At 63.2% G+C, this 89,419-nt stretch carries 81 protein-coding genes, 1 tRNA gene, 7 pseudogenes and 1 riboswitch (1 of these 90 running past the window's edge); of the genes and pseudogenes, 37 read left to right on the forward strand and 52 right to left on the reverse strand.

Annotation, left to right across the window (positions count from 1 at the left end; all coding sequences use genetic code 11):
* Nucleotides 1-282 carry the 5' portion of a response regulator gene (locus AU465_RS02395; protein ID WP_281396661.1) on the reverse strand. 75 nt of this gene lie to the left of the window's left edge, so only the first 282 of its 357 coding nucleotides appear in the window; the start codon lies at nt 280-282; its stop codon lies beyond the left edge, outside the window.
* 252 nt (nt 283-534) lie between these two features.
* Between AU465_RS02395 and AU465_RS02400 the strand changes: the two genes are divergently transcribed.
* Entirely contained in the window at nt 535-834 is a 300-nt protein-coding gene (locus AU465_RS02400) for a DUF3572 domain-containing protein (protein ID WP_192243687.1), read from the forward strand.
* Nucleotides 831-1,484, forward strand: coding sequence for a hypothetical protein (locus AU465_RS02405; RefSeq protein WP_192243689.1), 654 nt, complete (start codon nt 831-833; stop codon nt 1,482-1,484). Before AU465_RS02400 ends, AU465_RS02405 begins: the two co-directional genes overlap by 4 nt.
* Nucleotides 1,485-1,587: 103 nt before the next feature.
* Here the strand turns inward: AU465_RS02405 and AU465_RS02410 are convergent, their stop codons facing one another.
* Nucleotides 1,588-3,156 (reverse strand): hypothetical protein, encoded by a 1,569-nt coding sequence (locus AU465_RS02410; RefSeq protein ID WP_210324963.1) that lies wholly within the window; start codon nt 3,154-3,156, stop codon nt 1,588-1,590.
* Between the two features lie 19 nt (nt 3,157-3,175).
* Nucleotides 3,176-3,751, reverse strand: a complete 576-nt coding sequence (locus AU465_RS02415; RefSeq protein WP_192243691.1) for a GNAT family N-acetyltransferase — start codon at nt 3,749-3,751, stop codon at nt 3,176-3,178.
* A 65-nt stretch (nt 3,752-3,816) separates the two neighbouring features.
* Between AU465_RS02415 and AU465_RS02420 the strand changes: the two genes are divergently transcribed.
* Nucleotides 3,817-5,145: a DNA polymerase IV gene (locus AU465_RS02420; protein WP_192243693.1), complete on the forward strand. Its 1,329-nt coding sequence runs from the start codon at nt 3,817-3,819 to the stop codon at nt 5,143-5,145.
* A gap of 28 nt (nt 5,146-5,173) precedes the next feature.
* On the opposite strand, the gene AU465_RS02425 is transcribed toward AU465_RS02420, so the two are convergent.
* Complete coding sequence (locus AU465_RS02425) at nt 5,174-5,677, reverse strand: hypothetical protein (protein ID WP_192243695.1); 504 nt, start codon at nt 5,675-5,677, stop codon at nt 5,174-5,176.
* A gap of 181 nt (nt 5,678-5,858) precedes the next feature.
* Here AU465_RS02425 and AU465_RS02430 point away from each other — a divergent pair, with 181 nt between their 5' ends.
* On the forward strand, nt 5,859-6,740 hold the full coding sequence (locus AU465_RS02430) for a DMT family transporter (protein ID WP_192243697.1): 882 nt from the start codon (nt 5,859-5,861) through the stop codon (nt 6,738-6,740).
* A gap of 78 nt (nt 6,741-6,818) precedes the next feature.
* On the opposite strand, the gene AU465_RS02435 is transcribed toward AU465_RS02430, so the two are convergent.
* The 7 genes from AU465_RS02435 to AU465_RS02465 all read right to left on the reverse strand — a co-directional run bounded on the left by AU465_RS02435 (nt 6,819) and on the right by AU465_RS02465 (nt 18,002).
* Nucleotides 6,819-8,666, reverse strand: a complete 1,848-nt coding sequence (locus AU465_RS02435) for an ArnT family glycosyltransferase (RefSeq protein WP_192243699.1) — start codon at nt 8,664-8,666, stop codon at nt 6,819-6,821.
* A 12-nt stretch (nt 8,667-8,678) separates the two neighbouring features.
* Entirely contained in the window at nt 8,679-9,302 is a 624-nt protein-coding gene (locus AU465_RS02440; protein ID WP_192243701.1) for a class I SAM-dependent methyltransferase, read from the reverse strand.
* Between the two features lie 2 nt (nt 9,303-9,304).
* Nucleotides 9,305-9,817, reverse strand: coding sequence for a GtrA family protein (locus AU465_RS02445; RefSeq protein WP_192243703.1), 513 nt, complete (start codon nt 9,815-9,817; stop codon nt 9,305-9,307).
* Between the two features lie 5 nt (nt 9,818-9,822).
* Nucleotides 9,823-10,773, reverse strand: a complete 951-nt coding sequence (locus AU465_RS02450) for a glycosyltransferase (RefSeq protein WP_312891179.1) — start codon at nt 10,771-10,773, stop codon at nt 9,823-9,825.
* Nucleotides 10,774-10,809: 36 nt separating this feature from the next.
* Nucleotides 10,810-12,030 (reverse strand): glycosyltransferase family 2 protein, encoded by a 1,221-nt coding sequence (locus AU465_RS02455; RefSeq protein WP_192243705.1) that lies wholly within the window; start codon nt 12,028-12,030, stop codon nt 10,810-10,812.
* Between the two features lie 317 nt (nt 12,031-12,347).
* On the reverse strand, nt 12,348-15,872 hold the full coding sequence (gene dnaE, locus AU465_RS02460) for a DNA polymerase III subunit alpha (protein WP_192243707.1): 3,525 nt from the start codon (nt 15,870-15,872) through the stop codon (nt 12,348-12,350).
* Nucleotides 15,873-15,989: 117 nt separating this feature from the next.
* The gene (locus tag AU465_RS02465; protein WP_192243709.1) at nt 15,990-18,002 is read right to left on the reverse strand and encodes an acetyl-CoA carboxylase biotin carboxylase subunit; all 2,013 of its coding nucleotides are present in this window, start codon (nt 18,000-18,002) and stop codon (nt 15,990-15,992) included.
* 265 nt (nt 18,003-18,267) lie between these two features.
* Here AU465_RS02465 and AU465_RS02470 point away from each other — a divergent pair, with 265 nt between their 5' ends.
* The 7 genes from AU465_RS02470 (at nt 18,268) to AU465_RS02500 (ending at nt 23,253) form a co-directional block, all read left to right on the forward strand.
* Nucleotides 18,268-19,395 (forward strand): S-(hydroxymethyl)glutathione dehydrogenase/class III alcohol dehydrogenase, encoded by a 1,128-nt coding sequence (locus AU465_RS02470; protein WP_192243711.1) that lies wholly within the window; start codon nt 18,268-18,270, stop codon nt 19,393-19,395.
* 68 nt (nt 19,396-19,463) lie between these two features.
* Entirely contained in the window at nt 19,464-20,033 is a 570-nt protein-coding gene (gene gfa, locus AU465_RS02475) for an S-(hydroxymethyl)glutathione synthase (RefSeq protein ID WP_192243713.1), read from the forward strand.
* 65 nt (nt 20,034-20,098) lie between these two features.
* Entirely contained in the window at nt 20,099-20,566 is a 468-nt protein-coding gene (locus AU465_RS02480) for a YaiI/YqxD family protein (protein ID WP_192243715.1), read from the forward strand.
* Nucleotides 20,567-20,593: 27 nt separating this feature from the next.
* Nucleotides 20,594-21,271: a DUF1345 domain-containing protein gene (locus AU465_RS02485; protein WP_192243717.1), complete on the forward strand. Its 678-nt coding sequence runs from the start codon at nt 20,594-20,596 to the stop codon at nt 21,269-21,271.
* A 101-nt stretch (nt 21,272-21,372) separates the two neighbouring features.
* Nucleotides 21,373-22,242, forward strand: coding sequence for a cytochrome b/b6 domain-containing protein (locus AU465_RS02490; RefSeq protein WP_192243719.1), 870 nt, complete (start codon nt 21,373-21,375; stop codon nt 22,240-22,242).
* Between the two features lies 1 nt (nt 22,243).
* Nucleotides 22,244-23,053, forward strand: a complete 810-nt coding sequence (locus AU465_RS02495) for a molybdopterin-binding protein (RefSeq protein ID WP_192243721.1) — start codon at nt 22,244-22,246, stop codon at nt 23,051-23,053.
* Nucleotides 23,053-23,253: a hypothetical protein gene (locus AU465_RS02500; RefSeq protein ID WP_192243723.1), complete on the forward strand. Its 201-nt coding sequence runs from the start codon at nt 23,053-23,055 to the stop codon at nt 23,251-23,253. Before AU465_RS02495 ends, AU465_RS02500 begins: the two co-directional genes overlap by 1 nt.
* Before the next feature lie 259 nt (nt 23,254-23,512).
* On the opposite strand, the gene AU465_RS35890 is transcribed toward AU465_RS02500, so the two are convergent.
* Complete coding sequence (locus tag AU465_RS35890; protein ID WP_210324964.1) at nt 23,513-24,115, reverse strand: DUF3011 domain-containing protein; 603 nt, start codon at nt 24,113-24,115, stop codon at nt 23,513-23,515.
* A gap of 89 nt (nt 24,116-24,204) precedes the next feature.
* Between AU465_RS35890 and AU465_RS02515 the strand changes: the two genes are divergently transcribed.
* The 4 genes from AU465_RS02515 to gcvP all read left to right on the forward strand — a co-directional run bounded on the left by AU465_RS02515 (nt 24,205) and on the right by gcvP (nt 29,669).
* Nucleotides 24,205-25,035 carry a transporter substrate-binding domain-containing protein gene (locus AU465_RS02515; protein WP_192243725.1) on the forward strand — a complete coding sequence of 277 codons (831 nt, stop codon included), beginning with the start codon at nt 24,205-24,207 and terminating at the stop codon, nt 25,033-25,035.
* 93 nt (nt 25,036-25,128) lie between these two features.
* A riboswitch (glycine riboswitch) is annotated at nt 25,129-25,215 on the forward strand.
* 150 nt (nt 25,216-25,365) lie between these two features.
* A complete protein-coding gene (gcvT, locus tag AU465_RS02520) occupies nt 25,366-26,466 on the forward strand; it encodes a glycine cleavage system aminomethyltransferase GcvT (protein WP_192243727.1) in 1,101 nt (366 codons plus the stop codon).
* A 7-nt stretch (nt 26,467-26,473) separates the two neighbouring features.
* Nucleotides 26,474-26,842, forward strand: coding sequence for a glycine cleavage system protein GcvH (gcvH, locus tag AU465_RS02525; protein WP_192243729.1), 369 nt, complete (start codon nt 26,474-26,476; stop codon nt 26,840-26,842).
* 16 nt (nt 26,843-26,858) lie between these two features.
* A complete protein-coding gene (gene gcvP, locus AU465_RS02530) occupies nt 26,859-29,669 on the forward strand; it encodes an aminomethyl-transferring glycine dehydrogenase (protein WP_192243731.1) in 2,811 nt (936 codons plus the stop codon).
* Nucleotides 29,670-29,681: 12 nt separating this feature from the next.
* Here the strand turns inward: gcvP and AU465_RS02535 are convergent, their stop codons facing one another.
* From AU465_RS02535 to cpaB, 9 genes are all read right to left on the reverse strand, one after another.
* The gene (locus AU465_RS02535) at nt 29,682-30,854 is read right to left on the reverse strand and encodes a GGDEF domain-containing protein (RefSeq protein WP_192243733.1); all 1,173 of its coding nucleotides are present in this window, start codon (nt 30,852-30,854) and stop codon (nt 29,682-29,684) included.
* Nucleotides 30,855-31,243: 389 nt separating this feature from the next.
* Nucleotides 31,244-31,717: a tetratricopeptide repeat protein gene (locus AU465_RS02540; protein WP_192243735.1), complete on the reverse strand. Its 474-nt coding sequence runs from the start codon at nt 31,715-31,717 to the stop codon at nt 31,244-31,246.
* 261 nt (nt 31,718-31,978) lie between these two features.
* Complete coding sequence (locus AU465_RS02545) at nt 31,979-32,941, reverse strand: type II secretion system F family protein (RefSeq protein WP_192243737.1); 963 nt, start codon at nt 32,939-32,941, stop codon at nt 31,979-31,981.
* 1 nt (nt 32,942) lies between these two features.
* Nucleotides 32,943-33,908, reverse strand: a complete 966-nt coding sequence (locus AU465_RS37350; RefSeq protein WP_192243739.1) for a type II secretion system F family protein — start codon at nt 33,906-33,908, stop codon at nt 32,943-32,945.
* 3 nt (nt 33,909-33,911) lie between these two features.
* Nucleotides 33,912-35,333, reverse strand: a complete 1,422-nt coding sequence (locus AU465_RS02555; protein WP_192243741.1) for a TadA family conjugal transfer-associated ATPase — start codon at nt 35,331-35,333, stop codon at nt 33,912-33,914.
* Nucleotides 35,330-36,544: a CpaE/TadZ family protein gene (locus AU465_RS02560; RefSeq protein ID WP_192243743.1), complete on the reverse strand. Its 1,215-nt coding sequence runs from the start codon at nt 36,542-36,544 to the stop codon at nt 35,330-35,332. Before AU465_RS02560 ends, AU465_RS02555 begins: the two co-directional genes overlap by 4 nt.
* A gap of 12 nt (nt 36,545-36,556) precedes the next feature.
* Nucleotides 36,557-36,832 carry a hypothetical protein gene (locus tag AU465_RS02565; RefSeq protein ID WP_192243745.1) on the reverse strand — a complete coding sequence of 92 codons (276 nt, stop codon included), beginning with the start codon at nt 36,830-36,832 and terminating at the stop codon, nt 36,557-36,559.
* 4 nt (nt 36,833-36,836) lie between these two features.
* Entirely contained in the window at nt 36,837-38,228 is a 1,392-nt protein-coding gene (locus AU465_RS02570) for a type II and III secretion system protein family protein (protein WP_246505818.1), read from the reverse strand.
* An 82-nt stretch (nt 38,229-38,310) separates the two neighbouring features.
* Nucleotides 38,311-39,249, reverse strand: a complete 939-nt coding sequence (gene cpaB, locus AU465_RS02575; RefSeq protein ID WP_192243749.1) for a Flp pilus assembly protein CpaB — start codon at nt 39,247-39,249, stop codon at nt 38,311-38,313.
* Nucleotides 39,250-39,502: 253 nt separating this feature from the next.
* Here cpaB and parE point away from each other — a divergent pair, with 253 nt between their 5' ends.
* Nucleotides 39,503-41,557 (forward strand): DNA topoisomerase IV subunit B, encoded by a 2,055-nt coding sequence (gene parE, locus AU465_RS02580; RefSeq protein ID WP_192243751.1) that lies wholly within the window; start codon nt 39,503-39,505, stop codon nt 41,555-41,557.
* A gap of 42 nt (nt 41,558-41,599) precedes the next feature.
* Nucleotides 41,600-43,666, forward strand: a complete 2,067-nt coding sequence (locus AU465_RS02585; protein ID WP_192243753.1) for an FUSC family protein — start codon at nt 41,600-41,602, stop codon at nt 43,664-43,666.
* Nucleotides 43,667-43,816: 150 nt separating this feature from the next.
* Here AU465_RS02585 and AU465_RS02590 read toward each other — a convergent pair whose 3' ends face one another.
* Entirely contained in the window at nt 43,817-44,938 is a 1,122-nt protein-coding gene (locus AU465_RS02590; protein WP_192243756.1) for a DUF2336 domain-containing protein, read from the reverse strand.
* Between the two features lie 147 nt (nt 44,939-45,085).
* On the opposite strand from AU465_RS02590, the pseudogene AU465_RS02595 reads away from it, so the two are divergent.
* Both AU465_RS02595 and AU465_RS02600 read left to right on the forward strand, forming a co-directional pair.
* Nucleotides 45,086-45,544 (forward strand): annotated as a pseudogene (locus AU465_RS02595) (MaoC family dehydratase); the annotation flags it as partial.
* Nucleotides 45,544-46,425, forward strand: coding sequence for an HpcH/HpaI aldolase/citrate lyase family protein (locus tag AU465_RS02600; protein ID WP_192243760.1), 882 nt, complete (start codon nt 45,544-45,546; stop codon nt 46,423-46,425). The pseudogene AU465_RS02595 and the gene AU465_RS02600, both read left to right, overlap by 1 nt.
* 4 nt (nt 46,426-46,429) lie before the next feature.
* Here AU465_RS02600 and AU465_RS02605 read toward each other — a convergent pair whose 3' ends face one another.
* Nucleotides 46,430-47,104, reverse strand: coding sequence for a methyltransferase family protein (locus AU465_RS02605; protein ID WP_192243763.1), 675 nt, complete (start codon nt 47,102-47,104; stop codon nt 46,430-46,432).
* Between the two features lie 142 nt (nt 47,105-47,246).
* Here AU465_RS02605 and AU465_RS02610 point away from each other — a divergent pair, with 142 nt between their 5' ends.
* Complete coding sequence (locus tag AU465_RS02610; RefSeq protein WP_192243765.1) at nt 47,247-47,972, forward strand: TetR/AcrR family transcriptional regulator; 726 nt, start codon at nt 47,247-47,249, stop codon at nt 47,970-47,972.
* Nucleotides 47,973-48,020: 48 nt separating this feature from the next.
* On the opposite strand, the gene AU465_RS02615 is transcribed toward AU465_RS02610, so the two are convergent.
* On the reverse strand, nt 48,021-48,605 hold the full coding sequence (locus AU465_RS02615; protein ID WP_192243767.1) for a nitroreductase family protein: 585 nt from the start codon (nt 48,603-48,605) through the stop codon (nt 48,021-48,023).
* A gap of 162 nt (nt 48,606-48,767) precedes the next feature.
* Between AU465_RS02615 and AU465_RS02620 the strand changes: the two genes are divergently transcribed.
* Nucleotides 48,768-49,733: an RgsD C-terminal domain-containing protein gene (locus tag AU465_RS02620; RefSeq protein ID WP_192243769.1), complete on the forward strand. Its 966-nt coding sequence runs from the start codon at nt 48,768-48,770 to the stop codon at nt 49,731-49,733.
* A gap of 55 nt (nt 49,734-49,788) precedes the next feature.
* Here the strand turns inward: AU465_RS02620 and AU465_RS02625 are convergent, their stop codons facing one another.
* Together AU465_RS02625 and thrS are read right to left on the reverse strand one after the other, a co-directional pair.
* Nucleotides 49,789-50,730 (reverse strand): lysophospholipid acyltransferase family protein, encoded by a 942-nt coding sequence (locus tag AU465_RS02625; protein WP_192243771.1) that lies wholly within the window; start codon nt 50,728-50,730, stop codon nt 49,789-49,791.
* A gap of 85 nt (nt 50,731-50,815) precedes the next feature.
* Entirely contained in the window at nt 50,816-52,789 is a 1,974-nt protein-coding gene (thrS, locus tag AU465_RS02630; protein WP_192243773.1) for a threonine--tRNA ligase, read from the reverse strand.
* Between the two features lie 237 nt (nt 52,790-53,026).
* Here thrS and AU465_RS02635 point away from each other — a divergent pair, with 237 nt between their 5' ends.
* Nucleotides 53,027-53,863 (forward strand): SAM-dependent methyltransferase, encoded by an 837-nt coding sequence (locus AU465_RS02635; RefSeq protein WP_192243775.1) that lies wholly within the window; start codon nt 53,027-53,029, stop codon nt 53,861-53,863.
* A 6-nt stretch (nt 53,864-53,869) separates the two neighbouring features.
* Here AU465_RS02635 and blaOXA read toward each other — a convergent pair whose 3' ends face one another.
* The 4 genes from blaOXA to AU465_RS02655 form a co-directional block, all read right to left on the reverse strand.
* Nucleotides 53,870-54,679, reverse strand: a complete 810-nt coding sequence (blaOXA, locus tag AU465_RS02640) for a class D beta-lactamase (RefSeq protein WP_192243777.1) — start codon at nt 54,677-54,679, stop codon at nt 53,870-53,872.
* 143 nt (nt 54,680-54,822) lie between these two features.
* Nucleotides 54,823-55,029, reverse strand: coding sequence for a hypothetical protein (locus AU465_RS02645; RefSeq protein WP_192243779.1), 207 nt, complete (start codon nt 55,027-55,029; stop codon nt 54,823-54,825).
* A gap of 95 nt (nt 55,030-55,124) precedes the next feature.
* The gene (gene yidD, locus AU465_RS02650) at nt 55,125-55,499 is read right to left on the reverse strand and encodes a membrane protein insertion efficiency factor YidD (RefSeq protein WP_192243781.1); all 375 of its coding nucleotides are present in this window, start codon (nt 55,497-55,499) and stop codon (nt 55,125-55,127) included.
* A gap of 76 nt (nt 55,500-55,575) precedes the next feature.
* The gene (locus AU465_RS02655; protein ID WP_192243784.1) at nt 55,576-55,737 is read right to left on the reverse strand and encodes a hypothetical protein; all 162 of its coding nucleotides are present in this window, start codon (nt 55,735-55,737) and stop codon (nt 55,576-55,578) included.
* Nucleotides 55,738-55,830: 93 nt separating this feature from the next.
* Here AU465_RS02655 and AU465_RS02660 point away from each other — a divergent pair, with 93 nt between their 5' ends.
* The gene (locus AU465_RS02660) at nt 55,831-56,736 is read left to right on the forward strand and encodes a LysR substrate-binding domain-containing protein (RefSeq protein WP_192243786.1); all 906 of its coding nucleotides are present in this window, start codon (nt 55,831-55,833) and stop codon (nt 56,734-56,736) included.
* Nucleotides 56,737-56,804: 68 nt separating this feature from the next.
* On the opposite strand, the gene AU465_RS02665 is transcribed toward AU465_RS02660, so the two are convergent.
* Nucleotides 56,805-57,251 (reverse strand): iron-sulfur cluster assembly scaffold protein, encoded by a 447-nt coding sequence (locus tag AU465_RS02665; protein ID WP_192243788.1) that lies wholly within the window; start codon nt 57,249-57,251, stop codon nt 56,805-56,807.
* Nucleotides 57,252-57,489: 238 nt separating this feature from the next.
* Between AU465_RS02665 and folE the strand changes: the two genes are divergently transcribed.
* The 3 genes from folE to AU465_RS02680 all read left to right on the forward strand — a co-directional run bounded on the left by folE (nt 57,490) and on the right by AU465_RS02680 (nt 59,797).
* Nucleotides 57,490-58,116 (forward strand): GTP cyclohydrolase I FolE, encoded by a 627-nt coding sequence (gene folE, locus AU465_RS02670; RefSeq protein WP_192243790.1) that lies wholly within the window; start codon nt 57,490-57,492, stop codon nt 58,114-58,116.
* Between the two features lie 166 nt (nt 58,117-58,282).
* Nucleotides 58,283-58,741, forward strand: coding sequence for a phosphoribosyl-AMP cyclohydrolase (gene hisI / locus AU465_RS02675; RefSeq protein WP_192243792.1), 459 nt, complete (start codon nt 58,283-58,285; stop codon nt 58,739-58,741).
* A gap of 84 nt (nt 58,742-58,825) precedes the next feature.
* Entirely contained in the window at nt 58,826-59,797 is a 972-nt protein-coding gene (locus AU465_RS02680; protein WP_192243795.1) for a patatin family protein, read from the forward strand.
* A gap of 11 nt (nt 59,798-59,808) precedes the next feature.
* On the opposite strand, the gene recJ is transcribed toward AU465_RS02680, so the two are convergent.
* The 5 genes from recJ to AU465_RS02705 form a co-directional block, all read right to left on the reverse strand.
* Nucleotides 59,809-61,593 carry a single-stranded-DNA-specific exonuclease RecJ gene (gene recJ, locus AU465_RS02685; protein ID WP_192243797.1) on the reverse strand — a complete coding sequence of 595 codons (1,785 nt, stop codon included), beginning with the start codon at nt 61,591-61,593 and terminating at the stop codon, nt 59,809-59,811.
* Nucleotides 61,594-61,732: 139 nt separating this feature from the next.
* Nucleotides 61,733-62,716, reverse strand: a complete 984-nt coding sequence (gene glpX / locus AU465_RS02690; protein ID WP_192243799.1) for a class II fructose-bisphosphatase — start codon at nt 62,714-62,716, stop codon at nt 61,733-61,735.
* Between the two features lie 148 nt (nt 62,717-62,864).
* Nucleotides 62,865-64,178, reverse strand: a complete 1,314-nt coding sequence (locus AU465_RS02695) for a homoserine dehydrogenase (RefSeq protein WP_192243801.1) — start codon at nt 64,176-64,178, stop codon at nt 62,865-62,867.
* Nucleotides 64,179-64,225: 47 nt separating this feature from the next.
* Nucleotides 64,226-65,443: an LL-diaminopimelate aminotransferase gene (locus AU465_RS02700; RefSeq protein WP_192243803.1), complete on the reverse strand. Its 1,218-nt coding sequence runs from the start codon at nt 65,441-65,443 to the stop codon at nt 64,226-64,228.
* Between the two features lie 48 nt (nt 65,444-65,491).
* Nucleotides 65,492-65,899 (reverse strand): hypothetical protein, encoded by a 408-nt coding sequence (locus tag AU465_RS02705; RefSeq protein WP_192243805.1) that lies wholly within the window; start codon nt 65,897-65,899, stop codon nt 65,492-65,494.
* 97 nt (nt 65,900-65,996) lie between these two features.
* On the opposite strand from AU465_RS02705, the gene phaC reads away from it, so the two are divergent.
* The 3 genes from phaC to AU465_RS02720 all read left to right on the forward strand — a co-directional run bounded on the left by phaC (nt 65,997) and on the right by AU465_RS02720 (nt 69,822).
* The gene (gene phaC / locus AU465_RS02710) at nt 65,997-67,832 is read left to right on the forward strand and encodes a class I poly(R)-hydroxyalkanoic acid synthase (protein WP_192243807.1); all 1,836 of its coding nucleotides are present in this window, start codon (nt 65,997-65,999) and stop codon (nt 67,830-67,832) included.
* A 200-nt stretch (nt 67,833-68,032) separates the two neighbouring features.
* The gene (locus AU465_RS02715) at nt 68,033-69,322 is read left to right on the forward strand and encodes a YcbK family protein (protein ID WP_192243809.1); all 1,290 of its coding nucleotides are present in this window, start codon (nt 68,033-68,035) and stop codon (nt 69,320-69,322) included.
* A 425-nt stretch (nt 69,323-69,747) separates the two neighbouring features.
* Nucleotides 69,748-69,822, forward strand: a tRNA-Glu gene (locus AU465_RS02720).
* A gap of 41 nt (nt 69,823-69,863) precedes the next feature.
* On the opposite strand, the gene AU465_RS02725 is transcribed toward AU465_RS02720, so the two are convergent.
* Both AU465_RS02725 and AU465_RS02730 read right to left on the reverse strand, forming a co-directional pair.
* Entirely contained in the window at nt 69,864-70,979 is a 1,116-nt protein-coding gene (locus tag AU465_RS02725; protein ID WP_192243811.1) for a dienelactone hydrolase family protein, read from the reverse strand.
* Nucleotides 70,980-71,150: 171 nt separating this feature from the next.
* A pseudogene (locus AU465_RS02730) lies at nt 71,151-71,492 on the reverse strand (sensor histidine kinase); the annotation flags it as partial.
* On the opposite strand from AU465_RS02730, the pseudogene AU465_RS02735 reads away from it, so the two are divergent.
* A pseudogene (locus AU465_RS02735) lies at nt 71,476-71,825 on the forward strand (TolC family protein); the annotation flags it as partial. The pseudogenes AU465_RS02730 and AU465_RS02735 overlap by 17 nt on opposite strands.
* 101 nt (nt 71,826-71,926) lie before the next feature.
* Nucleotides 71,927-72,613, forward strand: a complete 687-nt coding sequence (locus tag AU465_RS02740) for an aspartyl/asparaginyl beta-hydroxylase domain-containing protein (protein ID WP_192243813.1) — start codon at nt 71,927-71,929, stop codon at nt 72,611-72,613.
* A gap of 4 nt (nt 72,614-72,617) precedes the next feature.
* On the opposite strand, the gene AU465_RS02745 is transcribed toward AU465_RS02740, so the two are convergent.
* The 3 genes from AU465_RS02745 to AU465_RS02755 all read right to left on the reverse strand — a co-directional run bounded on the left by AU465_RS02745 (nt 72,618) and on the right by AU465_RS02755 (nt 73,860).
* Entirely contained in the window at nt 72,618-72,923 is a 306-nt protein-coding gene (locus AU465_RS02745) for a DUF982 domain-containing protein (RefSeq protein WP_192243815.1), read from the reverse strand.
* 189 nt (nt 72,924-73,112) lie between these two features.
* Nucleotides 73,113-73,349 (reverse strand): hypothetical protein, encoded by a 237-nt coding sequence (locus tag AU465_RS02750; protein ID WP_192243817.1) that lies wholly within the window; start codon nt 73,347-73,349, stop codon nt 73,113-73,115.
* Between the two features lie 115 nt (nt 73,350-73,464).
* Nucleotides 73,465-73,860, reverse strand: coding sequence for a hypothetical protein (locus AU465_RS02755; protein WP_246505817.1), 396 nt, complete (start codon nt 73,858-73,860; stop codon nt 73,465-73,467).
* A 218-nt stretch (nt 73,861-74,078) separates the two neighbouring features.
* Between AU465_RS02755 and map the strand changes: the two genes are divergently transcribed.
* On the forward strand, nt 74,079-74,906 hold the full coding sequence (gene map / locus AU465_RS02760) for a type I methionyl aminopeptidase (RefSeq protein ID WP_192243819.1): 828 nt from the start codon (nt 74,079-74,081) through the stop codon (nt 74,904-74,906).
* A gap of 37 nt (nt 74,907-74,943) precedes the next feature.
* A pseudogene (locus AU465_RS36105) lies at nt 74,944-75,407 on the forward strand (UPF0758 domain-containing protein); the annotation flags it as partial.
* 27 nt (nt 75,408-75,434) lie between these two features.
* On the opposite strand, the gene AU465_RS02770 reads toward AU465_RS36105, so the two are convergent.
* Nucleotides 75,435-75,839: a hypothetical protein gene (locus AU465_RS02770; protein ID WP_192243823.1), complete on the reverse strand. Its 405-nt coding sequence runs from the start codon at nt 75,837-75,839 to the stop codon at nt 75,435-75,437.
* Between the two features lie 89 nt (nt 75,840-75,928).
* On the opposite strand from AU465_RS02770, the gene AU465_RS02775 reads away from it, so the two are divergent.
* Complete coding sequence (locus AU465_RS02775; protein WP_192243825.1) at nt 75,929-76,210, forward strand: hypothetical protein; 282 nt, start codon at nt 75,929-75,931, stop codon at nt 76,208-76,210.
* Nucleotides 76,211-76,218: 8 nt separating this feature from the next.
* Here AU465_RS02775 and AU465_RS02780 read toward each other — a convergent pair whose 3' ends face one another.
* Nucleotides 76,219-76,635, reverse strand: a complete 417-nt coding sequence (locus tag AU465_RS02780; protein ID WP_192243827.1) for a hypothetical protein — start codon at nt 76,633-76,635, stop codon at nt 76,219-76,221.
* 63 nt (nt 76,636-76,698) lie between these two features.
* Between AU465_RS02780 and AU465_RS02785 the strand changes: the two are divergent.
* Together AU465_RS02785 and AU465_RS02790 are read left to right on the forward strand one after the other, a co-directional pair.
* Nucleotides 76,699-76,908, forward strand: a pseudogene (locus AU465_RS02785) (JAB domain-containing protein); the annotation flags it as partial.
* A 147-nt stretch (nt 76,909-77,055) separates the two neighbouring features.
* Nucleotides 77,056-78,286 (forward strand): annotated as a pseudogene (locus AU465_RS02790) (tyrosine-type recombinase/integrase).
* A 318-nt stretch (nt 78,287-78,604) separates the two neighbouring features.
* Here AU465_RS02790 and AU465_RS02795 read toward each other — a convergent pair.
* The 3 genes from AU465_RS02795 to AU465_RS02805 all read right to left on the reverse strand — a co-directional run bounded on the left by AU465_RS02795 (nt 78,605) and on the right by AU465_RS02805 (nt 79,770).
* Nucleotides 78,605-78,742: a hypothetical protein gene (locus AU465_RS02795; RefSeq protein WP_192243829.1), complete on the reverse strand. Its 138-nt coding sequence runs from the start codon at nt 78,740-78,742 to the stop codon at nt 78,605-78,607.
* A gap of 44 nt (nt 78,743-78,786) precedes the next feature.
* A complete protein-coding gene (locus tag AU465_RS37620; RefSeq protein ID WP_376774804.1) occupies nt 78,787-79,101 on the reverse strand; it encodes a helix-turn-helix domain-containing protein in 315 nt (104 codons plus the stop codon).
* 99 nt (nt 79,102-79,200) lie between these two features.
* Nucleotides 79,201-79,770 (reverse strand): hypothetical protein, encoded by a 570-nt coding sequence (locus AU465_RS02805; RefSeq protein WP_192243834.1) that lies wholly within the window; start codon nt 79,768-79,770, stop codon nt 79,201-79,203.
* 538 nt (nt 79,771-80,308) lie between these two features.
* Between AU465_RS02805 and AU465_RS02810 the strand changes: the two genes are divergently transcribed.
* Nucleotides 80,309-80,701: a secretin N-terminal domain-containing protein gene (locus tag AU465_RS02810; RefSeq protein WP_192243850.1), complete on the forward strand. Its 393-nt coding sequence runs from the start codon at nt 80,309-80,311 to the stop codon at nt 80,699-80,701.
* Here AU465_RS02810 and AU465_RS38115 read toward each other — a convergent pair.
* The 6 genes and pseudogenes from AU465_RS38115 to AU465_RS02840 all read right to left on the reverse strand — a co-directional run.
* Nucleotides 80,698-80,946, reverse strand: a complete 249-nt coding sequence (locus tag AU465_RS38115; RefSeq protein WP_192243836.1) for an exopolysaccharide production repressor protein — start codon at nt 80,944-80,946, stop codon at nt 80,698-80,700. The genes AU465_RS02810 and AU465_RS38115 overlap by 4 nt on opposite strands.
* A 541-nt stretch (nt 80,947-81,487) precedes the next feature.
* Nucleotides 81,488-83,040 (reverse strand): annotated as a pseudogene (locus AU465_RS02820) (ISL3 family transposase).
* A gap of 559 nt (nt 83,041-83,599) precedes the next feature.
* A complete protein-coding gene (locus AU465_RS02825; protein WP_192243838.1) occupies nt 83,600-84,031 on the reverse strand; it encodes a hypothetical protein in 432 nt (143 codons plus the stop codon).
* Nucleotides 84,032-84,078: 47 nt separating this feature from the next.
* Entirely contained in the window at nt 84,079-85,419 is a 1,341-nt protein-coding gene (locus tag AU465_RS02830; protein WP_192243840.1) for an HlyD family type I secretion periplasmic adaptor subunit, read from the reverse strand.
* A complete protein-coding gene (locus AU465_RS02835) occupies nt 85,416-87,143 on the reverse strand; it encodes a type I secretion system permease/ATPase (RefSeq protein WP_376774805.1) in 1,728 nt (575 codons plus the stop codon). The genes AU465_RS02830 and AU465_RS02835 overlap by 4 nt, the downstream gene beginning before the upstream one ends.
* A gap of 40 nt (nt 87,144-87,183) precedes the next feature.
* A partial coding sequence (locus AU465_RS02840; RefSeq protein ID WP_210324965.1) for a beta strand repeat-containing protein occupies nt 87,184-89,419 on the reverse strand: 2,236 nt, incomplete at its 5' end.

Consider the following 89,419-nt stretch of genomic DNA (forward strand, 5'->3'; position numbering starts at 1 on the left):
GCACCCCCCCTGGCGGATGCGCTCCTCGTCGCCCTTCATCGCGAAGGCGGTGACGGCGATGACCGGGATCGAATGCAATTCGTCGTCTTCCTTCAGCCATTTGGTCACTTCCAGGCCCGACACCTCGGGCAGCTGGATGTCCATCAGGATGAGGTCCGGCCGGTGCCGGCGCGCCAGGTCCAGCGCTTCCAGGCCGTTGCGCGTGCGGACCGTCTCGTAACCGCTGGCTTCGATGAGGTCCCGAAAGAGCTTCATGTTGAGCTCATTGTCCTCGACGATCATGACCTTCTTAGCCATCGTTTTCCCGTCCCGACGGTCCCCGGAGCCGAAGACCGTCGTCATGCGTCCTTGCCGGATCGCACCCAACCCGCATGTACCCTACGTCAATATGATTGACGAAACGCAAACCGGCCGTTGGAAAAGCACACCGATTCCACTTGCGGGTGCAGGGCTTAAGCGGCTGAGACTTGCCGCAAGCGACGCTTGCCATTACTGCGGAAGAAAGACTCACATCCACACCGGCAAAAGGTAACGATGGCGAACGCAGCGTCAATGCGCGAAGAAGCGGAAACTCTTGCCGTCAGGGCGCTTGGCTTCGTCGCCGGCGATCCCGAACTCTTGCCCCGTTTCCTGGCGATTACCGGCATCGATGCGCAGTCGATCCGCAAGGCAGCCGCGGAGCCGGGCTTCCTTGCCGGCGTGCTGCAGTTCATCCTCGCCCACGAGCCGACGCTTTTGCGCTTTGCCGAGGAGACCGGCACGCCGCCGGCCGCCATCGGCAAGGCCTTGCGCCTGCTGCCGCTCGGCAACGACGACCACGAGCGCTCGGCATGAGCGACGACCCCGAGACCGCGCGTCAGATCGAGGAGCTTGCCGCCGACGACCGGCCGCTGCTGGTGCTCGACGTCGACGATGTCGTGCTCGAATTCGTTCGGCCCTTCCCGCATTTCCTGAAATCGCGCGGCTTCCAACTGACGCTCGCCTCCTTCCGCCTCACCGGGAACATCGCCGAGACGGCATCCGGCAGGCTGATCGAGCAGCCCGAAGTCACGGCCCTTCTCGGCGATTTCTTCGACGCGCAGGCCGATTGGCAGAGCATCACCGACGGCGCCGCGGAGGCGCTGGCGACGCTCGGGCAGCGTGCCGAGATCGTGCTCCTGACCGCCATGCCGCATAAGCACCGCGCCGTGCGCCGCGCGCATCTCGACGCGCTCGGCCTGAACTACCCGCTGCTGACCACGGAAATGGCGAAAGGACCGGCCATCGCCAAGCTGCGCGGCGCCAAGGGCAGGCCCGTCGCCTTCGTCGACGACCAGCCCGCCAATCTGATGTCGGCGCGCAATTCGGTTGCCGACGCGTACCTCTTCCACCTGATGGCTGACAACGCCCTGCGCGCCTTCCTGCCGCCGACACCGGACGACATCATCTCGGTCGAGAACTGGCGCGAGGCGGCGCCGAAGATTGCGAGCGCGCTTGAACTCTAGGGTAATACTAGGCTCGCTTTAAAGCCTGTCTCCCGAAAGTGGGAACCGGTTTCGGGACAAAGACATGAGCGCAGTGGACGAATCTGAAAGATCGCGACGCGCTTTAGGGCTGCAGCTTCGCTCCGGCGCCACCATTATCGTCCTGGTCCGAGCCGTCATCTTGACCCGAGCCGCCGTCCTGAATGGCATCCGCCGGTTTCAGCATGGCGCCGTTGACCGTGACCGAACCGTCGGCCTTGGCATTGATCACCCATTCCAGCCGGCCATCGGGCAGCGTCTTGGCAAAGCCCTTGACGCCAAGCGCGAAGGGGAAAGCCTGTGCCGCTTCTTCGTCGCTCTTGGCCCCCTCTTGCAGGGCCGCCACGATCTTATCGTAGCCCGCGACATCGACGGTCAAGGTCGCATCCGGCTTCTTGCCCGGAAACGTCATCTCGCCTTCCATCGCGACCTCGATGTCGCCGGCTTTCAGCATGCTGTGCCCCAGAACGCCTTTGGGATTCTTGGCCATAAATTCCGCGACCAAGGTATCTCCAAATTCTTCCGATAGCGGTGGATTCTTGTTGAGATCAAAGGCTTCGATTGCCTTCTTAGCCATGGAGTCGAGGTCGAGATTGGCGCCGCCGAAGTTGAGGTCAATGTCGGTAGGCAGTAATGGGGCGGTCCACGCGGGAAAGGTCTGAGGTAAGGTCAAGCCCGACGCCTTGATTGCATAATCGAGCTTGCCGTTATTCGCGATCCCATCAGAGCCGAACGTGGTGCTCAATTGAGCCGCACCGAAATTGCCGGCGTATGTTTCAAAGGCGAAGTTCTTGAATGTGTAGGTTCCATCGATCCGGTCCCACAGCGGCAGCGCGGCGAGCAGAAGCGATTTGAGCTCTGCCTGATCGGCTTTCAGCCGAACCTCGTCTTCATGAGCCACAGCGAATGCCAAGAGGTCCAGAAACGGTCTTGTCCGTAAGGCTTTAGCGGTCACATCCACTGCTAGATCCGGCGTCCTGATCGCCCCGACGTTCCGCTCGTCAATCTTGACCGTTTCGACGAAATCGGCCATCGCCTGCGTCAAGTTAAGGTCGACACCACCTTTTGCTGACTTGCTGGCTTTGAACTTTGCTGAGCCTGGGCCAACGCTCAAATCCGTGACTTGCCTCGGCATATGCGACGTCATCGTCATGCTCGCTACCGAGCTCGCGCCGCTGGTAAATGCTGCCAGTTCCGGATCATAGACGCCCGTGAACTTACCGTCCTTGATAGCGATCTCCGCCGTTCTCTGGCCGTCCGGATCGTTGATCGCGACTGACCCCTCGGTCGAAAAATCCGAAGACACATCCCATCCGCCGTCGCCGCGCGGTTTGACCAGCAGCGCGTAAGGCGGGAAGTCGAGTTTCGCTAGTGCCTGGTCCGGCAGTGCCGCTACAAGCGCCTTCAAATCGAAGGTGATTCTGTAAGCGTCTCCTTCCGTCGCGATTTTCAAGATGCCCTTGTCGATCGCTTGTTTGCCGACATAGCGGGACAGGTTGTCGGACAGTTGCTTAGCACCCTGACTATCGACGGCTTGCCCGAGAGCAGGTGCGCTGAACGCAAGAACTAAAACAAGTGGTAGAACACGTCTCACTCTGGACCCCCATTCGATTGCAAATTGCAAAACCACTTTCCATCGGTAGAAGGATACCATCACAGCCGCAAGACGACAGCTAAAGCACAAGCCGCATCAGCGGCCGACCGGGCTTGCGCTCCAGAAGCCTCTCGAATCCGGCCTTCTCGAACACCCGTGATGAGCCCACGAACAGGCCGATCGAGCGCGAGTCGCGCGACAGGTCGATCGGGCAGGCTTCCAGCAGCCTGGCGCCGTTTTCGCGGGCGAACGCGACGCCGCCGTCGACGAGGCGATGGGTGATGCCCCTGCCCCGCGCGTTGGCGCGGATGAAGAAGCAGGAGATCGCCCAGACGTTCGGATCGCCGGCATCCGCCGGATCGACCGGCGCCGAACCCCTACCCCGATTGTTCCATTCGGGCACGTCGGCGCGCGGGCCGATCTGCATCCAGCCGACGGCCCTGTCCTCCTCGAAAGCCAGAAGCCCCGGCGGCGGTCCGGCTTCGATGCGCGCCTTGATTTGATCCTTATTGCGCTCGCGGTCGCTGGCCCTGCGCTCCGCCGGTGTCAGCCGGAAATGCGTGCACCAGCAGCCGTAACAGGCGCCTTGCTTGCCGAAGAGGTCCTCGAAGTCGGTCCAGTGTTCAGGGGTCAGCGGTACTATGGTCGTGCTCATGCGTTTTCCCCAGGCCAAGCTTGTTGCCGGCCCAGCACTGTCGTACCATTGCGTTTGTTCTCTTTATGTTCGCAGCGATGGCGGCTCCTGTCAACAATCCCGAACACGGTTTTTGTCGCGACTGCCTGGCTTTTCAGCGCGGCGAGACGCGCCGCTGCGAGCGCTGCGGCAGCCCGAGGCTTGCCCGCCATCCTGAACTCTACCGGCTGCACATCGCCCATATCGACTGCGACGCCTTCTACGCCGCGATCGAAAAGCGCGACAATCCGGCGCTGAAGGACAAGCCGGTGATCGTCGGCGGCGGCCGGCGCGGCGTCGTCTCCACCGCCTGCTACATCGCCCGCATCCAGGGCGTGCGCTCGGCAATGCCGATGTTCAAGGCGCTCGAAGCCTGCCCGGACGCCGTGGTCATTCCGCCCAATATGGAAAAATACGTCCAGGTCGGCCGCGAGGTGCGCGCGCTGACGCAGGCGCTGACGCCGCTGGTCGAGCCACTGTCGATCGACGAGGCATTTCTCGACCTTGCCGGCACCGAGCGGCTGCATGGCATGCCGCCGGCGCTTGTGCTGGCCCGCTTCGCGCAGACTGTCGAAAAGGAGCTCGGCATCACCGTTTCGGCCGGCCTTTCCTACTGCAAGTTCCTGGCCAAGATCGCGTCGGACTTCCGCAAGCCGCGCGGCTTCTCCGTCATCGGCGAGGCGGAGGCGCCGACATTCCTCGCCGGACAGCCGGTGACGTTGATCTGGGGCGTCGGCAAGGCCTTGGCCGCGACGCTGGAGCGCGACGGCATCCGCACCATCGCCCAGCTGCAGCGCATGGAGCGCGGCGAGCTGATGCGCCGTTACGGCGTCATGGGCGACCGACTCTACCGGCTTTCGCGCGGCGAGGACGACCGCCGCGTCGACCCCGACGGCGATGCCAAGAGCGTGTCGGCCGAAACCACTTTCGACACCGATATCGCCTCGCTGGCGGAACTGGTGCCGGTGCTGCGCGGCCTGTCGGAAAAAGTCTCGATGCGGCTGAAGAAATCCGGCATTGCCGGGCGCACCGTGGTGCTGAAGCTCAAGACGCAGGATTTCAAGATCCGCACCCGCAACCGCCAGCTTGGCGATCCGACACGGCTGGCCGACCGCATTTTCCAGACCGGGCTCGACCTGCTGCGTCGCGAGGCCGACGGCACGAAGTTCCGTTTGCTCGGCATCGGCGTCAGCGATCTCTCCGACGACGGGAAGGCCGATCCGCCCGACCTGGTCGACGTCCAGTCGCGCAAGCGCGCGCTTGCCGAAACCGCGATCGACGAACTGCGCGACAAGTTCGGCAGGAAGGCCGTCGAGACCGGCTACACTTTCGGCAAGGGGCGCAGCGCCAATCCGCCCGAGCCGCTCGAGGATTGAGGCTGGCCGGCATTCATTGCGGATTCGATCAACTGCGCCGCAGGTCGATCCGGCTCGTCACCATGGTCCTGCCGGTTTTCGGATCGGTGTCGGTCACCGTCAGCCGCATGCCGTCGCTGCCGGTCTTTTCGACGGTCAACTGCGCTTTGCGGTCGCCGTTGACCTCCTTTGCCCAACGGATGCCGAGATTGAGCGCGTTGCCCGAGCGGCTTCCGTTTAGCCGCGCCGGTCCCGTGCGCGAGCCGATATAGACGCCGGTATAGCCGGCGCCGCTGGCCTTGAGATCGGCGCTGATCTCCCGCGTCATCAGGATGAGGCCGCGGCATTTGCCGTCGAGCGACAGCGAGGTCGAGGTGGCGCCGGATTTGAAGGTGCAGGAGATATTCACCGTCGGCGCGCTGGCGCTCACCTTGAGGGTACCGCTGCCGGCGAAGCTGCCCTGGAACGAGCGCAGGAAATCGGCATCGTCGGCACGGGCCTCCACCGCTGCCGTCAAGCAGCCGCCGAGCAGAAACAGCATCATCGATTTCATCGGAAGTCTCCCCCAGCATCGAAAGCTGCGACTATGACGACTCGAACGCCTGCGACGGCTGCAGGTTCCGCCTTCAACGTGACCGTTTTTTAACGCCGCTTTCCAACGCCGCCGGTGCTGGCCCAGTCGAATGCATGGACTAGCGGTTGCGGTCGAAGGTCTGGCTTGCGAAATAGCGCCCATGGCACCCGCTCCCTCGATCACCAAGGCCGCGCTCTGGATGGCGCTGTCGATCGCCTCGTTCCTGGCGATGTCGGTCGCCGGCCGCACCGCGACCGCCGCGCTCAATGTCTTTCAGGTACTGGAGCTGCGATCGGTAATCGGCTTCTTTATCCTGCTGCCGCTGGTGATGACGGGCGGCGGCTTCAACGCGATGCGCACCGAGCGCCCCCTCGCCCATGTCGCTCGCAACGTCGTCCACTATGCCGGCCAGGCCGCCTGGCTCTATGCCCTGACCTTGATTCCGCTGGCCGTGCTGATCTCGATCGAGTTCACGACCCCGATCTGGACCGCGATCCTGGCGGTGAGCTTTCTTGGCGAAAGGCTGTCGCGGCCCAGGTTAACAGCGATCGTGCTGGGGTTGATCGGAGTGGTGATCATCGTGCGTCCCGGCGTCGGCTCGGTCGATCCCGGCCATCTCGTCGTGCTGGGAGCCGCTATCTGCTTCGGCGTCTCGGTGGTCATGGTCAAGTCGCTGACGCGAACCGACAGCGTCGTGCGCATCATCTTCTGGATGCTGATCATCCAGTCCGTGGTCGGCCTCGTCCCGGCGCTCTATGTCTGGCGCAACCCGGCGGTAGAACTGTGGCCGTCGATATTCGTGGTCGCCTTTACCGGCATGTCTTCGCATTTCTGCATGGCCCGCGCGCTCAGCCACGCCGATGCGACCGTCATTTCGCCGATGGACTTCCTGCGCGTGCCGCTGTCGGCGCTGATCGGCTGGCTGCTTTACAGCGAGCAGATCGATGTCTTCACCGCCGGCGGCGCCTTGCTGATCCTGACCGGCAATCTGCTCAACCTGCAGCGGAAAGCGCCGCAGCCGGCCGAAGTCGCCACCTCGTAGCTACAAGGTCATTTGCCCGGTCCGGTCGCTTGCGATCCGACAGGCTGGCTGACGTCGACCTCGTCGATCGAGCGGCACTCAGTCATAGACACCATCGAATAGAAAATCGTTGTCACCGCCGGCCTTGAAATGGCCGGCGTACGAACCCGTCGGCAGCAGCAATGCTTCCCCTGAACTGTCGCGCAATGTCACGGTCTTTGGCCCGGTCGTAAGGTGAAATGGTGGATCAACCACGCTGCCGTCGATTTCGACCTGGCCTCGCAAAGGCGTTCCATCAGCGCTGTAGAGCGCATAGCTTCCGGCAATCGGAACCTCGAAAATCTTCCGCTCACCGGGATGAAGGCGAGAACCGGCGATCCTGAGGTTCGGCGCGACACGGACGTAGCTGTTCAAAATCAGGGGCGCGACCACCGGATAGATATAGTCCATCCGGTAGGACCACAGGATCAGCTTTGGCGGAGACTTGCCAAGGACGTTGTAGGCCGCGGAGTTCTTGCCTTCCCGCAAGGTCGCGAGCACGTAGTGTTTGTCGAGCCATAAGGTTGTCGGCTCCATCCGATTGGGTAGCATTCCTACGCCGTCAAAATACCGCTCGTCCGGTGCAAGCAGTGACTCTGCGCGCGCCACCAGTTCAAGTTGTGCCGCATTGTCGAAGCGAAGGTAGAGTAAATTGACAACGAAGCTTATGGCCATCGCCGTGGCGAGCGCTACCCATGCAAAGCGCAGGTAAGGCACGCGGGTTGCGAGGCCGTCGAGCATTGTCAATGACCATAGCGACATGAACGGCAACGCCATGATGAACACGTAGGGCCATGGCTGGTCGTGCGCGAAGACCAGCACCGTGACGACGGCCGAGAAGATCAGCGCAATTCGCCGTCGCTCGTCGAGCTTCATGATCTGCATCAGAGACAGAGCCATGCCGGAGAAGCAGAAGACATAGAGAACATAGTTGCGCGCGAGCGTCTGCAACACGAAGCGCCTCAGCCCCCCGTAGTCACCGCCGCCGCGCATCGCGATCTCAAGCGGACCGAATACGAGGCTCTTGGCGACAGGAACGGGGTCGGCGCCGCCGAAGATGAAGCAATAGGCGATTATGGGAACAGTCCATCCCAGCACGAGCCACGCGCCGCGGGCGATGCCCGCCGCGTAGCGTCTCATCAAAACCGCGTCGGCGACCAGACCAAGCCCGAGCGCAAGATTGAAGTAGATTGATTTCTGCGTCGCGAGAAAGGACAGGCCGCTCAAGGCGCCGGCAGCGACGAGCTGCCATCCCCTCAATTCACGCGCCCGCAGGACGACCAGCAGCGCCGCCACGGCGAAGAACACCGCCAGCGGTTCGGCGATGGTGCGAAAGATGCGCTCCATGAAATTCGAGAAGCAGAGGAGCAGGAGGACGATGACCAAGGCACGGATCCGATCCTCCCCCAGCGCGCGAGCGCAAGCGTAGACGAAAGCAATGGTCGCGCATGCCAGCAGCGCTGTCTGCATACGGCCAGCAAGCAGAATTGACGTGGCATCCCAACCGATCAGGTGTGCGATCTCGTAGAAGATCGCATAGCCGACCGCCTTGGCGTGCCAGACCGTGCCGAACAGGCCATTGGAGAAATATTTGGCCCATCCGAGTTGGACGAATTCGTCCATGACGAAGCGGGCGTTCCAAGCCAAGATGAAGAGTAAAATGATCTTAAGTGCGATCAGGACGCTCAGAAAAATCGTTGCCTGGCGCTGCCCGAGACCGAATAGCTGGCTTGATCTGCGTCCAAGTTCTTGCGTGTCCAAAATGCCCCCAAACCGGCTCAGGGTGAGCCACCCGCGCCCCTCGCGGCGCAGCGATTGCGCGCCCCTGTCGCTATTCGGGGCCGCCGCTCCACCCGCAAACAGCGAATTTGAGGACGCCAGCTCCCAGGAAGAGGTCCATGCCGGCATTCCCGTTCAGAGCTACCAACTCAACACTTCGCAATAGTTCGGCCAGTCCGGTACAGCCGATGCTCTCTGCGCCTTTGGGAAATACCGTCGCGCCATGGCCGCAAAGTCCGAGCGTGAAAACAGCACGACATGCTTGTCTCCGGTAATGTGCCAGTCCGAAAGAAGCGACAGCATGGCGCGTACGCCTCCCGGCTCAACGTCCTTCAGGATGATCTTCCGGCAGGCCCAATGTTCGCAGCTTTCGGCCAGCGATTTGAAGAACGCGTCGCGCTGATCGACCGGCACATGATGGATGACGTCGCAAATCGTGACGGCATCATAGAGCCCGATCACGTCGGTGAGATAAGTCGCGGGCAGAAGTTCGACCCTTGCTCGATTTGCATTGCTCAGGAATGTGCCGACCGAGGGAGCTGGATCGCACATCGTAACCGCGAGGTCAGGGCGCCGATTTAAAAGCCGCTCGACAAGGGCGCCGTCACCGCCGCCGATGTCCAGGACCTTCGCGCCGTTCGGCAATTCGCCGTCGAGAAAATCCGCGATTCTGTCGAGGTTGACGAACACACGGCGATAGACATTGCCGACCGGCTTGAAATGGCGGCCGAGAACCCTGCGCGCGACCTGACCTGGTGCTGACATTCTTATTCCTCGTTTCCTATTGAATGCTGTTTCGCCGGGCGGGAGGGTGCCGTTGGCACAGGTGCGAGCCGCAGATAGAACCGCGGAAGGATGGCCCAGTGCGCGGCGACAAAGTTCCACGCGAATAGAGCGACGGTGGCAATCGGAGTCGCAATTGCAACACTAAGACCGAGGCCGGAACACAGAACGATCATTATGGCTGTCGAGATCGGATAGGCTGCGGCCATGCCTCCTACGAAACGCGCGAATGCCTTCAAACGAAGAGGCTCGGCAAAGGTGAACCAGCTGTGCAGTGCGTATCCGAGGGGCGACACGGCCATGAATGAAACCACGGTGCCCAGCAGGTAATGCCCTCCCACTCTATCGACCGCAATCATGATGGCGTTGTGCGTGATGGCGCACACCAACCCCACCAGCATGTACCGCCACCCCCGTTCCAAAAGCGGTCGTTCGGGGGCAGCCGCATAGCGCTTCTGCTCCACCTGCTCGCCGGAGTTCATGGCAGGGCTGGGCATTGGCGTCAGAAAGCTCCTGTCAGTTTCGCGCGAAGCCGGCACACGACACGCTCACGCAACCGCGAGTCGCGCAAATAGCGCCTCATTCCGATCGGCCCGAGCGACAGCACGACACCAGCCGCACGAACCAAGCCCTTCAAGTTGCCGGCCGACGCGGCGGCCAGCGACACGTTGACGCTGATCGACGCCCTGGCGGCAGGCCCTATCCTGCGACGGCTCCTCGCTGGAAGCCGGGGCAGATGGCGCTCCAGCACAGTCTGCATTTGTGATCGGAACTCGCTCGCATCACGGGATCCGGTTACAGTCAGCGAACTGCCGTGAACCCGAAAGGCCGTCGTGATCTCGTCGTGATAGGTTACCGGTCCAGTACTGGCGAGCTTGGCCCATATGTCCCAATCCGCCGTGTACCAGAGTTTCTCATCCACCCCGCCGCACGCCAGCCATGCGCTTCGGCGGAATATCGGAGCGGGCACCGAGACAAAATTTTGCACCAGCAGCCGTTCCAGCAGGAATTCAGCTTCGAGCACCTCGTCAGCCGGCAAGGGACAGTTCCAACGCCCCATTCGACGGCCGTAGCGGTCGACGATAGCGGTCGGGGCCAGATGAAGCGCGGCTTCGGGCGCATCCGTGAGCCAGCGGCGAACGGCCTCGACGCGCCCTGGCAGCCACAAATCGTCGGATGGAAGTATGCAAACATGATCGGCGGCCGCCAGCTCGACGCCTAAGTTGGTCTTCGTCTGCCACTGTCCAAGGTCCCTTCGCTGAAGCAGCCGCAGGGGCAATCGGTGGACAAATCGCTCGACAACGGCCGCGGTGGCGCTCGTCGGACTGCTGTCGATAACGATTATCTCCAGGCCACCGGTCGGCTCGGCGACCAGCGAGTCAAGTGTCGCGCCAATCCATGCCGCTCCTTCGTGGACCGGTATGACGACGGACAGAAATGGCTTTTCGATCACGCAGCTACCTCTTCCGCTCGGAAGCCAGTCGAACAGTCAGAACGCACGCCTGCCGTCCAGGTTATCAAGCAGCAACTTGAGCACAAAGCCGGCCAGCACCATGGACATGCCGGCCACACAGGCGGTGGTGATCACAAAGGTCAGGTGCACCGACTGCTCCATCGGACCGCCGACAAAAATCCAATGCAGCGCCAGCAGCACGTCCGCGACAAAGCCGGCCAGCGCGAGCGCGCCACCGGAAAAGACCAGCCATTCCAACGGGCGGCCGCGCATCAGCCACGGCACGATTCGGCCCCCGTGGACCGGGTGATAGATAGCGATCGCCACCTTGGCCAGCATGCCGAAAAGGATCGCCGAAAGACCTATCAACGTCGCCATTGCCGAGAGCGCGACGAAGTGGATTCCGAAATACCACCCGCCGATCCGGACCGGTCCCGCGGCGAGTATCGCGAGGCCGGCGATGCCGGCCACCAGCAAGGTCACCCCCGGTATGAGATACATGGTGTTGGGCGCATGGGCCACGATCAGGCGCAGGTGTCGCCAACCGTCGCGGAACGAGCGCAGATGAGGCGGGCGGCCGCGCTTGTCCGGATAGAGCTTGATCGGCACCTCGCGGATCACCAGCCCGGCGCGGTGCGCATTGATGACCATCTCCGAAGCGAATTCCATGCCGGGCGAGCGCGCGCCCATCCTGCGGAACGCATCGCGGGTGAACCCGCGCATGCCGCAATGAAAATCGTGTATCGGAGAATGGTGGAGCCAGCGGGCAATCGTTGAAAGCACCGGATTGCCGAGATACCGATGCAGCGCAGGCATGGCGCCGGGCTCGATACCGCCCGCGAAGCGATCACCCATCACCAGTTCGGCACCGTCCTCCAGCGCGTCGATGAAATCGCCGAGGCTGCTCCAGTCGTAGGAATCGTCCGCATCCGCCATGATGAGGTACTTGCCCCGCGCAGCTTCAGCCGCCGCGCTGATCGCCGCGCCATATCCCTTGACCCGTTGGTGCACGACGCGCGCGCCGAGGGACTCGGCAATCTCGACTGACCGGTCGCTTGACCCATTGTCTCCGACGACGACCTCGCCCTTGATGCCCCGCTTTGCAAAGACGTCGAGTGCCTTGCGGATGCAGATGCCGAGCGTGCGCTCTTCGTTAAGGCAAGGGATAATGGCCGACACGAGCGGTGCCCCCGCATCATCGGCGTGTTGCCCATCGAGATCAGTCTGGACTATCGCGAAATTCGACTTGTCGACCATAGTGCCCCGTTCCTGCCCAATCGTCGCCTTGCTGACGACCTAGGCACACGCCCCCAACACTTCCGCAGCCTAGCTGCGACATTAGCAAGAACAAGTTAGTCAAAGATATACAGAACCATACGCCGTTGAGCGAATGACGTGGTTTGGCGAGTATTGGGCGGGCGTTATTATGCTCTCGTCGTAAGCCCAGCGCATCCGGATTTGCCGACGTGGCTAGTCGCTGGCGTCACACTACGGCGGCGCTTCAAAAAATCCATCCGGGTCGTTGCTCAAGCCTAGATGAATTTCGGTGGCTTTTAGCACTTCGGAGATCATACCTATACCAGTTCCACTTCCACAACGCCCTGCACCGCGCGCATGGCAGATGCGATTTGCGGCGAGACGCGGTAACGACCCAGATCGATCTCGACCTCGCCCTGCGCCTCTCCCTTAAGCACGATAATGCTAACCTGACTGTCGCCACGCTGTTTAAGCTGTGATTGAATGGTAGAAGATGGGCGATCATCTCTGACAAAGATGCGCAGTGCCTTCTGAATGCGACTGGCTTCATCATCCAGCGATTGCACCGAGTTAATACGCAGATTGACGCCCTCGGGTCGGTCCTCAGCCGCAACGGTGATCACCACCGAGTTGCCAGGCTCCAGCATATCGCGAAATTGCGCCAAGCCTTCGGAAAACAGAACCGCCTCATACTGTCCTGTCGTATCGGAAAACTGAACTACACCCATCTTGTTGCCCGTCCGGGTCTTGCGTTCCTGTTTGGAAGTAACCGTTCCCGCAAGCCGCCCATTGGTCGCGCCGCGCTTAACGCCTGCGGCGAATTCCGCCCAGCTCTGCACTCGCATCTTCTGGAGTGCTGCCTTGTATTCGTCGAGCGGATGCGCCGAGAGATAGAAGCCAACCACCTGGAATTCGCGGTGCAGCCGGTCGGCGGCAAGCCAGGGATCGGTTGCCGGCAGGTTGAGCGCCTGTGATTGCGCGCCGAGCGATGCACCAAAGATGTCGGCCTGGCCGGAGATCGCGTTTTGCTGCGCTAGCGAGGCCAGCCCCATCATCCGCTCGACGCCGGCCATCATCACGGCGCGGTCATGCCCGAAGCAGTCCAGCGCGCCGGCCATGATCAGGCTTTCGAAGACGCGCTTGCCGACGATCTTCGGATCGACCCGCTCGCAAAAATCGGCAAGGTTTTTGAACGGCTTCTCGCCGCGCTTCTCGACGATATGCTCGACCGCCGCGTCGCCGACGCCTTTGAGCGCCGCAAGCGAATAGAAGATCTTGTTCTCGCCGACCTCGAAGGGGCGGAAGCTGGACATCACCGAGGGCGCCAGCACCTCGATGCCGAGGCGGAGCGCGTCCTGGCGGAAATCGGCAAGCTTATCGGTATTGCTCATGTCGAGCGTCATCGACGCCGCCAGGAACTCGACCGGGTAGTGCGCCTTGAGATAGGCCGTCTGGTAAGAAACGACGGCGTAGGCGGCGGCGTGCGACTTGTTGAAGCCGTAGTCGGCGAATTTGGCCAAAAGGTCGAAGATGAAATCGGCCTGCGGCTTGCCGACGCCGCGCTCCACCGCGCCCGAGACGAAGCGCTCGCGCTGCTTGTCCATCTCGGCGCGGATTTTCTTGCCCATGGCGCGGCGCAGGAGATCGGCTTCGCCGAGCGAATAGCCGGCAAGCTCCTGCGCGATCTGCATCACCTGTTCCTGGTAGACGATGACGCCTTGCGTCTCCTTCACCAGATGATCGATCTTGGGATGGATCGAGGCCATCTCCTCCTCGCCATGCTTTCTGGCGTTGTAGGTCGGGATGTTCTCCATCGGGCCGGGGCGGTAGAGGGCGACCAGCGCGATGATGTCCTCGATGCAGTCCGGCCGCATGCCGATCAGCGCCTTGCGCATGCCGGCACTTTCAACCTGGAACACGCCGACCACCTCGCCGCGCGACAGCATGGAGTAGGTATCGGGATCGTCGAGCGGTATGCGGGCAAGATCGATGTCGACACCCCGCCGCCGGATCAGCTTCACCGCCGTTTCCAGCACCGTCAGCGTCTTCAGGCCGAGGAAGTCGAATTTTACGAGCCCCGCCTGCTCGACATATTTCATGTTGAACTGGGTGACCTGCATGTCCGAGCGCGGATCGCGGTACATCGGCACCAGTTCCGACAGCGGCCGGTCGCCGATGACGATGCCGGCGGCATGCGTCGAGGCGTGGCGATAGAGGCCTTCGAGCTTCTGCGCCGTGTCGAGCAGCGTCTGCACGATCGGCTCCTTTTCCGCCTCCTCGGCGAAGCGCGGCTCGTTGGCGATCGCATCCGCCAGCTTGACCGGATTGGCCGGGTTCTGCGGCACCATCTTGGAGAGCTTGTCGACCTGGCCGTAAGGCATCTGCAGCACGCGGCCGACGTCGCGCAACACGGCGCGCGCCTGCAGCGTACCGAAGGTGATGATCTGCCCCACCTGGTCGCGGCCGTATTTCTGCTGGACGTAGCGGATGACCTCCTCGCGCCGGTCCTGGCAGAAGTCGATGTCGAAGTCGGGCATCGAGACGCGGTCCGGATTGAGGAAGCGTTCGAACAGCAGCGAGAAGCGCAGCGGGTCGATGTCGGTGATGGTTGTCGAGTAGGCGACCAGCGAGCCGGCGCCCGAACCGCGTCCCGGCCCGACCGGGATGCCTTGCGCCTTTGCCCATTTGATGAAGTCGGCAACGATCAGGAAGTAGCCGGGGAACTTCATCTTCTCGATGATGCCGAGCTCGAATTCGAGCCGCTCGCGATACTGCTCGATCGTATAGCCGGGCGTCGGCCCGTGCTTGGCAAGTCGCGCCTCCAGGCCTTCGCGTGCCTGGCGCGCGAGTTCCGCGGCTTCCGCCTTCTCGGCCGCATCCTTGTCGGCGGCGTCGGCTCCGGTGAAGCGCGGCAGGATCGGGCTGCGGTTCTTGGGATAGTAGGAGCAGCGCATCGCGATCTCGACAGTGTTGTCGATCGCTTCCGGCAGGTCCGAGTACAGCCGCGCCATCTCCGCTTGGCTGCGCAGGAAATTGTCCGGCGAAAGCCGCCGGCGGTTGTCGGCGGCCACCACCGAGCCTTCGGCAATCGCAATCAGCGCGTCATGCGCCTCGTAATCTTCGCGCTTGGAGAAGAAGGCCTCGTTGGTGGCGACCAGCGGCAGTTCGTGGCTGTAGGCAAGGTCGACCGTCGACTTTTCGACCATGCGGTCATAGCCGGCGATCCGTTCCAGTTCGACGTAGAGACGGTCTCCGAACAGGCCTTTGAGGAAGAGCAGCCGCTGCTCGGCGAGGTCGCGGCGATCCGCCTTAAGCGCGCTGCCGATCGGGCCGCGCGGTCCGCCGGTCAGGCAGATCAAGCCATCGCAACGGCCTTCAAGCATCGCGCTGGTCAGATGCACCGGATCGCCGGGCGGCGTCTCCAGATAGACCTTGCTGATCAGCCGGACCAGATTGGCATAACCCGCCTCGCTGGCGGCGATCAGCACGATCGGCGACATCTCGGGACCGTGCCGGCGGCGGTCGCGCTGGGCATCGCTGGCTTCGCCGGAAAAGGCGAGATCGACCTGACAGCCGATGATCGGCTGGATACCGTCCTTCACCGCCTTCTGGGCGAATTCGAGCGCGCCGAACAGATTGTTGGTGTCGGTCACCGCGATCGCCGGCGCTTCGTCCTTGACCGCGTGCCCGACGATCGCGCCGAGCTGCAGAGCGCCCTCGAGCAGCGAATAGGCCGAATGCACGCGCAGATGGATAAACGTCCGCGCCGACGCTTCCGGCCGCGCGGCCTTCACGGCTGCTTCGCGCTGCAACGGGTCGCGTGGAAGTCGTTCATCCGCCATGTTTTTTCGCGCTATCCCAAGGACTCATCTGTGCTGATGTATTGTCCCGGACGGAGCGATGCCAGTCCAGCACAATCGGTCGCGGACCACAGGCTTTCGACCCCTTGCCGCCAATGCTCAGGCGAATTCCATGATCACCGCATCCACCGCCAGGCTGTCGCCCGGTTTGGCGTTGAGCTTCGCCACGGTGAGGTCGCGCTCGGCGCGAAGCACGTTTTCCATCTTCATCGCCTCGACCACGGCCAGCGTCTCGCCGGCCTTGACCTCCTGCCCTTCCGCGACGGCGATCGACACGACGAGGCCAGGCATCGGGCAGAGCAGCATTTTCGAAGTATCCGGCGGCAGCTTCTCCGGCATCAGCCTTTCAAGCTCCGCCGTACGCGGCAGCATGGCTTGAGCCGTCACCGACATGCCCTTCCAGGCGATACGAAAACCGTTCGGCACCGGCCGGACCTGCGCCGCGATCCGGCTGCCGCCGACCGTGCCGTGCCAGATCGCGTCGCCGGGTCGCCAGTCGGAGGCGACCGTCAGCGGCTTGCCGCCATCGATCGACAGATCGACCTCCATCGGGATCGAAACCATGCCGTCGACGATGCCGGTGGCAAGATAGTCCGTGCCGAGCTTCACCACCCAGTCGCGCTTGAGATGGCCGGAATGCGGCGCCAGCCGTCCGCTGAGGCGGTCGAGCCGGTCCCGGCGCAGCAGCTCGATCGCGGTGGCGATCGCGGCGAATACCGCCCTCTCCTCGCCATCCGGTTCTACCGGCGCGAAACCGTCCGGATATTCCTCCGCGATGAAGCCGGTCGAAAGCCGCCCCTCACGCCAGCGCGGATGCTGCATCAGCGCCGCCAGGAACGGGATGTTGTGCTCGATGCCGTCGACCACGAAGCTGTCCAGAGCTTCGGACATGGCATCGATCGCCTCCAGCCTCGTCGGCGCCCAGGTGCAGAGCTTTGCCACCATCGGATCGTAGAACATCGATATCTCGGAGCCTTCAGCGACGCCGGTGTCGTTGCGGATCACGATGTCGCCGAATGCGCCCTCTTGCGGCGGCCGGTAACGCGTCAGCCGGCCGATTGACGGCAGGAAGTTGCGGAAAGGGTCTTCGGCATAGAGGCGGCTTTCCACCGCCCAGCCGTTGAGCTTCACGTCGCTCTGCTTGATGCAGAGCTTTTCGCCAGCGGCAATGCGGATCATCTGCTCGACTAGGTCGATGCCGGTGACGAGCTCGGTCACCGGATGCTCGACCTGCAATCTCGTATTCATTTCAAGGAAATAGAAGTTCTTGTCCTTGTCGACGATGAACTCGACCGTGCCGGCGCTCTGGTAGTCGACGGCTTTTGCCAGCGCCACTGCCTGCTCGCCCATGGCCTTGCGCGTCTTGGCGTCGAGGAATGGCGACGGCGCCTCTTCGACCACCTTCTGGTTGCGGCGCTGGATCGAGCATTCGCGCTCGCCGAGATGGAGCGCATTGCCATGCGCGTCGGCCAGCACCTGGATCTCGATATGGCGCGGATCGACGACGAATTTCTCGATGAAGACCCGGTCGTCGCCGAACGAGCTTTTCGCTTCCGAACGCGCGCGCTCGAAGCCGTCGCGCACTTCCGTCTTGCTCCAGGCGATGCGCATGCCCTTGCCGCCGCCGCCGGCCGAGGCCTTGATCATGACCGGGTAGCCGATCTCGCCGGCGATCCTTTCGGCATGGTCGGCGTTCTCGATGACGCCGAGCCAGCCGGGCACGGTCGAGACCTTGGCCTGGTTGGCGAATTTCTTCGATTCGATTTTGTCGCCCATCGCGCGGATGGCCTTGGGCTTCGGCCCGATGAAGACGATGCCTTCCTTTTCCAGCGCCTCGCAGAAGGAGGCGCGCTCGGACAGGAAGCCATAGCCTGGATGCACCGCCTCGGCGCCGGTCTCCTTGCAGGCGGCGATGATCTTCTTTGCGACGAGATAGCTCTGCGCGGCGGGCGACGGGCCGATATGCACGGCTTCGGCGGCCATTTCGACATGCATGGCATCGCGATCGGCGTCGGAATAGACCGCGACCGTGGCGATCCCCATCTTGCGCGCGGTCTTGATCACGCGACAGGCGATCTCGCCGCGATTGGCGATCAGGATCTTCTTGAACATTCGGATGTTGTCCTCCGGCGAAGCCGCCCAGTTCTATGGACAATTCCGGCGCGTCTCAAGTGTCTGGGCCCCCCTGCTCTCGGCGCCTGACACCGATTGCAGAAACCGCGCCGAAAAACGTCGCAACAGACGTTGGCCCCTACCTCGGAACCCGATAAGGTATTCGCGGGCGCATGATAAACGGCAGGCTGGTGCTAGCCTCGCCGGGCAGGCTTGGCAGCCCGCCAAAGCTGAAACTTGAAGATTGCCATGGGAGGAATGCCTCATGAAAACGCGTGCCGCAGTCGCTGTTGGCGCCGGAAAGCCGCTGGAGATCATGGAGGTGGACCTCGAAGGCCCGCGCGAGGGCGAGGTCCTGGTCGAAGTGAAGGCGACCGGCATCTGCCACACCGACGAGTTCACGCTCTCGGGCGCCGACCCGGAAGGCATCTTTCCGGCCATCCTCGGCCATGAGGGCGCCGGCATCGTCATCGATGTCGGCAAGGGCGTCACCTCGGTCAGGAAGGGCGACCACGTCATCCCGCTCTACACGCCCGAGTGCCGGCAGTGCCCGTCGTGTCTGTCGAGGAAGACCAATCTGTGCACCGCCATCCGCGCCACCCAGGGGCAAGGCCTGATGCCCGACGGCACCTCGCGCTTCTCGGTCGGCGGCGAAAAGCTATTCCACTATATGGGCTGCTCGACCTTCTCCAACTTCACCGTGCTGCCCGAGATCGCGGTCGCCAAGGTCAATCCCGACGCCCCCTTCGACAAGATCTGCTACATCGGCTGCGGCGTGACCACCGGCATCGGCGCGGTCATCAACACGGCCAAGGTCGAGCAAGGTGCGACGGCGGTCGTCTTCGGCCTCGGCGGCATCGGCCTCAACGTCATCCAGGGTCTTCGCCTTGCCGGCGCCGACATGATCATCGGCGTCGACTTGAACAACGACAAGAAGGCCTGGGGCGAGAAGTTCGGCATGACGCATTTCGTCAATCCGAAGGAGATCGACGGCGACATCGTGCCGTACCTGGTCAACATGACCAAGCGCGGCGCCGACCAGATCGGCGGCGCCGACTACACCTTCGACTGCACCGGCAACACCAAGGTGATGCGCCAGGCGCTGGAAGCCTCGCATCGCGGCTGGGGCAAGTCGGTCATCATCGGGGTTGCCGGCGCCGGCCAGGAGATTGCGACCAGACCGTTCCAGCTGGTCACCGGCCGCACCTGGATGGGCACCGCCTTCGGCGGCGCGCGCGGCCGCACCGACGTGCCCAGGATCGTCGACTGGTACATGGAGAAGAAGATCCAGATCGACCCGATGATCACCCATACGCTGAAGCTCGAAGACATCAACAAGGGCTTCGACCTCATGCATGAGGGCAAGTCGATCCGGAGCGTCGTGGTTTACTGAAGCAATGCCGCAAAGGCCGCAGGCCGGAAGGCCTGCGACCTCTGTGGTCAACATGGGAGGAAGGACGAATGGCGGAAAAACTGCATCCGAAGATCGATAACGGCCTGCCGAAGGAAAGCGCGAGCTTCTCGGGCGGCACGCTGGTCTGTGCCTGCACCAGCAACCCGGTGAAGGTGAAGGTCAAGGGCCAGATCGCCCACAACCACGCCTGCGGCTGCACCAAATGCTGGAAGCCAGAAGGCGCTATCTTCTCGGTGGTTGCCGTTGCCGGCACAAGCGACGTCACCGTCACCGTGAATGGCGACAAGCTGAAGGTGGTCGACCCGGCAGCGCTGATCCTGCGCCACGCCTGCACCGGCTGCGGCGTGCACATGTATGGCCCAGTCGAGCGCGACCATCCCTTCAAGGGCCTGTCCTTCATCCATCCCGAGCGCTTCGAGGAGGATGGCTGGTCGCCGCCGGGCTTCGCCGCGTTTGTGTCGTCGATCATCGAATCCGGCGTCGATCCGAGCCGCATGGCCGGCATCCGCGGCCAGTTGAAGTCGATCGGGCTCGAACCCTATGACTGCCTCAACCCCGGCCTGATGGACTACATCGCCACCTGGACGGCGAAGAAGTCGGGAGCCCTGGCGGCCTGACAAATCCTGCGATTTCTGCCATGGGGCTGGCCGACACGCCGGCCCCATGTTCGTTTGGAGAGACGATGCCCGCACCCGTCATCTACGTCGATGCCGACGCCTGCCCGGTCAAGGCCGAGGTCGAGAAAGTGGCGGAACGTCACGGCATTGTCGTCACCTATGTCTCCAATGGCGGGCTGCGGCCGTCGCGCGATCCTATGATCCGCAATGTCGTCGTCTCCAAGGGCGCGGATGCGGCGGACGACTGGATCGTCGAGAACGCGAGGGCGAACGACGTCGTGGTGACGGCCGATATCCCGCTCGCCGCGCGCACGGTGGCGCTCGGCGCGCATGTGCTGGGACCCACAGGCCGTCCCTTCACGCGAGAGACCATCGGCATGGCAGTCGCGATGCGCGATCTCAAGCAACATCTGCGCGAGACCGGCGAGAGCCGCGGCTTCAACGCGGCCTTCACGCAGAAGGACAGGTCGAACTTCCTCGGCGAGCTCGACCGCATCTTGCGGCGGGCGTTGAAATCCGTCACACCGGACTGATCCGAACGCCCTTTTCGAGGCCGGGCCATGGGTGACGATACATCCGTCGACACGCCGATGCATCGGCACATGCAGTTCGCTTTGGCCGCAGCCTTCGGCATCGTCGCGCTGCTTCTTGCACTGCTTTTGCGAGCGCCGCTTCCCTACTCGATCGGCGCCAACGTGTTCTTTGCGACTTTCATCATTCTGGTCCTTGCCCTGATGCCGAGGCTTACCGGCCGCTACCTCAGCAAGAACGCGCGCGCCACCGACCTTCCGGTGCTGCTGATCTTCGCCGTCACGCTCTTTGTCGTGGGCATCGCCATCGGCTCGCTGTTTCAGCTCATCAACCAAAAGGATGCCACGCATCCGCTGGAGATCCTGTTCGCGATGCTGTCGATCCCGCTCGGCTGGTTCACCATCCACGCCATGGCGGCGCTGCATTATGCGCATGTCTATTGGATGGATGGCGTCGAGGTCGACGAGAAAGCCAACAGGAAGATGCCGGTCGGCGGCCTTGATTTCCCCGGCGACAAAAGGCCGGAAGGCTGGGATTTCCTCTATTTCTCGACGGTCATCGGCATGACCGCGCAGACGTCCGACACTGCGGTCACCACCTCGCACATGCGCCAGGTCGTGCTCATCCATTCGATCCTGACCTTCTTCTTCAACACGGTGATCGTTGCCGCGGCGGTCAACCTCGCGGTCAGCCTGGGTGCCCCGTAATAAATCCGTGATCGCATGAAACATTGCCTTGCGCAGCGACGTATTGGGGGAAAGACAATGATCTGAAAGAGCCGTGCCGGGTGGCGCGGCTGGAGGACGGAATGGATTCTGCTGCCACAAGCCAAACCGCCGAAGCGGACACGAAGAACGCAACGCTGATCTACCGGCAGTCGCGCTGGACGCGCCTGACCCACTGGATCTGGGCCTTCTCGCTGTTCTTCATGCTGCTTTCGGGCCTGCAGATCTTCAACGCGCGTCCCCAACTCTATATCGGCAAGCAGTCCGGCTTCGGGTTCAACAATACGATCCTCCAAATCGGCGCGGAGAACACCGACAACGGACCGCGCGGCTTCACCGAAATCTTCGGCTATCGCTTCGACACCACCGGCGTGCTCGGCTGGTCCGGCCCTCCTGGTCAGGAGACGCCGCGCGCCTTCCCGGCCTGGGCGACGATCCCCTCCTATTACGACCTCGGCACAGCGCGCGTCGTGCACTTCTTCTTCGCGTGGGTGCTCTCGGCCACCTTGCTGGTCTGGCTGATCGCCGGCCTCGTCAACGGCCATATCCGTCGCGATCTGGCGCCGCGCGTCGAGGATCTGCGCAAGCTGCCGCGTGACATCGTCGACCATGCGAAGCTGAAATTCCACCACACGCGCGAATACAACACGCTGCAGAAAATGGCCTATGGCGGCGTACTCTTCGTGCTGTTGCCGCTGATGATCATCACCGGGCTTGCGATGTCGCCGAGCATGAATTCGGTGCTTCCCTGGCTTAATGAAATCCTGGGCGGCCGGCAGACGGCGCGCACCATCCACTTCACCGTCATGGTGCTGCTCGTCCTCTTTTTCATCATCCACATGCTGATGATCGTGGCAGCGGGTCCGATCAACGAGTTGCGCTCGATCATCACCGGTTGGTACCGCACCGACCCGCCCGCGAAGCACGACCAGGCAACCGAGAGGAGCGCCTGACATGGCAAAATTCCAGATCAGCCCCAAGTTTCAGATGAGCCGAAGAAAGTTCCTCACCTCGGCCAGCCTCGGCCTGTCCGGCATCGCGCTGTCGGGCTGCGACGCCTTCGACAGCGGCCTTGGCATCGGCGGCGGATTGCGCAGCTTTCTCGAAAACGCCAACGGCCTGACCTGGCGCGCGCAGCGCCTGCTTGCCGGCCGCGATGCGCTGGCGCCGGAATTCACCGAGGCCGACATCCGCCAACCGCAGCGGCCGAACGGCGTCACCGCGCCCGACGACGACACCTACAAGGGTCTTCTCACCAACAATTTCGCCGACTGGCGCCTGGAGGTTACCGGCCTCGTCGAAAAACCGCTGTCGCTCACTCGCGAACAGCTCCAGAACATGCCGAGCCGAACCCAGATCACCCGCCACGACTGCGTCGAAGGCTGGAGCTGCATCGCCAAATGGACCGGCACGCCGCTGGCGCTGGTGCTCGACCAGGCGGTCGTCAAGCCTGAGGCGCGTTATGTCATGTTCCACTGCCTCGACACGATCGAGCAAAGCCTGTCGGGCGACATCAAATATTACGGCAGCATAGACCTCATCGATGCCCGCCACCCGCAGACGATCCTGGCCTATGGCGTGAACGGCAAGCCGCTGCCAGTCGAGAACGGCGCGCCGCTGCGGGTGCGGGTCGAGCGCCAGCTCGGCTACAAGATGCCGAAATATCTCTACAAAATAGAGCTGATCGACAGCTTCACCGCTATCGGGGGCGGCCGCGGCGGCTATTGGGAGGACAATGGCTACGACTGGTACGGCGGGATTTGATGCCCCCTCGCCTGCTGGCCGAGCATGATCTGGCGCCGACCGAACTCGATGCCATTGAGGAGCGCTTAAACGGGGACAACCGGCGCCTTGTCGGCCGCAACGACGACCGGAACCTGGTCTTTGCGTTGCGAGACGGAAATGGATGCGCCGTCGGCATCGCGCTGGTTATTCCTGGGCGGGGATCGCCGAGCTTAAGCTGATGTGGGTCGAGGAAACCTGCCGAGGTGTCGGCCACGGCAGGAAGCTGCTTGATGCTTTTGTCTCCGAGGCGGCCGCTCGTGGCGCGTGGCGCGTGTGGGTCTCGACCTGGCCTCTACGAAAAGGCCGGCTTCCAGCGCATGGCCGAACTCGCCGGGTGGCCCGAAGGCCATTCCAACATCATCCTTTGCAAGACGACGGCTCCCAATAGGCAACGGCCGGACGCGTCCGGCGTTCAGCATGCAGGCCTTGGCGACGCGATCATTCGTCCGAACTATCGAAAGTGGTTTGACCGGGCTCAGGTGGGGCGTCCTGCGTGTCGTCCGGATTATCCACCATACAGCCGACGCCGTGGCATCCCTGATAGTTGCCGTGGGTATCGAAATTGGGATTGCCGTCCTTGTCGAATTGCGGCGTCGGATCGATCCACCGATCGTCGCGCCGCGGCTTGGGCCTCGGATAGTAATTGTCCGAATGGTGGCCGTGCTGGTTGTTGTTGTCGAGGATCGCGCCGACAATGCCCCCGACAATGATCGCCGCCGCCGCATCGCCGGGAGACGGCCTGCGGCCGGAGCCGGCGACCAGGAATTCCGCCGAGCAGCCATTGTCGACCCAGATGCCGCCGCCGTCATAGCCCCAGCTTCTGCCGTACTGGCAACGCGACTTCGACAGCCGGTTGGTCAATTGCACGCCGCCGCGCGTGTCGACCCCGCAATAGGAGTAGCGATAATCCGCGCTGGAGCAGACCACGCGTTTGGGGCCTGCCGCCTGCGCGGCATCGGGCAGAAGCGATAGTTTTGCCGGATTGCCGAAAGCGCAGGCCAGAAACATGATCGAACCGGTAACCGCCATCCGCGTCGACATTTGCAAGTCTCCATCAGGCTCCGCTATCGACAGAATGGCACCTCTGTGTAAATCTGACAACCAGAGGGGCCAGCAGCGAGGTTATATTCATGCGCGCTAAGATAATTGCCGCGATTATACTTGCTCTTTCTGCCTGGTTTACCCTCTTGCCGGCCCGCGCTGACGACAGTCTCAAACGCGTCATTGATCAGAAGACGCTGACGGTCGGGGTCGCAATCAATCCGCCCTGGATCCTCAAAAAGGCCGATGGCAAATTCGCGGGCTACGACGTCGATCTCACCAATGCGCTTGCCTCGGATCTCGGCGTTGAGCTGAAGCTGATCGAGGTGCCGTGGAACGACCTCAAACAGCGGCTGCTCAAGGGCGACTTCGACCTGATCGCGGCCGGCTATGCCAACACGCCAGAGCGTGCCCGCGAGGTCGTGTTCTCCAACCCCACGGGCGCCGCCGACATTCGCATGGTTGCCTCCATCGCCAGCCTCGGCAAACGGCCGGGCAAGGCGCTGACGGCGCCCGGTTATAAGATCGCCGTGCTTTCCAATTCCACCGACGAGGCGGCGACGAAGGAGGCGTTGCCGAAGGCGAACATCGTTTCGTTCGACAACACCGCCGACGTCCTTGCCGCTCTCATCGGCGGCAATGCGCAAGCCATGGTGGCTACATCGCCGACGCCGCAAATGGCAGCCAGGCTTTATGACGCGAAATTCAAGCTGGTAGGCGGCCCGTTGCTGCGCACGCCGGAAGCCTTTGCCCTGCGCCCCGACGATGTCCGCCTCGTCCAGTACGTCAACAATTGGATCGGCGCGCGCACCGCCGACGGCACAATCGCGGGCGTGCGCCGCTACTGGTTTGGCGGCTTCAAGTGGATGTCGCGCTTCGACACCGGCGCCAAGCCGGAACATGCCAAGCCGAAGCAGTAGCCTCAAGCCACCTTGTTTGGATGTCGCGGGGAGGTGACAAGGTGTCGCCGACGGGCTATGGATGGCGCGTCGAGGATTCAGGTGACTGAGTCCTACCTGTTTGCGGGAGAGAACAGCAAAAGCTGTCGCCGAAGGGGAAATCGCCCGAAATCTCTCAGGCAAAAGAACCGTGGACGGGAAAGACAACTCTGGAAAGTCGGGAATCTTCCCGCGCCGAAGGTGTAAGCGCTGCCGACAGAGTTACGGGGCGCGAGTCTCTCAGGCTTCAGACAGAGGGGCACGGACTGGACCGCCAATGGCGGTCGAATCGCGTGCGACTCTGGAGAAGACATGACGGGCGAAGACACCAAACACCTACCCCTCGAGGGTTTGCACCACGCCGCTGGCGCGCGTTTCGGCGCGTTCGCCGGCTGGTCGATGCCGCTGACCTATCCGGCGGGCGTGATGAAGGAGCACCTTCACACGCGCGAGCATGCCGGCCTCTTCGACATCTCGCATATGAAGCTGTTCGAGGTCAGCGGTCCGGATGCTGCGGCGCTGCTGAACCGCGCCTGCCCGCTTGACGCCGGCGCGCTGGAAATCTCTCAGTCCAAATACACCCTCTTCCTCAACGAGGCGGCAGGCATCATCGACGACCTGATCGTCACCCGGCTCGGCGACAACCGCTTCATGGTGGTGGCCAATGCCGGCAACGCTGTCGAGGACGAAAAGCATCTTCACGCGCTGGCCGCGGATTTCGACGCAAGGGTGGAACCGCTTGATCGGGTTTTCCTGGCGATCCAGGGACCGGATGCCTGGGCGGCCCTTGCGCGGGCTGGCATCGAAACCGGCTCGCTGCTGTTCATGCATGGTATCGAGCCCCGGCAAAATTGGTTCATGAGCCGCTCCGGCTATACTGGCGAGGACGGTTTCGAGATCGGGCTGCCCGAGGCGGACGCCCGCGATCTCGTCGCGAAGCTGCTGCAGGACGAGCGCGTGCAATGGATCGGCCTCGCCGCCCGCGATAGCCTGCGCCTCGAGGCCGGGCTTTGCCTTCACGGCCATGATCTGACACCCGAGATCGACCCGGCGAGCGCCGGTTTGATGTGGGCGATCCCCAAGGAGGTCCGCGCCTCCGGTCATTTCATCGGCGCCGACGCGTTGCGCTCGATCCTCGAGCGCGGTCCGTCGCAGAAGCGCGTCGGCCTGAAGCCCGATGGTCGCCAGCCGGTGCGCGCAGACGCGGCGCTGATCGACACCGACGGCAATCCGGCCGGCCACGTCACCTCGGGCGGCTTCGGCCCCTCGACGGGCCACCCGGTGGCCATGGGCTACGTCAACACCGCGCTGGCCAAACCCGGCACCAGACTGTTCGCCGATGTCCGCGGGACCAAAATCCCCGTCGACGTCACATCGCTCCCCTTCACGCCACATCGCTACCGCAAAGGATGAATTTCCGATGGCAAATACCTATTTCACCGAGGACCATGAATGGCTGCGCGTCGAAGGCGGCGTCGCCACTGTCGGTATCACCGACTACGCGCAGGAGCAGCTTGGCGATCTCGTCTTTGTCGAACTGCCGGAAATCGGCCGCAAGCTCGCCAAGGGCGACACTGCCGTGGTCGTGGAATCCGTCAAGGCGGCCTCGGATGTCTACGCGCCGGTCGACGGCGAGATCATCGAAGCCAATACCTCGCTGTCGTCCGACCCTTCGCTGGTCAATTCGGCGGCGTCCGGCGACGGCTGGCTTTGGAAGATGAAGCTTTCCAACACAGGCCAGCTCGACAGCCTTATGGATGAGGCCGCCTACAAAGCCCATATCGGCTGATACCAGGATTTTAGAAATGACCGCAGCACCCATTCCTTTCTCGGCCCGCCACATCGGCCCCAACGTCAACGATGTCAGGGCCATGCTCGCCACCATCGGCGTTCCATCCGTCGAGACGCTGATCAGCCAGGCTGTGCCGAGATCGATCCGCCTCGATCAGCCGCTCGCCTTGCCAGCTGCGGCCAGCGAAGCGGAAGCGCTGGCCGAATTGTCGGCGATGATGGCGAAGAACACGGTGCTGAAGAGCTTCATCGGCGCCGGCTACCACGGCGTCTTTGTGCCGCCGGTCATCCAGCGCAACATGTTCGAGAACCCGGCCTGGTACACGGCCTACACGCCCTACCAGGCCGAGATCAGCCAGGGCCGGCTGGAAATGCTGTTCAATTTCCAGACCCTGGTCGCCGAGCTGACCGGCCTGCCGGTGGCGTCGGCATCGCTGCTCGATGAAGCGACCGCCGTTGCCGAAGCGGTCGGCATCGCGCTGCGCCATCACCGCGACAAGCGCACCAAGGTGGCGCTTGCCGGCACGCCGCACCCGCAGACGCTCGATGTCGTGCGCACCCGCGCCGAGCCCCTCGGCACCGAGGTCGACGGCGAGACGATCGACGACAACACCGCGGCCTTGCTGGTCTCCTGGCCGGACACCTTCGGCGTCTATGGCGACCACAAGGCCGCGATCGAAAAGGCCCGCGCCGCCGGCGCGCTGGTGGTCTTCATCGCCGATCCGCTCGGCCTGACCTTGACCGATACGCCGGCAAAGCTCGGCGCCGACATCGCCGTCGGTCCGATGCAGCGCTTCGGCGTGCCGATGGGCTTTGGCGGCCCGCATGCCGCCTATTGCGCCGTCTCCGACAAACTGACCCGCCTGATGCCCGGCCGCCTCGTCGGCCAGTCGACCGATACCAAGGGCCGCCCCGGCTATCGTCTCGCCCTGCAGACGCGCGAGCAGCACATCCGCCGCGACAAGGCCACTTCCAACATCTGCACCGCGCAGGCGCTGCTCGCCAACATGGCGACGGCCTATGCGATCTGGCACGGCCCCGCCGGCCTGCAGGCGATCGCCGAGCGCGTCCACACCCTTGCCAACCGCCTTGCGGCGGGGCTCAAGGCAGCGGGCGTAGCCGTCCTCGGCACACACCGCTTTGACACGGTAACGGCGGAAGTGAAAGGCAAGGCCGCGGCAATAGCCGGCGCCGCCGAAAAGACCGGCCGGCTGCTGCGCGTCATCGATGCCGACAAGATCAGCATCGCCTTCGATGAGACGTCGACGGAAGCCGACCTCGAGGCGATCGCGGCCTTGTTCGGCGCCAAAACCGGCGCGGTGGAAACCGGCTCCATGCCGGGCAAGCCGCGCGGCAAGGAGTTTCTTACCCAGCCGGTCTTCCACGAAAACCATTCCGAGACCGACATGATGCGCTTCCTGCGTCGGCTGGCCGACAAGGACCTCGCGCTCGACCGCGCTATGATCCCGCTCGGCTCCTGCACCATGAAGCTCAACGCCGCCGCCGAGATGATGCCGGTAACCTGGCCGAGCGTCGCCAACCTGCACCCCTTCGCGCCGGCCAGCCATTCGGCCGGCTATCGCGCCATGGCCGGCGACCTCGAGGCCTGGCTGTCGGAGATCACCGGTTTCGACGCGGTCAGCCTGCAGCCCAATGCCGGCAGCCAGGGTGAATATGCCGGCCTGCTCGCCATCCGCGCCTATCACCGCGCGCGTGGCGAAGGCCATCGCACCATCTGCCTGATCCCGTCTTCCGCGCACGGCACCAATCCGGCCAGCGCGGCGATGGCGGGGATGAGCGTCGTCGTCGTGCGCTGCACCGACGACGGCAATATCGACATGGACGACCTGAGGGCCAAGGCCAACGAGCATTCCAAGAACCTTGCGGCGCTGATGTTCACCTATCCCTCGACGCATGGCGTCTATGAGGAAGGCGCGCGCCATCTCTGTGCCCTCATCCACGAGCATGGCGGCCAGGTCTATTTCGACGGCGCCAACCTCAACGCCCTGGTTGGTCTCGCCCGCCCCGGCGACATCGGTGCCGACGTCTGCCACATGAACCTGCACAAGACCTTCTGCATCCCGCATGGCGGCGGCGGCCCGGGCGTCGGCCCGATCGGCGTCAGGGCGCATCTGAAGCCCTATCTGCCGGGTCATGTCACCGAAGGCTCGGCGCATGCCGTGGCGGCCGCGCCTTTCGGCAGCGCATCCATCCTGCCGATCACCTGGATGTATATCCGCATGATGGGCGGGTCCGGGCTGAAGCAGGCGACCGAGACGGCGATCGTTTCCGCCAACTACGTGGCGACGCGGCTCGCGCCGCATTTCCCCCTCCTCTACAAGGGCCGGGGCGATCGCATCGCCCATGAGTGCATCCTCGACACACGCGTGCTGAAGGAAAGCGCCGGCATCAGCGTCGACGACATCGCCAAGCGCCTGATCGACTACGGCTTCCATGCGCCGACCATGTCGTTCCCGGTTGCCGGCACGCTGATGGTCGAGCCGACCGAGTCGGAGCCCAAGCGCGAGCTCGACCGTTTCTGCGAGGCGATGATTGCGATCGCCGGCGAGGCGGCAAAGGTGGCGAAGGGCGAATGGCCGCTCAACGACAACCCGCTGGTCAACGCTCCGCACACCGCGGCCGAGGCGCTGGCCGGCGCATGGACGCATCCCTACTCGCGGCTCGATGCAGCCTATCCGGCCGGTGACGCCGATCTGTCAGCGAAATACTGGCCGCCGGTATCGCGTATCGACAATGTTGCAGGCGACCGCAACCTGGTCTGCTCCTGCCCGCCGCTGTCGGAATATCTCGGCGCCGCCGAGTAGCGGACAAGAAGTTCAGGCCGAGCGCAGGGCCGGCCCGGCATCGGGCTGGCCCGCCTTGCGATCGGCGATCACGCGGTTTCGCCCGGCGCGCTTGGCGGCGTAGAGCGCGGCATCGGCCTCAGCCAGCACCTCGTCCAGGGTCCGGCCGTCGGCGGCGCCAAATCCCATGCCGCCGCTGACGCTGCTGCGCAATGGGCCGCGATGGGTCGAAACAATTTCGGTGCCGAAGGCGACGCCGATCCTGCTTGCCATGTCATGCGCCTTTTCGGGCGTCATGCGCGACATGACGAGCGCAAACTCCTCGCCACCCAGCCGGAAGGCGTCGATGCCTGTCTTGCCATATTTCTTGATCACTGCCGCGAAGCGGCAAAGGACCTGATCGCCGACAGGATGGCCGAAGACGTCGTTGGTCGTCTTGAAATGGTCGAGATCGAACATCGCGATCGCCATGAACGGACCGAAGCTGCGATCGCCATAAAGGTCGTTGAGCGCCCTGCGGTTCATCAGGCCGGTCAGCGGATCGGTCATGGTCTCGGCCTTGAGCTCGATCTGCGCCTGCAGATGATGCAGCGAAAGCGTCAGCGCGCCGAGGCCGGTCATGCAGGCGACGGCGACGACGGAATTCAGCCGCTCAGCCCAGTTGTCGGGCGCGGCGCCGAGAACCCATTGCCCCCGCACCAGCAGCACCAGGCCGCACAGCGCGAAGGACAAGCCACAGGCGCCGCTGAGGAACGAGACGACCAGCAGGATCCGGCGGTCGTGGTCGCCCTTCATCCAAAACATCGCACCGATCGCGGCGAGCAGCGCCGTCACCGTCGAATAGGTGATGAGGAAGCCGACGCCGTCGAAGCCGAAATAGGTGACGAGGGCGCAGGCGGCCATGGCTGCAAGCGTCGGCAGAACAACGCTGCCATGGTTGCCGACGCCCAGATATTGCATCGCCGACATGCAGATGATGAGGAACCCCAGGCTGAGCAGCACCAGCACTGCCTGGCAGAGCCAGGGGTTGGGTTCCTTGGTGTATTGCCAGAACAGAACGACATGCGCGACAAGCACAAGGATGCCGCACGCCACCGTCAGCACGAAGCGCGCCCGCGGAGCGGTGAACCAGATCGCCAGCATGGTGATGCTGAGGCACGTGCCCGACAGCGCCGCCGCGAGCAGGAGCGAACTAAAATCCAACATTGTTCCGACAGCGCCGCCGCGAGCAGGAGCGAACTAAAATCCAACATTGTTGAGCCGCAGCCTCTTGGGAGTCGTCGGTTACGCTGCATTCTAGGTTAACGGCGGCCCGCTGATACCGTTTTCAGCTAACCTTTCGACCCAACCTTCCGACAAGGTTTACAAAGCATACACTACTACGTGTGGCAGATGCGAAGACTAGAAATTTTTGGCTTATATTGAAACAGTTCTTTTCCACGAGCGCGAGGCGATCCGCGCGAAAAACGGCATTTGCCTGATGTTGTACACTTGGTAAGCCGGCTGACAAGCGGGCTTCCGCCAGCCGGAAATTCCGCCCTGTCGCTTTGATTTCGCCATTCGGGCGGAGCGGTTCAATCCAAGCCCGATAGGCTCTAGCTCTTGTTCAGCAGTGCCAGATTGGCGTCGACCACGGTCTGGTCGGCCATGCCGGCCTTAGCTTCGAGCAGCAGCGCCCTTGCCTTCTTCTTGTTGCCGCGCAGGAGTTGCGAATAGCCCATATTGTTGACGATCTGCGGCTGGCGCCCGGCGACCCTCAGCAATTGGGCATAGGCGCGATCGGCAAAGTCGAAGCGGCCGAGCTCGTCATAGGAAGCGGCAAGCCCCAACCAGGCTTCGGCATTGTCGGCCTTGAGTTCCACCGCCTTGCGAAAATGCTGCTCGGCAAGGCCGAAATTCGCCTCGCGGAACTGCGCCTTGCCCTCCGCCAGGTCGGTGGCGCTGACGTCCTTGGCCGTCGGCTGGATCGCGGTGGTCTTGGTCGTGTCGACGTTGTTGTTGGTCGTGCAGCCGGTGATCATCAAGACGGCCGCCAACGCCGCCGCTGCCGTGGGAAGTCTGTGACGCATGCCCTGCCCCATCGCCCGATTTGCCGGGTCGTTCTTCAGCAGGGACCATAAAGCACAGCGATTAAGCTTCGGTGCCGAAATGCGCCTAAATTTCAGTTGCGTGCAAAGGATGCGTTAACCAGCGCCGCTTGGCTAGATCTGCGCGCCTGGATTCAGGTCAGGCCGAGTCGAAAATGGTGGATTTCGAGAACCGGAGCGGAGCGTACTTAAAGTACGTGAGCACCGGAAGCCGCCATTTGCAGGCCGGCCTCACCTGAATCCTCAGTGTGAGGTCAGCTTCACGACGATCGGGATAATGGCGACCATCAGCACCACCGGCAGGATGCACACCGTCACCGGCACCGACATCTTGGCCGGCAAGGCATGCGCCTTCTCCTCGGCAAGCGACATGCGCTTGTGGCGCATTTCGTCGGAAAAGACGCGCAGCGCACCCGACAGGCTGGTGCCGAGCTCCTTGGACTGCTGCAGGAGCGTCGCGAAGGATCGGACCTCGTCGAGGCTGAGGCGATCGGCGAGCGCCTTCAACGCATCGTCGAGGCTGCGGCCGGCCCTGAGTTCCAGCGACACCAGTTGCAGGTTCTGGCTGAGCGACGGATAGGTCTTGGCGAGTTCCTTCGAGACGCGCTCGATGCCGGCCTCCATGCTCATGCCGGCGTCGGAGCAGACGATCATCAGATCCATGAAGTCGGGAAAGCCGTTGCGGTATTCGCGCATCTTTTCCCGTACCTTCTGGGTCAGCACCAAGCCCGGCAGGAAATAACCGGCCGCTCCCGACAGGATGACGAAGGTCCAGCGGCTGGTCACGGTCGACTCGGCGCTGGCCGCCCAATGGTTGACCAGGAACGCGCCAAGCGCCATTCCGACCAGCGTGGCAAAACGGATCAGGAAGAACATGCCGACGGCGCGCGGCTCCATATAGCCGGCCTGGATGAGCTTCATGCGCAACCGCGCGACATTCTCCGGATCGCTCTTGGCATAGAATTCCTGCGCCCGCCTCACCGCCTTCTCGCGCACGGCGTTCGCGTTTTTTCTGGGCGCCGGCTCCGCCTGCTCGACCGGCTGGGTCACCTCAACCTTCAACCGGCGCTTGACCTCGTTGCGGTCGCCCTTGGCGACGACCAGCGGCCAGGCCATCGCGCCGCCGCCCACCACCAGCAGCAGCGCCGCCACCGGCATCAACGAGGTCGGCGCGAGCGAGGCGAGGAAGCGGATGATGTCTTCCATCTCAGAACCTGAAATTCGACATCTTGAACATGATGGCGTTGCCGAGCAGAAGCCACAGGATGGAGCCGCCCAGCATGTACCAGGTCTTCGGTATTCCCCAGACGTCCCGGTAGAACTGCGGCATGAGCACCATGATGGCAGTGAACAGAAGCACCGGAACGGCGGTCAGGATATAGGCCGACATGCGGCCCTCGGTCGAAATCGCGCGCACCTTGCGCCGCAGCTTGCCGCGCTCGCGGATCGTCGACGACAGCCCGTCCAGGATCTCTCGCAGATTGCCGCCGGAGCTGCTCTGGATCGACACGGCGGTGACGAACAGCGGCAGGTCTTCGTGGCCGACCCGCTCGAACAGGTTGTTGAGTGCCGAAACCAGATCGGAGCCGTAGGTCACCTCGTCGGCCACGACGCCGAACTCGGTGCCGATCGGATCGGCCATCTCACGCGCCACCATTGCGATCGCCACCGGCACCGGGTGGCCGGCTTTGAGGCCGCGCGTGATCAGCTCCAGCGCTTCCGGCAACTGCAGGCCGAAGCGCTTATGCCGGCGCTTGCGCAGAAAACGCATCGCCATCACCGGCAGGACCGGCAGCAGCACGAGAAGCAGGATCAGGCCGAAGAGCAGCGGCAGGCCGTACCAGATGGCGACAAGCGCCAACGCGAAAGCCACACCCGACGTGATCATGAGGAATTTGGGCAGCGGCATGATCATGCCGGACTGCGTGCGCAAGGCGCGAAAGCGATCGAAGGAAAAGAGGGGCGTGCCGGCTTCCACGCCGCGCTCCTTGCGCAACTGGATCAGCACCTGCTCCTGGCTGATCTTGTTCTCCGCCAGCTTCATGCGGCGGTTGATCGCCGTGCGCTTGTCGCTGCGGCCGGCATAGAGCAGGTAGCAGCCTTCGGCGATCATGATGCCGGTGAGCGCCGCCGCGGCGTAGACGGCGTAGATCGGGCCGAACCCCTCGAGCACCGGCTACTCCTGCGGCCGGCCGGGTTCGAAATACTTGCCCGGAAATTCGATGCCCATGTTGCGCAGGTCCTCGAGGAAGCGCGGGCGGATGCCCGTTGCTTCGAAATGACCGACGATCTTGCCGTCCGCCTCCATCCCGGTGCGCACGAAGCGGAATATCTCCTGCATCTGGATGACGTCGCCTTCCATGCCCGTCACCTCGGCGACGCTGGTCACCTTGCGCTTGCCGTCGGACAGGCGCGTCAGCTGCACGATAATGTCGATGGCGCTGGCGATCTGGCTGCGGATCGACTGCACCGTCATCGGCATGCCGGTCATGCCGAGCATCTGCTCGAGGCGCGAGATGGCGTCGCGCGGCGTGTTGGCGTGGATGGTCGCCATCGAGCCTTCATGGCCGGTGTTCATCGCCTGCAGCATGTCGAAGGCCTCCTCGCCGCGGCACTCGCCGAGGATGACGCGGTCGGGCCGCATGCGCAGCGCGTTCTTGACCAGGTCGCGCTGCTTCAGCTCGCCATGGCCCTCGATGTTGGCCGGGCGCGTTTCCATGCGCGCGACATGCGGCTGCTGCAGTTGCAGCTCGGCGGCGTCCTCTATGGTGATCAGCCGCTCGTCCTCGGGAATGAAGGCCGACAGCGCGTTGAGCATCGTCGTCTTGCCCGTGCCGGTGCCGCCGGAGATAATCGTGGTCTTGCGGGCATGCACGGCCGCTGCCAGCACCTCGGCCATGTTCTGGGTGATGGCGCCGAACTCGACCAGCTTGTGCAGGCCGAGCTTGTTCTTGGAGAATTTGCGGATCGACACCAGCGGCCCGTCGACGCCGACCGGGCGGATGGCGGCGTTGAAGCGCGAACCGTCGAGCATGCGGGCGTCGACCATCGGCTGCGATTCATCGACGCGGCGACCAACCGCGGCGACGATTTTGTTAATGATTCGAAGCAGATGCGCCTCGTCCTTGAACGGGATGTGGACTTGCTGCAGCTTGCCGCGCTTTTCGACGAAGCAGTTCTGATGGCCATTGATCAGGATATCGTTGATCTCGGGATCCTTGAGCAGCGGCTCCAGCGGGCCGAGGCCGACCATCTCGTCGACGATGTCGTCGACAAGCGCGTCGAGCTCGGCGGTATTGATCGCCATCCGCTCCTGGCGGGTCTTTTCCGAGACGAACTCATGCACCTGGCGGCGCATTTCGTCCTTGGGCAGCCGCTCCAGCGCCACAAGATTGATCTCCTCGAGCAGCATGCGGTGGATGCGCACGCGCGCGTCGAGCACCTTGTTGGCGCTCTTTGCGGGTGCCGCCTCCGGCTTCGGCGGCACCGGCTTCCGGGTCGTCGGGATGATCACGGCATGGTGCGCAACGGGCGCGGGTTCGGGCGACCGCAGCGGACGGACATCGCGATTCTGCAGGTTGGAGAATCGGCTGCTCATCCCACTTTCCTCTTCAAGAGGCCCTTGCCGAGGCCGAACAGCGACTTCGATTTTGCCGTCGTCGTCACCGCCTCCTCCGGCAGGATGATTTTCTTCAGGTCGTTGACGACATTGGCGTTGGGATCGATGTCGTGCAGCGGCACGCCACGGTCGACGGCCTCGCGCACCAGCCGATAATTGTTGGAGATGCCACCGACGAAATGCTCGCCGAGGATATCCTGGACGTCGGCCTGCTTGATGCCGCTGTCGAACATCTTCTGCTCGAAGCGGTTGACGATGACGTTGGGCCTCACTTCCTTGCCCGCCGTCTCGTAGATGGCCTGGATGAGACGCTGCGTATGACGCAGGCAAGGCACCGTCATCTCGGCCACGATATAGAGCTTGTTGGAGCCGAGCAGCACCGTCTCGGTCCACGGGAACCAGGTGCGCGGCATGTCGATGACGACATTGTCGAAATAGGCCGAGACGAGGTCGAGCATGCGCACCACGACATCGGTCTTGAATGAGCGCATTTCCGAGGGGCGCGTGGGCGCTGCCAGCACGCAAAGCCCGCTCGCATGCTTGGAAAGCATGACATCCAGCAGCTGCCGGTCGAGGCGTTCGGGCTGGTTCTCGATTTCGGTGATGTCGAAGCGCGGCTCGAGGTCGAGATATTCGGCGCAGGCGCCCTGCTGGAAATTGAGATCGACCACGCAGGTCGAGGCGCCGCGCGTCACCGAATGATGCAGCTGGAAGGCAGTCTGCAGCGCAAGCGTGGTGGTGCCGACGCCGCCGGCGGCCGGCATGAAGGTGTAGATCTGCGACTCGGTGTTTTCCTCCCGCCCCGGCCCCTGCAGCGCGCGGATGACGGAACGCACCAGGTCTGCGGTCGTGATCGGCTTCACCAGGAAGTCGGCGACCTTGAGCTGCACCAGTATGCGCACGGCCGCCGCATTGAATTCCTGGGTGACGACGACCACCGGAACGCGGCCTTCCAGCCGGCGCATGATCCGCTGCAGCGACTCGATCTCCTCGAGCTTGGCCGCATCCATGTCAAAGATGACCGTGCCGAGATCGGCTTCCAGGGCCTCGCCGCGGAGCTCGTTGACGCTCTTCTCGACTGTCGAGATCTCGATGATCTCGGAGGCTGCGAAGGCAGTCCGCGTGTCCTGCAAAAACGCCCTGTCGGTTGAAACGAGCAGGATCTTCTTGCTCTTGGTGCCGGATGCCATGTCGTCAGCCCGTCAGTTTGATGTCGTTGATGCTGGCGTCGTTGATTCCGACGCCGAACCGGCTTTCGCGCCGACGGCAGTGGCCGTGGAACTCGTGCTTTGAGCCGGCACCAGAAGCCTGGTGTTCTGGACGCCGTACTGCCAGGGGTCGACCATCTGCATGACCGTGTTGGACGCCTGAGCATTGCCGGCCGCCGGCGTCACGCCCTCGGTGCGCACATAGTCGTCGCTGGTGCAACCGGCGAGGACGCCAGCGAGCAGCAGAGCGATGCAAGGGGCCAGACGCATAAGCTCAGTCCTTCGGCAGATCGAGGAAGTGGCCGGAGGTCGTGGCGGCCACGGGACGCGCCGCGCTGCCGTCGGCCAAGGCCAGCGGGCGCTTGGGCGACGAGGCGCTCACTTCCTCGGTGTTGTTCAGGAAGTAGTCGGCGCTGCTTGCCGGCCGCGTTCCGTCGCTGGGCTCAACCATCTTCTTCGACGGGTCGACCGGCTTGACCAGGTAAGGCGTGACGATGATCACCAGGTCGGTCTCGCGCCGCTGATAGGACTTCGAGGAGAACAGCGAACCCAGCACCGGCAGCTTGCCGAGCCCCGGCAGTCGCGAGGTCGTGATGTCGTTCTGCGACTGCAAAAGGCCTGCGATCATGAAGCTCTGGCCGTTCTTCAGGTCGACCGATGTCTTGGCGCGACGCACGATGAAGGCCGGAATGGAAATGCCGCTGCTGACTTCGATGGAGGCGGAGGTGTCGATCGAGGACACTTCCGGCGCGATATCCAGGCTGACCAGCCCGTCCTTGAGCACGGTCGGCGTGAAATCGAGGCCAACGCCGTATTTCTTGTAGGTGACGCTGATTTTGCCGTTGTCCTCGGAAACCGGGATCGGGAACTCGCCGCCGGCAAGGAAGCTCGCGGTCTGGCCGGAACGAGCGATCAGGTTCGGCTCGGCCAGCCGCCGGGCGAGGCCGCGCTCTTCCAGCGCCTTGATCGCGATGTCGATCGAAACACCGTTGGAGAGCAAGCGGCCGATGATCTCGCCGGTGCCGGCCGTCGGCACGGTGCCTGGATCGATGACGACGTCGCGGCCGCCGATGCCGAAGGCAAAATTGGCCCCGTATTTGGCGCCGAGATCCTGTCCCGCCTGGCGGTTGATCTCGACGAAACGGACATTGAGCTGGACCTGCTGCGAGGACGAGATGTTGACCGAGTTGATCACTTCCTCGTTGCCGGAAAAGCGCGACGCGATCTTGCTCGCCTTGTCGGCCGCAACCGCGTCATCGGCCTGGCCCGACAGCACCACGCGGCCGTTGGCCGATCCGACCTTGATGTCGGCATCCGGCACGCTGGCGCGGATGGTGTTGGCCAACTGGTCGGTATCCAGCGTCACCTCGACGTCGATGGTGCCGACGAGCTGCTTGTTCTGGTCGAACAGCGCGATGCCGGTGGTGCCGAGATTGTTGCCCAGCACATAGAAGGACTTGTCGGTCAGCGGGTTGACGTTGGCGATCTCCGGATCGCCGATGACGATCTGGTAGAAGGCGGCGCTCGTCATGATCGTCTTGGGCTTGCCCTTGGCGACTTTGATCGAGGCATTCCTGGTCGCCGAGACGTAGACGACGTCGTTATTTGCCTGGGCCGGTGCCCCAAAGGCAAGTATTCCGGCGGCCAGGAAGGCGCCCGCCGCCATTGCACGCAGAAGGCGCAGCCCTCTCGTTGTCCGATATTTATTCAACACAGGCATTGTCCCGTCCCCGGCCGATCCCCACCGGCTATTGTTCTTGTTCCTTGGCAGGAACGACGCCTCCCTCGGCTTGCTTGGAAGGAACCTTGTATTCCTCGACCTTTTCGCCGCGCGACACGATCACCGTCTTGAACTTTGGCTCTTCCGGCTCCTTCGCCACCGCATTGACCAGCGACGCGGCGCTTGCGTCTGCGTTCGCGGCAACCGAACCGCCAAAGGAGGAAATGGTGGTGAGCCCATTGCTGCTGGCGCTGGCGTCGGCGGCGGAACGCAAAGACAGCGACAAGGTGCCGACGGTGCGGGCGAGCGCGACTTTCTGCGCCCCTTCGTTCGTCACCTCGAGGGTCACGGAATTGGCGATCTGCGGCTCGGTCTTGCGTTCGTCCGCGCCCTGCCCGACCGAAAGCACCTTGGCGTCGGAAACGACGATTTCGGACGTGACCGTCGAGCCGGCTGCCCCTTGGGCGTTCTTGGACACTTCCTGGATTTCGCCGGCGTCGCGCGTCAGCACGACGTCGACCCGGTCGCCCGGCGTGATGAAGCCGCCGACGCCCGCGATCTCGTCGGTGCGGATGGTGACGGCCCGCATGCCTGGCGACAGCATGTTGGAAAGCGTCGCGCGGCCGTTCGGCCCCGACAGCTTGGTGAGCAGCACCGGCTCGTTGACCTCAATCGGCGACAACACGACGCGGCTGCCTTCGGCAAGCAGCTTGTCGATGGTCGGGAAGGCGCCTTGCGGCAGGGAATCCTGCGGCCACGGGATTTCGGTGAGTTGCGAGCGGTCGAGCTGCACGCCGTAGCGCAGCGGCGCGCTCGCCACCACGATGGTCTTGAACTCGACCTTGGGCTCTTGCGGCGCAACGATCGACGCCACTTTCTGCTCGGATTCGGCTTTCGCCTGGCTTTTAACCCAGAAATCCGCGGCAAAGATCGAGATCGCGCCGAAAACGGCGGCGATGCCGATCATGGTTATGGCCCTGCCCCTCACAACGAAACCCCTGACGCCCCGTGGTCTTTTGTCGTTGAGCTCACGCTAGGCGTTAATGTTAAAGAATCAGGAATCCAAAGGTATGGAGACCGCCCTATTTCCGGCGGCTTGGTTATCGAATGGTTTTAGAATAAGAGAGACTTTGATCCCTGAACGGAACAGGAACTCGTTCGCCCGCCAAAAGCGTGGCAGTATCGAGGAGTGATTCGCAGTACCGGACTTAATGGCCAGCATGGACGACACCAGCGATCTTTTCGGCAACCCGGAAAAGCAGCCCCAGCAAGTGCGCGCGCCCTCGCGCCCGGCTGATCCGCTGGTTCAGGCGGCGAAGCGCTCGGCCGCCGCCCGTGACGGCAGCGAGAGCTACAGCGCCGCCGACATCGAGGTGCTGGAGGGGCTGGAACCGGTGCGGCGCCGTCCGGGCATGTATATCGGCGGCACCGACGACAAGGCGATGCATCACCTGTTCGCCGAGGTCATCGACAACTCGATGGACGAGGCGGTCGCCGGCCATGCGACCTTCATCGACGTCGAGCTTTCGGCCGACGGCTTCCTGACGGTCACCGACAATGGCCGGGGCATCCCGGTCGATCCGCATCCGAAATTCAAGAAACCTGCGCTCGAAGTCATCATGACGACGCTGCATTCCGGCGGCAAGTTCGACTCCAAGGTCTACGAGACCTCCGGCGGTCTGCACGGCGTCGGCGTTTCGGTCGTCAATGCGCTGTCCGACCACCTCGAGGTCGAGGTCGCGCGCGGCCGGCAGCTTTATCGGCAGAGATTCTCGCGTGGCATTCCGGTAAGCGGTCTGGAGCACCTCGGCGAGGTGCACAACCGCCGCGGCACCAGGACCCGCTTCCATCCCGACGAGCAGATCTTCGGCAAGGGCGCCGCCTTCGAGCCGGCGCGGCTCTACCGCATGACACGCTCGAAAGCCTATCTGTTCGGGGGCGTCCAGATCCGCTGGACCTGCGATCCGTCGCTGATCAAGGAAAAGGACCAGACGCCGGCCAAGGCCGAGTTCCATTTCCCGGGCGGTTTGAAGGACTATCTCAAGGCAACGCTCGGCGACGAGTTCCAGGTCACGCGCGAGGTCTTTGCGGGGAAAAGCGACAAGCAAGGCGGCCACGGCTCGCTGGAATGGGCCGTGACCTGGTTCGGCGGCGACGGCTTCCTCAACTCCTACTGCAACACGATTCCCACCGCCGAGGGCGGCACGCATGAGGCTGGCTTCCGCAATGTGCTGACGCGCGGGCTGCGCAGCTATGCCGATCTCATCGGCAACAAGCGTGCCTCGATCATCACCACCGAGGACGTGATGATTTCCGCCGCCGGCATGCTGTCGGTGTTCATCCGCGAGCCGGAATTCGTCGGCCAGACCAAGGACAGGCTGGCGACCATCGAGGCGATGCGCATCGTTGAAACCGCCATCCGCGATCCGTTCGACCACTGGCTGGCCGACAATCCGCAGGAAGCCTCGAAGCTCCTGGAGTGGGTCATAGCGCGCGCAGACGAACGCGTGCGGCGCCGCCAGGAGAAGGAAGTCTCGCGCAAGAGCGCGGTGCGCAAGCTGCGCCTTCCGGGCAAGCTCGCCGACTGCACCCAGAACGCCGCCGCCGGCGCCGAGCTCTTCATCGTCGAAGGCGACTCGGCCGGCGGCTCGGCCAAGCAAGCGCGCGACCGCGCCAGCCAGGCGGTGCTGCCGCTGCGCGGCAAGATCCTCAACGTCGCCAGCGCCGGCAACGACAAGCTCGGCGCCAACCAGCAGATCTCCGACCTGATCCAGGCGCTCGGCTGCGGCACGCGTTCGAAATACCGCGACGAGGACCTGCGCTACGACCGCGTGATCATCATGACCGACGCCGACGTCGACGGCGCGCACATTGCTTCGCTCTTGATCACCTTCTTCTATCAGGAGATGCCGAACCTGATCCGCGGCGGCCATCTCTACATGGCCGTGCCGCCGCTGTACTCGATCCGGCAGGGCGGCAAGGTTGCCTATGCGCGCGACGACGCTCACAAGGACGAATTGCTGCGCACCGAATTCACTGGGCGCGGCAAGGTCGAGATCGGCCGCTTCAAGGGCCTTGGCGAGATGATGGCCTCGCAGCTCAAGGAAACCACGATGGACCCGAGGAAGCGCACGCTGCTCAGGGTCGACGTGATCGACGCCGAGCAGGCGACCAAGGATGCCGTCGACGCGCTGATGGGCACCAAGCCCGAGGCGCGCTTCCGCTTCATCCAGGAACGCGCCGAATTCGCTGAGGCCGACGTGCTGGATATCTGAACGCGGACTGCTCCATAACAACTCCGGTATGGAGACTTGTATGTGACCTGGACGCGGCTGAGAGAGCTTGTCGAGATACCGTTGGATGGACTGACGCAGCCGACGCGCTCGGACTGGATATTTGCCCTGCGCACCGTTTCGGCCGGGCTCATCGCGCTGCTTGCCGCATACGCCCTGAAACTCGACCATCCGCAATGGGCGATGATGACGGTGTTCATCGTCGGGCAGCCGGTCGCCGGCATGGTGCTGGCGAAGGGCTTCTACCGGCTGCTCGGCACGCTGGCCGGCGGCCTGGCGGCGATCGGCATCACATCGCTCTTCGGCACCAATCCCTGGTTGCTGCTGACGGTGCTGGCGCTATGGATCGGCGTCTGCACGCTCGTCTCCTCGCTGCTGCGCAATCCGGAGGCCTATGGTGCGGCTCTTGCCGGCTACACCGCGATGATCATCAGCCTGCCGGCGTTCGGGCAGCCGCATCTCGTCGTCGATCTCGCCATCGCGCGCTGCGCCGAAATCGTGCTTGGCATCGTCTGCGCCGGCGTCACCAGCCGGCTGATCCTGCCGAGGCTGGCTGCGGACGCCATCATTTCGAGATTGAAGCGCAGCATTCTCGATCTCGCCGACTATGCCTCAGGCGCCTTTTCCGGCGGCGATCCGGCTGGCCTTGCAGCCCTGCAGCGCAAGCTGATCAGCGACGCCCAGACGCTTGCCGAGATGCGCACCTATGCGCGGCTGGAGGCGCCGAGCTTCGCCACGCGCGCCCATCCGGTCCGGCGCACGATCGGGCAGCTCCTATGGGCGCTCTCGGCGGCCCGCGCGCTGCACACCCATGCCGCGCCCAAGAACGCGGCTCTCATCCCCGTGCGCAGCGAGTTGAAGACTTTGGTCGGCGAATTGGCGGCGACGCCCGGCGCGCTTGACGACACCGACCCCTGGGTGGCGCGGCTCGACGCGATCGCGAGCAAGGCGCGGGAGGCGCCGACGGCGCCCGCAAGCCCTGATGAAGATCGGGTCGGCACCATCACCCGCCTCACCATCGCCGCTGATTTCGCGGAGGCGCTGAAGCAGGTAATGCGTGGCCTCGATGCGCTCCGCTCGCCTGTTTCGAGACCGTCCCGTGAACGACAGCAGCCGGCGCTCGTGGTGCATCGCGACTACCATGCCGCCTGGCGCAACGCCGTGCGCGCCGCACTCGCCACGCTTCTGGTGGCGGCCTTCTGGCTCACGACCAAATGGTCGGAGGCCGCGGGCACCGTCATCCTCGTCGCCGTCGTTTCCAGCCTGTTCGCAGCGCGCCCCGATCCGGTCCAGTCCGCTTGGGGTTTCTTCACGGGAACGCTGCTCGCGCTGCCCTTCGCCTTCCTTGTCGGCCAGGTCGCCTTGCCGGCGCTGCCCGGCTTCGGCTGGTTCACGCTCTTTGTCGTGCCGATCATGGTGCCGGCGGCGCTCGGCATGGCCAATCCGCGCCATGTCGGCGTCGCCACCGCCTTCGCCATCAACTTCCTCGCTTTCCTCAGCCCGCACCAGCTGATGACCTATGATCCAGGCCCGTTTTTCGCCGGATCGGCGTCGATCCTGGTCGGCATCCTGATTGCCATCGGCGTCTTCATCATCGTGCTGCCGGCCAATCCTTGGGTCACCGTGGAGCGCATCTCGCAGGCGATGCGCGAGGACCTGGCGCGCCTTTGCCTGCACGAACGCATCCCCCGCCGTTCGGCCTTCGAAAGCCTGGCCTATGACCGGATCAACCAGTTGATGCCGCAGCTGCAGCAGACAGGCAGGAAGGGCGATCCCACCTTGGGCGGCAGCATCGCAGCCGTCACCGTTGGGCTAGAAGTGCTGCGGCTGCGCGGTGCGCAGCTGAATTCCGCGATCCCGCACGAAACGATGGAATCGCTCGGCAATTTCCTGCGCGGCCTGGCGCGGGAATTGCTGTTCAGGAGACATGGCGAGCCGCAGACGTCGACCGTTGCCGTGGCGAGGCAATACGCGGCCAGCATCGCCGATCGCAGCGACCGGCCCGAAATGCTGCTGATCGCCGCCTCGCTGCGCATCATCGCCGCAGCGATGGAGGACTATCCGGATTTCTTCGCGAAAGGCCGCGCCTAGACAGCACAGGGCGTGTCGAGATTCAGGTCAGGTCGTGTCGAAAATGGTGGCTTCCGAGAACCGGAGCGGAGCGTACTTTTGCGTACGTGAGCACCGGAAGCGCAGGAAGCCGCCATTTGCAGGCCGGCCTCACCTGAATACCGACATGCCCTAAGCCGCCGCGATGGCCAGCGCATGCCCGCGCGCGTTCTCGCGCAGCGCGTCGAGATGGATCGACTTGACCAGCCCGGCCAAGTCGCCCTCGGCCGATTGCCCGCCGAGTTCCTTCAGCATCAGCCAGCTCACTTCCTGCACCCCGGCGACGCGTTTGCCGTTGGCTACCTCACGCCAGACCTTCAGCGCCCGCAGGATGATGCCGTGGGTGACGGCGGCGAGGCCGGCGCTGCGGAACAGCGCCTGCAGCGCCACGTCGTGCCCGCCGGCCAGCAGCGCCCTCACCCGCTGCTCGGACTGCTGGGCAAGTGCTACCAGCGTCGAGCCGAAGAAGTCGACCTTGCCATGCGCGATGGTGCGGATGATGAAGCCCGCGGTGAGATCGCCGCGCAGCCGCAGGTGCTCGATCAGCGCCGCGTGCTCTTCGCCACGCGTGCCATCGATCAACGTCACCGAAGCCTTCACGCAGGCGTCGCGCATCACCCGGTCGGCGCGGGTGGCGCCCATCAGCGCCAGCACCAGCGGCGAGCCTTTCAGCGTCTCGCCGAGCTTGACCAAAAGCATGTGCCGGCAATCGGCGGGCAGGCGCGCATCGGCGATCAGCGCCTCGCGCACCAGCGGCAGGTGGCCGTGCCGCTCGGCCATGCGGCGGAAGCTCAGCGACGCGATGTCGGCGCCGCCATTGGCAACGAGCGTGGCGCAGGCTTCCGGCTCGCCGATTTCAGCGATCGCGGCCGCAAGCGGCATCGAGACGACGGGGCGGTTGGCTATGAGCTTCTGGGTGGCCTTCTGGCCGCAGGCGACACGGTCGATGAGGTCGGCATCGGTAAGCAAAGGCGAACGCGCCAGCACCAGCGCCGCCACTTCCGGTTGGTCGGAGGCAAGTGCTGCGATCACCTGCGGCGGCGCGTGGTGGCTCATCGACAGCGCTTCGGCGAGCGAATGTCGAACCTTGGCGGAGACGTCGTCGAGCAGCAGCGTGAGCGCCGCCTCGGCGGCGCAGCGATCCTCGAACGGCAGGTCGGAATTTATGTAGGCGCGGGCCAGCGCGCTCGCGGCGGCGGCGCGCTCGGAAACCCTTGCCGTATCAATCCATTTTAGAAAATGCGAAACAATCATGCCGACCAGCTACGCCCTTGCCGGAGCGTTCCCCGGCCCCGTTGTGAACGGTAGGCTGGAAATGGTTTACGAACGGTTCACCATGTTTCTTAACCGGCTTGATGGAGCCGCGACCAACGCCTATCAAGCAAGGATAAGCGGAGGAGATCGACCATGGCCGGGCTTTATTTGGAAGAGTTCGTCGTCGGCCATGTCTTCCGGCACACGCTGCGCAAGACCGTCACCGAAAGCGACAACATGCTGTTTTCGGTGATGACGCTGAACCCGCAGCCGCTGCACATCGATTTCGACTTCGCCGCGAAGAGCGAATGGGGCAAGCCGCTCGTCAATTCGCTGTTCACGCTCGGCCTGACGATCGGCATTTCGGTGAACGACATCACCGTCGGCACCACCGTCGCCAATCTCGGCATGAAGGAGACCGTCTTCCCGCACCCGGTCTTCCACGGCGACACGATCCGGGTCGAGACAACGGTCGTTTCGGTGCGCGAGTCCAAGTCCAAACCCGATCGCGGCATCGTCGAGTTCGAGCATCGCGCCTACAATCAGGACGATGTTCTTGTCGCCAAATGCACAAGGCAGGCGATGATGATGAAGAAGGCAGCCTGATGCGCTCGCTGCTCTTCGTGCCCGGCGATTCCGAGCGCAAGCTGGAAAAGGGCTTTGGCGCCGGCGCCGACGTGGTCATCGTCGACCTCGAGGATTCGGTCGCCGCCGCCAACAAGGCGGCAGCACGCGCGGTCGCGGCGAGCTTCATCGCTGGCCACCGGCGGCAAGCCAGCTCCGCCATCTATGTGCGGGTCAACGATCTGACGACCGGTGTGACCGACGATGACCTCGCGGCCCTCGTCCCGGTGGAACCCGACGGCATCATGCTGCCGAAGTCGAACGGCGGACAGGACGTCCAGCAGCTGGCGGCCAAGCTTAGAGTGCATGAAGCCGAAAGCGGTCTGCCGGACGGCGGCATAAGGATCCTGCCGATCATCACCGAAACTGCGGCCGGCGTGCTGGCGGCGGCGAGCTATGCCGGGGCAAGCGCGCGCCTCGCCGGCCTGACCTGGGGCGCGGAGGACCTGTCGGCAGCGATCGGCGCGCGTTCGGCGCGCGACGAGAGCGGCCGCTACACCGACGTCTTCCGCCTGGCGCGCGCCATGACCATCCTGGCGGCGGGCGCGGCGGAAGTCGCCGCGATCGACACGGTGTTTCCGGATTTCCGCGACATGGCGGCTTTCGAGGCCGAATGCAGGGAGGCCGAACGCGACGGCTTCACCGGCAAGATGGCGATCCATCCGGCGCAGGTCCCGGTCATCAACGCCGCCTTCACGCCGTCGGCCGAGGCAGTCGAGCGATCGCAGGCGATCGTCAACGCTTTCGCGGCGGCGGGAAATCCCGGCGTCGTCGGCATCGACGGCAAGATGTATGACCGGCCGCATCTGCGGCTCGCCCAACGGCTGCTGGCACGTGCCAAAGCGGCGGGGATTTCCGCCTGAACCGCTACCAGACCATCGGGATAAGCCGGTAGCGGACGTTCGCCGCATAGTCGTCATAGCCGCGCAGGCCGGCTCGCAGCGTTTTTTCTTCGATGAAGGTGCGAATGGCGAGCAGAACGATGAAGGCGACGACCGACAGAAGTCCCCACCAGGAGCCGAGCAGCAACGCCGTGCCGGCGAAAAACAGGATGGCGCCGGCATACATCGGATGTCGGACATAGCTGTAAGGGGCGGTGGTGATCACCTTCTGGCCGCGCTCGTCCTGGATCTTCACGACAGGCGCCGCAAAGCTGTTCTCCATCATCGTCAGGTAGCAGATCCAGATTCCGAGCAGCAGGACGATCGCGCCGACCGCCTGAACCCAGGCCGGAACCGCCGACCAAGCGTAGCGGAAGTCGAGACCCATCAGGATCTGCCAGGCAAAGATGGCGATGAGCAGTATGGAGAGCAGGATCTTGTCGGCAGCGGTCTGGTTCTTCTGGATCGGTGGGCTGAGCCGCTCATTCATAAGCCCCGGATCGCGCCGGGCCAGCGCGACACCCAGGGTGAGGCTGAGCCCTACCATCAGCACGAGATAGACCCAGGCTCCCGGCCAATGCAGCGTTCCGGCGGACACGAAAAGCAGCGCGCCCATGAAGCCGAACCACAGGAATGTCTGGACAACCAATTTCGCGACCATGACCCATCCTTCCGTGACATGCCCCGCCGCTATTGGTCAAAAACCGACCATTGGTCTATTATACCGACCAATGGTCTATTGCTCAAGCGGTGATCTGTCGGCATCTGGACGGGAACGGCCGCTGCGTGCAGAAGGTTTCGCCATGCCCCGTATCGTCAAGCACCCGGAACTCAGGCGAGAAGAACTGCTCGACCATGCCCAGGCCCTGTTCCTGACGCATGGCTACGACAAGGCGAGCCTCAATGACGTGATTGCCGCTGCCGGCATCTCGAAGGGCGCTTTCTACCACTACTTTCCTTCCAAGGAGGCGCTGTTGGAAGCGTTGGCGGAGCGCTTTGCGAAACAGGCGCTCGCCGGCGTTGAGGACATTGTCGCCGATCCGGCCCTCGACCCGCTGGGTCGACTGAATGCGCTCCTGGCAAAATCACGGCAGGCCAAGATCGAAACCGCGGCGGAAGCCTGGGCGCTGTTCGAAACGCTGTTCCGGCCGGAAAACCTGGTGCTGTTCCATCGCATCAATCTGGCGGCCAGCGCGTCGTTTTCGCCTGTGCTGGTCGAAACCATCCGGCAAGGCCTCGAGGATGGCACGTTTCGCACATTCGACCCGGAAGGCGTCGCCGACATCGTCATGCAATTCGGGATGGCCACGCACGACGTCATCGCCAAGGCCTTCGCCAGCGGCAGCGATGCCGACATGGAGATCGCTATTGAAGCCCTCGAGAAGCGTGTCAGGCTCTACGAGACCGCCCTCGACCGCATTCTCGGGCTTCCCGACGGCAGCATCCGGATCGGCGAGCCTGGCTATGTGCGCGCTGTCATGACGGCGCGCCGCTCCAACCCTTCCGTCATCGCGGTCGCGCCGCCCTAGAAGGATCGCGAACCAGGCCGCGCCCCTTTGCGGCGCCTCTAGATTGCTTCATCCCGCCCAAGGTCCCGTGTAATCGGCGTAAAGCTTCGCCGGATCGGGCCGCGGCCGCTCGGGTGCCGGCCCCTGGTATGAGCCGATATGGACGAAGCCGATGACGCGCTCCTGCGGCGACAGCCCAAGGATCGCCCTGCCCTCCGCAACGTCGGAATACCAGTTGCTGATCATGTTGGTGCCATAGCCCAGCGCGTTGGCAGCGATCATCAGATTCATAGCCGCCATGCCGCCCGACAGGAACATCTCCCATTGTGGGATCTTCGGGTTCTCCCTCGGCACCGACACGACGCCGATCACCAGCGGCGCGCGCGAGAAGCGCGCCAGCTCCTGGTTGCGCCGCCCCTCGGGCAGCGGCCCCTCGCGCTGCTCGGCAAGAGCCGCGAGCTTCCTGCCGATCGCGACCCGCGCTTCGCCGCGGTAGAGGATGAACCGCCAGGGCTCGAGCCGGCCATGGTCCGGCACTCGCGAGGCAGCGGCGATCATCGTGGCGATCTCCGCGTCGCTCGGCGCCGGTTCCTTGAGGTCGGGTATAGGCGCGGAATTGCGGGTCAGCAGGAAGTCGATGATCGGCGACGCCATGGGCGCAAGTCTCCTAAGCATTCAATTTTGAGCTGAAGCGCGCCATCGGGAGGTCGGGCGGCTCGGGCAATGGCGCGGAAAGCACCGGATAAAGAGCGCTGAGGCAACGCGGCGCGCTCTTGAGCCTTGAAATTGCCACCGCCTTGGGCTTCAACGCAAGGCATGTTTGAGGGGACTCTGCGCCTTTTCGTGGTTGGGCTGGTCGCCGCGCTGTTCGCGGTGCCGGTTTCCTTCGCGCTGGCCCAGAACGCCAACGATGTCGGCGACATCAAGCTCCCTGGCATTTCGAGCTATGCGACGCCGAAGAGCGAAAGGTCGCTGGCGATCGGCAGCGGCGGCGCCATCACCCTTTCTGCGCAACTGACAGACAAGGGCACCGACATCACCCGCGGTATCGTCTGGCGCGTGTTCAAGCCCGAGCCCACCAGCGACGGCAAGCTGCCGATGGTCGCGTCCGCGCATGGCGGCACGGCGGTGTTCCAACTCGACCCCGGCAGCTATCTTGTCCATGCCTCCTATGGCCGCGCCGGCGCCACCAAGCGCATCACCGTTGGCAAGGACGCCAAGCGCGAGAGCCTCGTCCTCGATGCCGGCGGCTTGAAGCTCGACGCGGTGACGTCGGGCGGCGCGCATATCCCGCCGAAGAAGCTCCGCTTCTCGATCTATGAAAGCCAGGCCGAGCCCAATGGAGACCGCGCTCTGATCGCCCCCGATGTCGAGCCGAACACGGTGGTGAGGCTGAATGCGGGCACTTACCACGTCGTCTCCACTTACGGCGCGGTCAACGCCGTGATCCGCTCCGACATCCGCGTCGAGGCCGGCAAGCTGACCGAGGCCACCGTCGAGCACCGCGCGGCCGAGATGACGATGAAGCTGGTGCGCGAGCCTGGCGGCGAAGCCATCGCCGACACCTCCTGGTCGCTGCTCAACGAATCCGGCGATCCGATCAAGGAAGCCGTCGGCGCCTTCGCCTCGATGGTGCTGGCTGAGGGCCAATACACCATCATCGCCAAGAACCGCGATCGCATCTACCAGAAGGATTTCACGGTGGTGGCCGGCCAGAACCAGGAGATCGAGGTCGTGGCCAACGAATCGTCCGCTATCGATCCGGAGGAAGGCGCCGACTGAGGCAATTCCAGGAAAAGTGCCAGCGATTTTCCGTCCGGAACTGCCAAAAATAGCGTCAAGCGGCCTTGCGCATCCGCCTGGGGAGAAACGGCACACGCCCACGCGGCGCAGACGGCGGCGTGAGATCGAAGACGCTGCGATAGAGCCGGTCGAGCAGCGCCTTGCGGTCGCGCAGTGGCTCAAGTTCGTCCCACCTCAGCACCTCGCCGATGCGCACCTCGATCGCCCTGCCGGACAGCCGGGCGAACTCGCGGATGAGCAACGACGTGCGCAGCGTCAGCGACGCCTTGCCGACGAATTTCGCCACGCGGTTGTCGCGCTCGGCCATGTTCATCGGACCGCTGACGAGATGGAACAGGCGGCCGTTCTGGCCGGAGAAATGCATCGGGATAACCGAGGCCCTGGCCTCCTGGATGAGCTTGGCCGGGAACATCTTCCACGGCAGGTCGATAGCGCAGCCGACCCCCTTTGGCGCCGTCGCGACGCCTCCGGCCGGGAAGACGACAATGGTGACGTCTTCCTTCAACAGCCGCACCGCCTCATGGCGCACCGCCATGTTGTTTTTCAGCGCGTCCTTGGTCTCGGAAAAATCGATCGGCAGCGAATAGGGCTCCATCTCGCGGATCCTGAGCAGATCCTTGTGAATCATGACCCGGAACGGACGGCCGAGCTGCTCAACGAGAGACAGCACGGCAATGCCGTCGCCGATGCCGAACGGATGGTTGGCGACGATCACCAGCGGCGTGTCCGGCAAACTCGCCGGCGGCCAATGGCCGGCGTTGCGCACCTTGACGTCGATCAGCTCCAGCATGCGGCTGAACACGCGTTCGCCGGTTGGAGCAACCTGGCGCCGCCAGAAATCATAGAGCGCGGCAAAGCGGTCGCGGCCCGACAGGCCCTCGACGGAATGGATGAACCACCGCGTCAGCGCCGGCTGATGCTGGTTGGCGTAGGAGAGCTCGGGAAACGGCCTTTCCCGCAGTTTCAGCTTGAGCATGGCGGCTCGTTACAGGGTTGGCGTGACAGGCATGTGAAAATGGCGGTGGATCGCTCCACCGCCATCGCACGGAGTACGGGAAAACTCAGGCCGCGCGGCGCTTGCGATCCGGCGAGACCGCCTCGTCGGCCAGCAATTTCACCGCATCGGCGAGCTTTAGCGATTCCTGGTCGCGGGAGCCGAGCCGGCGGATGTTGACGGTTTCCTCTTCCGCCTCCCGCTTGCCGCAGACGAGAATGACCGGAACCTTGGCCAGCGAATGCTCGCGCACCTTGTAGTTGATCTTCTCGTTGCGCAGATCGGCTTCGGCCAGCAGGCCCGCGGCCTTCAGCCGCTCGACAACCTTCCTCGCGTAGTCATCGGCATCGGAGGTGATCGTCGCCACCACCACCTGCAGCGGCGCGAACCACAGCGGAAAGTGGCCGGAGTAGTTCTCGATCAGGATGCCGAGGAAGCGCTCCATCGAGCCGCACACCGCGCGGTGCACCATGACCGGCTGCTTCTTCTCCGAATCCGAGCCGATATAGAAGGCGCCGAAACGCTCCGGCAGGTTGAAATCGACCTGCGTGGTGCCGCACTGCCATTCGCGGCCGATGGCATCCTTCAGCACATATTCGAACTTCGGCCCGTAGAAGGCGCCCTCGCCCGGATTGATCGAGATCTTGATGCGGTTGCCGGAGCGCGTGCGGATCGTCTCCAGCACATTGCTCATGATCGCCTCGGCATGGTCCCAGGCCTCGTCGGTGCCGACGCGCTTGTCTGGTCGCGTCGACAGCTTCACGGCGACCTCATCGAAGCCGAAATCGGCATAGGTCGACAGGATCAGGTCGTTGATGCGCAGGCATTCCGCGGCGAGCTGCTCCTCGGTGCAGAAGACATGCGCGTCGTCCTGCGTGAAGCCGCGCACGCGCATCAGCCCGTGCAGCGCGCCCGATGGCTCGTAGCGATGCACATTGCCGAACTCCGCAAGCTTTACGGGCAGTTCGCGATAGGACTTCAACCCATGCTTGAAGATCTGCACATGGCCGGGGCAGTTCATCGGCTTCAGCGCAAAGATACGCTCGTCGTCGGTGTCGTCGCCGGCGACCGTGACCTTGAACATGGAGTCGCGATACCAGCCCCAGTGTCCCGACGTCTCCCACAGGCTCTTGTCCAGCACCTGCGGCGCGTTGACTTCCTGGTAGCCGTGCTCGTCGAGGCGGCGGCGCATGTAGTTGACCAGGTTCTGGAACATCTTCCAGCCCTTGGCGTGCCAGAAGACGACGCCCGGCCCTTCTTCCTGGAAATGGAACAGGTCCATCTCGCGGCCGAGTTTGCGGTGGTCACGCTTTTCGGCCTCCTCGAGCAGCGTCTGATAGGCCTCGAGCTGCGCCTGGTCGGCAAAGGCCGTGCCGTAGATGCGCGTCAGCATAGGGTTGTTGGAATCGCCGCGCCAGTAGGCGCCTGCAACCTTCATCAGCTTGAAGGCATTGCCGATCTGCCCGGTCGAAGCCATGTGCGGGCCGCGGCAAAGGTCGAACCAGTCGCCCTGCGCGTAGATCTTGATGTCCTGGTCCTCAGGGATGGCGTCGATCAGCTCGACCTTGTAGCGCTCGCCCTTGTCGGCGAACACCTTCTTCGCCTTGTCGCGCGACCAGACTTCCTTGGTGAACGGCTTGTTGCGGGCAATGATCTCGCGCATCTTCTTCTCGATCGCCGGGAAATCGTCCGGCGTGAACGGCTCGTTGCGCGCGAAATCGTAGTAGAACCCGTTCTCGATCACCGGCCCGATGGTCACCTGCGTTCCCGGCCACAATTCCTGCACGGCCTCGGCCAGCACATGCGCCGCATCGTGGCGGATGAGCTCCATCGCACGCGGATCCTCGCGGGTGATGATCTCGACCTTGCCGGACTTGCCGAGCGGATCGGAAAGGTCGCGGATGGTGCCGTCGATCGCATAGGCCACGGCTTTCTTGGCCAGCGACTTCGAGATCGATTCGGCAAGACCGGCGCCGGTCACCGCCGCGTCGTATTCGCGGACGGAGCCATCGGGAAATGTCAGGGAAACGGAATTCAGCATCAGAGTTCTCCTATCCAGTCCCGCAAACGAGCGCGGGTGGTGAAATGCATGTCGCGTGCTGGAGCATGCAGAGGGTTAGCCGGAGGCACCAATCACATGGACGATGGCCAGCGGGCGCGGTTTTAGAGGCAGCGTCGCCTCAGGTAAAGAGCGGCCCGTCAGGAAATGTCTCCAGCGATGTCGCAGGCCGGTCGCGAAGGCTTGCGAACAATCCCGGGACAGTTTTGGATGACCGGAATGGAAGACGCCACACCCAGCCGAACCGCCCTTCGCGTCGCACGCTTGCGGGCGCTGCATCAGTTGTCACCGCAGGCCGCGCTGTTTCGCGATCCCTACGCGGCAGCAATTCTGGGCGAAGCCGCGCCTGGCGCGCAGGAACTCGAGCAGGAAGACGGGCATGGCCGCCGCATGCGCCTGTTCGTTGCGGCGCGCGCTCGCCTCGCCGAGGATTGGCTGGCGGCAGCGGTGCGGCGCGGTGTCCGGCAAGTCGTGGTGCTCGGCGCCGGACTTGATACATTCTCGCTGCGCAATCCATACCCGGATCTTGCGGTGTTCGAGGTCGACCACCCGGCAACGCAAGCCTGGAAGCGCCGGCTCATCGCCGGCGCCGGTCTCGCGGAGCCGCGCTGCGCCACATTTGTGCCGGTGAATTTCGAGCGCCAGCTTCTGTCGGAAGAACTGTCGTCGGCCGGTCTCAAGCCGACCGAGGCGAGTTTCTTCATTTGGCTTGGAGTGGTGGCTTATCTCACTCGGCAAGCGATCTTCGGCACGTTGTCCTACATTGCGGGCACCCCCGGCTCCGAGGTCGTCTTCGACTACAGCGAACCGGCTGAGAACCGCGATGTGGCGGGACGGGCGACGCTTGCCTTCCATGCCGCACGCGTCGCATCCATCGGCGAGCCTTGGATCAGCTTCTTTGATCCCGGCCAGCTGGCGAAATCACTCAACGAGCTCGGCTTCGACGAAATCGAGGATCTCGAGAGTGGCGCTGTCGCCGACCGTCTTGGCAGAGCCCCTGACGCTGGCCGTGGCAATTCCGGCGGGCACATCCTGCGCGCCCGCCGGAACTTTTGAACGGCTTCACTTCACCAGTTGCGGCAGATCCTTCAGGAAGGCCGCCCGCGTCGCGAGCCCCTTCGGCATGTCGCCGCGCTTGGTTTCGACAACCAGCCGGGCGAACACGATGCGGCGGCCATCCTTCTCGGCCCAGCCGACGAACCAGCCGAGCGACCGCTTGTTCTTGTCTCGCACCGTGCTGCCGGTCTTGCCTTGCACCGTCCAGCCGCCGGCCTTGAAGCTCGGGATGATCGCTTTCGTCATCTCATGCGCCTTGGCCGAGACCGGCATTTTGCCGGCAAGCAGCCGGCGCAGGAAGGCCGTTTGTTCGACCGGCGAGATTTCAAGTGAGGAATCCACCCAGGAATTGGTAAGGCCATCATTCTTGCCGGCGCTGCCTGAGACGTCCGCATTGCCGTAGCCGAATTTCGATACATAGCCGGCGAAACTTTTCGTGCCGAGCCGGCGGGTGATCTCGCGCGAATACCAGATGATGGAATCGCGTTCCCAGATCGTCGGGTCGACGGTCTTGCGGTCGCGCTTCACCGCGTTGAATTCGGGCCTGTAGTCCCAGCTCGGCGTGTGCTGGTCGCTCAGGATTGCGGAATCGTAGCCGATCAGCGCCAGAGGCACCTTGAAGGTGGATGCCGGACTGACGCGCTGGTCGCAGACGCCGTCCTGATAGAGCGTCGCGCCACTTGCCTGATCCTGGATCAGTGTGCAGTGGATGTCCTCGAGCGGCGCCGATTGCGCCCGCATCGGCAGGCCGAGCATCCAGGCCAGAAGGAACAGAATAACGGCAATAAAGAACGGGTAGCGGTCCATCTGGCGCATCGAAGCTCACTCCTGAAAGGGATTACGGGAGCGGCTTAGCGAGGCGTCTTGTCTCGATTTTGTTTCAAATTCGCAGTGTTTGTGCAGGCTGGCGTTAACCCTACCAGACCGTTAAAACCCGAGCCGATTTCGATGCACCGGGGCTACAGGACGACCGGTTTTCGGGCGGGTCTGCGTATCTGAGGATCGGGCTTGGTGGTGGCCGTCGGCTCCGCAGCACTGAAGGCAGGATTTTCAGTCATCGTCTTCGGCACACCGCGTGGCGGCGACGCAAGCCCGAGGAACTCCGGAAGCAGTCCATCACCTCGTTTGCCGGGATGGACGTGAATGGCCAGAAACAGCGACATCATGGAAACACCTCATGTTCCGAGGCTCCAGTGTCGTTTCAGCGTGAGAGCGTCGCCACCCGTTTCCGGCCTACTGTCGGTCGAGCGGTGTTTCGCCGTCAGGTGTCCGATTCGTCGCGTTTCCTGCCGATCTGCCAGTAGCGCCACGGCATGAACCAGACATGGCGCTGGGCGAGCGTCTCCGGCACGCGATCGATGCCATGCGTCCCGAACGGCCCGCAGCGCGATACCCGGAACAGCGCCATCCACCCGCCGGCCCACAGGCCATGGCGGGCAACCGCCTCATACGCATATTCGGAACAGGTCGGCAGATGCCGGCAGCTGTTGCCGACGAAGCCGGAAAGCGTCAGCTGATAGAGGCGCACGAGCGACGTGCCGAGGACACGCCCCGGCGTCTTGCGCCAGGGTCCCTGCCAGTTGCGCCCATGCCGGACCGGCCGGACGCCATGCGCATGTCCTGAATGGTCGGCCACCCGCACTTCTCCGCAGCCAGTTTCCTTGTGCGATAGATGTGGACTTTGAGCCGGGAACGCAACGGCCTTTTGCCTCTCATGGCCTGGATCGGTGGATGGGATGCCTGTCAGTCCACGGTAAATGGTGCGGGGAAACATCGGGGCGGTCATGGCAACAGCGGCTGCGCAAGGCTTCGCCATGCCACTGAAAGGTGGCGATCCGCATCACGTCGTTCAGGATGGCCAGGAACTGGTTCATGGCAGTGCTCCTTTGAGCACCGATTAGACTGCCGCTGGCCTTGGCTCTCAAACGAGTATAATTTCCGCGTCGGATAACTTTAGGTTATGCGATATGAAACGTAGTCGGCTGCCGCTGACGGCGCTCAGAAGTTTCGAAACGGCCGGTCGGCACTTGAGCTTCAGCCGCGCGGCGGAGGAGCTCTACGTTTCGCAGGCCGCGATCAGCCGGCAGATCCGCGAGCTCGAGACCTTCCTGCGCCAGCCGCTGTTTCTCCGCCTCCATCGCCGTGTCGAACTGACGGATGCCGGCCGCCGGCTGCTCGACCAGCTGGTGAGAAGCTTCGACGACATCGACCGGCTGCTGTCGGAACTGTCGACCTCGCCAGTGCAGTCCGTGGTGCGCGTCAGCGTCGAGCCCTCGCTTGCCGCCGTATGGTTGGTGCCGCGGCTCAACCGCTTTCGCCAGTTGCGACCCGATATCGACGTTTCCCTGGACGTCGATCCGAGATTGATCGAATTCCGCAGCGATCAGCCCGAGCTTGCCTTGCGCTTCAGCGCGCACGCGACCGCGTGGCCGCGCAGCGATGCCGAGCGCCTGGCCTCGACAGTCGATTCACCCGTACTGTCGCCGGCGCTGCTGGCCTCCGGCCCTCCCCTGGAGAGGCCGATCGACCTTCGCCACTACACGCTGCTGCATGAGGAAAACCGCCAGGGCTGGGCGCGCTGGTTCGAAGCGGCCCGCGTGCCAGCCGACGCCGTGCCGGCGCGCGGCCCGATGCTAGCCGACGCATCGCTTTCGAAGCAGGCGGCACTGCTCGGCCATGGCGTGGCGCTCGGCGATCTCTTGCAGATCGGCGACGAGCTCGCATCTGGCGCACTGGTCAAGCCTTTCGACATCGACGTCGCATCCGGCGCCTACTGGCTGGTGGCGAGAAATTTGCGGGATCTTTCCGAGCCGGCCAGGGCTTTCGCCGACTGGATACGAAGCGAATTCGCCGTGACCAAGCGAGCGGCCTAAAGCATGTCTCCCGAAAGTGGGAACCGGTTTCGGGACAAAGACATGCGATGCGCTTTAGGGGCTTGCGATCAAGCCGCCTGTCCGGCGCGCTTCTTCTCGATCTGGCCGATCGCGTCGACCACCGCGTCGAAGGTCAGCATGGTCGAGGCGTGGCGCGCCTTGTAGTCGCGCACCGGCTCCAGATATTTCAAATCGGCGAAGCGTCCTTCGGGCGGCGCGCCGTTTTCCTTCAGCATCTTCAGCATGGTCTCGCGTACCGCGCGCAGCTCGTTGGCGTTCGCGCCGATCACATGATTCGCCATGATCGAGGAGGAAGCCTGGCCGAGCGCGCAGGCTTTCACGTCATGGGCGAAATCGGTCACCACATCGCCGTCCATTTTGAGGTCGACGGTGACCGTCGAGCCACACAATTTGGAGTGCGCTCTGGCGGTGGCATCGGGATGGTCGAGCCGGCCGATCCGCGCGATGTTTCCGGCGAAGCCGAGAATTTTCGCATTGTAGACATCGTCGATCATATTTTTCCAATCCGTCGCCGCCAAGCGAACAGGGTTTGCCGCTGTTGCGTCTTCCTTTCGCTCTGCACGACCATATATAATGCTGGCAGCCGGGCATCGACAAGGCAACCTCAAGCCATTGTCATTGCTCATCTGTTCACGCCGCTTTACGGGCTGGAAACCGGGCGAGTTTCACCCGAAAGGTCGTGGTCCGTTCAACTCGTCCCACCTTTGAGTGGGACTACGGGAGACGCCTTTTATGGATGCCGTCATCAAGAAACTCATGCCCCCCTCCTCCTATATGGAGAAGCCTGTCACCGACCGCCCAAGCGAGGCCGAGGTCGAAGCAGCCGTGCGCACGCTTTTGCGCTGGACGGGCGACAATCCGGATCGCGAGGGCCTTGTCGATACGCCGAAGCGCGTCACCAAGGCCTTCCGCGAGATGTTCAACGGCTACGACATGTGCCCAGCCGAGGAGCTTGGCCGTACTTTCGAGGAAGTGGCCGGCTATGACGATCTCGTCATCGTCAGGGACATAAAATTCCACTCCCATTGCGAGCACCACATGGTGCCGATCATCGGCAAGGCGCATGTCGGCTACCTGCCGGACGGCAAGGTCGTCGGCCTGTCCAAGATCGCGCGCGTTGTCGACATCTTCGCCCATCGCCTGCAGACGCAGGAAGCAATGACCGCGCAGATCGCCGGCGTCATCCAGGACGTGCTCAACCCGCGCGGCGTCGCAGTGATGATCGAGGCCGAGCATATGTGCATGGCCATGCGCGGCATCCGCAAGCAGGACTCGACAACGCTCACCTCGACCTTCACCGGCGTCTTCAAGGACACGCCCGAGGAGCAGGTGCGCTTCGTCACCATGGTGCGCAGCTGATCGTCTGCCGTCACCTGCTAAAGGCGTAGGCTCAGTCGAAAATGGTGGTTTCCGAGATCCGGAGCGGAGCGTATTGAAGTACGTGAGCGCCGGAAGCGGAAGTCGCCATTTTGCAGACTGGCCTCCCCAAACATCAGCACGTCTTTAAGTCGAACAAGGACCGGCAATGTCGGCACTGCAATTTCCCGAAGCTCCAGCAGACAAGAAGGCGCTGGAGGAAGGCACTGTCTTTTCTCCGCGCTTCGATGCCGCCGGCCTCGTGACCGTTGTCGTCACCGACGCCGGCGACGGCATGCTTTTGATGGTCGCGCATATGAATGCGGAGGCGCTGGCGCTGACGCTGGAAACCGGCATCGCGCACTATTGGTCGCGTTCGCGCAATGCGCTGTGGAAGAAGGGCGAGACCTCGGGCAACTTCCAGCGCGTCGTCGAGATGCGCACGGATTGTGACCAGGACGCGATATGGTTGAGCGTCAAAGTATTGGGCCACGACGCAACTTGTCACACAGGTAGACGTTCCTGCTTTTATCGGACGGTGGGGCTCAGCGACGGCAAGGTGGTGGTTGCCGACGATGGCAGCAAGCCGCTGTTCGATGCGGAACAGACGTATCGGAAGCCGGTGTGAACCATTCAATATTCACAAACCACTCATATTCACTATTCTCAAACATACTTGCGTTAGAAGGGATATAGGACAAGGGAGATCATGATGCTCGAATGGGCGTCATTGCGCAGCAGACCTGACGCTCAGGAGGCCAACGGCCCCGCATCGTCCGGTGGCGTGCCCGAACCGAAGTCGGCGAAGAAGACAGCCATCTCGCTGGCGCTCGGCGGCGGCTGCGCTCGCGGCTGGGCCCATATCGGTGTTTTGCGCGCGCTGGACGAAGCCGGCATCGAGGTGTCGATGATCGCCGGCACCTCGATCGGCGCGCTGGTCGGCGGCTGCTATCTCGCCGGCAAATTGGACGAGCTGGAGGAATTCGCCAGGAGCCTGACCAAGCGGCGCATCTTCGGGCTTCTCGATCTCAATCTGCGCGGCAGCGGCCTGTTCGGCGGCATGAAGCTCGACGCGCGGCTGCGCGAGCACATGGTCGGCATCCGTTTCGAGGACCTCTCGAAGCCATTCGTCGCCGTCGCTTCGGAAATCCGCACCGGCCATGAAATCTGGCTGTCGAACGGGTCTATGATCACCGCCATGCGCGCGTCCTACGCGCTGCCCGGCGTCTTCGAGCCCGTGAACTGCAACGGCCGCGTGCTGGTCGACGGCGCCCTGGTCAATCCGGTGCCGGTCTCGGTCTGCCGCGCCTATGAGCAGCCGCTCGTCGTGGCCGTCAACCTCCACTACGACCTGTTCGGACGCGCCGCGGTCATCAAGCACAGCGCGGGCGAGCTCGTCATCGAGAACGACGCGCCGCGCCCCGGCCAGGCCAATCCTCAGTACCATCCGCACCAAACACGTCTCGGCATCACCGGCGTGATGGTGGAGGCCTTCAACATCATCCAGGATCGGATTTCGCGCGCCAGGCTCGCCGGCGATCCGCCCGATATGTCGCTGCAGCCGAAGCTCAGCCATATCGGCTTGACCGAGTTCCACCGCGCCGACGAGGCGATCCGGCTCGGCTATCAGGCGACGATGGCTCAGATCAGCGAATTGACGCGGCTGCAGACGGTGCTCGCCTGATCTGCCGTAATTCAAGCAATCGCGGCATCCGTGATGCGGAATTGCACCGTCCGGTTGCCGTTCCAGTAATTGCCTGACAGAGAACCGGCGACATGCACGGTCTTGCCTCTGTTCTTGAACAGGAATTCGCCGAGCGCGGTGTCGACGGCGCGGAACGCGATCGCCTGGAGGTTGCCGCCGCTTTGCGACTGCAGGTCGGCGCGGATGTGGTTGGTGCCGATGGCCCGAGCATCGGTGAGCCTGTGGCGCGGCAGCACGAACACCGGCGCGATGTGTCCGGCGCCAAACGGGCCGGCTTTCTCCAGCGCATCGAGGAGTGCGAGCGTCGCGCCCTCGGCGGCTAAAGCGCCGTCGATCGCTAGGCTTTCCTCGCTCTGCAGCCGGAAAACGTCCGCCGCCGCGCGCTCCTCGAAGAAGGCTCGCAGCGCGCCGAGCTTGGCGCGCTCGACGGTAATGCCTGCCGCCATGCCGTGGCCGCCGCCCTTGACGATCAGTCCGGCCTCGGCCGCCTCGCGCACCAGCCGGCCGAGATCGAAACCGGAGACCGAACGCCCCGAGCCGGTGCCGATGCCATTGGCGTTGAAGGCAATGGCGAAAGCGGGACGGCGCGCATGCTCCTTGAGCCGCGAGGCCAGCAGCCCGACAATGCCGGGATGCCAGCTGTTGCTGGCGGTGACGACGATTGCCGGGCCGTTGCCGCCGGCAAGCTCCGCGTCGGCCTCGGCGCGCGCCTGCGCCAGCATCTCCATCTCCATCTGCTGCCGTTCCTGATTCAGCCGGTCGAGCGTCTCGGCAATGCTTGCGGCCTCGACGGGATCGTCGGTGGCAAGCAGCCGGCTGCCGAGCGCGGCATCGCCGATGCGCCCGCCGGCATTGATGCGCGGACCGATCAGATAGGCGAGATGGAAGGTGTTGATCGGCTCGCCGATACGCGAAACCCGCGCAAGCGCCGCCAGCCCCTCATTCTTCTGCTGGCGCGCCACCTGCAGCCCCTTGACCACGAAAGCGCGGTTGACGCCGGTGAGCGGCACCACGTCGCAAACCGTCGCCAGCGCGACGAGATCGAGCAGCGACAGAAGATCGACCGGCGCTGCGTTCGGCAGCCGCTCGCGCAGCACCTTCGCCGTCTGCACCAGGCATAGGAAGACCACACCGGCGGCGCAAAGATGTCCCTGCCCGGAAAGATCATCCTCCCGGTTCGGGTTGACCACCGCGTCCGCCGCCGGCAGCGGCCCGCCGACCTGGTGATGGTCGAGCACCACGACATCGGCGCCGGCTTGCTTGGCCGCCTCGATCGATGCGGCGCTGTTGGTGCCGCAGTCGACCGTGACGATCAGCTTCGCGCCGCGCGAGATCAACTCGCGCATGGCCTCCGGATTGGGGCCGTAGCCTTCGAAGATGCGGTCGGGGATATAGATCTCGGACGGTATCGAGAAATGCGTGAGGAAGCGCTTCAGCAGCGCTGACGAGGCCGCGCCGTCGACGTCGTAGTCGCCGAAGATCGCCACCTTCTCGCCGGCCACGATCGCGTTCGCCAGCCGTGCCGCCGCCTTCTCCATGTCGGTCAGCGAGGCCGGGTTCGGCAAAAGCTCGCGAATGGTTGGATCGAGGAAGCGCTCGGTCTGCTCGACGCTCACGCCGCGCCCCGCGAGCACGCGCGCCACGATGTCCGGCACCCCATGGCCTTGCGCGATGGCCAAAGCGGCCATGTCCTGCCGCTCGGTCAGCCGGTGTTCCCAGGAAACACCGGTCGCCGACTGCCTGACATCGAGGAAGAACCGTTTCTCGCCCGTCATGCGACGCGCCGTCTGCACATCATCGTTGCGCAGATATCAATAGGCGACGGCCAAGGCAATTCCGGGAGCGTGGGCAATTCGAGGAAAAGTGTGGAGTAGTTTTCCTCGAATTGCTGCAAAAGCGTCCAAACGGACGAAATCAAAACTTATCCAGATCCTGGTGACGCGCCTTGATCTCGCGCACCGTCCGCGAGGACGAGCGCAGCACGATGGTGTGTGTGGTGATGAAGGTGCGGCCGAACTTCACGCCGTCGAGCAGATTGCCGTCGGTGACGCCCGTCGCGGCAAACAGTACGTCGCCGCGCGCCATGTCCTGCGCCCGATAGACCCGCTTCGGATCGGAAATGCCCATCTTTTCGGCACGCGCCACCTTCTCCGGCGTGTCGAGGATCAGCCGGCCCTGCATCTGGCCGCCGGTGCAGCGCAGTGCCGCCGCGGCCAGCACCCCTTCCGGCGCGCCGCCGGTACCGAGATAGATGTCGATGCCGGTCTCTTCCGGGTCGGTGGTGTGGATGACGCCGGCGACGTCGCCGTCGCCGATCAGCCGGATCGCGGCACCCGTGGCGCGCACGGCGTCGATCAGCTTGGCGTGGCGCGGCCGGTCGAGGATGCAGGCGGTGATGTCGGACACAGCGACGCCCTTGGCGTTGGCGAGATTGGCGATGTTCTCGGCCGGCGAGGCATCGATGTCGATGATGCCTTCGGCATAGCCCGGACCGATCGCGATCTTGTCCATGTAGACGTCGGGCGCGAACAGCAGGCTGCCCTTTTCCGCAATGGCGATGACGGCGAGCGCATTGGGCAGGTTCTTGGCGCAGATCGTCGTGCCCTCGAGCGGATCGAGCGCGATGTCGACCGCCGGACCTTTGCCGGTGCCGACCTCCTCGCCGATATAGAGCATCGGCGCCTCGTCGCGCTCGCCCTCGCCGATCACCACAGTGCCCTTGATGGCGAGCCGGTTGAGCTCCTGGCGCATGGCGTCGACGGCGACCTGATCGGCGGCTTTCTCATCGCCACGACCGCGCAGCCTGGCAGCAGCGACGGCTGCCCTTTCAGTGACACGCACCACTTCCATCGTGAGGATACGGTCGAGGCCGGCTGCGATGTTCTGGGCCATGTTCATGAATAGGCATTCCTCGTTGGTACTGCACTTCGCCTCCCGCCAGAGGCGCGCTTCTTCTGGCAAAGCTCCATGACAACGGCAAGACTTGCCACGGCAATTTTTGAAATTGCAGCAATATCAATCGATTGAAGGCGGATTATGACCCGAACTATTCCGCCCGCTCGATGCGGATCACCTGCGGCTTGTCGGTCAGATGGCCGTCCCTGGTGATGCCTTCGACCGCCTTGCGCACCGCTGCCTCGGTCGTCTCATGGGTGACGAGGATCACCGTCTTTTGGGCCTCGGTTTCCGGCCCGGCCGCCTGCTGCACGATCGATTCCAGCGAAATGTCGTTGTCGGCCATCCGCTTGGCGATCGCGGCGAAGACGCCGATGCGGTCATGAACCGTCAGCCGGATGAAATAGCCGCCGGCATGGCTGCGCATCTGCGCCTTCCTGTAGGGCTTCAATTCCTTCGCCGGCCAGCCGAAGACAGGCCCGTGCTGGAAGCCTGGTCGGCTCTTGGCGATGTCGGCGATGTCGCCGACCACCGCCGAGGCCGTGGCGTTGCCGCCGGCGCCGGGGCCGGAGAGCAGCAATTCTCCCAGGATGTCGGTCTCGATCGCCACCGCATTGGTGACGCCGTGCACCTGCGCGATGACCGATGCGGTCGGCACCATGGTCGGGTGTACGCGCTGCTCGATGCCGCTGTCGGTGCGCTGGGCGACGCCGAGCAGCTTGATGCGATAGCCGAGATCGGCCGCCGCGCGGATGTCGGCCTGCGTGATATTGGAAATGCCTTCCATATAAATATCGCTGGCGGCGATCCTGGTGCCGAAGGCAAGGCTGGTCAGGATCGACAGCTTGTGCGCCGTGTCGTGGCCTTCGATGTCGAAGGTCGGGTCGGCCTCTGCATAGCCCAGCCGCTGCGCATCCTTCAGGCAGGCATCGAAGGATATACCTTCGGCCTCCATGCGGGTCAGGATGTAGTTGCAGGTGCCGTTGAGGATGCCGAAGACGCGGGTGACCTGGTTGCCGGCCATCGCCTCGCGCATCGTCTTGATGACCGGAATGCCGCCGGCCACCGCCGCCTCGTAGTTGAGCAGCACGCCCTTCTTCTCGGCGGTCTCGGCGAGCTGCACGCCATGCTTGGCCAAGAGCGCCTTGTTGGCGGTCACGACATGGCGGCCGGCCTCGAGCGCCGCCTTCACAGAAGCCCGCGCTGGCCCTTCGTCGCCGCCGATCAGCTCGACGAAGACATCGATATCGGCCTTTTCGGCCAGCTTCACCGCATCGTCGAACCACTTGGCGCCACTCAGATCGACACCGCGGTCGCGCTTCGGGTCGCGCGCCGAAACGGCTGTGACGACGATGTCGCGGCCGCACTGGCGGGTGAGCTCCGCCGCCTTTTCGTTGAGCACGCGCGCCACCGAGGCGCCCACCGTGCCGAGGCCGGCAATTCCAACACGCAACGCTTCAGCCATGTTCGGCGACGCCCCTCAAAGATTGTTCGGTGTGATGTGCGGTGAACTCAGCGGCGCGCGGTGAGCGGCACAACGTTGTTGGGCTGCTTGGCGGTCGAGGCCAGGAAACGCTTGATGTTGCGCGCCGCCTGCCGGATCCGGTGCTCGTTCTCGACCAGCGCTACGCGGACGAAATCGTCGCCGTGCTCGCCGAAGCCGATGCCCGGCGCCACCGCCACGTCGGCATGCTCGATGAGCAGCTTGGAGAATTCGAGCGAGCCGAGCTGACGGAACTGCTCCGGAATCGGCGCCCAGGCGAACATCGAGGCCGCTGGCGCTGGAATCGTCCATCCGGCGCGGCCGAAGGAATCGACCATCACGTCGCGCCGCTTGTGGTAGACCTCGCGCACCTCGGCAATGTCGGCGCCATCGCCGTTCAGCGCATGCGCCGCCGCCACCTGGATCGGCGTGAAGGCGCCGTAGTCGAGATAGGATTTGACCCGGGTCAGCGCCGCGATCAGCCGTTCGTTGCCGACCGCGAAGCCCATGCGCCAGCCGGGCATGGAGAAGGTCTTCGACATCGAGGTGAACTCGACGCAGACGTCGATCGCGCCCGGAACCTGCAACACCGAGGGCGGCGGATTGCCGTCGAAATAGATCTCGGAATAGGCAAGGTCCGACAGGATGATGATGTCGTTCTTCTTGGCGAAGGCGACCACGTCCTTGTAGAAATCGAGCGAGGCGACCAGCGCCGTCGGGTTGGACGGATAGTTGAGGATCAGCGCCAGCGGCTTCGGGATCGAGTGACGGATGCCGCGCTCGACCGCCGGGATGAAGCCGTCATCGGGCTCGACCTGCAGCGAGCGGATGACGCCGCCCGACATGATGAAGCCGAAGGCATGGATCGGATAGGTCGGATTGGGGCACAAGATGACGTCGCCCGGCGCGGTGATCGCCTGCGCCATGTTGGCGAACCCTTCCTTCGAGCCAAGCGTCGCCACCACTTGCGTGTCGGGGTTGAGCTTCACCCCGAAGCGGCGCTGATAGTAGGCGGCCTGGGCGCGGCGCAGGCCCGGAATGCCGCGTGAGGAGGAATAGCGATGCGTGCGCGGATCGCGCACCACTTCGCACAGTTTGTCGACGATGGCCTTCGGCGTCGGCAGGTCCGGATTGCCCATGCCAAGGTCGATGATGTCGGCGCCGCGCGAGCGGGCGCTGGCCTTCAGCCGGTTGACCTGCTCGAACACGTAAGGCGGAAGCCGGCGGACCTTGTGAAATTCTTCCATTTCAGTTCCAGACGATCAAAGGGGGCGCTTTCGGCGCGCGATATAGACCTAATTGCAGTTAGGGTCGAGGGCGGGATCGCATTTGCCTTCGATCTGCTTCAGCGCCTCGTCGCCATGCGTCCTGGCGAGCGTGTTGAGCGCGGCCGTATTGGGAGCCGGCTTCGCGCCGCCGCCCTTGGCAACCTGCGCCTGCTGCTTGGCCTTGAGCTCGCCGAGCTTGGCGGCGGTCTCTTCCTTGGACAGCTGCTTGGCGGCAACCTGCGGCGGAATGTTGAGGTTCGGATAGGACCCGGTGTCCTTCGGGCCCTCGGTCAATGCCATCGGCGCCGAGCTGTTCGCGCTGGTACTGGTGCAGCCGCCGGCCAGCAGCGGCGCGCACAGCATCGCGGCCGCAATGGCGATGCGGCAAATCGAACCGGCGCCGAGAAAATAAGTCCCGCCAACATTAATCGTCATATTGTTTTCCTGGCAGCCGGGTTAGAGCGTGTTGGACCCGGTCAGATATCCCATGGTAATATGTCAAGAAAACGCTCCGGGAGGAACCCCGCGAACCATGTCCAAAGCGCCCGATTCGGACAAAGCGGAAAATGGCGGACCTTCGACCGTCGAACAATATCTGGTGAAAGATCCCGAGCGTTTCGCGTTGAACATGGCGCGCATGATCGAGCAGGCCGGCAAAGCAGCTTCCGCTTGGGCCGAGCCGCGCGAAAAGGGTGAGGTGCGCGACCATGTCGCCGAGCCCGTGGTCGACATGGTCAAGACCTTCTCCAAGCTCTCGGAATACTGGCTGGCCGACCCGCAGCGGGCGCTGGAAGCGCAGACGCGGCTCTTCGCCGGCTACATGACGGTCTGGGCGAACGCCATCCAGAAGGTCAACCCGAATGCCGAAACGCCTGAGGACGCCGTCAAGCCCGAGCGCGGCGATAAGCGTTTCCAGGACCCGGAATGGGGCCGCAACGCGTTCTTCGATTTCCTGAAACAAGCCTATCTCGTCACCTCGCGCTGGGCCTCTGATCTCGTCGAGCATGCCGAGGGGCTGGACGAGCACACCCGCCACAAGGCGAGCTTCTACGTCAAGCAGGTCTCCAACGCCATCGCGCCCTCGAACTTCATCCTGACCAATCCGGAACTGTTCCGCGAGACCGTCGCCTCCAACGGCGAGAATCTGGTGCGCGGCATGAAGATGCTGGCCGAGGACATCGCCGCCGGCAGGGGCGACCTGAAGCTGCGCCAGGCCGACTACGCGCCGTTCGAGATCGGCAAGAACATCGCCACGACGCCCGGCAAGGTGATCGGCCGCAGCGACGTCGCCGAGATCATCCAATACGATCCGGCGACGGAGACGGTGCTGAGGCGCCCGCTGCTCGTCTGCCCGCCATGGATCAACAAATACTACATCCTCGACCTCAACCCGCAGAAATCCTTTATCCGCTGGGCGATCGAGCAGGGCCACACCGTCTTCGTCATCTCCTGGATCAACCCGGACGAGCGCCACGGCGCCAAGGGCTGGGAAGCCTATATCCGCGAGGGCCTGCAATATGGCCTCGACATGGTCGAGAAGGCGACCGGCGAGAAGGAAGTCAACGCCATCGGCTATTGCGTCGGCGGCACGCTGCTGGCCGCGGCGCTTGCGCTCCTGGCGCAGGAAGGCGACCACCGCATCAAGTCCGCGACCTTCTTCACCACCCAGGTCGATTTCACCTATGCCGGCGACCTGAAGGTCTTCGTCGACGAGGACCAGGTTGCCGCGGTCGAGCGCTCGATGAACGAGAAGGGCTATCTCGACGGCACCAAGATGGCGACCGCCTTCAACATGCTGCGCTCCGGCGACCTGATCTGGCCTTATGTCATCAACAACTACATGCGCGGCAAGGATCCCCTGCCCTTCGACCTTCTCTACTGGAATGCCGATTCGACGCGCATGGCGGCGGCCAACCATTCCTTCTACCTGCGCAACTGCTATCTCGAGAACAATCTCTCGCGCGGCACGATGGAGCTTGCCGGCCGCACCGTCTCGCTGGCCGACATCACGATCCCCGTCTACAACCTGGCGACGAAAGAGGACCACATCGCGCCGGCGCTCTCGGTGTTCCTCGGCTCGCAGTTTTTCGGCGGCGACGTCGAGTATGTGATGGCCGGCTCCGGCCATATCGCCGGCGTCGTCAATCCGCCGGCGGCGCATAAATATCAGTACTGGACTGGCGCCAAGCCGGTTGGAGATTTCAACACCTGGTTCGCCACCGCGCACGAGCATCCGGGCTCGTGGTGGACGCACTGGCAGCACTGGATCGAAAGCCAGGACAATATGCATGTCCCCGCCCGCAAACCCGGCAAGCGTATGAAAACCTTGGGGGATGCGCCGGGCACCTATGTCAAGGTGCGTGTGTAACGGACTGTAATGTCTGGTGAGTTGACGGGCCGCCAAAACAGGGCGAAATGGTTGCGTTAATCGTTTTCGCAGCCTCAATTCGCCTTCAGACGCAGAATAAATCCGAGGCTTGCAGATTGACGCATGTCCCGTTTCCGGTTCGGGAACAGGAGGTCGTCGCCAAAGGCACTGGAGCGCCGCGGCGATGATGAACGGACCGGATGCCGAGGGGGAATTTTATTTTGAAACCAGCAGGTTGGCGTCTCGCACGAGGGCAAAGCCGCAGCATTGCGGCAGCGCTTTTCTCCGTGCTTCTGGCCTCCTGCACCTCGACCGGCGACCCGACGATGTCGATCGTCACGCCCGCCTACAATTCAACCGCCACCGAGATGAGCGCGGCTTCCAGCGCCAAGCCCGTGGCTTCGACCGATTCGTCGCTGCAGGCAGCGTCTGCCTCCCCCGAGGCGGCATCGACCGTGATGAGCGAAGGCGACATGCCTTTGCCCGAAAAGGTCGCCTACGTGCCGGAAACACGGCCCGGGGCCGCCTTCCCCGCTGTCGCCGTGCCTGCTGATGCCGCCTCGATCGCCGGCAACACGCCGCAACCGTTGGTGCAGCCTGCGCAGACGGCCGACGAGACGAAAGCCGTCACCGAAAAGGTTGCTGCCGGCGACGCCGCCGCGGTTGCATCCAAGGCGCAGGCGACGACGCAAGCCATGAGCAATGACGTCTATGTGACGGCCGGCGAGCCGCAGCAGCAGCCTGTCGCCGCGCCGAAGAAGGGCCTGTTTGCCTCGCTGTTCAGCACAACGCCGGCTTCCGCCGCGCCGGCGCCCTTGATCAACACGCGTTCGAGCGAGCAGCCCGCCGCTCAGGCCAAGACCACGCCGCCGCCGGCAAAGCCGATCGTGACGCTCGCCTCCGCGACGCCGGGCGACAAGCCGGTGCAGCTCGCTTCCCTGGGCGACGACAGCAGCAGCCACATCACCGGCGCCGATGCCTTGCCGGGCGTGCGCCAGACGGCGCTGTTCGAGATCAAGCGCAAGTCCGGCATCGACGACGAGAGCGACGTCGACCTCAACGAGGATGAGGGCGGCGGCTCCTACCAGGTGGCGTCCGCCGCCGGCATGGCGAGGCTCGCGCCCAACGGCCTCTTGAAGCAGAACGAAAGCGTCGACGTCGCCTGCCTGAAGCCGTCGCTGGTGCGCGTGCTGAAGACGATCGAGGGCCATTTCGGCCGCAAGATGATCGTCACCTCCGGCTATCGCGACCCATCTCGCAACCGCCGCGCCAACGGCGCCAAGAACTCGCTGCACATGTATTGCGCCGCTGCCGACATCCAATTGCCGGGCGTCTCCAAATGGGAGCTGGCGAGCTATGTGCGCTCTATGCCCGGCCGCGGCGGCGTCGGCACCTACTGCCACACCGAATCGATCCACGTCGACGTCGGCCCCGAGCGCGACTGGAACTGGCGCTGCCGCCGACGCGGCGGCGGTGGCGACGACGGCTGAGTAAAGAGCAGTCGGCTGCCAACTGCCCTCATTTCGACGAACCTCGTCGCACAAACGTTCGCGATTGGGCGAAGCCTTTCGAACTTCGTCATTCTTGGGCGACGCGAAGCGGAGCGAAGGCCTAAGGATCCATCCATGACCTTGGCCGACAGATGCAGCGGAGCAGAATTCTGAGCTGGTGCAACGCCTTGACGTTACGGCATGGATTCTATGGTCTGCGTCGCTTCGGTCCTTGCTCCGCCATAGAATGACGACCGCGCGAGGCGTTCCGGCCAATCTCTAAGGATGCACGACCAGTGAGGCCGCGAACCGTGTCCTGGCTCGCCGAAAGAGCGGTTTTGCCACGCTCGAAAAAAGTTGTCGCATGTGGCTGCGGATGGGTTGCCGGTTTCGAACAACGCAATTATAAGCCGCTTCGTCTGAGCGCGCCCATCGTCTAGCGGTTAGGACACCGCCCTTTCACGGCGGTAACAGGGGTTCGATTCCCCTTGGGCGTACCAGATCCCCGTCTCCTTCAGTGCCACGGACCGGTTACCGGCGCCTATTGCGTTCCGGCCCCGACCCAGCGGTTGTTTTCCATAACGATCCCGCAGTCCGTGATATCAGCCTTCGCGCAACCTGCCATCGCCGCATCGCGGTTAGCAGCGAGGCCGTACTTGCCATCATATTGGTAGTAGAACTGTTTGGTGCTTGGAGAAAAGGCGAATGCCTTGGGTGTGGGGGCGGTGAAATAATCGGCCACAAGTGCCTCGTCCTGTTGCAAACCGAGCCGTTTCATCACCTCTGAAACGTTGGAGTAGCTCCAGGTCGGCAGACCACGTTTGCGGAGAAAATCATCCAACTTTCCAAGCCACTGCATTCCTCCTTCAATGAGAAGCGTATGTCCTTTGCTATTAAACGGCTCGATCTCAGAAAAATCTACGATCGAACTACCGTCTGTGAACGCAGCACGCAAACGTTCCGCCGATTCCGGTCCAAAATAGCTATCGTTCTTGGCGTATAGCCAGAGATTGGGAATGCGACTGGTGACGCCATATTGTTTGTATGCCTTGACCAGTTCGTCTTCCCAATCCGCGCAATAAAGACGCAAGCCTCCGGAGACGCTCACAACACCGACGAGGCCGGACGGATTGCGCGCTCCAAGCGCCACGGCGGTCGCGCCCCCCGTGGAACCACCGATAACAATAATCCGCGATGGATCTACATCCGGTCGTTTCTTCAAGACATCGATGGCCGCCAGCAAATCGTCCGCCGCGAGATCAAGATCCTGTTTTACATGGGGCTTCTTGCAACCGTCCTCAGGCAGAGAGCCATCCGATCGACCATAGCCCCTCCGGATTACCACAACGGCCAGCCAACCTCTCAGAGCTAAATCGCGTGCGCGGGGTTCAAATTTAGCGGGGCTCTCGCTTCTGATCGCCTCCAAGGTGCCAGTACCATTTGTGATCAGAGCAATAGGGAGTGATCCTTTCGCTCCCGCTGACTTCACGACATAGCTGTCGAGACGATAGTGTTTTCCATTAATTACAACACGAAGAAACCCGTGGCTCTCATCGAAATCAGGGTCTTTGGCACAGGCCGCTTGAGAAACTAGTGCTAGGCCAACGATTACCAAGGGCAAAACAAGTTTTCTCGAAACACGCGAAGCAACACTCAATTTACCCCCCTCGCCAAATAGCAAGTCGACTTGTACGCAATCAGTATGTTTTCGATTGCCACCTCACACAGTGTATGGCACGCCAAACTTAGTCAATATCCGGCATATACAAGTAACCGGACCGGGTCGCTCCGACCGAAGGCAGCTTGCTTCACAGACAACGCTGTCCGTTCAAGCGACCGCCCCAAACACCACCGTCTGCACCAACCCTCCCCCCGGCCGGTTCTCCAGCCTGATCGTCCCGCCGCACCGCTCGATGATCTCCTTGGCGATCGCCAAGCCCAACCCGGCGCCCGGAATGAATTGCGTGCGCGCCGGATCGACCCGGAAGAACGGTTCGAACGCCTTGTTCAACAGGTCCGGCGGGATGCCGGGGCCGCGATCGGCGATGGTGAGCACGGCCTGGCCGCCCTGCCCGGACAACGACACTATGCAACCCTTGCCATGCGTGGCGGCGTTGACGATCAGGTTGCGCAGCGCGCGGCGCAGGCCGAGCGCGCCGGCTTTGGCGGCGCTGGAAGACGTGGAAAACGCCACCGTCTCGCTGTCGCAGGAGCGCATTAGAAACGGCAAGCTCGCCTCTTCCGCGAAATCCTACGGCGATGCCGCCCGGCTCGAACGAACGCTCTACAAGGCGGGCGAGACAAGTCTTCTCGACGTGCTGGATGCGGAGCGGTCGCTCTACTCGGCCGAAGACACGCTGCTGCAGAGCCGGGTGTCGATCGCCACCGATTACATTGCCCTCAACAAGGCGCTCGGCGCGGCTGGGATGGTACGATCGACAGCGCCAAGCCTGAAGTCGTCGATGTCGGCGCTGGTCCGCGGCTGGCATCGGGCGCGCAGTGATCGGAGGCCGAACATCTATCGGATAGCTCTCGGAACAAATCTCCGTGAGCAATAGCTGAAAGCAATCATCCACTATACTATAACATGGTCGAGGCAATGCGATGTCGAACGTCTACGATCTTGGAACCGATCTGATACGTCGTATCTATGAAAAGCGCATAGATGCACCGGCGATTCTTGACACCGGCACCCATTTTCCCAATGCGACGAAGTTCGCGGCCGCCTGGCAGAGTATTCGCGACGAAGCGCTGTCGGTGCAGTTGAACCGGGTGCCGCGTTTCCACGACATCATGCCTGAGCAGGCTGAAATCTCGGCCAATGACGGCCTCGATTGGCGCATGTTCGTGCTCAAGGCCTACGATATGACGATCCCGGAAAATCTTGCGCGGATGCCCACCCTCAGCCGGCTGCTGTCCGAATGCCCCGAGGTCAAATCGGCGGCGGTCTCATTCCTGGCGCCGCGCAAGCACATCCCGGCCCATCGCGGTCCCTTTCGCGGCATCATGAGATTTCATCTCGGCCTGGTCATCCCGAAACAGGCGGATGGCCGGCCGGCGACGATCATGATGATCAACCACGAGGAAAGGCGGATCTCCGACGGCGAGTGCATGCTGTGGGACGACACTTTCGAGCACGAGGTCATGAACAACGCCGATCAGGGGCGCATTGCCTTGCTGCTTGATGTGTGGCGCCCGGAAATGCCGCTGGACATGGAGATCCTGTCCAGACTGATCGTTCGCGGCGTGCAGATGGGAATGCACTACAGAGGGGTATCTTTCGCCGCTTGACGCTTTACGCCCTCGCCTCCCGAAACCCTCTTGCGCTGCCGCCACGCTTGACCGGCAACATCATGTCCCTGGCGAGCAACCCGCTGACGCGGCAGAAGGCCATGAAGGCCCGGCAGGCTTCCTCCGAGCTTGCCACATCGACCGTCGCGCCGAAGCAGGCGTTGAAGGCGGCGTCATAGACCTTGCCCTGCCGGCGCTTCGGCCAGCTCTGCAGGAAGTCGAGCGCCTGCTCGACACTGTAGATTTCCTCGACCGGCAGGCCAGGCACGGGCGTGATGCGCACCGGCACCTCGAATTGCAGTCTGTCCATTCCCTGTCTCCCGAACCGGCGCGGTTGGAGCAACGCCGTTCGTTCCGAAAAGTTGCTTTTGCCGCCTTCTGGCCCACGAATGTGACCTCAGTGCGGTGAGCGGTCTGGCCCTCGGTGCGGCAGATCGGCGCCTGGCCACATCGTTTGACAGGGCGATGCAACCGGCATCGCCCGTCGGGGGTTCCCTATCTACTGGTTCGCCGGATCCGTCTCCGCTTCGTAGGCCATGCGGGTGACCACCATCAGCAGATAGGCGGACGGTATGGCGAAGATGGCGGCGAGCGCGAGCGCGGCCGTCCCTTCCGTGCGAAGCGTTGCGGCAACGGCCCAATAAACGGTGCCGATGCATATGATTGCCTGGACGGCGAGAAACGAGGCGGCCGCGACAGCGCGCGTGAGTGTTTTGAACGTCTTGATACGTTGCATCGAGAAATGTCCAATGGACGCGCCACGCGACCTGCGAACGGCCGATAGCCGTCGCCCAGGTCGCGGCGCGAAGGAATGTCTGGGGTGTGAAGGCTGCGGTCGGCGACCGCCGGACTCAGGCGGTTGGTGGCGCCCGAGGCTGGTTGGCATGCGAGAACGGCGCAGCCACAAAGACAGGCGCGATGCTCGCCTGCGCCGGCAAAGCCTGGCCAGCAACAAGAAAGTCGGTAACTGGGGCGAGCGTGCCGGGATCGCCGCTGACGAGCTTTATGGGCAGCGGCCGGCCGGCGCGGGCTTCGACGGCCTGCGCCTTGCCGGTGACCCTCAGCAGCGCGAGCGTTTCGCCCTGCCGCGTTGCGCTGATGCCGGCGCCGCCCGAGGCCGCCGCTGTGGAAGCGGAGACTTCAGCCTGGGCGAAGCCCACCAGCGCAAGCACGAGCAGCGCCATCAGGAACGAGCATGCGGTCCTGATGGCCAGCAGCGTCGATCTTGCGCGTTCCGATGCCGTCAACGGCACAAATCTCCTGTATTCAGTCCCGCCCTACCCCATGGGGCGGCGAAAGGAAAGCTTGCGACGACCCGGACGCGCCGACCCTGCGCCAGCGAATATTCCGCGCAGCAAACCGGTTGAAGGCACTTCGTCCTTGAACCTTGCGGCTTCCGGTGCCAAATCTGGAGAAAATATTCCGCATCGGCTCGCGTCAGGAGCCAATCCGCGAACGGACACGAATGGTTACCTATCTAGACGCCGCGACGGCTCCCTTGAGAAACACCGGGCAGATCCGCCTTTACGGCGAGGATGGCTTTGCCGGCATGCGCAAGGCCTGCGGCCTCACCGCGCGCTGCCTCGACGAGCTTGTGCCGATGGTCAAGCCCGGCGTCACCACCGAGGCAATCGACCGCTTCGTCTTCGAGTTCGGCATGGACCATAGCGCCCTGCCGGCGACGCTCAACTATCGCGGCTACACCAAGTCGTCCTGCACCTCGATCAACCATGTCGTCTGCCACGGCATCCCCGACAACAAGCCGCTGAAGGACGGCGACATCGTCAACATCGACGTCACCTATATCCTCGACGGCTGGCATGGCGATTCCTCGCGCATGTATCCGGTGGGCACGATCAAGCGCGCCGCCGAGCGTCTGCTCGAGGTGACTTACGAATGCCTAATGCGCGGCATTGCGGCCATCAAGCCCGGCGCCCGCACCGGCGCCATCGGCGCCGCGATCCAGACCTACGCCGAGGCCGAGCGCTGCTCTGTGGTGCGCGACTTCTGCGGCCACGGCGTCGGCCAGCTCTTCCATGACGCGCCGAACATCCTGCATTACGGCACGGCCAATGAAGGCGTCGAGATGCGGCCCGGCATGATCTTTACCGTCGAGCCGATGATCAATCTCGGCCGCCCACATGTGAAGGTGCTGTCGGACGGCTGGACCGCCGTGACGCGCGACCGTTCGCTCTCGGCGCAGTACGAGCACACGATCGGCGTCACCGATGCCGGCTGTGAGATCTTCACGCTGTCGCCGAAAAAGCTCGACCGGCCCGGCCTGCCAGCCTAGTTTCCTGGCCAAAGCCTGAAGGGGGAGAGGCCAGGCTATGGGAAAAATCGACGACGAGCGGGCGTTCTTTTCCGAAGCCTGGATCGAACCGCCACAGAGGTCTCAGAAAAAAGCCGTGGCGCAGAGAAGCCGCATTATCACGGCCATCGCGACCGCCTGCGCGAGCGCTTCGTCGCGGGCGGCGCGGACGCCCTGCCCGACTATGAGCTCCTCGAACTGCTGCTTTTCCGGCTGATCCCGCGCGTCGACACCAAGCCGATCGCCAAGGCGCTGATCGCCCGTTTCGGTTCTCTGGCGGAGGTGCTCGGCGCGCCGGCGTCCCTGCTGGAGGAAGTGAAAGGCATCGGCCCGGCGGTCGCGACCGATCTCAAGGTTATCGCCGCGACCGCCCAGCGCATGGCGCGCGGCGAAGTGCGCGGCCGCGAGGTACTGTCGAACTGGACGCAGCTTCTCGACTATTGCCGCTCGGCCATGGCCTTCGAGACCCGCGAGCAGTTCCGCGGCCTTATGTAGCAAAAGCACCAAAGCCTATTCGGCTGGATCGCCGGGAATAGCGTCGTGAACCGCAATGACGATGTAGCCTTTGGGCTCGCCGGCTACGGATTGCACCTGAACGTCGACAACAAAGGTGCTTGTCATCGGGTTGGCGTCTTTGGTGATCTGTCCCTTGAGGTCCGTTACAGACGACCTGCGGAACCAGACCGGCAACGGCTTGTCCGAAATTGAAGGGATAACCCCTTTGTCTCCGGTGCGGCCCTTCTCTTTGCCGGGGCTGCGGTTGGTTTGGTCCATGAATAGCATCACCTCCCGCATGATCTGATTATCCGGGAGCGCGTCTGCCACTTCCAAAAGCGGCGGCTCTGCGTTTAGTGCGGCATCGATGTTGATGGCGGCGCGGTTCAGTTCGTTTTCGTCAAAGTCATATTCGACCACAGTTTCTTTCTCGCCGTCCGTCTTACGGTAGCGAGCATGTTTGATGCAGGCACCGAACAGGTTGCCGCTTCGAAAAGGAGGGCTGCCTAATGGCTGGTAATACGGTGAAAGTTCTTTGCGGTTCTTGCAAGGTCGGCCTTGAAGGACCCGCGAATGCGAAGGACCACGATGTGGTTGCATGTCCCCGGTGCGGGCGCAGTGACACACTCAAAAACGTCATGCGGGAAGTCACGAAGCATGCCGAGGAAGTGACTGCGCGCAGCATCCAGAAAAGCCTGAGCAGCGCGTTCAGTGGGAGCAAAAACACCAAGGTCACTCACAACCCCATCCCACATCGAAGCTATCGCTTCATCAGCGACTTGAAACTTTGACATAGCTTCTACTCCTGCGGTCGGCTGTCATGGCCGACCGCTTTTGCTTTCCGCCGCCGCCGGACCTTGGCTGTATTGACGCACTGCCTTATCCGCTCGACAAGCGACGGTTCCCAGCCCTTCATTTGAACAATGCGCTGCGCCGTTTCCTTGTTCGCCTTGCTGCCTTCCGCCTCGCACTTCAGGATCAGCCGGTAAAGCTCGCCCTTGCGAAAGCGGGTTGCGTGCCGTCGCAATGGCGTGATCTGCGCAAGGTCGCCCTTGTATCCAAGGATCAATAGCACCGCGTCTATGTGGTGGAGTTGGTGAACCAGGTTCGCCCCATTGAACCGGATTGCACCGGATATCTCCGCGCGCTTCGCGACCAGCGCGTTGATGGCGTGTTCGTATCGGGTGGAGCGGACGATAGGGGCAACTCTTGGCATCTCCCGGATTTTATGGGAACCCGCTCTTTAGGTCGTGCTGGAAGTTGGTGCTTTTGCTACATAAGGCCGCAGTTCCGCATCCTGTTCCTCGACAAGAAGAACGGGCTGATCGCCGACGAGGTGCAGCAGACCGGCACCGTCGACCACACCCCGGTCTATCCGCGCGAGGTGGTGAAGCGGGCGCTCGAGCTCTCCGCCAGCGCCGTCATCCTGGTGCACAACCATCCCACTCACGCCCTTTCAGTCACAGTTGATCACGCTGCAGTGCATTGAATCATAAAGAATTTTTGACTTGTCGTAGCCCCGGATAGCATGGCAGATTGGGATCGGTTTTAAGGGGGATCGAAGTCCTTTTTGACCCCAGTCGCAGACCCTGGAATTCGACTGGCAACCCCACCAGAAAGCCGATGGGAGAGCCGAGTGCCGGGCCTCACAGATGGAGAAATACGTCGCGCTCTAAGACAAGTTGAGGAGACAGGAAAGCAGCTAGGCCTTATCGACGGCGAGGGCCACGGAACGGGTCGCCTCGTTCTTGTCATGAAGCCAATGCCAACCCGCGTCACCGCTGATTGGATGGTCCAGCAGTGGCGAGACAAGAAGCGCATTAAGAAAAAGCCTCAGCCATGCCCGCGAGATATTTCAGCGCGACTATGCAAACATGATCCAGAAGGGGCGGAGCATCAAGGTTGCGGGCGACACGCGACCCGGCACGGTCGCCGATCTGTTCGAGGCTTATGTCACGTCGCTCAAGGCAGATGGAAAACCGTCCTGGAAGGAGGCCGAAAAGGGTTTGAACAAGATCGCCGATTCGCTCGGTCGCAACCGCCCTGTCCGCGACATCGAGCCTGATGAAATCAGGGACATCATTCGCCCGATTTATCAGCGAGGCAAACGGTCTATGGCCGATCATGTTCGTAGCTATATTCGATCGGCCTACAGTTGGGGGCTGAAATCCGAGCACGACTACCGCTCGACCTCGGTCCGTCGCTTTCGTCTCATCTACAATCCGGCCGCTGGGATTCCGACCGAACCAAAGAACGTTGGAACGCGTTGGTTGGACGAGGAGGAATTTGTCCGTCTCTATCGCTGGCTCGAATCTCCCGATGCGCCGGTCCACCCTCCTTACACGCGTGCCGTAAGAATTCTCATGCTGACCGGCCAGCGCGTCGAGGAGATCGCTCGGCTACACGTCGATCAATGGGATGCGGCCGAGCGCATCATCGACTGGTCCAAGACCAAGATTGGAAAGCCTCACGCCATCCCCGTGCCCAAGATCGCGGCGGAGCTTATCGGGTCGATCAAGCCGAATGAATTTGGCTGGGTTTTTCCATCCGCAACAGACCCGTCCAAGCCGGTCAGCCATGGCACGCTCTATTCGTTCATGTGGCGCCAACGCGATCGCGAGGTCATCCCCGTCGTGACAAACCGCGATCTCCGGCGAACCTGGAAGACGCTTGCGGGAAAGGCAGGTCTCTCGAAAGAGATCCGAGACAGATTGCAGAACCACACTCTGCAGGACGTCAGCTCCAAGAGCTACGATCGCTGGAACTATATGCCGGAAAAGCGCGCTGCCATGGCGCGGTGGGACAAGTTTGTCCGCGAGCTCCTCACGAAGAGGAAGCATAAAGCCGCGCTCAAGGAAGCTGCATGACCTAACGATTGCATCCTCGCCGGCATCCATCAGTGATCGCCGGCGGAGGCAAAGGTTCACCTTGGTGCAGACTACGAATCTGGGGTCAGGAGTTCGAATCTCTTCGGGCGCGCCATTCCATCCGATTGAAATCGCTCACTTTTTGGAGCGCGCCAGCGGTGCCGAACCGGCTTTGTTTTCTGAATTCAGCCGGTTTCTCAGCCGGTTTCGGAAGGACGGCGGCAGCCGGGGCCAAAATCGCACCATGGGCGGGGCTGTTCGGAACGGCAGAGTCGGCGTCTAGCGACAGCAGAATCGCTGGCGGGACTACCTGCGGGCTTAGCCCGTCTTGGATTCGGCCGGCGCGGGTTCTCCAGCCTTTTCGCCGTCCTGGTCGGCGACGATGACTACCAGCTCTTCCCCCAATGCGGAGATCAAGGCCGCCACGCGGCCGCGCACCCGCGACGGAAGGTGCATCAGCCCCTCAATCAGGCGTCGGCCTTCCGCGCTGGCTATGAAATCTATGCGCTCATCGACCGGCAGAGGCGGAGCCTCACGGTTAGTCTCGTTGTTACCGGAAGGCCTTCGAAGAAGCGACCGACAGGAACGCCAAGCGACCTGCCGATCTCGTAGAGCATGGACGCGCTCACGCGGTTCCTCGCGTTCTCGTATTTCTGAAGCTGTTGGAAGCTGATGCCTATGGATCGGGCAAGCTCGGCCTGCGACACGTCAGATTGGACGCGAACGATCGCGATCTGGCTGCCGACAGGCCTTGGCCATGCTTGGAGCACGCGGGGGAGCGTTGATTCCACCAATGCCTTTCGCAATTGCATCATTCCCTTATAGAAAGTTGGTCGCGGTAGGTTCCCGTCACGAGACCCACCAAACTTCCCGCATGATAAGGGACTGCCAAATGCTCGAAACGGCCTCTGCAGTCAGCCTGGCTCTATCTGCCCGCCGATCCGACCAATATCCTCCAGGACCGAGCGGATTTGTGGCCAAGGAAACTCTGCATCGTCCTTTGATGGCTGCCCTTCTCTGAGTATTGCATCAAGCTTCGCTGCCACACCGGCAAGGGAGATAGCTGGGGTGTCTGACAATGCCTCAAGCAACGCCTCCGCCCGATCGGCTGCGTCACTTTCAGCTCGCAACGTGGCAGAATAGCCAATCGCCCGGTCAGAGGCGTCCCAGCGCGCCTGATGAGCCGCCAAATCGGCCTCGGCCTTTGCGCCGGTCGCCACGTCGACAGAACTGACGCCGAGCACATCGCGAAGTGCCTCAAGTGAGCGCAGCTTAGCGGTCCCACCCTCGGACAGTTGGATGGTCACGTTGGGAAAGCCGACGGTTTCTGCAAGTTTGCGCTCCAAACGCTGCTGCTCACGGCTCAACCGTTCAGTCTCTTCATGAGCAGCTTGCCATTTGCGCCAAACTGCTACCGCGGGATCGGCAGATTGGTCCCCATTTGAATCGGTGCGAGCAATGGCAACTGGCTGTGTTTTCGTCATTGCATTGCCGTTCGCGCAAGCGCCCGCCTAAGCGTGACGAAAGGCAAAGTCGTGCTATTGTCGGAATCACTCATGATCCGAGCTCCAGTCAGCTTGGGTTGTGGTCAGTGGCCGAACGGCGTGTTGGAGCACGTCGTTCGGTCGCGAAGCGCGAGCCACAAATTACGTACATACCGTACAATACGGACAACCTAATTGTCAAATACGCCTGAACCTGCTGACAACAAAACTGAGCGCTTCGAATTGCGACTCTCAAGCGACTTGCTTGCTCGCGTTGACGAATGGCGTCGCAATCAGCCTGATCTTCCTACTAGATCGGAAGCGTTCCGCCGGTTGGTGGAGGCAGGTCTAAGCTCCAGATAGTTGGCGCCCTCCTGAAATCCATCTCGCACACCGGTCGCTGCGACAGGCTTGTGAAACGTCCCTTACGGCGACGGCCATCCGGCATTCTCAATCTGAACCGGCGCGATCGAGGCCGTGACGACGACGAAATCGAGGCACTGCCGCGCAACTTTTCACGCAGCTGGACTTGAAGGCGATGCGGGATGCGATTGCCGTGTTCGACGTCGATTGGATGAAAGGTAGATCTGTGGCGCTTCTTCCGCTCAAGAACGCAAAACCGGGTCCCGTCGCGACAGAACCGGAGTCCATTTTTGGCAAGAGCGGCAAGGACGCGAGCCTTGTCCGTTTTGTCCCCAATGAGCGGATGAACGCCGTGCTGGTGATCGCGTCAAAGCCTGTCTACCTGCAGCGGGCGGAGGCATGGATTCGAAAGCTCGACCAGGCCGCGCCGGGCGACGGCGAGCAGATGTTCGTCTACCAAAAATCCGGTACTGAAATGGACTGGCGGTCTCTGCCTCATCCGAGTACCCGGGCAATAGGATGGCCAGGGTGCCTCGTGGCGGCGCTTTCCATGCCCCCTTGGGATTAAAGCGAAAGGCCATCTCCATGGAGTGACGTGGAAGAATTTGCCGATACCTGGCTTGCCTCGGTGCCTTTCGATCCCCGCTTGTAGATCAGGCGGACGACCAGGCCCACGTATCCAACCTGAAGAATGACCATTGCAAGAATGGTCCAACCGAGCGCCTTCCAGACGGAACCGGTTTGTATATCAGCCCATATCGCCACGATGAACGACGTGGCGAACATACCCACCAAAAATTGCGGAAAATACATAGTTGTCCGGACCCGATAAAGGAGCCCGCCGCTCCATTTGCGAAGCGGCGGGCCCCCCCAAATTACCCCCCGATTGCCGGGATGGGAGCTCCCCCGGCATTGCTGACAGTGCAATTGCGGTGCCGGACACAGTGACCCATTACGGGACACCCGTGCCGACAGCGCAAGACGGGATTTCCGATTAACATTAACTGTTGCTAATGTGTCACCCTTGGTTGGAAGGGGACCGAGCGAGCCCCGCCAGCTCGCGTTTTGGCTGGCCGCTGTCCTAGGCCGCTGTCCTACAGCGGAGATGCCCGTTGCGTCCTGGCGCTTCCCTGAGCACCAAGTCTCTAGCGATGGCGCCTGTCAGGTGTCGCCGCCTCGTTGGTGAACTGCAGATTGCGATCGTCTCGGCCAACGCTGCGGCAATCATGGCAATGGATGACTTTCACCAAGTCCCAATGCATGGCGCCATGATCCGGACCTAAGCGCTTAACTAGGGCAGCGTGTGTTTCGGCGTGCAATTTTGGCTCTGACGCACTTTTGGTGATGATTGAACTTAACCAGCGCCGATGACGCGCGCCTGAAGCAGGTCGAGCTTTCCTCGGCCATACATTTGGCGTTTCACCAGCTTGAGCTTGGTGATCTGGCCCTCGGTCTGACCGTTGGACTATGGCGAGGTGATCGCCGCACTGACCGCCGAGCGGTCTTTGAGAACGCCGTTGGCGAACGAGGCGACCAGACTTGATTTGGCCCGCTCCAGCCAAGGTTCGAGATCGGCGAGAGTCTTCTTGCGGATCATGGCCTGGAAGCCTGCAACGATTTCCCGGGCCTCCACCAATAGAGGCACGCCGCCCTCGATCGCGGCCACCGTGACAGTTTCGGACTTAGAGAGGCTGTCGAGACCGATGGTCATTAGCCGCGCAATGGTTCGCACCGAGGGCGCACGGCGCAGGGCGTCACCGTTCACGTGATCTGAATGCCGGCGACGCGTGGCCCACTCGGTGACGACACGCAAGCAACCACGGAATCCCTGGTTCTTGAGGCGCCGCCAGAGTGCTGTTGCGTTGCGCTCCCCGGCCGTCCACTGGGCGTCGAGCCAAGGAAGATAAAGCTCCAGCGAGCTTTCTCGGACCCGAAAGACGTCAGATCGCTGGCCTCGCAGAACCTTGCGGACCACGCCGCGGCTATGGCCGGTGCGGCGTACAATCTCCTTAATCGTAGTCCCGTCCTTGGCCAGGCCGAGGATGACGGCATTGGTGTCTTCTCGACGAAGGTATCCTTCATATTGAATCCGCTCGGCGGCGGTTAGCAGTTCTGGATCAATCGTGGCGGCGCCAAGCGCGGCGCGGATCGACCGCATGGATACGAACTGCGTCGAGGAAGGCGCGGCTGGCGTTCTCCATCAGGTGCCAGCGGTCGGCCACCTGGATCGCCCCAGGCAGCGCCTTGGCGGCCGCAAGAGCGTAGCCGCCACCGCGGTCGCGGGCGACGACGCCGATCTGGGGTTGGGTGTAAGCCAGGCCTGGGCCGTCGCCGGCTCACGGTCAGGCAGCAAGGCGATGGTCTGCGCCGCTCAAGGTCGCAGATGATCGTCCCATAGCGTTGATTTCGTCGCCACGCCCAATCGTCGATCCCGATCACGCTCGGAGGGACAAAGCGCGGACTACCGCGTCGCCGCACGATGCGCAGTAACGTGTCGTTGCTCACCGGCAGCATCAACCTCTTGGCAAAGCTGGCCGCGGGCCTGCCGCCCAGCGCAAGCCCAAGGTGATGGACGATTTGGTCGAGCCGGGCGGTTCGCCGCGCCCACGGCGCCAGAACATCCCCGTCGAAACGCTCGGCGAAGATCCGCCGGCCGCACAACACTGCGCCGCAGTGGAACCGCCGCGCCACAACCACGATCCGAACAGGCTTGCCCGCCATCGGCAGGTCCGCCAGACGCCGCTGATACCGACTGTGGATCCGCTGCGACCTCGTTCCGCAGCCCGGACAGAGGCTCGCTGTGCTCGTAGGACGGACCGTGATCAACATCACCTCATCGTCAACGGCGGTGTCGTCCACCACAAATCCGCGAGGGACGAGGGTCGAAGGCCGCAATGCATAGCCCATGGTATTGATTCCTTGTGTGAACCAACGCCAGCCGGCACCCCATTTCCATCAAAAGTGAGTCAGAGCCAATATTGGACGCCGATCAGGGTCAAAGTTCGGCGCCGATTGACATTGATGTCGTCCGTTGTCATTTCACCATCGGTCGTCACCTTGCCGTCGACGATCTAAAAGCGAGATAGCAAGGGTCTGCATCGCATAAGCGAAGGGCACTGACAGCGTGCCCTAGATTCAGTCCAGCGGCAGAAGCCCTCCGCTCGTTTCTGTTTCGGACTGCATCTTGGCTTGAGGAAAAAGAACCTGCGCCAACTGATACTCTGCGAAGCGGGCGTCTGCCACGTTCCAAGCGCCAACTCGAACACATGATCGCTAGCCCTGCCTGTGTCGGCAAGGTGCTCCTCGATCTCAAGGATGGTGCCCTGGTCGAATAGTCCGTCTGCGAACCGCCGGTGCTCCGTCGAGGGTCGCAGCGGCCGCACATGAACGTCCGGGTTCTAGGGCCGATGTATGTTGGTTGCGAGGTGATTTGAACCTGTGAGCTAAGTATCTGATTTTGCTAAGGTCAATTGCCGCGCCAAAAGCAAAACGCCAGCAACTCACTGAGTTTGCTGGAGTTTTTGGCCGAGATTGGTTGCGGGCACACGCAGCCACCGATACCGACATTCGCTGACTGTAGCGATTTGACGATGGCGGGCCTGACCGTATTGCTGGGCCTGGCGGCCGTAGTCAAAGCATTGATTACATCATATTTTTCGTGGGGTATCCCGAAGATCATCTCGTATCGTTCCGCGTGGTGCCGCTGCACATGCATCTTCTCGCCAGACGTTAGCGCTTTGGGATTGAGGGTCTCGATTGGGGCCGCAAGCGGAATGTCCGGCTCTGTATGGCTGGAGTAGAAAGCCGACTTTCCACCCAGCCCGGTGCCGAATGCTTCGGCCATTCCAGGTACTGTGTCGCCGTTGATGCCCTCGGTCGGTCCATGCAGGGCGCCCATGACTCGGTCCCTATCCGCCTCCAAGACTCGATCCGCCCTCCTTACTATTACTTCTGCCGGAAGGCCGTATGCAGAGAAGCCGCCAGCGGCCCCAGAATGTAATCCAGCGCGGTGCGTTCCTCGGTCACGATCATGACCTGCGCCGGCATGCCGGGATAGAGCTGGATCTGCGGCGCGGCAGCGAGTTCCTCTGCATCCACCGCGACGTCGGCGACATAATAGGGAAAACCGGTCTTGGCATCGGTGACACGGTCCGCCGAGATGCGGGTGACGCGGCCGTGGATGACAGGCGTCGTGCGCTGCTTGTAGGAGGTGAAGCGGACTTCGGCGGTCATGTCGGCGCGCAGGCTGGATATGTCCTCGACGCGCACCTGCGCCTGGACGATGAGCGAATTCCTGGTCGGCACGATGTCGAGAATGGTCTGTCCGGGGGCGACGATCGCACCGGTTGAGAAGACGCTGAGATCCATCACCTGGCCGTCATAGGGCGACCGCACTTCGGCGCGGTCGACCGTGGCTTGCGCGGCGAACATCTTCGGCACCAGGTCGGCGAGGTTCGACTGGGTGTCGATCAGCATGGCCGAGAGTTTTGCGCGGCGCTCGTTGGTGAGCTGCGCAATCTGGCTTTCGAGCTCGGCCTTGCTCTGGCGGTTTCCGGCGATCTCGCCGAGAGCCTGGTCGATCAGGCCCTGCAGGTCGGAGGCCGAGCGGTCGAGCTCCAGGATGCGAGGCTTCGTCGTCAGCCCGGCCTTCAGCAGCTTGTTGAGGCCTGCCTTTTCGTCGATCGTCGACTTGAGCTGCGCGCGGAAGGACTCGACGCGCGCCTGCTTGCCATCGATCTGCTCGTCGAGTTCGGCGATCCGCTTCTGCAGGATTTGCCTGGCGCCGGCCATCGAGGCGCGCTGGCTCTCGAGGTCGGCAATCTGGTTGGCCATGGCGTCCTGCAGATAGGCCTGGTGCTCGGCGGTGATGTCGTTCGGAAAGGCCACCGCCTCATGGCCGTCGAGCTCCGCGCGGATGCGGGCATCGGTGGCGCGCAGCAGCGCATATTGCTGGGAATAGAGGTTGAATTCGGACCGCGCGCGGGTGTCGTCGAGCAGCACCAGCACATCGCCGGCCCTGACGATGTCGCCGTCCTTGACCCGGATTTCCTTCACCGTGCCGCCGTCGAAATGCTGGACGCTCTTGCGGTTGCCCTCGACCTTCACCACCGCATCGGCAAGCACCGCGCCGTTGAGCGGCGCGACCGCGGCCCAGCCGCCGAACACGCCGAAGAAGGCGACGATGATGAGCAGGCCGATCCACACCGGTGCCCGGATCGAATCCGCATTGGCGCCCGCATCTTCGGCGCCGGAGAGGCTGCGATAGGTAGCCGCGATATCGGTCATTGGGCCGCCACCGTAATCGGAGCCGCGCGCTGGTTGAGCAGCGCCACGATCTCGTTTCTCATGCCGAAGGCTTCGACCGCGCCATCCCGCAAAAGCAGTATCTTGTCGACATTGGCCAAAGTCGAGGGCCGGTGCGAGACGATGATCACCGTGCTGCCGCGACGCTTCAGCTCCAGCGCGCATTCGGCCAGCGCGCGATCGCCGTCGGCATCGAGGTTGGAGCTCGGTTCGTCGAGCACGATGAGGTTCGGCATGCCAAACACTGCGCGGGCAAGCGCGATGCGCTGCCGGTAGCCGCCGGACAACACCGCCCCGCCCTCGCCGATCTGCGTTTCGTAGCCTTGCGGCAGGCGGATGATCATATCATGCACGCCGGCGAGCCGTGCCGCCTCGATCACCTCGCGGTCGACATCGGTCTTGAAGCGGCCGATATTGGCGGCCACGGTATCTGAAAACAGCTCGATGTCCTGCGGCAGGTAGCCGATATGGTCGCCGAGCGCCTCCCTGCCCCATTGCGTCATGTCGGCGCCATCCAGCCTGACCGTGCCTCGGCTCGGCTGCATGATACCGGCGAGGTGGCGGGCAAGCGTCGACTTGCCGGCTCCGGAAGGGCCGACGATGCCGAGCGCCTCGCCGGCCTCGAGCCGGAACGAAACATCGCGCAGCAGCACCTTCTGCAGGCTGGGAATGGCGAAGCTCAACTGCTCGACGGCGACCTTGCCGGTAGGCTTCGGCAGATTGAACGAGCGTTCGCCCTGCGCGCCGCCGTCCAGCAGCCTCTCGACCCGGCCGAGGGCGGCCCGCGCCAGGATCAGGCTGCGCCACAGGCCGACGATCTGCTCGACCGGCTGCAGCCCCCTGCCCAGCAGCAGGCTGGCCGCAAACATCGAGCCACCGGTGATCTGCCGCTCGATGACCAGATAGGCGCCGAGGCCGAGGATCAGCGACTGCATGGTGAGGCGCAGGAAGCGGATCAGCCCGGACATGACCGCTGCCCGGTCGCTCGCCCGCCCCTGCTGGCCGAGCGCCAGGCCGCGGTCGCGCCCCCAGCGCCGGACGAGTCCGTCGATCATGCCCATGGCGCGGATGACTTCCGCGTTCCTCAGGCTCATTTCGGTGAAATTGTAATTGGCCGTGGCAAGGTCGTTGGCCTGCTTAAGCGGCGCCCGCACAATATATTCGTTGAGCACCGCCATGGCGATAAGAAGCAGCGAGGAGCCCAGCGCGAAGAAGCCGAGCCAGGGATGCAGGAGAAAGATGATGCCGATATAGATCGGCGACCACGGCAGGTCGAACAATGCATGGATGCCGCTGCCGGTGATCACCTGCCGGAACGTGTCGAAATCGCGGATCGGCTGGCTTTGCGCGGCGCCCTGCGATGGCGTCTCGACGGAAGCCGCCAGGATCTTCGCCGACAGCAGCCGGTCGAGCCGCGCGCTGGCGCGCGTCAGGATCGCGGCGCGCACGAGGTCGAGACCGGCGAGCGCCAGGAACGCCGCAAGCAGCACCAGCGTCAGCATCACCAGCGTGGTCTCGCTGCCGCTGGTGACCACCCGGTCGTAGATCTGCAGCATGTAGAGCGGCGATGCGAGGTAGAGCAGGTTGATCGCCAGGCTGAACACCGCGGCGAAGAGGAAATAGCGGCGGCAGGCGCGAAGCGCTTCCCTGACAATTTTAGGCTTGCCGTTCAATTCCAGAACCCCACTCGATACACGTCTGGTCATTGCGTCAGAGAGCCGCCGCTGCCGGCGGCCCGCCTATTGTTCACACGAGCTCGCTCATTCCGCTGCCGATGCCCGTCAGCGTGAACTCCGCCGGATTGTAGGTGACGACGGTATGGCCTTCGCCGTCATCCGCAAGCTTGAAGCCGCTCGCATCATAAGAGCCGAGCAGATGCAGCGTGGCATTGTGCGCGCCGTCCGAGACGGTCAGCGTGCCGCCGCTGCCATCCTGGCTCGCCTGATAGCTGACCGTCGTGCCGGCGCCGAACAAGATGTCGTTAAGGTCCAGCTTGTCGTCATTGGTAATGCCGCCGATCCGCCCGCTGTAGTCGAAGGAATCGTCGAGCTCGAGCGTGCCGGCCGCATTCTGGGCAAAGGTGACATCCGTCGACGAGGCCGCGCCGAATTCCAGCTTCGACAGATTGCCGATCGTGGCATCGCCGTCGCCGGTGACCGCGCCGTGGATGACGATGTTGCCGCCATTGGCCGAGAGCATGCCGGAATTCGCGACCCCGTCCGCAACGACCAAGCCGCCGGAACCGGTTGCCTCCAGCGTGCCGGAATTGACGACGACGCTGTCGCCGGTGTCGATGACCAGGGCATTCGAGCCGGAGGCAATAATGGTGCCCCTGTTGTCGAGGCTGAGCATGCCATCGCCCAGCTGGCCGGCGCCCGAGATCGTGTTGTCGACATTGGTCAATGTCACGTCCGGACCGGTGCCGGAAATGATATTGAAGGCACTGTCGGACAGGACGACCTGCCCGCCCCCCTCCAGCGTCACGCCATGCTGGATGATCTGCAGCAGGGTTTCGTCGCCGGTCGAGTTCAGCGCGATGATGCCGCTGTTGTTGACCGTGCCGCTCAGCGGCAGCAGGGCGCCGTCGCCAATCGTCATGGTGCCGGCGTTGTTCACCACCGGCGTCTGGTCGAAGACGAAATTGCCGGCGCCGAGCGCGGAGGAATGCACGCCATCCAATGTGATCGACTGGCCGTCGGCGAGCGTGATCACGGCATTGCCGTTGGCGTCGTCGGCGGTATGCGCCTGGACGTCGGCAAAGCTCTGGAAGCCGGAATAGCCGATAAGGTCGACCTGGTCGGCGGCGGCATCGAAGCTGTGCACGGTGTCGTTGCCGATCGGCTGCGAAAACACGAACAGATCGTTGCCGCTCGAGCCGGTGAGCACGTCGTCGCCCGACCAGGCGAAGATCGGGGAACCCTGCGCGTAGGCCTCGACGTTGTCGGCGATCGATGCACTTCCTGTCGTGCCATCGGCGTTGGTCCAGGTCATCGAGACATCGAGCACCACCGCGCCGGCGAAACTGGCAGGCGTGGTGACGGTCAGCTCGTGGACCGCATTGGTCTGCACCGTCCAGGATCCGTCGGCGTTCTGCGTCGCGCCGTCGATGGTCCAGCCGGACGGCACGTCCTTCACTGTGACGGTGACGGCCTGGCCGTCGGAGGGGTCGGTGAGCGCGAGATTTATGGGCTCGCCGGCGGTGCCGGCGGGCTTGAGGCCGCTTGTCGTTTTCGCTGCGTTGGTGTGACCCGAGCTATCCGAGAATGCCCCGCTGTCGATGGTAAGAGTGTAAGAGGATCCGTTGCTGCTACCCGCACCTTTGTCGACTTGGAATGTGTAATGCGTCGAATCGGTGAAACTGCCTGTGCCATTGATTACTGTCACATTCGGCAAACCGGAAACGTGCATCACGTCCGATAGATTGACAAAATTTGCAGTGACGGGCGCACTAAACGTTATCACTACTGTGCTGGGTGTCGCGTTGTTCCCCTGTTTGCCGTCCACAACCGCGGAGATCAGAGTAGCGCTTACATCGTCTGTGCCGAAGACGGTCACAGTCAGGTTGGCCGATGTTGTTCCGCCGTGCCCGTCCGAAACGGTGTAGGTGAAGTTGTCCGTGACGGTCTGACCCGCCGCCAGAGCCTGCACATTGGCTTGGGCATTCGCAAGCGTGTAGGTGTAGGCCCCGGTCGCCTTTGTAATCACCACGGAACCATAGGTTCCGGTCTTGCTGAATGTAGCGCCGTTGTCGGTGCCACCTGAGAGTGCGGATACGGCCAGCGTGTCGGTGGCATCAGGATCGGTATCCGCATTGTCCGAGAATGTTCCAGACGGTGCGCCGGCATGCGCGATTGTCTGCAGCACGTTGCCGGTTGCGCTTGTGTTGGTGTCTTCCTTCGCCCAATTGGTATCAGCCGCCGCAACCGGTGCATCGTTGACCGCGGTGACGTGGATGGTCGAGGTCGCCGTGTTGCTATTGGCC

The organism is Mesorhizobium silamurunense (assembly GCF_014843905.1).
GTDB lineage: Bacteria > Pseudomonadota > Alphaproteobacteria > Rhizobiales > Rhizobiaceae > Mesorhizobium > Mesorhizobium silamurunense.

Bases quoted from the DNA above. Each gene is read 5' to 3' on its own strand.
- glpX (WP_192243799.1), bottom strand. From the start codon at position 62,716: ATGAACATGGCCCAGAACATCGCAGCCGGCCTCGACCGTATCCTCACG.
- AU465_RS02635 (WP_192243775.1), top strand. From the start codon at position 53,027: ATGGAAGACGCCACACCCAGCCGAACCGCCCTTCGCGTCGCACGCTTG.
- AU465_RS02795 (WP_192243829.1), bottom strand. From the start codon at position 78,742: ATGCACCTTCCGTCGCGGGTGCGCGGCCGCGTGGCGGCCTTGATCTCC.
- AU465_RS02515 (WP_192243725.1), top strand. From the start codon at position 24,205: ATGCGCGCTAAGATAATTGCCGCGATTATACTTGCTCTTTCTGCCTGG.
- AU465_RS02420 (WP_192243693.1), top strand. From the start codon at position 3,817: ATGTTCGCAGCGATGGCGGCTCCTGTCAACAATCCCGAACACGGTTTT.
- AU465_RS02495 (WP_192243721.1), top strand. From the start codon at position 22,244: ATGGCAAAATTCCAGATCAGCCCCAAGTTTCAGATGAGCCGAAGAAAG.
- AU465_RS02545 (WP_192243737.1), bottom strand. From the start codon at position 32,941: ATGGAAGACATCATCCGCTTCCTCGCCTCGCTCGCGCCGACCTCGTTG.
- folE (WP_192243790.1), top strand. From the start codon at position 57,490: ATGGATGCCGTCATCAAGAAACTCATGCCCCCCTCCTCCTATATGGAG.
- dnaE (WP_192243707.1), bottom strand. From the start codon at position 15,872: ATGGCGGATGAACGACTTCCACGCGACCCGTTGCAGCGCGAAGCAGCC.
- thrS (WP_192243773.1), bottom strand. From the start codon at position 52,789: ATGCTGAATTCCGTTTCCCTGACATTTCCCGATGGCTCCGTCCGCGAA.
- AU465_RS02400 (WP_192243687.1), top strand. From the start codon at position 535: ATGGCGAACGCAGCGTCAATGCGCGAAGAAGCGGAAACTCTTGCCGTC.
- map (WP_192243819.1), top strand. From the start codon at position 74,079: ATGGTTACCTATCTAGACGCCGCGACGGCTCCCTTGAGAAACACCGGG.
- AU465_RS02445 (WP_192243703.1), bottom strand. From the start codon at position 9,817: ATGCCCAGCCCTGCCATGAACTCCGGCGAGCAGGTGGAGCAGAAGCGC.
- AU465_RS02480 (WP_192243715.1), top strand. From the start codon at position 20,099: ATGCCCGCACCCGTCATCTACGTCGATGCCGACGCCTGCCCGGTCAAG.
- AU465_RS02415 (WP_192243691.1), bottom strand. From the start codon at position 3,751: ATGAGCACGACCATAGTACCGCTGACCCCTGAACACTGGACCGACTTC.
- AU465_RS35890 (WP_210324964.1), bottom strand. From the start codon at position 24,115: ATGTCGACGCGGATGGCGGTTACCGGTTCGATCATGTTTCTGGCCTGC.
- AU465_RS02560 (WP_192243743.1), bottom strand. From the start codon at position 36,544: ATGGCATCCGGCACCAAGAGCAAGAAGATCCTGCTCGTTTCAACCGAC.
- AU465_RS02430 (WP_192243697.1), top strand. From the start codon at position 5,859: ATGGCACCCGCTCCCTCGATCACCAAGGCCGCGCTCTGGATGGCGCTG.
- AU465_RS02565 (WP_192243745.1), bottom strand. From the start codon at position 36,832: ATGCGTCTGGCCCCTTGCATCGCTCTGCTGCTCGCTGGCGTCCTCGCC.
- AU465_RS02615 (WP_192243767.1), bottom strand. From the start codon at position 48,605: ATGGCGTCGCCGATCATCGACTTCCTGCTGACCCGCAATTCCGCGCCT.
- parE (WP_192243751.1), top strand. From the start codon at position 39,503: ATGGACGACACCAGCGATCTTTTCGGCAACCCGGAAAAGCAGCCCCAG.
- AU465_RS02485 (WP_192243717.1), top strand. From the start codon at position 20,594: ATGGGTGACGATACATCCGTCGACACGCCGATGCATCGGCACATGCAG.
- AU465_RS02600 (WP_192243760.1), top strand. From the start codon at position 45,544: ATGCGCTCGCTGCTCTTCGTGCCCGGCGATTCCGAGCGCAAGCTGGAA.
- AU465_RS02440 (WP_192243701.1), bottom strand. From the start codon at position 9,302: ATGTCAGCACCAGGTCAGGTCGCGCGCAGGGTTCTCGGCCGCCATTTC.
- AU465_RS02455 (WP_192243705.1), bottom strand. From the start codon at position 12,030: ATGGTCGACAAGTCGAATTTCGCGATAGTCCAGACTGATCTCGATGGG.
- gfa (WP_192243713.1), top strand. From the start codon at position 19,464: ATGGCGGAAAAACTGCATCCGAAGATCGATAACGGCCTGCCGAAGGAA.
- gcvT (WP_192243727.1), top strand. From the start codon at position 25,366: ATGACGGGCGAAGACACCAAACACCTACCCCTCGAGGGTTTGCACCAC.
- AU465_RS02555 (WP_192243741.1), bottom strand. From the start codon at position 35,333: ATGAGCAGCCGATTCTCCAACCTGCAGAATCGCGATGTCCGTCCGCTG.
- gcvH (WP_192243729.1), top strand. From the start codon at position 26,474: ATGGCAAATACCTATTTCACCGAGGACCATGAATGGCTGCGCGTCGAA.
- AU465_RS02745 (WP_192243815.1), bottom strand. From the start codon at position 72,923: ATGGACAGACTGCAATTCGAGGTGCCGGTGCGCATCACGCCCGTGCCT.
- AU465_RS02645 (WP_192243779.1), bottom strand. From the start codon at position 55,029: ATGATGTCGCTGTTTCTGGCCATTCACGTCCATCCCGGCAAACGAGGT.
- AU465_RS02835 (WP_376774805.1), bottom strand. From the start codon at position 87,143: ATGACCAGACGTGTATCGAGTGGGGTTCTGGAATTGAACGGCAAGCCT.
- AU465_RS02590 (WP_192243756.1), bottom strand. From the start codon at position 44,938: ATGATTGTTTCGCATTTTCTAAAATGGATTGATACGGCAAGGGTTTCC.
- AU465_RS02780 (WP_192243827.1), bottom strand. From the start codon at position 76,635: ATGCCAAGAGTTGCCCCTATCGTCCGCTCCACCCGATACGAACACGCC.
- AU465_RS02465 (WP_192243709.1), bottom strand. From the start codon at position 18,002: ATGTTCAAGAAGATCCTGATCGCCAATCGCGGCGAGATCGCCTGTCGC.
- AU465_RS02825 (WP_192243838.1), bottom strand. From the start codon at position 84,031: ATGGGCGCCCTGCATGGACCGACCGAGGGCATCAACGGCGACACAGTA.
- gcvP (WP_192243731.1), top strand. From the start codon at position 26,859: ATGACCGCAGCACCCATTCCTTTCTCGGCCCGCCACATCGGCCCCAAC.
- AU465_RS02410 (WP_210324963.1), bottom strand. From the start codon at position 3,156: ATGGTATCCTTCTACCGATGGAAAGTGGTTTTGCAATTTGCAATCGAA.
- AU465_RS02500 (WP_192243723.1), top strand. From the start codon at position 23,053: ATGCCCCCTCGCCTGCTGGCCGAGCATGATCTGGCGCCGACCGAACTC.
- AU465_RS02425 (WP_192243695.1), bottom strand. From the start codon at position 5,677: ATGAAATCGATGATGCTGTTTCTGCTCGGCGGCTGCTTGACGGCAGCG.
- AU465_RS02700 (WP_192243803.1), bottom strand. From the start codon at position 65,443: ATGGAAGAATTTCACAAGGTCCGCCGGCTTCCGCCTTACGTGTTCGAG.
- AU465_RS02705 (WP_192243805.1), bottom strand. From the start codon at position 65,899: ATGACGATTAATGTTGGCGGGACTTATTTTCTCGGCGCCGGTTCGATT.
- AU465_RS02490 (WP_192243719.1), top strand. From the start codon at position 21,373: ATGGATTCTGCTGCCACAAGCCAAACCGCCGAAGCGGACACGAAGAAC.
- AU465_RS02750 (WP_192243817.1), bottom strand. From the start codon at position 73,349: ATGCAACGTATCAAGACGTTCAAAACACTCACGCGCGCTGTCGCGGCC.
- phaC (WP_192243807.1), top strand. From the start codon at position 65,997: ATGTCCAAAGCGCCCGATTCGGACAAAGCGGAAAATGGCGGACCTTCG.
- AU465_RS02695 (WP_192243801.1), bottom strand. From the start codon at position 64,178: ATGGCTGAAGCGTTGCGTGTTGGAATTGCCGGCCTCGGCACGGTGGGC.
- AU465_RS02680 (WP_192243795.1), top strand. From the start codon at position 58,826: ATGCTCGAATGGGCGTCATTGCGCAGCAGACCTGACGCTCAGGAGGCC.
- AU465_RS02740 (WP_192243813.1), top strand. From the start codon at position 71,927: ATGTCGAACGTCTACGATCTTGGAACCGATCTGATACGTCGTATCTAT.
- AU465_RS02605 (WP_192243763.1), bottom strand. From the start codon at position 47,104: ATGGTCGCGAAATTGGTTGTCCAGACATTCCTGTGGTTCGGCTTCATG.
- AU465_RS02470 (WP_192243711.1), top strand. From the start codon at position 18,268: ATGAAAACGCGTGCCGCAGTCGCTGTTGGCGCCGGAAAGCCGCTGGAG.
- AU465_RS38115 (WP_192243836.1), bottom strand. From the start codon at position 80,946: ATGTATTTTCCGCAATTTTTGGTGGGTATGTTCGCCACGTCGTTCATC.
- AU465_RS02660 (WP_192243786.1), top strand. From the start codon at position 55,831: ATGAAACGTAGTCGGCTGCCGCTGACGGCGCTCAGAAGTTTCGAAACG.
- AU465_RS37620 (WP_376774804.1), bottom strand. From the start codon at position 79,101: ATGATGCAATTGCGAAAGGCATTGGTGGAATCAACGCTCCCCCGCGTG.
- AU465_RS02810 (WP_192243850.1), top strand. From the start codon at position 80,309: ATGCGGGATGCGATTGCCGTGTTCGACGTCGATTGGATGAAAGGTAGA.
- AU465_RS02405 (WP_192243689.1), top strand. From the start codon at position 831: ATGAGCGACGACCCCGAGACCGCGCGTCAGATCGAGGAGCTTGCCGCC.
- AU465_RS02830 (WP_192243840.1), bottom strand. From the start codon at position 85,419: ATGACCGATATCGCGGCTACCTATCGCAGCCTCTCCGGCGCCGAAGAT.
- blaOXA (WP_192243777.1), bottom strand. From the start codon at position 54,679: ATGCGCCAGATGGACCGCTACCCGTTCTTTATTGCCGTTATTCTGTTC.
- AU465_RS02610 (WP_192243765.1), top strand. From the start codon at position 47,247: ATGCCCCGTATCGTCAAGCACCCGGAACTCAGGCGAGAAGAACTGCTC.
- AU465_RS02715 (WP_192243809.1), top strand. From the start codon at position 68,033: ATGCCGAGGGGGAATTTTATTTTGAAACCAGCAGGTTGGCGTCTCGCA.
- AU465_RS02540 (WP_192243735.1), bottom strand. From the start codon at position 31,717: ATGCGTCACAGACTTCCCACGGCAGCGGCGGCGTTGGCGGCCGTCTTG.
- AU465_RS02665 (WP_192243788.1), bottom strand. From the start codon at position 57,251: ATGATCGACGATGTCTACAATGCGAAAATTCTCGGCTTCGCCGGAAAC.
- AU465_RS02655 (WP_192243784.1), bottom strand. From the start codon at position 55,737: ATGAACCAGTTCCTGGCCATCCTGAACGACGTGATGCGGATCGCCACC.
- hisI (WP_192243792.1), top strand. From the start codon at position 58,283: ATGTCGGCACTGCAATTTCCCGAAGCTCCAGCAGACAAGAAGGCGCTG.
- AU465_RS02805 (WP_192243834.1), bottom strand. From the start codon at position 79,770: ATGACGAAAACACAGCCAGTTGCCATTGCTCGCACCGATTCAAATGGG.
- AU465_RS02570 (WP_246505818.1), bottom strand. From the start codon at position 38,228: ATGGCGGCGGGCGCCTTCCTGGCCGCCGGAATACTTGCCTTTGGGGCA.
- recJ (WP_192243797.1), bottom strand. From the start codon at position 61,593: ATGACGGGCGAGAAACGGTTCTTCCTCGATGTCAGGCAGTCGGCGACC.
- AU465_RS02435 (WP_192243699.1), bottom strand. From the start codon at position 8,666: ATGCCGGCATGGACCTCTTCCTGGGAGCTGGCGTCCTCAAATTCGCTG.
- AU465_RS02535 (WP_192243733.1), bottom strand. From the start codon at position 30,854: ATGTTGGATTTTAGTTCGCTCCTGCTCGCGGCGGCGCTGTCGGGCACG.
- cpaB (WP_192243749.1), bottom strand. From the start codon at position 39,249: ATGATCGGCATCGCCGCCGTTTTCGGCGCGATCTCGATCTTTGCCGCG.
- AU465_RS02620 (WP_192243769.1), top strand. From the start codon at position 48,768: ATGTTTGAGGGGACTCTGCGCCTTTTCGTGGTTGGGCTGGTCGCCGCG.
- AU465_RS02775 (WP_192243825.1), top strand. From the start codon at position 75,929: ATGGCTGGTAATACGGTGAAAGTTCTTTGCGGTTCTTGCAAGGTCGGC.
- AU465_RS02625 (WP_192243771.1), bottom strand. From the start codon at position 50,730: ATGCTCAAGCTGAAACTGCGGGAAAGGCCGTTTCCCGAGCTCTCCTAC.